Genomic DNA, 115,343 nt, shown 5'->3' on the forward strand with positions numbered 1-115,343 from the left:
TGCTGCACTTGGTGCCGCATTGGAACTGGAAACCCGGCCAAACTATTGATGTATGGGCTTATTACAACCAGGCCGATGAGGTGGAATTATACCTGAACGGCCGCTCGCTGGGCATACGTAAAAAGCAGGGCGATGATTTACACGTAATGTGGCGAATTACTTTTGAGCCGGGTACTTTGCGGGCAGTATCGCGCCGCAATGGCCGTACGGTGTTGACCCAGGAAGTGCATACCGCCGGAGCCCCGGCCCGTATTGAACTGGTGGCCGACCGCAGCCTGCTAAAAGCCGATGGCAAGGATTTGAGCTTTGTTACCGTAAGGGTGCTTGATGCCGCCGGTAATGTGGTACCCAACGCCGATAACCGCATCAATTTCAGCCTCAGCGGCGATGCCGTACTGGCGGGTGTTGATAACGGTGACCCTATCAGCCATGACCCTTTTAAAGCCGATTACCGCAAAGCTTTCCATGGCCTGGCGCTGGCCATTGTGCAGCCTAAAGGCAATAAAGGCGTAGTGAAATTAACCGCAACAGGCGAGGGTTTACAGCCTGCTACCGTGGTGTTACAGGTGAAGTGATGTAGATCCTATCATGGTGACGAGCGACAGTGTGACAATCGCTTGCTATACAGAGGCGCAGGTGGCTCCGTGCGGGGCTAACGTCGTTCCTCCTCGCCCTGCTCTTCGAAGTTTCCAACTTCGAAGCCGTATGCAAGTAGGTTACATCTACCCAAAAGTTACTGACATGTTTATGCCACTGCTGCGCCTGCTGCGTAGTGCTGCGGGTGCTGCGCGGTGCTTCAGGGTGCTGCGTAGTGCTGCGCCTGCTGCACCTGCTGCGCGCAGCACCACGCAGCAGCAGGTGCGAAACCGCCCAAATTCAACTTTGCAACACCTGTTTTTAACTTTTCCATACCTTTGTAGCTTCGTAAAACATTGTATGCTTGTAAAAGTAATAGCCTTTGATGCCGATGATACCCTTTGGGTGAACGAAACTTATTTTAAGAAAACCGAAGATAATTTTTGCCACCTGATGAGCGAATACATGCCACAGCAGGAGCTGCAGCACGAGTTGTTTAAAATCGTCATTCGCAATTTGCCCTTGTATGGTTATGGGGTAAAAGGGTTTACGCTTTCCATGCTCGAAACAGCGATGCAGGTTTCGGCGCATACCATCAGCGCTAAAGGCATAGAGCAGGTATTGAATTTGGGTAAATCGCTCCTGAATGAACCTATCGAACTGCTGGAAGGGGTAGAAGAAGTATTAAAAGCCCTGCATGGCCGCTACCGCCTAGTGGTAGCCACCAAAGGTGACCTGCTCGACCAGGAGCGTAAGCTGCGCAAATCAGGCTTGGGGCATTATTTTCACCATATCGAAATCATGTCGGAAAAGGATGACGCTAATTATATAAAATTGGTGAAGCATCTGGATATACAACCCGATGAACTGTTGATGATTGGTAACTCACTGAAATCAGATGTGGTTCCGGTACTGAATATGGGTGGTTATGCCATTCATATCCCGTTTCACATTACCTGGGCACACGAGCAGATTGAGGAGAGCATCCAAAATGAACGTTTCCGTAGTTTTACCCACATCAAAGAAATACTGAGCCTGCTATAATATGAAAACCCGCCTGGATATGGCTACCTGGAACCACCGGGAGCATTTTGAATTATTTAATAGTTTCGAAGAGCCGCTGTTCGGTTTCACCGTGGATGTGGATTGCACCATAGCTTATCGCAAGGCTAAAGAGCTCGGCGTTTCGTTTTTTATTTACTACCTCTATCAATCCATGGCCGCGGCTGTTGCTATCGAACAGTTCAGGTACCGCATTGAAAACAATAATGAAGTTTATATACACGATTCGGTAAGCGCCGGGCCAACCATCCTGCGCGAGAACGGCACCTTCGGCTTTGTGCACCTGGATTTTTATCCCACTTTGCAGGAGTTTGCTGAAGTAGCCCAGCAAAGAATAGAACGGGTAAAGCAATCATCATCTTTGTTTGATGACAAGTACGATGACAATATTATTCATTATTCTACCATCCCCTGGTTTAAGTTTACCGGCTTAACGCATGCCCGTAATTACAAGGTAAATGATGGCATTCCGAAAATTACGTTTGGCAAGGTAACCGATACCAACGGACAAAAAACGTTTTCGGTGTCGGTCACGGTGCACCACGGGCTGATGGATGGTTTGCAGGTGGCGCAGTATATCGAACTGTTTCAGCAATTACTAAATAATTAGCCGCCTGGTTACTGTTTATACCTGCATTTTTATTTTGTAATCAGCAGGTTACAATTTTAGCGTTCTGTCATTAAAAGTTCCCATTCGCTTATTGCGGTGTAAAAATCATCAGGCTTTAATTAAATTAGCCGGGAAGTGAAATTTACCAAACCGCCCCGAAACCAGCCTGTACCCAAGCTAACATTTAAAGAGCGCTTAGCAGCCCTCAATAACCTGCCTCAGTTTTTTAAACTGGTATGGAAAGCCAGTCCGAAAATGACACTGGCCAACTTCGTCCTGCGCATTGTGCGTTCGGCCATGCCTTTGGCACTGCTCTACGTAGGCCGACTTATTATTGACCAGGTAGTGAACCTGAACCGCACGCATGGTGCATTCAGCAGTCATTACCTGTGGCAGTTGGTAACGCTGGAGTTGATATTAGCTATCGTATCGGATGCCCTGAACCGGGCCATTACATTGCTGGATAGCCTGCTGGGCGATCTGTTTTCCAATTACACGTCCATCCGCATTATGGAGCATGCCGCCACGCTGGATTTGGATCAGTTTGAGGATGCGGTTTTCTACGACAAGTTTGAGCGGGCCCGCCAGCAAACCCTTGGGCGCACGGTACTGCTAAGCCAGGTAATGAGCCAGATACAGGATGTAATCACTATATTATTCCTGGCTGCGGGTTTAATGGCTTTTAACCCCTGGCTGATTTTGCTGTTGCTGATTGCCATTTTACCTGCCTTTTTAGGCGAATCTTACTTTAATGACCAAAGTTACGCGCTTACCCGAAGCCAAACTCCCGAACGGCGCGAACTGGATTATCTTCGCTATCTGGGGGCCAGCGATGAAACGGCCAAAGAAGTAAAGCTTTTCAACCTGTCGGGCTTCATCATTGGCCGCTTCAGTGAGCTGTCTAACCGGTTTTACTGGGCTAATCGTAAGCTGGCCATTAGCCGATCGGCCTGGGGCGTGTTTTTTGCAGTGCTGGGTAGTGTAGGGTATTACGGGGCTTATGTGTTTATCATTTACCGCACCATTAAAGGCGAAGTTACTGTAGGTGAACTTACATTTTTGGCAGGATCGTTCAGGCAACTGCGTTCGATGATGGAAACCATCCTAACCCGTTTTTCCACTGTATCGCAGGGCGCTATTTACCTGCGTGATTTTTTCGACTTTTTCGAAATACAATCCAAAATTCAGCCTAAGCCTGATGCCCTGCCCTTTCCCAATCCTATGCAAACCGGTTTCACGTTTGAAAATGTAGGCTATCGTTATTTAAACTCGGAGCGATGGGCTAACCGGCATCTCAACTTTACACTGCACCCCGGCGAGAAACTGGCTCTGGTAGGTGAGAACGGGGCGGGTAAAACTACACTGGTCAAACTGCTGGCCCGTTTATATGACCCCACCGAGGGCCGTATCCTGCTGGACGGGATAGATTTGCGCGAATACGATTTAACAGATTTACGCCTCCACGTCGGTGTTATCTTTCAGGATTATCTGCGTTACCAAATGCCGCTGAACCTGAACATTGCCGCCGGCCGTATAGACGAAAAGGAAAATCAGTTGCGTATTGAGCAGGCGGCCAGCCAGAGTTTGGCCGATACGGTTGTAGCTAAACTGCCAGGCGGATACCAGCAAATGTTAGGCAGGCGCTTTGCACAAGGGGTTGAGCTTTCTGGCGGTGAGTGGCAAAAGGTAGCTTTGGCCCGGGCTTACATGCGCAATGCCGAGTTGTTAATTTTAGATGAGCCTACTTCGGCACTGGATGCCCGTGCCGAGTACGAAGTATTCGAGCGTTTTTCAGAGCTTACCCGCGGCAAAACAGCGGTGCTTATCTCGCACCGCTTTTCTACAGTGCGTATGGCCGACCGCATTTTAGTGCTGGAAAAGGGGCAATTGGCAGAAATAGGCAGCCATGCCGAATTACTGCAACAAGACGGCCGCTATGCCGAACTATTTAACCTGCAGGCCATGGGTTACCGGTAAGTGTTAACTATACACCAAATAAGGCTAAACATATATGTTCAAACGCTTTTAATTAATTGATTGATAGTAAGATAAATCACGAAAATTTTAATTTTACCTGTAACGTTTTTGTTGCAAGGTACGTCTATGAAGTGTATTTACCTTATCAGCATCATGATTACTGTACAACATAGACACACTTTTAAACTTAAAGAAATAGCCGTTAACGAATGGTTGAGCTTAAGCGCCGACGAATTAAAACAGTGGTATATTTTATCTATATCCAACATTGTGCGTGTGGATTATAATTATCGCCCCTTGGGTTTATTTGAAGAAACTGTAGCAATCAGCATGGCCGAACAAAACCCTAAATGTTACAGCATTACCGAATTGGGGCATATAGACGAGATACAACTGCGCCATCACGTCAAATTTCAGCGCCTGCATGAGCGGCTTAAAACTTTCGGCAAAAAGATTGGCAGCACGAAGCGTTTAATCAACAGTTGATAACCGGGCACGCCCATACAAAACAAAAAAGCCGCTTCACAGAGCGGCTTTTTTGTTTTGTATGAATAAGACTATACCTCTTTATCCAAAAACGGATAACGATAATCTTTTGGCGGATCAAAGGTTTCCTTAATAGTGCGGGGTGATACCCAGCGCAGCAAGTTCAAAGCAGAGCCTGCTTTATCATTGGTACCCGAACCGCGTGCACCGCCAAAAGGCTGCTGACCTACCACGGCACCGGTAGGTTTATCATTAATGTAAAAGTTACCGGCCGCATTGCGCAAGCGGTGGGTAGCCTCGGCAATAGCATAACGGTCAGTAGCAATGATGGAACCGGTTAAGGCATAAATACCAGTTTTGTCGATTATATCCATCATCTCCAGGTATTTTTCATCTTCGTATACATAAACGGTAAGCACCGGGCCGAACAGCTCATCGCACATGGTTACGTAATACGGGTCCTGCACCTGAATCACGGTAGGCTCAATGAACCAGCCTTTGGTTTTATCATGCACGCCACCAGCTATAATTTCTACACTTGGGTCGGCTTTGGCGGCATCAATGTAGCGGGCCAGCTTATCAAACGAACGCTCATCAATTACAGCGTTTACAAAGTTTTCAAAATCTTCTACCGGGCCCATTTTCAGGCTGGCAATGTCACGCTGCATGCGCTCTTTTACCGCAGGCCAAAGCGATGCCGGAATATAGGCGCGTGAAGCAGCCGAGCATTTTTGCCCCTGGTATTCAAAAGCGCCGCGTACTAATGCAGTATTTACTACATCGGCATTGGCGCTGGCGTGTACCAGCACAAAATCTTTACCGCCGGTTTCGCCCACAATGCGCGGGTAGCTTTTGAATTTATGAATGTTTTCGCCAATGGTACGCCAAATGTTTTGGAATACCCCGGTAGAGCCGGTGAAATGAATGCCTGCAAAATCAGGGTGACTAAAAATAATATCACCTGCCATCGGGCCGTCCACATAAATCAGGTTGATGACACCTGCCGGTAAACCGGAAGCGATCAGCACTTCCATTATTACGTTAGCGGCGTAAATCTGCGTAGGGGCAGGTTTCCATACTACTACGTTACCCATCATGGCTACCGAAGCCGCCAGGTTACCGGCAATGGCGGTAAAGTTGAAAGGGGTAATGGCAAACACGAAACCTTCCAGCGGGCGCTGCTCTACGCGGTTCCAAACGCCTTTGCCGTTGGCAGGTGGCTGCTGGGCGTAAATCTCCGTCATGTAATGCACATTAAAGCGCAAAAAGTCTATCAACTCGCAAGCCGAATCAATTTCTGCCTGGTAGGCGTTTTTAGATTGGCCGAGCATGGTAGCCGCATTTATTTTGGCGCGGTACGGGCCGGCAATCAGTTCAGCAGCCTTTAAAAATATAGCGGCACGCTGCTCCCAGGCCAGGTTTTCCCAATCAGCTTTCGCGGCCAGGGCAGCATCAATAGCGGCGTGTACGTGGCTGGCATCACCTTCATGGTAAGTAGCCAGTAAATGCTGGTGATCATGCGGCGGGCGAATTTCGGCCGTGGTACCGGTACGTACTTCCTGCCCGTTAATATACATCGGAATGTCCAGTTGCTGGGCGCGGGCCTCATCGAGGGCAGCTTTTAAAGCAGCACGCTCAACGCTGCGCGGACCATAATTTAATACCGGCTCGTTAACCGGCTCTGGTACATTAAAAAAACCTTTCAACATAGATGCTTAATTTTAATAGTGCAAAGATAGGGCTTTGTAAGGAGAATGGCAGAAACGTATTAGTTAAGCAGATGTAAAGAAGCACCGGAATAAACAAAAAAGGCCTCTAAAAAGAGGCCTGTATATTTTCGTTTAAGCTTAAGCAGCTTAATTATGCAAATGGTTTGACTGTTTGCTTACGATTAACACCGCATTTATAGCAACCAGTATAATGATTAATGTTACCATAATTAATAAGTATTTTACTATTGGTTAGTCTCTTACACTTTGTATAATAAGAACTTTCCTGATTAACATTTAGTTTACCGCTTACTAACTTTTACTAATTCAATATTCTTATTTATAATTAGTTATCATTTAATTAACATATCCCAGATTTTAGTTTTATTTTAATACTTTGATTAAATGAATTTTTTAGCATTATCTTTTAGGGTGATTTATTTAACTAAAAATTAGTGTTCTGTGGGTGGTAAGTAGGATTTGATTTATTCAATTTTTTGTAATGCACCGTCTGGTGATCATTAATATCGGATATACAAAATAAACAACCGGCGTTTTGATGCGTTAATAAACAACATTAAATAGAACCGATATGAACACGCCAGAAAACACCAATACCAACAATACACCAGACACACAAGACGATGCACAGCAAGGAGCCCAGGGGCGCCGTTCAGATACGCAGGAAGCCGATGGCCTGATTGGCCAAACCGATGTACCTGATACCGAAGGATGGGACAGCGCTACTGAAGCATCATCAGCTTCTTTTACTTTAGAACCCGAAAAAGGAATTGAATCTGAAGTGCGCAAAGACAATAACGACGAAGATTATAACGGCAAACAATAAACCGCAATATGGGCCGGGAGATGAAAGCTCCCGGCTTTTTTTATTACTATATTCTTGACCGATGCCGCAATTCAAAGCCGTTATTTTTGATCTCGACGGTACCTTAATCAATTCTGAATATTTTTATTTCGAAAGCTGGAACATTCTGCTGCATGAGTATGGTGTGCAGTTAACTTTTGAGGACTGGATGCAAAATTATGTTGGTAAAACCCTGCCGGTGAATGCGCGGCACATTATTGGTACTTACCAGTTGCCTGTGCCGCTGGATGACCTGATTACCCGCCGCGAGCAGCTTTCTGTAAGTCGTTTTCAACAGGAAGATGTGCCACTGATGCCTTATGCGGTAGAGTTGTTGCAGTTTATTAAAGAACGCCATATTCCGATGGCTATCGTCACCTCGAGCGCGAGGGCAGATGTAGAGGCCATATTTGCACGAAACGGACTACAGCATTACTTTCAGTTCATCATCACCCGCGATGATATCAGCTTACCTAAACCCCATCCTGAAGGATATTTACAGGCTTGCCAGCGGTTAGGGCAGGTGCCGTCAGCATGTTTAGTGATCGAAGATACAACTACCGGATTGAGCGCAGCAAAAGCCGCAGGGGCTGTTTGTTACGCGGTGCAAAGCAACAGGGCCGATCATGAAAAATTAACAGCAGCTGATCGGCTATTTCTTTCTCTGCATGATGTAGAAAAATATATTTTACAACACCAACTGTTATAGATCAATCCTGCTTACTCATTACGCATAAACTTTTCTATACCCGCTGCCGGTTTCCATTTACTTTTTGGTTCAAAATAATGCCACAACAAAGCCGATACTTTGTTGATTAACACTTCCGACTCATTATCAGCCGTCCAGCGCTGGTCTTTAATGTTTTTGGTCATTACGCTAAACACGTAATCGCCATGCGGGGCATAAACCATTACCGTTTCTGATTTGGCATCATTAACCGAACCCGATTTGGAGTTGGTTTGTACCATCGGCGGAATTTCGGCTAAAGCATTACTATCCCAGTAAATGCGGTTTAGCGTGCGCTGCATACGCTCGCTTGCCGCCGGGCTTACGGCTTTGCCATCATGTATTAATGTAAACAGCCGGCACATTTCGTACGGAGTGCTCATGCCCCAGCCGTATTGTTTCTGGTAAACCTGCCTGCCGGATACACGCGAGTTTACACGGTATACATTAAAGCCATTTTGCTCCAGCCAGTGGTTAATGTACTCGCCGCCTGCCAGCTTTTGCAACCACAAACTCGCAGTATTATCGCTCATGGTAATCATCAGCATGGTTACTTTACTCAGTTGTATGGTATCACCATCTTTAAATGAACCCAGTATATCTTCGCCTTTATATAAAAGTGAATCGCGATAAACTAGTTTCTGGTTATACTGCAGTTGCTCTTTCTCAATTTTATCCATCACGCCGCATAAAATAGCCACCTTTACCATACTTGCGGTAGGGAAGATAGTGTCTGCATTGATAGCCGCGGTTTTACCGGTTTTGAGGTGGTGCACATAAATACCTGCCTGGCCCTGGTAATTCTTTAACAGCGAATTTAATTGTGCGGTAAGTTTGGCATCAGTTTGAGCAGTGGCAACACTGCCCATCAGCAGCAGGATGATCAATAAGGTGTACCTCATAAATTACATAATTATTTAGATGCCTAAGTTATAAACTGAGGTTGATAAATGCTTTAACGCATAAAGCATATCTTTGCAGCCTGGCATGAAATACCTGCGCTTACTTTTATTTCCGTTTTCACTGCTGTATGCACTGGTGGTTACCCTGCGTAACTGGTGCTATGATGCCGGGTGGTTTAAAAGTGAGCAATTTAATTTGCCGGTAATTTCGGTAGGTAACCTAACCGTTGGTGGGGCAGGAAAAAGCCCGATGACGGAATACCTGGTCAGGCTGTTTAAAAGTGAATATAGTTTGGCCACCCTAAGCCGTGGTTACGGCCGCAAAACCGAAGGTTTCATTATTGCCGATACGCAGGCTGCAGCCGAAACCATTGGGGATGAACCGGCGCAGTTCAAACAAAAATTTCCGGAAGTTATCGTTGCTGTATGCGAAAAACGGGCCGATGGAATCAGGAGGCTGCAAGCCGATCACAATTTGATTATTTTAGATGATGCTTACCAGCACCGGGCCGTTACACCCGGCTTCAGCATCTTGCTGATGGAATATGGCCGCTTGAAAGAACCTCATTTGCTGTTGCCCGCCGGTAACCTGCGCGAACTTTTTAGTGGCCGTAGCCGGGCAGATGTGATAGTGGTCAGCAAATGTCCACCCGAATTAAACAAGCAGCAGCAAATGGAACTACTGCCCTATATTAAGCCTTTACCGCATCAGCAAGTGTATTTTACCAGCATTGCTTACCAGCCGCTGCAAAGTTTAAGTACCGGTGCAACTATAGCCATGCCGGGGGCCGGGGCTACTGTTTTTTTGCTAACCGGTATTGCCAACATAAAACCGCTGCTGCAGTACATCAGGCAACATACGCCTGGCATCATCCTGCACAATTATCCCGATCATCATCAGTTTACCTTAAAAAATATTACTAAACTTGCCGATGACTTTAATCGCTGTACATCAATATCAAAGCTGATTATCACTACTGAGAAGGATGCACAACGTTTAAAAAATGAAGCCTTGATGGCGCTTTTACAACCGCTGCCAATATATGTACTGCCCATCGGCATCCAATTTTTAAATCAGGCAGCCGAACAGTTTAACATCACTATAAAAAATTATGTTAGAGAACATACAACGTACCACCGCCTTTATTAAAAACCGTATTGGCGATTTTGAACCCGAAATAGGCATTATATTGGGCACCGGCCTTGGTGGTTTGGTCAAAGAAATTGAAATAGAGAAGCAGTTGCTTTATTCAAACATTCCAGACTTTCCGATCTCTACTCTTGAGTTCCACTCAGGTAAGTTGATTTTCGGGCGCCTGGCCGGCAAAAAGGTAGTAGCTATGCAGGGCCGCTTACATTATTACGAAGGGTACAGTATGAAGCAAATCAGCTTCCCGGTGCGTATCATGAAAATGCTGGGCATCAAAACCCTGCTGGTTTCTAATGCCAGCGGCTCACTTAACCCTGCCATTAAAAAGGGCGACTTAATGGTAATTGACGATCATATTAACCTGCAGCCCGATAACCCGCTAATTGGTACCAATTACGAAGAACTGGGCCCGCGCTTTACCGATATGAGCCAGCCTTACAACCTGCAGCTAATTGAAAAAGCAATGGATATTGCAGTGCAAAACAATATTACCTGCCACAAAGGAGTTTATGTAGCGGTTACCGGCCCTAACCTTGAAACTAAAGCCGAATACCGTTACCTGCGCCTTATTGGTGGCGATGCTGTGGGCATGAGCACCGTGCCCGAAGTAATTGTGGCCAACCACATGGGCTTGCCGGTATTTGCGGTTTCGGTAATCACAGATGAGGGCTTCCCGGAAACGCTGAAGCCGCTGCTGCTGGACGAGATTTTAGCCGTAGCGCATGAGGCCGAACCTAAAATGACTTTAATACTTAAAGAACTGATTGCAGGCATTGATGCTTAAACAGCTAAAACATCTCTTATTATTTATACCGGTTTTGCTGCTGGCGCAGCTGGCTTCGGCCCAGATACCCAACCAGCCGTACAAAACCTTTCCGGGGCAGCCGCAGCAGGCCTTGTCTGATACGGCCAACCGTAAGCAGTCGGCCAGCGAGTCGTTAGATACGTTGCGCAAGCGGCAGGAAACCAAGCATGATACTGTAATTTTTACCTCTAAATTTATTAAGGTAACTAATGAGCGCTTACTGAATGATAGCACACAGGTGTTTCCTTTAGATACCGGTATCCGGAACTTTGAAAATTATAGTCCGCTGTATCAGCCCCGGCATCCTTATATCAATCTGGGCAATTTAGGTTTGCCGGCGCGCCCCTTGCTGTTTGAACCTTACAAAGGAGTAGGGTTTGATGTGGGCAAGCACTCACTTGACGTGTACATGCTTAACCCGGAAGACATACAGTACTACCGGGCACGGGTAGGTTATACCAACTTATATTATGTAGGCGGCGGTTTAACCGAGCAGTATTTTAAGCTGGTACACAGCCAGAACATCAAACCCAACTGGAACTTCGGCGTCAACTTCAATACCATCGGTTCCAAAGGCTTTTATCCGCGCCAAAATGTAGGCGAGTTAAGTTTGGCTTTTTTTACCTGGTACGAGTCTAAGAACAAGCGCTATAATTTGCTGGCCAACGTAATTCTGAACAATATGCGCGTACCCGAAAACGGCTCGCCTGTTGAGCCAAATGTGTTTACCAGTTCGGTGCAGCAGTTCAGTTCGCTTTCGCAACCGGTACGGTTAAATACTTCAAGCGAGCGGCAAACCAACAATGGGTTTTACATTAAACAGTTCTACTACCTGGGGCATATTGATAAGAAAACCGGAGCAGCCGATACCAGTAAAGTGCTACCCACACAGCGTGTGTCTTATACATTTCATTATAATGCCCGCAGCTACCGCTTTTCGCAAAACGAGGTAGATACTTATCATGTGTTTCCTGATTATTACTTCAGCCCCACTGTATCGCGTGACTCGCTTACGCTTAATCATTTGCGTAATGATTTCAGCTACAGCTTTTACCTGCGCCCCAAGGCTGGCGGCTTTGTAAAAAACGAAGTAAAATTGGATTTAGGCTTAACGCAGGATATTTACAGCTACCATCAGTACATTACTGATTCATTGGATTTGCAAACCGGTTACGCCAATCAACAGCGCGAAGTGCAAAATAAAACCTTTCAGAATATTACACTGAATGCCAAACTGGGCTACAAATTCAGCGACCAGGTAATACTGAACACTGATTTCAGGCAGGTAGTGCAGAGTGCCTACAATAATTTTGGCGATTACCTGTATGATGCCACGCTGACGCTTTCGGGCGGAAACAAGGCCGGCCGTATTATATTTGGTGCCTATGCCCAAAGCAATGCTGCCCCACTCATTTTTAACCGCTGGATATCCAACCATTATATTTACACTTATGGGGATAACTACTTTAACAAGCAAAAGATCAACAACCTATCGTTCAATTATATTAACGACAACCTGCAGCTGGATTTAAAAGCGGAGTATTTTTTAATCAATAACTACTTTTACTTTGAAGCCCAGCCCGGCGGCATTGATGCACATCCGGCGCAGTATAAACCTGCCATCAATTTATTAAAGGTAAGCTTGGGTAAAACTTTCCAGTGGCGCCGCTGGCATTTAGAAGACTATATTGTATACCAGAAAACCGATCAGCAGTCATTACTGCGTACGCCTGAAGTTTACAATTATGCCAGTATCTATTATACCCGCTTATTCTTTAACGTACTTAACGCCAGTATAGGGGCCAATGTACGTTACAACAGCACTTACTATGCGCCATCTTATGCATTAAGCATCGGGCAGTTTTATAATGGCCCCGAGGTTACATTTAGTTCGTATCCGGTAGCCAGCGTATTTGTGAAAGCCACATTGTATCGTACCAACCTGTTTTTGATGTATGATTATGTAAACCAAGGCTTATCCAGCCCCGGTTATTACACCGTGAACAGGTATCCCATGGGTAACCATATGTTAAAGTTTGGCGTTTCGTGGACATTTTATAATTAGACATTCATATTCAGCAAAAAAGCCCCGGCGAAGTGGTTGCCGGGGCTTTTTTGCTGAATATTTTTTACCGCATTCAATATCGCAAGTAGATGATTTCTCCCTACGGTTGAAATGACAGGGAGGCTTATTAAGCATTATACTATCCGCAAACATGCTGCGCCAAAATGCGCTGTAGGTCATAAATATTCACCTGCTTGTTAAACTTCTTTCTGATGCTGGGTTCAAGTTCGCTCGAGATCCAGATTTTGAGTTCAGCATCTAAATCCAGGTGCCCGGCGGTTTCTACGCTAAAACGGGATATGCTTTTGTACAAAATAGACAGGTATTCTACCTTGCTGCCGGTAATGCCCTGTTTATCTACCAAAATTAAACGCTTGTTGGTAAAGATGAATACATCACGAAACAGCTTGAAGCCAATTTCGATGGCTTCATTTTCGCCCAGCAGGTTGCGGTAGTCTTTTAATAATTCGTCTGGGTTAGCAACGCCGGCATTGCCCAGTAATTTTGAAAATAAACTCATGGTGTTGTAATTGTGATTGTTTAATTGAATTGAAATGGGCGGCAAGTTGTAAAATATTTTACAAATAATTCATCACGTTTTCTGCTTCTTTTTGTGCGCCGCCGGGAAAAGTACATTGTTTAATATCAGCCGGTACCCTGGCGAATTGGGGTGTAATTTCAGATCGGTAGGCGGATCACCTATGGCATGCTGGTAATCTTCAGGGTCGTGGCCACCATAAAAAGTCCATTGGCCTTTACCGTATTCGCCGTGAATATATTTGGCTTCGTTGGCAGTCTTCAATTCGCCCATTACGGTTACATCCGGCTTCAGGTAGGTTTTATTGAAGGCGGTGGTTAATCCCATAAAGCCTTTGATGATTTTATCATGATTCTGAGTTAGCATGCTGGGCACTACATCCCACTTGGCCGAAAAATCGAACAAACTGAAAAAGTCCTGCGTACGCTCTACCTGCCGTGTAGGGGTAACGTCGATATTGCTAAACTGATGCGAGTAAGGGCTGCGGTCCAATGTGAAATTTCGAAAGGCAAAAGTCTGGGTAAAGTCCAGTTTGTTCTGCGCCTCAGGGTCGGCGCTGTCGCCATCGAACATGCTCTCGCAAATATCTGTCTTGTCAGCTGAGAGGGCAATGTCCAATGTTTCGGTGCCCGAACACATGGCGAACATGAAGCCGCCGCCCACGCAAAAATCGCGGATGTGCTGCGCCACGGCCAGCTTCATTTTCGATACTTTGTCGAAGCCTAACTTGTGCGCCATGGCTTCCTGCCCTTTCACATCATCCACATACCAGGGCGCATACCTGTAGGTACTGAAAAATTTGCTGTACTGGCCGGTAAAATCCTCATGGTGCAGGTGCAGCCAGTCGTATTTGGGCAGTTCGCCTTTAATTACTTCTTCGTCATAAATTACGGTATAGGGTATTTCGGCGTATTTTAAAACCAGCGTTACCGCATCATCCCAGGGGAGCTTGTTTTTAGGCGAGTACACGGCCATTTTGGGTGCCTTTTGTAGTTTAACCACTTCCATGTTAACCGATGGGTCGCTGATTTCGGCGATGATATTGCCAGCTTTAGCGTCAGCAATCACCTCATAACTTACACCACGTATCTTACACTCGTTTTCAGTTTGCTGGTCATAGCTCATCATAAAACTACCACCACGGTAATTCAGCAGCCAGCTTACTTCCTGGTTATTCTTAAGCACCCAGTAAGCAATACCGTAAGCCTTAAGATGATCTTTCTGCTGCTCATCCATAGGAATGAGTAGGGAACTGGCTTTGCATAGCAGAGGCAGCAAAAAAACAACAAATAGCAGGATGGTTTTAGCAAGAGATGGAGTTGGCACGTTGGTAATATAGCGTTGTGTTTCAAAGGTAACGAATAATCGGCTTAGCTATTATTGGTGGTAAAAGTTTAGGGTACGGGCGTAATTTGTTACCTTTGCGGTCTTATACTTTAAAAGAAAGATCATGAGCAAAGCAATAATCAAAACTGAAAAAGGCGACATGACCGTTCAGTTTTACGACCAAGATGCCCCAAATACCGTAGCTAACTTTTTAAAGCTGGCTAAATCAGGCTTCTATGATAACGTTACTTTTCACCGTGTCATCCCTAACTTCGTAGTTCAGGGTGGTGACCCAACCGGTACCGGTGCAGGTGGCCCGGGCTACAAAATTGACTGCGAGTTAACCGGCGAGAACCAGTATCACGATCGTGGCGTACTGTCAATGGCACATGCTGGCCGTAACACAGGTGGTTCACAATTTTTTATCTGCCACAGCCGTGCAAACACTGCTCACTTAGACCGTAACCATACTTGTTTTGGTAAAGTGGTTGAGAATGTTGACGTGGTTGATGATATTCGCCAGGGCGATAAAATTTTAGGTATTGAAGTAATTGAAGAATAGTAAATGAGTGAACAGTGGCCAGTAATGAGATAGGGTATAATTCCTTTTGCGATACTGGCCACTGAATACTGAACACTGATTAAATATGAACATACAAGGAATTGTAGCCGTATCGGGCAAACCCGGTTTGTGGAAGGCACTGGCTCAAAACAAAACCGGTTTTGTATTAGAAAGCCTGGACGCACAAAAAACCAAACTGGTAGCTAACTTAGCTACTTCAAAGCTGGCCGCGTTAGATGAAATTACCGTTTTTGGTACCGAAGAGGATATCAAGCTAACTGATGTTTTTGAAAACATGAAAGCTACCGGTAGTGTACCTGATGCCAAAACTGATGGTAAAGCCCTGCGTGCTTATTTCAGGGAAGTAGCACCCGATCATGATGAAGACAAGGTGTACGCCTCAGATATGAAAAAGATTGTATCGTGGTACCATATCTTAAAAGACTTACCGGCTTTTAACGACGTAGAGCCCGAAACCGGAACACCGGAAACGGCACCTGCAGAAGAAACAAAAGAAGCTGAGTAATTACTCAGCTTCTTTTGTTTTACGAGGCATTTATTACATATTGTTTTAAAAAGGAACAAACGCTGTCATGCTGAGGCACTCGAAGCATGGGTGCACAAACGTTCATCTGTAAAACGCTACAATTATGCTTCGAGTGCCTCAACATGACAAGGGCGGTGTCTTTTTAAAGATTGATGCAATGAGTAATACATGCTCATTGCATTGTAATATTGAAGCTGCTATCAACTCAATCCTTAATAAAAAAAACATAATTTCGCCGCTGTTAGTTACAATTACCTATGGCTAAAATTGCACTCATTACAGGCGCTACCGCAGGGATAGGCGAGGCCTGTGCCCATTTATTTGCTCGCGAAGGGTATAACCTGATTTTAACCGGCCGCCGCCAGGATCGTTTAGAACAACTGGCGCAAACCCTGAACAGTCGTTATAATACAGAAATCGCGGTATCTACCTTTGATGTGCGCAGCCGGGAACAAGTAGTTAAGAGCCTGGATAGCCTTCCGCAGCAGTGGAAACAGGTAGATGTACTGATCAATAACGCCGGCCTGAGCCAGGGGCTCGATCCCATACAAAATGGCAGCTATGATGATTGGGACACCATGATTGATACCAATGTAAAAGGCCTGCTGTATGTGAGCAAACTGGTAGCTAACTGGATGATTGAAAATCAGCGGGGGCACATTGTAAACATCAGCTCCATAGCCGGTAAAAATGTATATGCCAATGGTAGCGTTTACTGTGCCAGTAAAGCTGCAGTTGATGCACTGAACCAGGGCATGCGGATTGACCTGCTGCCTTATGGCATACGTGTGTCGGGCATTTACCCGGGTGCAGTAGAAACCGAGTTTTCTGAGGTGCGCTTTAAGGGTGACAAAGAGCGGGCTAAAAAAGTGTACGAAGGTTTTGAGCCGCTGGTAGCGGCTGATGTGGCCGATGCAATTTACTATATGGTAACCCGCCCCGCCCATGTGAATGTAAACGAATTAATACTGATGCCAACTGCGCAGGCCAATGCAACTACTTTTAACCGTAAACAATAACGTATTTTAATTGATTTAACTATAACCATGTCATTAACCGATACCATTAACCAGGATATTAAGCAAGCTATGCTGGCCAAGCAGGAAGCCCGTTTGCGCGGCCTGCGTGCCATTAAATCTGCTTTATTGCTGGCCCGTACTGAAAAAGGCGCTTCAGAAGAAGTTACCGAGGAAGCTGAAATCAAAGTATTGCAAAAGCTGATTAAGCAGCGCAAAGAGTCGGCCGATATTTATAAAAGCCAGAACCGTGATGATTTGTACCAGATTGAGGTAGAAGAGCAGCAGGTAATTGAAGCTTATTTGCCTAAGCAAATGGACAAGGGTGAGATAGAGATTTACTTGAAAGATTTAATCAGCAGGGTAGGCGCTACTTCAGTTAAAGATATGGGTAAGGTAATGGGAGCTGCTAACAAAGAGTTAGCTGGCAAAGCCGATGGCAAAACCATATCGGAAGTAGTGAAACAATTATTGGCGTAAAACATAGCTTTTTGTTGTAACTCGGTAACAAACGATTAATTTTATAGCGGTTACAGCTACTTATTAAAAGTATTAACCGGGACATTTTCAACATTAGACCATTATAAACAGGGTATGAATTATTTGCTTAAAGAAGAAGAGGGGTTCAAGTACATCGATGAAGGCAAAGGCGAGGTACTGTTACTGCTGCACGGCCTGATGGGTGCTTTAAGCAATTGGGAAGCCGTAATTGACGAGTTTAAAAATGAGTACCGGGTTATCATTCCGGTACTGCCCATATATGAGTTGCCTTTGCTGACTACAGGTGTAAAATCATTATCCAAATATGTTCACAAATTTGTGAATTATAAAAAGCTGGATGATTTTATTTTACTGGGTAATTCTCTTGGCGGGCATGTGGCGTTGATTTACTGCCTGGCTCATTTAGAGAAAGTGAAGGCGCTGGTGCTTACCGGTAGTTCTGGTTTATATGAAAATGCTTTTGGCGGCTCATTTCCGCGCCGCGAGAGCTACGATTTTGTAAAAGAAAAAGTAGAATATACTTTTTACGATCCGGCTACGGCCACCAAAGAACTGGTAGATGATGTGTTTCAAACCATTAATGACCGTAACCGGGTGATCCGTATTTTGGCTATGGCCAAATCAGCCATTAGACATAATATGGCCAAAGAGGTGCATAAAATCAACATTCCGGTTGATTTGATTTGGGGCAAGAATGATAAAATTACCCCACCTGATGTAGCCGAAGAGTTTAAGCAGTTATTGCCCAATGCCGATTTGCACTGGATAGACCAGTGTGGTCACGCAGCCATGATGGAGCAACCCGCAGAGTTTAACCGCCTGCTGCGCCTCTTTTTAGAAAAGTTGAAAGTTAAAGTATAATACTATGCTGGCAATTGAATTAGTTACCGATACTGTTTTGCCCGTTCAGTTAACTGATACGGTGCAGAAAGTGATGGACCGCATGAACGAGTTCAGGGTGCGGCACATTCCGGTAGTTAATGACCAGCAATTTATTGGCCTTATTGCTGAGGCCGATTTATTACAGCATACCCCACAGGAACTGGTTAGCTCATTAACTTTAGGACTGATGACAGCTTACGTAGGTGAAGATCAGCACATTTATGATGTCATCAAGCTCTTTCATAACCAGCAGCTTACTATTGTGCCGGTATTGAGTGCCGCCAAAAACTATCTGGGTACCGTTACTCTTAACCGCATGAACGATTACTTTGCTGAAATTACGGCAGTAGATGCGCCGGGCGGTATTTTGGTTTTAGAAGTAGACAACCGTAACAATTCATTGGCGCACATGGCTCAGATTGTTGAATCAGATAACGCACAGGTTTTAAGTTCCTATGTGCGCTCCTTCGGCGATTCAACCCGCATGGAAGTTACCCTGAAACTTAATAAGACGGACATTTCTGCGATCAACGCTGCATTTTTACGTTATGACTATGACGTAAAAGCCGTATTTAGCCACGGTAACGATGACGACGATGATACCATGGATCGTTATAATTCTTTTATGAATTACCTCAATTTATAATACCTGTATATGAGAGTAGCGGTATACAGCAGGCAATTTAATGATTCAGTACTACCTTTTGTGCAGGAATTGTTCGACAGCCTGTCGGCCCACCATGTAGAAATCTATCCGCATCACCAGCTGCACGAATTTATTACAGGTAAAATCACCAATGTATCTTTTGATGCGCTGGCCGCCGGTCGCGAGCTGAAAGATTTTATCGATTTATTCATTACCATTGGTGGCGATGGTACCATGCTCGATATTGTGAGCATCATTCGTGATAGTGGCATTCCGGTCATCGGTATCAACTTCGGCCGTCTGGGGTTTTTGGCAAGTGTCAATAAAAATGACATTGCTGCTGCAGTAGAGGCAGTAGTAAACGGGAGGTACACCATTGATAGCCGAGAGATGCTTAAGATTGATTCGGATGCCCGACTATTCGGCGATGTTAATTTTGCACTGAATGATATTACCGTACACAAGCGCGATGATGCGGCCATGATTACCATGCACGCCTACCTGAATGGCGAGTTCCTGAACTCCTATTGGGGCGATGGGATTATTGTATCTACCTCTACAGGTTCTACAGCGTACTCGTTAAGTTGTGGCGGGCCTATTATCTTTCCGCAATCTAACAGTATTGTGGTAACGCCGGTATCGCCACATAACTTGAATGTTCGGCCCATTGTTATTCCTGATGACAGTAAACTTACTTTTGAGGTAGAAACCCGCAGCGCCAACTACTTAATCTCTTGCGATTCGCGCACTGAGGTTATTGACCAGGCCATCAAATTCGACATTTGCAAAGCCGATTTCAGGCTCAATTTAGTCAGGCTGGATAATGAAAGCTATCTCGCTACGTTAAGAAACAAATTGTTGTGGGGTTTAGATGCCCGCAATTACTAAATTTGTTAAATGCCCAAAATTTACTTCACGGTTTTACTGTTATTGCTTACCTCTGTGTTGCATGCCCAAACGTGGGAGTTAGGTGCTATGGGCGGCGGAGCCGGATACATAGGCGACCTTAACCAAGCCAACCCGCTAAAGCTGAGCGGTGGTGCAGTAGGCGGCTACGTAAAGCGAAATTTTAACGGCTACCTTTCATTAAAATTGAATGCAACCATGGGCCGCATTTCCGGCGCCGACAGTACATCTCATGATGAACAATCTTACAATCGTAACCTGAGTTTCAGTACCCGGCTGGATGAGTTGAGTTTGATAGGGGAGTTTAATTTTTTGAAATACATTCCTGATGTAAGCAAAAGTCGTTTTACTCCTTATTTATATGCGGGTATAGGGTTGCTGCACTTCAACCCCAAAGCAGTATACCAGGGGCAAACATACTACCTGCGTTCGTACAGTACCGAAGGGCAAAGCGCTCCTTACCGTAACTATGTGCTCACTATTCCTTATGGTGCAGGTGTAAAATACAATTTTGCTGGTAAATGGACGGTTGGGGCCGACATGGGGTACCGTACTGCCCGCACTGATTACCTGGATGATGTAAGTGGCTTGTATGCCAATACTAATGCTTTAAATGGTCCTGTTTCGCGTGTCTTAGCCGATCGTTCGGGTGAACGGCTGGGATATAATATAGGTGTTGCTGGTTCCCAGCGTGGCGACTTACGCCCACATGACCATTATCTTTTTGTGGGTGTTACTATAGCCTTTACTTTTGTAACTCAGAGATGTTATTTTGAGAATTAAATTTTAAATAATGATGTTATAACAAAATATAATTTTTTCTTATAAAAAATTACAGCTAACTTGGTAGTTATAAAATCAACTAACCAAATTTTAATTCTAAATTTTACAATTATGGCCGAGTTAGCAGTTTCCCAAAAACCAGGCGGCAGAAGAACCGCCTCTTTGCGTGTTGACCTTACCGCAATGGTTGACCTCGCGTTCCTGTTGGTTACATTTTTTATGTTGACTACCACATTGTCTAAACCCAGAGCTATGGATTTGACCATGCCGGTGGGCGAAAAAAGTGACCCTGTTGCACAGTCGCGCTCTGTTACCTTATGCCTGGGTAGTAATAATAAATTGTATTTGTATCGCGGCGTGTTGGAAAACCCAATTGGCACACCACAGGTAATTGATTTGATGCGGAATAATTTAAGACATGTATTGATAGATCTCCGCAACCAGATAAAAGCTGAAACCGGTAAAAGTGCAATTGTAATTGTAAAACCAGGCGCTCACTCTAAATATGGTAATTTGGTGAATACACTGGATGAATTGAATATTACTCAAAATACTACTTATGCCATTACCGATATTACCAACAAAGAAGTTGATATATTAAAGGCCAGGCAATTAAACTGATTCGGAAAATCTGATTAGTTCTTATTCACCCGTTATTGCGAGGTACGAAGCAATCTTTATACGCTTTATTAAGCAAAGTGCCGAAAGATTGCTTCGTACTTCGCAATGACGTTTTAGGTTGATACGTAAAAACCGATAAGTTTTATCAAATATTTAAAACCACAAAAGCCCAAAGCAAATTCTCGCTTCACACTACCTCATTTTCTTTTTATCCTTCATAATAAAATAATTCAAAGTAAGTTTTACCTTTGTAGCCTGAAAAAATGGGGGTGCAGTGGTTTGAAAATCAATGCACAAGTACTTGATTAATTAAACTAAGTGATAAACCCTTACTACAGCAGGCCATCATTCTTTACACAATTTCGAACTGAAAGTAAGCAGGAATAAGGCAACTGTGGCTGAAGGTTAATAACCGGTAACATGGGATTAAAAGATCAGATTGATTTATCGCGCCTGCCCGAGCATGTGGCCATTATTATGGATGGTAACGGGCGCTGGGCAAAAGGTAAAGGTAAATTAAGAATTTTTGGTCATCACAATGGCGTGCTTTCCGTGCGCGATGTGGTAGAAGGTGCAGGCGATTTAGGGGTAAAATTTTTAACCCTTTATACTTTTTCGGCCGAAAACTGGAACCGACCCAAATTAGAAGTTACCGCCATTATGGAGTTGCTCATCAGTACCATTAATAAAGAAATTAAAAAGCTGATGCAGAACAATGTGCGCTTAAATGCCATTGGCGATTTACAGGAGTTACCCTCAAAATGTTATAAAGAACTACAGGGCGCTATTGAAAAAACCTCAGGCAATACGGGCCTGGTGCTTACGCTGGCGCTAAGCTACAGCTCGCGCCGCGAGTTGATGCAGGCTGCTCAAAAATTGGCACATCAGGTGCAAAATGGCGAATTGAGAGCAGAAGATATTACTGAGGATTTGTTTGCCAAGCAACTCTACACCGGTAATCTGCCCGATCCGGAGCTCCTCATCAGAACCAGCGGTGAGTACCGCATCAGTAACTATCTGCTGTGGCAAATTGCCTATGCGGAACTTTATTTTACACAAAAATTATGGCCCGATTTCAGGCGCGAAGACCTGTACGAGGCCATATTGGATTACCAGAAACGCGAACGCCGGTTTGGCAAAACCAGCGAGCAGGTAAACTAATTTTACTTTTAACACTATTTAACAACTGTATCAACTATTTTTAGCCCACTAAAATATCTGAATGAATAAATTATTTATTGCTGTTTTACTTTCGTTGGTGAGCACAGTTGTAATGGCGCAAAATACCCCGCGTACATCGCTGAGCAACTTGTCTACCTCATCAGACAGCTTAAGCTATCTCAACCCTAAAGACTATATTATTGGTGGCATCACAGTTTCCGGTACCAAATACCTGGACAAAGATATCCTGATACAAATATCAAAGCTGAACAAAGGCGACCGGATTAGCTTACCCGGCGATGCCAATGCCAACGTTATAAAAAACCTGTTTTCGCAGGGATTGTTTGATGACGTTCATTTGTATTATACAAAAATTAACCTTGATACCATTTACCTGGAAATTGCGGTACAGGAGCGCCCGCGCTTGTCGCGTATGCACATTACCGGTATACGCAAAGGAGAGGTAGAAGACGTTCAGAAAAAGCTGAATGACAAAACCGGTAAAATTGTAAATGAAAATTTGCTCAATACCACTACGGCTATCATTAAAAAACACTTTAACGAAAAGGGCTTTTTAAATACCACGGTAACTATTAAGCAGCGCCCCGATCCGGGTGATGCAAACAGTGTGATACTGGATGTGGCAGTAGATAAGAAAAGCAAGGTGAAAATCAACTCGGTTGATTTTGAAGGTAACCAGGCACTGAGTGATGCCAAGCTGAAAAAATATTTAAAAAAGACCCGCGAGCGTAAATTCTATAACCTTTTTGGTTCTAAAAAATTCAAGCGTGATGCTTATGAAGAAGATAAGCAAACACTGATTGAAAAAATGCAGGACCAAGGTTACCGCGACGCCGAGATACTGAGCGATACCGTTGCCCGCCACGATGCAAATACAGTTGATGTGAAAATTAAACTGTACGAAGGTCCTAAATACTACCTCGGCAACATTACTTGGTCTGGCAATGCACAGTATCCTACCGATGTGCTGAATAAGATCTTACGTTTGAAAAAAGGTGATGTATTCAGCGAGCAGGAATTGGATAAGCGCTTAAGCGGCCCTACACCCAATGGCGATGACCTTTCAACTCTGTACCTGGATAACGGCTTCTTAACTTATAGTGCCGATCCTGTACAAACACGTGTATATAATGATACCATTGACCTGAATATTCGTATATACGAAGGTGCACAGTATACCATTAACCGCGTAGTGATTAAAGGTAACGATGTAACCAATGATAAAGTGGTACGCCGCGAGTTAAGAACTAAACCAGGGCAAAAATTTTCTAAAACAGGTATTACCAGCAGTGTGCGTGCACTATCTCAGTTAGGCAACTTCGATGAGCAAAAAATCGACCCGCGCCCAACCAATATTAACCCGCAGGATGGTACCGTGGATTTGGTATATAATGTGGTAGAAAAACCGTCAGACCAGGTGGAACTTTCCGGTGGTTTTGGTGGTGGTCAGCTGGTAGGTACTTTGGGTTTAACGTTCAACAACTTCTCAGTACGTAACCTGTTTAACCTTAAAGCTTATAAACCACTGCCTAAAGGTGACGGTCAAAAACTAAGTATTCGTGGACAAGCTAACGGTAAAAACTACCAGAACTTTTCGTTTACCTTCTCTGAGCCATGGTTGGGTGGTAAGAAACCGATCTATTTTGGATTGAGTGCTTATACGCAGCTAAGTTCTACAGGTCAGTTTTATCCAAAAAGCAGTCCGTATTATAATTTTTTACGTATTAATGGTGTTGGTGTAACTTTAGGTAAACGTTTGCACTGGCCAGACGATTTGTTCCAGCTGAACTACTCGTTAAACTTTGATCACTATAAATTGGATAATTTTACTGGTTACCTGTTTACTGATGGTACTTCAATCAATATCAAGTTAACACAGGAGCTAAGTCGTAACTCATTGGATCAACCAATTTATCCTTCATCAGGTTCAAACATCAGGTTCACGGTACAGGCTACACCTCCATACTCACTGTTCAACAATACCAACTACGCCATTGCCACACCGGCTGAGCGTTACAGATTTGTAGAATACCACAAGTGGAAGTTTGATGCACAATGGTTCACCCGTATCACAGGTAAACTGGTAGTAATGTCGCAGGTGCGCTTTGGCTTCCTGGGTTATTATAACAAGCAGGTTGGTCAATCGCCGTTTGAGCGCTTTAAATTAGGTGGCGATGGTATGGCAACTTACCAGTTCCTGCAGGGTAGCGAGATCATCGGTTTAAGAGGTTACCAGAACTTCTCTATCGTTCCGGTGGGTAGTAATTATACTTCGGCTAATAACCCGGGCAGCCCTATTTATAACAAGTATACGCTCGAGTTACGCCACCCGGTTATTGCCAGCCAGTCGGCAACAATCTTCCTGTTAACTTTCCTGGAAGGTGGTAACGTATGGAACAATTTTAGCAGCTTCAATGCGTTTAACATCAGACGTTCGGCTGGTGTGGGCGCCCGTATTTATTTACCTATATTTGGCTTGCTGGGCTTAGATTATGGTTATGGTTTTGACCGCATTCCTGGTATTTCTGATGCCAACAAAGGTCAGTTCCACTTCTCTATCTCACAAAGCTTGAACGGCGGATTCAATTAATTGTAAATATTTGTAATGAAAAAGATAATTATTACACTCGCTTTTACGTTCATAAGCATTGCAAGTGCACTGGCACAGCGGTTTGCATATGTAGATTCGGATTATATCCTGAAACATATTCCTGAATATGCTTCATCGCAAAAACAACTGGGCACTTTATCTCAGCAGTGGCAAAAGGAAACCGAAAGCCGCTTTCAGGAAATTGAAAGGTTGTACAAATCATACCAGGCCGACCAGGTGCTGATGACAGGCGACATGAAGAAGCGCCGTGAAGCCGAGATCGTAGACAAAGAAAAAGCAGCCAAAGACTTCCAGCGCTCAAAATTTGGCCCCGATGGCGAACTGGCTCAGCGCAGCAGTGCTCTGATTAAACCTATTCAGGACCGTGTGGCTAAAGCTGTACAGGGTGTAGCCGAAGAGCAGAACCTGGACATGATATTTGACAAAAACAGCGAAGTGATGATGCTGTACGCTAATCCGCGTTATGATAGAAGCGCAGATGTAATTACACGTTTAGGTTTAAAGCCCGGGGTATTTGCAAAGTAGAAAATTTTATATAAAATCGCACCAATTAAACACAGAACAAAAAAGAACAATGAAAAGACTATTTAAGGTTGCTTTAGTTGCAGTAAGTATGCTGTTTGTGGCCGGCTTTGCTAACGCGCAAAAAATCGGTTATGTAAACACCAATGAACTGATGCAAACCATGCCAGAAGTTAAAGGCATTCAAACACAGATCAATACTTTCCAAAAATCATATGTTGATCAATTGAACAGTATGCAGACCGAATTTCAAAAGAAAGCCGAAGCCTATCAAAAAGGCCAGGCCACTATGAATGACGCTGCCAAAACTGCTGCTGAATCTGAATTGCAGGATTTTCAAAAGCGTATGCAGGATTTCAACAATGATGCAAGCCAAAAAGTACAGGCTAAAGGTCAGGAGCTGATGAAACCGGTTGCCGATAAAGTACGTGGTGCCATCACTGCAGTAGCTAAAGAAAAAGGTTATGCTTATGTATTAGACGAAAGCAACGTAGACCTGATTGTTAAGCCGGCAGCTGATAACATGCAGCCTGCTGTTAAAGCCAAATTAGGCATCAAGTAATTTAAAACTATTGTTTAAACCAAAAAGCGGGGGCATTTGCCTCCGCTTTTTTTATTTTTGGCCTTATGCAAGCGCATCAGCCTATTGGTATTTTTGATTCGGGTATTGGTGGTTTAACTGTAGCCAGTGCCATTAGCAGTGCCCTGCCCAACGAGCAGCTCATTTACTTTGGCGATACTGCCCACCTGCCTTATGGTGATAAGTCGCCTGAAGCCATCAAATACTATTCGCTGAAGATCACACGCTTTTTAATAGATCAGGGCTGTAAGGTAATTGTAATTGCCTGCAACACGGCATCATCGCTGGCTTACCAGGATGTGCTACAGTTTATGGGCGATCAATTACCCATTTATAGTGTAATTGACCCGGTGGTATACCACATGGTGACCGGCGGGCCGTACCGTAAAATAGGGGTGATAGCTACCAAAGCCACTATTGAGTCAGACATTTACGCGCGCCAAATCCATGAACAGAAGCCTGATGTTGAAGTACACTCCATGGCCACCCCTTTGCTGGTGCCCATGATTGAGGAGGGCTTTTTCAATAATAACATTAGTAATACCATTATCCAGTCCTATCTGTCGGCTCCCGAATTACAGGGCATTGATAGTCTTATTTTGGGTTGCACGCATTACCCGTTGATTAAAAATGAGATTGCCGAATACTATCATAACCAAGTAGATATTATAGACAACGCAGCGCTTACTGCTTCCTTTCTAAAAACTGAATTACAAAAGAAAGGCTTGCTGAACCCGCAAAAAGCAGGGGAGCATCGGTTTTATGTATCCGATTATACCAAATCGTTTGAGCAAAGTACCCGCTTGTTTTTCAAAGACCAAATTCATCTGGAGCGGCAGTCCATTTGGGATTGAGGGAAGCTTATCAATCAGCAATACATCGCTGCTTCCTACGTCGCAATGTCGTAGTCAAAGCTTTCAACAATCTGTTTAGTGAAATTTTAAATCGCAAATCTAAAATCCTTCTAAACAAGCACTGCTGAAACTAAACTTTATTGACTAATTTTGCCGGGTTAAGTATACAAGGGTATTGGAATTTTATCTCATATATATTGCAGTGGCTATAGGCGTGTTTGCCTTTGTGGCCTTATTTACAATGTTTGGTGTATATGCCGAACGCAAGGTATCTGCATTTATACAAGATAGGTTAGGCCCAACTGAAACCGGTAAGTACGGCTCACTGCAGGTAGTGGCCGATATGCTGAAGATGCTGCAAAAGGAGCTAATCATCCCAGCTGCTGCCGATAAAATTTTGTTTATGCTGGCGCCGGTCATCATTTTTGTAGCGGTGTACCTGGGTTTTGCAGCGCTGCCCTGGGCGCCGGGTGTAGTGCCTTCAAAAATTAATTTAGGCCTGTATTACATTTTTGCTATCATCTCCATCGAAACCTTAGGCATACTGATGGCAGGTTGGGGGTCGAACAATAAATACTCCATATTGGGTGCCATGCGTTCGGCTGCGCAAATTATTTCTTATGAGATACCCGCCGGCTTTGCGCTGATCTCAGTAGTAATGATTGCTCAAACGCTGGATTTACAGCAGGTGGCCTTGCAGCAAGGCATACGTTCGGCCGAGGTAAATAAGTTTTTCGGCTTTTGGGATGTTTCACATATAGGCGGCATCCTGGCCTGGAACATTTTCAGGGCACCGCATCTGATAGTGGCTTTCGTTATTTATTTTATTGCCTCATTAGCAGAAAGTAACCGGGCACCCTTTGATATCCCGGAAGCGGAATCAGAGTTGGTGGCTGGCTTTCACACCGAATTTAGCGGGATGCGTTTTGCACTGGTGTTTCTGGCCGAATATTCCATGATGTTCCTGGTATCTATGTTGGCGGCTATCTTGTTTTTAGGCGCATGGAATACGCCCTTGCCCAACATAGGTTCCGTTAAACTGGCCGACTGGACTACTGGTGTAGCCTGGGGTATCATATGGGTGTTATTGAAATCATTAGGCTTGGTAGGCGTACAAATGTGGATACGCTGGACGCTGCCCCGCCTTCGGGTAGATCAACTGATGAATTTGTGCTGGAAGGTACTGACGCCATTGGCCTTTTTATGCATGCTCATTTCGGGCGTGTGGCGTTTATATGTAATGTAAATTTAAAATAGAAGAGTTCGTTACTTTAATCATGAGAAGAAGTAACGAATCAGATAACTGATGATAAAACAAGCGTTAAACGGTTTAGTAACTTCCTGGCAGGGCTTAGTCCTTACCATAAAGCACCTTTTTGCATCTAAAAAGAAGCGGGAAATTACGCCGGTTAGCAATGATAATTATTTTAAGAAATTAGAAGGTACCAACACCATCCAGTACCCTAAACAGCAGTTACCCGTACCCGAGGTGGGACGTTACCAGTTAGATGTAGAAATAGACGATTGCATAGTATGCGATTTGTGTGCTAAGGTATGCCCGGTGGATTGTATCAATATAGATGCTATCAAAGCAACGGAGGCCATTGGGCAAACCTCCGATGGTACCACCAAGCGCTTGTATGCTGCTAAGTTTGATATTGATATGGCTAAGTGCATGTACTGCGGCCTGTGTACGGTAGTATGCCCCACCGAATGCATCACCATGACCAACCAATATGACCGTAGCGTATTCGATTTGGGTAAACTCACCTACAGTTTTTCGGATATGACGGATGAGGAAGCTGCCGAAAAACGCGCCCTGCTGGATAAGCAATTAGCCGAAAAGCAAGCTGCCAAACTGGCCGCCATGAAAAAGAAAGGGGACAAGAACGCATGACGCTGGTACAGGTAATGTTCTATCTGATGGCATTGCTGGCATTGGGTTCGGCTATTTACGTAGCTGCTACGCCTAACCTGGTGCGTTCGGTATTTATGTTTTTCATCACCTTGTTTGCGCTGGCAGGTTTATATGTACTGGCGCTGGCCGATTTTGTGGCTATCACCCAGGTGGTGGTATATGTAGGTGGTATTTTGGTGTTGGTGATATTTGCATTTATGCTTTCGGGGCGTGAAACTTTGTCTGCTTTGCAGAAAACGCCGCTTAAGTGGCTATCCTTAGGCAACCTGCCTGCATTGTTTCTTGCTGCACTGTTTTTGGTAGTGCTGGTTAATGTGTTTTTAAGGCAAAATGTTAACGAACTGCCCTGGATACAAAATGCGATCAATAGTCAGGATATCATTACCCCTAATGATACGATGATTAATAACACCGGCATTAATTTAATGACCCGCTATCTGCTGCCCTTCGAGGCCATATCCATATTGTTGTTAATGGCCCTGGTAGGTGCAGCTCACCTGGCACGAAAGGAGCAGGCTGGCGCATGATTTCATTAACTGATTTTTTGCTGGTAGGCGCAGCTTTGTTTTGCATTGGTATTTACATGGTAGTAGCCAAGCGCAATGCCATACAAATATTAATTGGCGTAGAGCTGATGCTGAATGCAGGCATTTTAAACTTGGTAGCTTTTGGAAGATTTGATAAGGCGGCCAATGCCGGGCAAACATTTGCCTTGTTTGCCATTGTGCTGGCCGCTGCTTCAACCGCCGTGGCACTGGCTATTGTGCTGAATGTATACCGGCATTATAAAACTATCAACCCTGAGGAAGTAACACAATTAGGAGAATAAAGTAACTCAATTGAACGCAGCTTTACCATACCACGATTTGCAAACCGTTTACTATGCGCTGATAGCAGTAGTGCTGCCATTTGCTGCATTTGTAATTAACTTTTGCCTGTCAGATAAATTGGGTAGCAAAATATCAGGTGCGGTGTCATCATTAGGTATTGGTATAAGTGCAGTGTTTGCAATCATAACTTTCAGCAGCGTATGGAATACGCCGGGCATTCATGCGCATCAGTTATGGTTCAGCATCGGTACCACCCAAGTATTTGCGGGGCTGTGGTTAAACAACCTTTCAGTACTGATGCTGTTGCTGGTTACCTTGGTGGCTTTGCCGGTGCATATTTACTCCATGGCTTATATGAAGCAGGGCGAGCACAAGCGGTATTTCAGTTATCTCAGCTTCTTTTGTTTCAGCATGCTGGCGCTGGTGGTGGTAGATAGTTTGATTACCTTTTATGCCTTTTGGGAACTGGTTGGTTTCTCATCATACCTGCTCATTGGCTTTTGGTTTACCCGAGATAGCGCCGTACAAGCCAACAAAAAGGCTTTTATCATGAACCGTGTTGGTGACGTGGGCCTGCTGATTGCCATCGGTATCCTGTTTTCACAATATCACACTTTTGATTTGGTGGAGCTCTTTGGCGCTAAAGGGATCGTCGCTCCACCATCAGAAATTACTTCGCCCGAGATGTGGTTAAGGCCAATGGCAGTAGATCACGGTGAACTTCTTTACAGCGGCGGTAATGGCTTATCTACAATGTGGTATTACATTGCAGGTATCGGCATATTTTTAGCCGTTGCTGCCAAATCAGCCCAGTTTCCATTGCATACCTGGCTACCAGATGCTATGGAGGGGCCAACCTCTGTATCCTCACTTATTCATGCGGCTACCATGGTGGCTGCCGGTGTGTTTTTGCTGGGCAGGGTTTACCCGTTATTCAATGCCATCGAATTGAATGTATTAGCTGTGATAGGCTGCTTTACAGCATTTATGGCCGCTACTATTGCTTTAACGCAAAATGATTTAAAACGCATTCTGGCTTATTCTACCATATCGCAATTGGGTTACATGATAATGGCAATGGGCATTCATGCTTATGCTTCTTCACTATTCCATTTGGTTACGCATGCTTTTTTTAAATGTTTGTTGTTTTTATGTGCTGGCATTGTGATTCATAATTTGCAGCATGTAAAAGACGAACACCAATTAGAGGTTGATCCTCAGGATATCCGCAATATGGGGGGGCTGCGTAAGCAGTTGCCACTTACATTTATAGCCTGCTGCGTGGCCGGTTTAGCTTTAGTGGGTCTGCCTCTCACTTCAGGCTATTTATCTAAAGACGGAATTTTGATTCAGGCTTTTGAGTGGAGCGAGGGGAAACCAATGGCATTTAAATTAATACCCATCTCTATCTTTTTTACCAGTGCTCTAACTGCATTTTATGTAGCCCGTTTAATATTTAAGGTGTTTTTCGGTGAGTTCAGATTACAATTGTCACTGCCACAGCTTCATTTCCACATGGATGAAAAAGGGTGGAAATATAGGTTACCGCTAATAATACTGATGCTGTTCTGCCTGTTTCCCTGGTTTTCATTTAACCCGATATCTTATGAGCATAGCTGGCTGTTTGAAGGCTTTTTTGCAACGGAGGCTGCCGCAGTACAAAGCATTTATCACCTTGCAGTTCCTGCCGGCATTAGCCTGGTAAGTATGCTGCTCATGTACTGGGCATTCATCATGTATGCAAAGCAGCAAAAGGTAGCATTTCCACAAGGCGGATTTTTATACAATCTATCTTACCGGCAATGGTATATTGATGTATTTTATCAAAAAGTAATTGTAAAAGCGGTTCTGCATTTAAGCAAGCTGCTGTATGCTTTCGACCGTAAAGTAATTGATGGTTTTATTGATGCACTTAAAACAGTCATCCGGCGCTTAGCTGTGATAGCTGCCTGGGCCGACCGTTACCTGGTAGATGGTTTTTTGCATTTGCTGGCTTTGCTGGTGCAAGCCATAGGTAACTTCTTCCGCGGTTTTCAGAGTGGTAAGGTGCAATATTATATTTATAGTATGCTGCTGGTACTGCTGGCCGTATTTATTTTTCAACTCCTGATCTGAACCTGATGAATATATTAACGCTACTTATTTTTATTCCTGCACTGTTTGGTATCGTCATCCTGGTATTGCCATCGGCATGGCGCAACAGCTTTAAGTATATTACGCTGGCTGCTACGCTGGTTCAGGTTGTGCTAAGTGTTGTTATGTATTCACAGTTTAAAACAGGCGCTACCTTTGCAGGCATCAACCAGGAAAACCAGTACCAGTTTGTACAAAAATTGCCTTGGATTAACCTGAATTTAGGCACCGCTGGCACAATGCAGGTTGATTACTTTGTAGGTGTAGACGGTATCTCTATTAGCTTAATTGTGATGAGCGCCATCGTGATGGTAATTGCCGCTCTGGCTTCATGGGAAATCAAAACTAACTTGAAAGGTTTTTTTGCCCTATTCCTGTTGCTGGACATGGCCGTTATCGGCGTGTTTTGTGCGCTCGATTTCTTTTTGTTCTATCTGTTTTATGAGTTGATGCTGCTGCCACTATACTTCCTCATCGGCATGTGGGGCGGGGCAAGGCGAGAATATGCGGCTATCAAATTCTTCCTGTATACGCTGTTTGGTTCGGTATTTATGTTGTTGGTGATGGTGGGGCTGTACCTTTCGGTAACCGATCCGGCTACGGGCAGTCACTCTTTTAATATTGTGCAGATGATGAACCCGGCCAATTATCAGGCCGGTTCTGTATTTTCTATTGCCGGGCATCAAACTTTATTCGGTATACCTGCAAGGGTAGTAGGCTTTGCCGTTCTATTTATTGCCTTTGCTATCAAAGTACCCGTGGTGCCGCTGCATACCTGGTTGCCCGATGCACACGTAGAAGCGCCTACACCGGTATCAATTTTACTGGCCGGTGTATTGTTAAAAATAGGAGGGTATGGTATCATTCGTATCTGTATGGGCATCTTTCCTGATGTTGCCATCTCCGGCGCATTCTGGCTCGGTTTAATTGGGGTAATCTCTATCTTGTACGGTGCATTAAATGCTTTGGCGCAGCGCGATTTGAAGCGATTGATAGCCTACTCCTCTGTTTCGCACATGGGTTTTATGCTGTTAGGGATTGCCTCTCAAACACCTGAGGGTATTAGTGGTGCCACCTTGCAGATGGTGAGCCATGGCTTTTTGTCATCAATGTTATTCTTCCTGGTGGGCGTGATTTATACCCGTGTTCATGACCGTGATATTTACAACTTCCGGGGCCTGGGTACGCTGATGCCGCAATACACAACTTTCGTGGTGATTGCTTTCTTTGCTTCTTTAGGCTTGCCTGGATTCTCTGCATTTGTGGCCGAAGCCTTTTCACTGGCCGGTGCTTTTAAATCGGCTACCAGCAACGGTTTGTTGCCCCAGTGGATGGCAGTGTGTGGTTCTATTGGTATTTTATTAAGCGCTGCTTATTTCTTATGGACATTGCAGCGTATGTTTTTTGGTAAAGTATTATTAAAGGGAGGCGAAACATGGAAACAGGAATTACATCCGCTAACCCTGCACGAAAAATTTGCCCTGGTGCCTTTGGCAGCATTCGCCTTGATACTCGGTATTATGCCTTCGTTGGTATTAACAAAGATTAATGATTCGGTACTGGCGCTGGTTAACTTTACGCAGCAATTTATCCGTTAGGTTATGAACGAACTGCTGCCTCAACTGCCCGCCCGACTTAACGATGTATTGGATAGTACGGTTTACTTTAAGCCGGAGCTCTGCTTAACTGCTCTGTTTTTGCTGGTACTGCTTGCCGATTTATTTTTGAGCAAAAAGCTGACCTGGATAGCTCATGTGGTTGCTTGCCTGAGTATGCTGGTCGTAATTCAGGCCGATATCTACCAATATCGGGCACCCGGCGGTTTAAAAATGTTGTTCGGCGGTATGCTGGTATTTCATCACCCGGGTGTGGTATTCAAATTAATCACAGATACACTGGCGATATTGCTCTTTCTGTATTTTCCATGGGATGCCCAGCTTAAAAAACACCAAAAAGGTTTAGGCGATGCTTATACCATCATCGTGGGTTCGGTTTTAGGCATACACCTGATGCTGATGGTTGCCAATCTGTTGTCGGTGTTTTTAGCCATAGAGATGGTATCGATCGCTTCATACCTGCTTGTGGCTTACCAGTCGGACAAAGCCCTGAGCGCCGAGGCCAGTTTAAAATATGTGCTGTTTGGCATGGCGGCGTCAGCGGTAATGCTGTATGGTATCTCCTTGGTTTATGCTTTTACAGGTACCCTGAGTTTATTCAATATCGAACTGGTTAACGGCATACAGCAGCTAAACCAACCTGCATTGGTGTTGGCGTTGTTATTAATCATGGCAGGCATTGGTTTTAAGTTGGGCGCAGTGCCGCTGCACTTTTGGGTGCCCGATGTTTATCAGGGTTCGGCTACACCTGTAATGGCTTACATTTCTACGTTACCCAAACTTGGTGCCTTTGGTTTACTGTTCAACTTTCTGATGCCATTCGCTTATGAGCGGCATTGGTTTGCCGACCATCTTCAGCCTCTAATAGCAGCAATTAGTATTATTACTATGCTGGTGGGTAACTTCGCCGCAGTATGGCAAAATAATGTAAAGCGTATGCTGGCTTATTCCAGTATAGGGCATACAGGTTTTGCATTGATGGCCTTGCTGTGCTTTAATGCACAAGGTACCTCAGCGCTGGCTTTTTATCTGGCAATATATGCGGTTGCCAATATTGGTACATTAGCTTTAGCCACCTATTTTAAAAATGTAGCCGATGCTGATGATGTTGCTGATTACCGGGGCTTAGGGTTAAAGTATCCGCTGGCCTCGGTTTGCTATGTAGTATTATTAATTTCACTTACCGGCCTGCCCGTTACTACTGGCTTCAATGCCAAATTGCTGGTATTCTCTGCCAATTATAGTGTATATCGTCAATCTCACAATGTGTGGTTATTGGCTACATTAATTACCGGAGCGTTAACAACAGTGGTGTCTTTGTTTTACTATTTGAAGATTCCGTTAAACCTTTTTCTGAAAAAATCGGATACTGACATTCAAATGCAATCAAGTAATGTGTATTTATCAGTTTTTTATGTGGTATTAACAGTATTTATATTGGTATTTGGAATTTTTCCTGATTTTTTAGCGAGATTCTTGTAATTCTTAGGCTTTTTCAGCGATGGAATCTAAATTATTTTAACGAAATTGAGTTTTATTTGAATATTTGTTTAATTTCAAGCCGTTAAATAGATAATTTATTAAAATCATTTATGAAACGGTATATCCCTTTCCTCTTTTTAGTAGTTGTTCTCATTCTATCTTTTCTTCACCCGTCAATAGAGCTGGATAAATCGGGCCCTGTACCTAAGTTTGACTCAGGAGACGTGGCATGGATGCTGATTTCTACCGCACTGGTATTGATCATGACGCCCGGCTTAGCTTTCTTCTATGGTGGTATGGTGAACAAAAAAAATGTGATTTCCACCATGCTGCAAAGCTTAATTTGTATGGTTATTGTAACCATCATTTGGATGGTATTTGGTTTCAGCCTGGCTTTCGGAGATAGCATTGGCGGTTTTATTGGTAACCCTGCAACGTACTTTATGATGAAAGGGGTTTTAGGCAACGCCGTATGGAAGCCGGCACCAACTTTTCCGCTGCTGCTGTTTGCTATGTACCAGCTTAAATTCGCTATTATCACTCCGGCTTTAGTTACTGGTGCTTTTGCAGAGCGTATTCGGTTTAATTCATACATCGTTTTTGTAGTTCTGTTCTCTATTTTCATTTACTCGCCGCTGGCCCATTGTACCTGGCACCCCAATGGTTACCTGTTTAATAAAGGTGTGCTTGATTTTGCTGGCGGTACGGTAGTGCACATGTCGGCCGGTTGGGCAGCTTTAGCTTCAGCTATTTACCTGAAGGGACGTAATGAAGCTAACCATGCTCCTGCACGTATTACTTATGTAATTATTGGTACCGGTTTGTTATGGTTCGGCTGGTTTGGCTTCAACGCAGGTTCGGCAATGGCGGCTACCTCATTGGCTGTAACTGCAATGGCTACTACCACGGCTGCTGCATCAGCCGCAGGAGTAAGCTGGGTGTTTTTTGATGTGATGCGCGGCCGTAAGCCTTCGGCTATGGGTACCTGTATAGGTTCAGTAGTGGGTTTGGTGGCAATAACGCCAGCAGCCGGTTATGTCACTGTACCTCATGCATTGGCTATCGGTATCATTTCGGCTGTGGTAAGTAACCTGATGGTGGAATGGCGTACCCGCACCAAAATTGATGATACGCTGGATGTGTTTCCCTGCCATGGGGTAGGTGGTATGGTAGGGATGCTGCTTACCGGTGTGTTTGCCCATAAAAATGTAAATGCCGCTGTAACTGATAATGGCTTGTTTTATGGTGAAACTAAATTGTTTTTAACTCAGCTCACCGCCCTGGTTGCCGTATCGGTATTTGCTTTTGTGGGTTCGTATATATTATTGAAAATTACAGATTTAATTACACCGCTGCGGGTGTCTGCCGAGGAGGAAAACGTCGGCCTGGATATCAGCCAGCATGGTGAACGATTATAAAGATCCTTATACCCTGACTATTTAAACTAAACACTAATGAAGAACCCGGCCTCTGTGCCGGGTTTTTTTGTTATAGATAAATGCTTTAAGGATGACAATAATTGCAAGGGATGCTAATTAGAAATTGTACCTTTGCGCTTCCCATAATCAATCATGAGCGATCAGATTAAACATGAATGCGGCGTAGCTTTCATACGCCTGTTAAAGCCCCTCTCTTTTTACCAGAAAAAATATGGCACGGCCCTTTACGGCTTAAACAAGCTGTATTTATTAATGGAAAAACAGCACAACCGCGGTCAGGATGGCGCCGGTGTAGCTACTATTAAACTGGATGTTGAGCCTGGTAAGCGCTACATTAGCCGTCACCGCTCCATGGCATCTAACGCTGTGGCCGATATTTTTGAGTACATCCAGAAGAAGTTTGCTGAGGTGGAAAAGGAGTATCCCGGAAAGATGAAGGATGCAGATTGGCTGAAAGAGAACATGAGCTTTACGGGCGAAGTGTTACTGGGTCACCTGCGCTACGGCACACACGGTAAAAACAGCATTGAAAGCTGCCACCCGTTTTTACGCCAAAACAACTGGATGACCCGTAACCTGGTAATTGCCGGTAATTTTAACATGACCAATGTAGATGAGTTACTGGAGCAATTATACGAGCTGGGCCAGCACCCAAAAGAAAAAGCCGATACTGTAACCGTACTGGAAAAAATCGGGCACTTTTTAGATACCGAAGTTCAGGGCTTGTTTGACCAGTTTAAACGCGAAGGCAACGACGATAATATCCAGATCAGCAAAATGATTGGGGATAGCATGGATGTGGCCAAGATATTGAAAAAATCAGCCAAAAACTGGGATGGTGGTTATACCATTGCCGGTATTTTGGGTCATGGTGATGCTTTTGTGATGCGGGATCCGGCAGGCATTCGCCCGGCTTTTTACTACCAAAACGATGAGGTAGTAGTGGTTACCTCAGAGCGCCCGGCTATCCAGACTGCATTTAATGTGCCTTTGGAAGATATACAGGAAATTAAGCCTGGTCATGCTTTAATTATTAAAAAGAATGGCTTTGTATGTGAGGATCAGTTTAGCGCACCTAAGGAAAAGAAATCTTGTTCTTTCGAGCGTATTTACTTCTCCCGCGGCAGTGATGCTTCTATTTACCGTGAGCGTAAACAGTTAGGCCGTTTGCTTTGCCCGCAGGTACTGGAAACGGTTAACCATGATTTAAAAAACACCGTGTTCTCCTACATCCCCAATACTGCCGAAACTGCGTTTTACGGCATGGTAGAAGGGGTGAATAAATACATTAAACAATACCAGCGCGAGCAGCTGTTAAACCGCAACGGTAATCTTACTGATGAAGAAATTACCGAAGTGTTGGCTATGGCGCCACGAGTGGAGAAGCTGGCCATTAAAGATGTAAAGTTGCGTACCTTCATTACCCAGGATGCCGACCGTGGCGAGATGGTGGCGCATGTGTACGATACCACCTACGGGCAGGTAAAAAGAGGTACTGATACTTTAGTGTTGCTGGATGACTCCATTGTACGCGGCACTACGCTAAAGCAAAGCATCCTGAAAATTATGGATCGCCTGGGGCCAAAGAAAATCATTGTGGTATCTTCTGCTCCGCAAATCCGCTACCCGGATTGTTATGGTATTGATATGTCGCGCATGGGTGAGTTTGTGGCTTTTGAAGCTGCGGTAAGTTTGCTGAAAGATGCAGGTAAAGAAGATGTGATTGTTGAAGCTTACCAAAAAGCTAAAGCAAGTGCTAACTTACCTAAAGAGGAAGTGGAAAATCATGTACAGGCCATTTATGCGCCTTTTACCGATGAGCAGATCTCTAAGCGCATTGCAGAAATTATTACCCCTGCCGGCCTGAATGCCGAAGTACAGGTAATTTATCAAACACTGGATAACTTGCACCAAGCCTGCCCCGATCATTTGGGCGACTGGTATTTCTCTGGCAATTACCCTACGCCTGGTGGCAATAAGGTAGTAAACAAAGCCTTTGCCAACTGGATGGAAGGAAAGAATCAGCGTGCTTATATGTAAAGTCTCCATCCCCTAAAGGGGAGCAAAATAGAATAAACAAAAAAAGGAACAGTAATCTGTTCCTTTTTTGTTTAAATCATTATGTCATTGCGAGGAACGAAGCAATCTCGTCGTTATACAGAACGAACAAGCAGTTCTACGAGATTGCTTCGTTCCTCGCAATGACAATTTTTTTTCAATTCTGTTCTCTAAGCTTCAATCGGTGGGAATACGAAGTGAGTAACCAACCGGTCGGCGATGACGAAAGCGGCAATGATAAGCGCCAAGCCAGCAGCGTAGTTGAGGCGGTGAATAAGTTTAGGAGAGATGCGTTTACGCAATTTATTAGCATAATAAGCTTTCAACGAATCCATACTGAACTGTACCACCAGTACGGTAATAAACATGGCCGTCATTTTTAAACCCCGGTTGTGTACACCTTTGTGGTAAAGGGTACTGGCAGTACCAATTACGGTAATCCAGTGAAAGAGCATAACCGGGTTAAAAATGCACATCAAAAAACCTTTAAAAAAGTAGCCCATCCGGTTTATGGAGGCCGGTTCATGGTCGTTATAGTTGATATCAGCTTTTTTGAGCATATAATGCACTCCGATGCCCAACAGAATGAGACTACCCGCTATGCCGGCATATATTTTTTGCTGTGGAGTAACCTCAAAAAACTGTGAGCCGAATAATATAGCGCCTACAAACACCACATCGCTGCATACCACACCGAGGGCCAGCGCTTCGCCGGCTTTAAAGCCGCGCTCAATGCTGGTTTTTATCAGGGCAAAAAAAACCGGGCCTGTAATAAAGGTTAATATTAACCCAATGCCAATACCCGAAATAATCGCTTCTATCATGTATGTCGCCTCAAGTCAATAAAATACATTGCAGGTTGCCTTGCCTGCAATACCAGGCTGCAAACATAGGCATTCCCTTAACTATTACGAATATGCAATTCGTTTGATACAGTTGTAAACAACGAAACCCGGAAACGGATGTAATTATTTGAAACACGATATAGCATAATTGTAAAAAATACCCTATGTTAGAGGCTTTAACTAACTATTAACAACCTTGTTTATTTATGGAACAAACCGGTACGGCCAATAATCGTTCGGCCTTATATTCCCTCATTACCGTTTGGTTTTTCTGGGGATTTTCGGCAGCATCAAATGGTGTATTTATCCCTTTTTGTAAAGCCCACTTTCACCTGTCACAATTTGAGTCGCAATTAATTGACTTTACATTTTATGGTGGTTACTTCATTGGCTCATTAATTTTATTTTTTGCATCCCAAGCCAGCCGGGTTGATATCCTGAATAAAATCGGTTACAAGAATGCCATTATCATTGGTTTGGTGATTTCAACAATTGGTTCTCTGTTAATGGTTCCTTCCATTAATTCGGGCGTGTTTGGCTTCATCTTAGCCTCATTCTTTATTATTGCTATCGGATTCTCTTTGCAACAAACTGCGGTTAATCCGTTCATTGTAGCTTTAGGCCCACCCGAAACAGGTTCAACACGGTTAAACCTGGCCGGTGGTGTAAATAACTTTGGTAGTATTTTAGGCCCGGTAGTGGTAAGCTTTTTGTTATTCGGTTCGGCTGCCAGCAGCGCTGATGCCAGTACGGCTTCCATCTCATCGGTGAACATGTTGTACTACATTCTGGCGGGCTTGTTCTTGGTGTTGGCTATCTTCTTCTGGGTAACCAAATTGCCTAAAGTAACCAGCGATGAGCAAATTGAGCCCAGCAGCAAAGCTAACCTGCCGCTGTTTATCATTTTTATAGCTTTCTGCTTTATTTTGGCTGCCACACCATTGAGTAATGCTACTGGTTTATCACCAGCTTACTTTGTGTACGGTGCTTTATTTTTGATTTTAGCTTCCTTAATTGCTTCGTCATCCACTGCCACTAAACAGAAAAAAGGATGGGGCGCTATGCAATACCCGCAATTGATTTTGGGTATGCTGGCGATTTTCACTTATGTAGGTGTTGAGGTAACTATTCAAAGTAATATGGGTGCCTTGCTTGAAACGCCGGCGTTTGGCGGTATCACTGCACGTAATATTGCACCTTATATTTCTTTGTACTGGGGTAGCTTGATGATTGGCCGCTGGACAGGTGCCATTGGCGTGTTTGACGTATCTAAAACCGGCCGTACGGTGTTAACCGTTGTGGTGCCATATATTGCTTTCGCTGTAGTATTGGCTGCTAACTATTTAAGCCATGCAGATTTAGGCCTACTTGCACCATACGCTATCTGCGTTGCATTTTTAGTGGTTGGTTTCCTGGCGGGAAAAGAAAAGCCTATCCGCACTTTAACCATATTTGGTTTATTGGGTGTATCGTTCATGATTGTAGGTTTACTGGCACATGGTATTGTAGCTACTTATGCTTTCATCAGCGGTGGTTTGTGCTGCTCAATTATGTGGCCTTCTATCTTCGCGCTTTCATTAGCCGGTTTAGGCAAATACACCAGCCAGGGCGCGTCTCTATTAATCATGATGATTTTGGGTGGTTCTATCATTCCTCCGGTACAGGGTATTTTGGCTGATGGCAGCAACAATATCATTCCGGGTATGAGCGGTATTCACTTCTCTTACATCATTCCGGTAATCGGCTTTGCTTACCTGGCTTTCTTTGCCTGGAAAGCGGGTTCTGAACTGCGTAAACAGGGTATTGATATTGACCATATTGAAGCCGGTGCAGGGCACTAATGCATTCATAAAATAATTACATCCTTGTTAAACGACCTGAAACATGCTTTGGCAGTTAAGTTTCAGGTCGTTTGATTTTTGACAGCAACGGTATTGCAGCATCTGTTTACCGTTAGTAGCAATCGAATATTGAAATGCCATGAAATTAAGCTTTGAAGAGATATTCATGAATCTGGCCACTGACCTGGCCAAACGTTCGCACTGCGTGAAGGCGCAGGTAGGGGCGGTGTTAACCAAAGATACCCGCATTATCTCTATTGGGTACAATGGCCCGCCCGCAGGCACCCACAACTGTGACGAAGAATGGCCGCTTACGGGCTGCGCACGTGATGCGAAGGGTAGTTGCTCGCTGGCATTACATGCTGAGGAGAATGCTATTCTGTATGCCGCTAAAAACGGCTCTAAACTGGAGGGGGCTACATTGTATGTAACCTTATCGCCCTGTTTGCCTTGTGCCCGGTTAATTTATTCAGCAGGCATTAAACATGTCATTTACAAAAGCTCTTACGCGGCTTATAAAGGTTTACCTACTGATGAAGGAGTGGAGTTTTTAAACCGCTTTGGTGTGGATGCACGCCCTTTTACTGCGCCCGATATTGAGGTAGCTATATAAAATCCTGTATAGCTAGCGATAGCGTGGCAACCACTTGCTATACAGAGGCGCAGACGCCTCCATGCGGTTGCCACGCTATCGCTCGCAATGACAAAAAAAGTAAAATTTACTTCTTTAAAAACGGCTGCAATTTATCCAGTGCAAACTGTAACTGCTGTGCAGGGGTTAAATTGGTATTATCCAATATGATGGCATCCTCAGCCCGGGTGAGCGGACTTTCGGCACGGGTGGTATCCGCATAATCGCGGTGAGCTAAATTCTCAAATACTTCCTCTAATGTAATTTCAGGATTTTTAGGCAGTAATTCTTTATGTCGGCGTTCGGCACGTACTTTCGGGTCGGCAGTCATGAATATCTTTAACTGCGCCTTTGGGAATACCATAGTGCCAATATCCCGACCATCCATCACAATGTTTTTCGACTGCCCCATACGCTGCTGTTGCTTTACCATCTCCTGGCGCACCAATTTAATAGCCGAAACAGCACTTACATTTTCAGATACCGGCATCAGGCGTATCTCATCCGATACTTCCTCATCATTTAAAGTAATGTGAGTTTCATAATCGCGCGAGTGAAAGTTGAGGTGTATATTTTTCAAAGCCTCAGCTACCTGCTGCGCGTCGCTTTGGTCTACCTGGTTACGTAGAAAATACAAAGTAACGGCCCTGTACATGGCGCCGCTATCAACATAAATAAAGTGAAGTTTTTTGGCTAAGGCTTTAGCCAAGGTGCTTTTTCCGCATGAAGAATAGCCATCTATGGCTACCACAATGTTATTGCTCATCGGGGCACTAAGGTACAAAAAAGGCATGCCTTTTTCAGATTAAAGCTACATTTGTGCATGCAAATAGATAAAGCAGCACTACAAAAAGAAATTACCTACAAAACTTCGCGCAGCGGAGGCAAAGGCGGCCAGAATGTGAATAAGGTAGCCAGCAAGGTAGAACTGCTTTTTTCAATAACGCAATCAACCTTGTTTGATGACAGAGATAAAGAGTGGCTACTGCAGCAATTAGCCACAAGGATTAACGCTGGCGGCAACCTGCAGGTAATTTGCGACGAAGAGCGGAGCCAGTACCTTAATAAACAAAAGGCATTAGACCGCTTGTATGTGCTGTTAACAAAAGCCCTGTACCGGCCTAAGGTACGAAAAGCTACCAAGCCCAGCAAAGCTGCCAAAGCCAGAAGGGTAGAGCAAAAGCGGGTTAACGCTGTAAAGAAGCAGCTGCGCAAAGCTAACTTCGACTTTTAACGAAAGCGGTATAATGCTGTTAAGCTGCCCCACTGGTGTTTTTTGCGCATACCCACCACATCTTTGCTGTGGTAAATAGCTGATGCATCCACCACTATTCTTGATCCGGCATAGGAAAGGCCTATCTGCTGACTAAATACAAAGCGTTCGGGCTCAAGCGTAATTTCATTTACGCCAACCGGATGATCGCGGTACAGGCTTCCCTGTACGGTGGCATCGTACCCAATCACATTAGCCATTGGTTTATAATAAGCAAATAATTCAAATTGGTGCAGCGGTTTGGCCTGTATGTTTGTAATAGCGGTACTTTGGGTACTTACTGAATTAAACAACTGGTTAAACAAACCCGCACGTAGTATGGGGCCTGCACCGGCACCTGTAAATCCATTACCCAAATTGGCATATCCTGTAGCGCTAACATCAAAACCCGTTGTACGGAGCAGTAACCGGGTATAGTTAGCCGATAAATTTAACTCTACATCGTTTTGTATCTGGTAGCGCCAGCCCTGGGGTTGATACAAGCCAAATATGTGGTGAATCAGCTTTTGCGTTTCTTTGCCAGCTGCAGCAGGGCCGGTAATGCCCAGCTGTGCGCCCAGTTTGAGGCTGCTTTCGTTTTTATAAAGTAAGTTTAAGGTAGAGCCTATGTAAGTGTAGCCGGCAAACGGTCGGTCGATATAAAAGGCAGCAGGTATAACGGCTCCCTGTGGATTGAACATTTTTTGCCCCAGCTCAAAACCCAATACCTTGTTTTGAAGCGAACTATTTGTATTGGCGATTGACAGGGCCTGGCGGTAATAAAAAAAGATGCCGTTGGTATAGTATTTATCTGAGCCTTTGGCTAAGTAAGAATCATTATCCGTTTGGAAACCGGCTTCGCGGCTGTGCGTTTGGGCTTTCAATTGGGCAGCGCACAATAGAAAAGCAATGAATAGGGTTAAAACGTATTTCATTTGATGGGAGTGCTAAAATAAATAAAGCCGGATGAAAGTTCCGGCTTTATTTGTCAGGCGTGCCTAATATTAGTTGAGTACAGGCTGAGGATCGGGCTTAATAGTTAAATCAAGCGGCTCATTTACCTGCTCATTCAATAATGCCAGGTTAATTACCTCGCGCATCTCTTTCACATAATGGAATTTTAAGTCCTTTATATAATGCTCTTTAATATCCAAAATATCTTTGCGGTTTGATTCGCAAAGAATGATCTCTTTGATGTTGGCACGTTTGGCCGCCAAAATTTTCTCCTTGATACCACCCACAGGCAGCACACGGCCACGTAAGGTAATTTCACCCGTCATGGCTACATGTGGTTTAATTTTGCGCTGTGTAAATGCTGAGGTTAAAGCTGTAAGCATTGTTACCCCGGCCGAAGGGCCATCTTTTGGGGTAGCACCTGCAGGTACGTGTACATGCACATCCCACTGTTCAAATAATTTAGGGTCAATATTAAAGTAACCTGAATGTGCCCGCAGATAAGCCAATGCGATAGTAGCTGATTCCTTCATCACATCGCCCAGGTTACCGGTGAGCGTAAGGCGCCCTTTACCGGGACTCAGGCTGGCTTCTATGAACAGGATGTCGCCGCCTACCTGTGTCCAGGCCAAGCCGGTTACTACCCCTGCTACATCATTGCCTTCATATAATTCTTTATCAAAAATAGGGGCACCCAAGATGGTTTCTACATCCTGCTTGCTTACCACCGGGCTGTATTCTTCTTCTAGGGCAATGCTTTTAGCTACGCCGCGTACAATAGAACCTATTTTTTTATCTAAAGAACGCACGCCCGATTCGCGGGTGTATTCTTCCACTACCTTTTCCAGCACATCATTTTTTAATGTTACTTCTTTGGTTTTTACACCATGGGCTTCGCGCTGTTTAGGCAATAAATGCTGTTTGGCAATTTCAATTTTTTCTTCAATGGTATAGCCATTTACCTCGATGATCTCCATACGGTCAAGCAGCGCCGGTTGTATAGTGCTGAGGCTATTAGCTGTAGCTATGAACATGACGTTCGATAAGTCAAAATCCATCTCTACATAATGATCGTAAAAAGTGCTGTTTTGTTCCGGATCCAGCACTTCCAGCAAGGCTGACGATGGGTCGCCCCTGAAATCATTACCTACCTTATCAATCTCATCCAGTATAAAAACGGGGTTGGCGGCGCCTGCCTTTTTCAACGATTGGATGATGCGGCCCGGCATAGCACCAATATAAGTTTTACGGTGGCCACGTATCTCGGCTTCATCGCGTATGCCACCCAAAGCCATACGTACATAGCGGCGACCTAATGCTTTGGCAATAGATTTACCCAACGAGGTTTTACCTACGCCCGGAGGGCCAACCAAGCAAAGTATTGGGGCTTTCATGTTGTGCTTCAGCTTCAGCACTGCCAGGTATTCAATGATGCGGTTCTTTACCTTCTCTAAGCCGAAGTGGTCTTTGTCCAGTATTTTCTGCGCACGTTTCAAATCGAAATTATCTTTGGTGAACTCGTTCCATGGTAAATCCAGCAGTAGCTCCAGATAATTAATCTGTATAGAATAATCGGCTGCGGCGGGGTTGATGCGCTGTAATTTTTCTAATTCTTTGTTGAAGTGATCGCTTACCTCTTTGGCCCATTTCTTTTTAACCGCACGGTTGCGCAGGTTTTCAATTTCCAGATCAGGCGTGTTGCCGCCCAGCTCTTCCTGAATGGTTTTTAGCTGCTGATTCAAAAAGTAATCGCGCTGCTGCTTGTCCAGGTCGGTGCGTACCTTGGTTTGGATCTGGTTTTTCAGCTCCAGCATTTGGAGGTCGGTGGTCAGGTGCTCCAATATCATTTTGGCACGCTCGCGCAGGTTGGCCGTTTCCAACAGGCGCTGTTTGGCTACCATATCCGCATTCATGTTAGAGGATATGAAGTTGATCAGAAACGAGGTGCTTTCAATATTACGGATGGCAATGCCAGCCTCACTCGGAATATTAGGCGAAAGCTGTATAATACTCATGGCCATATCCTTAATAGAGGATACCATGGCCTTAAATTCTTTGTCTTCTTTTTTAGAGCCGGTTTCTGCAAAAGGTTCAACAGTGGCTTTAATGTAGGGTTCGCTTTGTATTTCTTCTTTCAATACAAAACGCTTTTTGCCTTGTAAAATTACAGTAGTATTCCCATCAGGCATCTGCAGCATTTTCACAATTAAAGCGGTAGTGCCAATGGTATGTAACTGGTCAAAATTAGGATCTTCAATACTGACATCCTGCTGGGCTACCACGCCTACCAGGCGCTCGCCTTTATTGGCATCACGAATCAGTTTGATAGATTTATCGCGCCCTACGGTAATCGGAATTACCACGCCCGGAAACAGTACTGTATTGCGCAATGGCAAAATAGGCAGTACATTGGGCACCTGCTGGTTGTTCATTTCCTCTTCATCTTCGGTAGACATCAAAGGAAAAAACTCCGAATCTTCGTTTATAATGGGTAAAGCACTGTTAAAATCAAAAGGGTTAAAACTCATCGGCTGGCCTCTCTGTCAAAAAAATAAATGTCAACGTGTCAGTACTATATTGTACTGGGACGCAAAAATAAGGTAAAAAACTATTTTATTTTTTACAAGTTATACTATTCAATACACATGCCAAGCACCGCAGAGCAACCGCATTGGCATACAATAACTGTAAGACTGCATAGCTAATGAATAGTTTATGCACAAAATGTAAGTATGGAGTGAATTTTACTCGCTTTATCGGGTGATAAAACGGCAGTAGCCTACAGCAGAACGCAAACTATACTGTTGCACAGATGGAAAGTTTTCCACATTTTGCAAATCGGTTATACTAAATGGTTTTGTTGTAAGTTATTGTAAAATAAAATTTGTTGCCAAAGCAAGCTCCAATGCGGTTATCAGTAATTTTATCATTTTTAGTTATCACTTCCTCTATTGAGGCTGCTGCTCAAAATGCCTATGTAAAGCTGGGGCAACAAGCCCTGATGAACGGTGATTTTAAAACGGCGGTTCACCAGTTGGAGAAGGCTTGCTATATTGATTCGAGCAACGCCAATGCATTTTTAATGCTGGGCTATTCCTACTACCACAGCGAAAACTACCAGAAATCGGTTACTGCTTATTCTAAAGTAATTTCTATGAAGCCGGCTGATGCCGATGCATATTACTGGCGCTCAAGGGCAAAAAGCTATTTGGCTAAGGATATACAGCAAAAAGATGAAATAAGGGAGAAAAATATGCTGGGTGCCATAAATGATCTTTCTAAAGCTTTATTGTTATCTCCTTCAGAAACGCGGTTTTACCAGATACGCGGCCTGGCTTACCGCGATTACGGCAATTTTAAACTACAGGATGGTAATAAATTGTATGATAAAAACAGGGGTATACTGGCACTGAAAGCCGCCATCAGCGATTTTCAGAAAGTGCTGGACAATAGCCCGGGCCGTGATGATATTTCTTCGCTAATCTCGGTGTCAAAAGAAAAGCTGGCCTCTACTACCGGCCGCCATTAATCAGCCCTTTTACGCTATACCGGTTGGTTCCTACAAGCCTGATAATTTGTTTTTTATCAATCTGATATAAAGAGTCGGGGAAATAACTGAGCTTCTCTGCCGAGGTATACAGCAGGTTTTTAGTGTAGTTATTAATCAATATCCATTTTACCTTTTTGGTAATAGTATCTGTATGGATTACAATGCGGCGTGTAATCAGTTTCGGATCTTTGGCCGTGTATCTCACCAAACCCGGCGAGGTTTCTACCTGGTAGCTTTCGCGCCAGGCCGGTTTATTGATATCCGATTGAGTAAACAAGCTTAATTCTTCGCCCCAGTTGCCAATATGCACTTGTTGTTTTTGTGCTTCATCATTGTGCTTCACCAGTTTGTTTACTAGCGGATGCATTTGAGTTAAGCGAGCCGAATCGGCTTTAAAATACCCTTTCAGGTCGAAAAAGGCCATTTGGCCACCGGTTTCTTTAATATCAGGTTTGCAAGCTTGCAAACCTGATATTAAAGCTGCGGATATAGATAAAAAAGCAATACGTTTACACCAATACATTACCTGTCATTTCCTCAGGGATGGCAACGCCCATCATTTTTAAAACTGTAGGTGCAATATCGCCCAGTTTGCCGTCTTGTACAGTAGTTACATCTTTATCAATGATAATACAGGGCACCAGGTTAGTGGTATGTGCGGTATTCGGCGAGCCGTCTTCGTTGATCATGAAATCGGCATTGCCGTGGTCGGCAATAATAATGAAGGAGTAGCCGTTAGCCAAACCGGTTTCTACTACGGCTTCTACGCAGGCATCAACCGTTTCGGCTGCTTTTACAACCGCTTCAAATACGCCGGTATGGCCTACCATATCGGTATTGGCAAAGTTGAGGCAAATAAAATCCGGCCAGCCGCATTGCAGCTCAGGTAAAATGGCATCGCGTATACCCAAAGCACTCATTTCGGGCTGTAAATCATAAGTAGCCACTTTTGGTGAGGGAACCAGTAAACGCTTCTCGTTTGCAAATTCCTTTTCGCGGCCGCCCGAAAAGAAGAAGGTAACGTGTGGATATTTCTCAGTTTCGGCAATGCGGATTTGATTTTTGCCTGCTGCTTCCAATACTTCGCCCAAAGTTTTGGTCAAATCATCTTTAGTAAAAATTACTTTAACGCCTTTAAAGGTATCGTCATAAGTGGTCATGGTCACGTAATGTAACTGCAGTGGGTGCATGTTCTGCTCAGGAAATGACTTTTGCGTTAAGGCAATGGTAATTTCGCGGCCACGGTCGGTACGGAAATTAAAGCTGATAACTACATCACCGTCTTTAATTACAGCAATGGGTTGCTCATCATTGTGAGTTAGCACAATTGGTTTCACAAACTCGTCGGTTACACCTTCATCGTATGATTCCTGAATGGCTTGCACGGGATTGGTCGCAAATTTACCAGTGCCGTTTACCAGCAGATCATAAGCTAATTTTACGCGTTCCCAGCGGTTATCGCGGTCCATGGCATAATAACGGCCAATCATAGAGGCTAACTGGATAGGCTTGCCGGACAGATACGTTTCTAAATTGCTGATATAACCTTTACCGGAATTTGGATCGGTATCGCGGCCATCCAAAAATGCATGGATGTAAACTTTATCCAGTTCGTAAGCCATAGCTGCATCGCACAAGCCTCTTAGATGCTTGGTATGTGCATGCACGCCACCATCAGATACTAAACCGATGAAGTGGACAGCTTTATTATTTTGTTTGGCATATTCAAACGCTTCTTTTATTACCTGATTAGTGGGTAACTCCTGGTCATCCACTGCTTTGTGAATGCGGCCCAGTTCCTGGTATACTACCCGGCCGGCGCCTAAATTCATGTGGCCTACTTCAGAGTTGCCCATTTGCCCTTCGGGTAAACCTACGGCTATACCTGAGGCGGTAAGCTTCGAGTTAGGGTATTTCGCCAACAGCGAATCAAAATAAGGGGTGTTAGCCGCATAAATAGCGTTGGACTGGTCATGACGACCGTAGCCCCAGCCGTCTAAAATGAGTAATGCTACTTTTTTATGTTGTTCCACAGTGCAAATATATAAAGGCAGTATTGATATGGGTTGAATAATTGAATAAAAAGCTTTGGGCAAAATTGTTTTTGGGATGTTCGTAGTTAATAGAACACCACGTTATTGCGTGGAACGAAGCAATCTCTGTGTACAGAGCCATTGTCCAAGACCTGCCAGTCGAGGATGGCTTCAGTCCTCGCAATGAAGTTTTGGTGAAGATTACGTTTTGCTTTGTGTAATTGTCACATTAACTTTATTATTCAAAAACTAAATAAACGGCAATTGTTTTTACTTTTGAGCCTTTGAAATCATACTATCTTGGATAAACAACTTGTACATACTTTTATTCAGCATGCCTTAGCCGAAGATGTAGGCGATGGCGACCACACCTCATTGTCTACCATTCCGGCAGGTACTACGGGCAAAGCCCGGTTACTGGTGAAGGATGATGGCATACTGGCCGGGGTGGAGCTGGCTGTTGAAATTTTCAGGGAAATTGATGCTCACTTGCAGGTGAATGTTTTTCTGCAGGATGGTGCTGCCATAAAGCATGGCGACGTTGCACTGGAGGTAGAAGGTAGTGTGCACAGCATATTAAAAGCCGAACGGCTGGTGCTTAACTGCATGCAGCGCATGAGTGGCATTGCTACTAAAACTCACCAAATTATGCATTTGCTGCAGGGCACGCATACCAAAGTGCTGGATACCCGCAAAACCACACCCAACTTCCGTTATTTTGAAAAGTGGGCCGTGCAGATAGGCGGCGGTGCCAATCACCGTTTTGCCTTGTACGATATGATACTGATTAAAGATAATCATGTGGATTATTCGGGGGGTATTTATAATGCCATTACCAATGCACAACAATATTTAAAAGATGCCGGCCGCCACCTGCAAATTGAAATTGAAGTGCGTAACCTGAACGAGTTACAGCAGGCACTGGATGCAGGCGGTATAGACCGTATCATGTTTGACAACTTCAACCTGGAAGATTTGCGCAAGGCGGTAGCGATGGTAAAAGGGCAATATGCTACCGAGGCATCGGGAGGCATTACTGTTGACACCATACGCGGTTATGCCGAGTGCGGGGTGGATTATATCTCGGTAGGAGCGCTTACCCACTCGGTAAAAAGCCTCGATTTAAGTTTAAAAGCAGTTAAATAAGCGTCGGGCATGGAGAGTATACCTGCCTTTTAATTAATATTGTAGTAAAAATGTTATCTGTATACGCCATTGGCGCACTTATACTGGCTTATTTATTCGGCTCTATCCCCACAGCGGTGTGGATAGGGCAGGCTTTTTATGGCATTGATGTGCGCGAATATGGCAGCGGCAATGCAGGCGCTACCAATACCTTCAGGGTACTTGGCAAAAAGGCCGGCATCCCGGTAATGCTGATTGATATCCTGAAAGGATGGACAGCTACCAATCTGGCTTATTTTATTGGTGCATCTGTCACCGGCGCACCGCAATCCATCGCGTTCACCAATTACGAACTGGCTTTAGGTATTACGGCGGTAATGGGCCACCTTTTTCCTGTATTTGCCGGGTTTAGAGGCGGTAAGGGCGTAGCTACACTATTTGGTATGGTACTGGCGGTTGATCTGCATTCGGCTTTACTATGTGTGGCTGTGTTTATTGTGGTGCTGTTAATTACCCGCTACGTATCGCTGGGTTCTATATTAGGTGGCTTTGCTTATCTGATTGGTGTTACCTTTATTTTTCCGGTATACATCAAGTCTGTGGTCATCTACGGTATGTGTATTTGTGTGCTAATTATGGTTACGCACCAAAAAAATATTGAGCGTTTGTTAAAGGGGAAAGAATCTAAAGTAAACCTTTTTAAGCGAAAAGCTGTTTAGGGATTATGAAACCTTTAAAACCATTAGTTGCAGTAGCTCTTGCTTTTACTGTATATTCCTGTTCCACCGTGCCGCTTACCGGCCGCAAGCAGTTTAACGTAGTTAGCGATGCGACGATCAACCAGTCGGCTGCGCAAAGTTACACCCAGTTATTATCCGATCCGAAAACAAAGGTGATTAACGGTACTGCCGATGCCCAGCGCGTGAAACGTGTGGGTAGCCAGTTAGCCAGCGCCATAGACCGTTATCTACAAGCTAATGGTTACAGCACTGCTTCTTATCAATGGCAGTTTAATTTAATTCAAAGCTCCGAAGTGAATGCCTGGTGTATGCCCGGAGGAAAAGTAGCAGTATATAGTGGGATTATGCCAATTGCTGAAAATGATGCAGGCTTGGCTACTGTAATGGGCCACGAAATAGGTCACGCTATTGCTCACCATTCTGCCGAGCGCATTTCACAACAATATGTAGCCCAAGGTTTGGGTACCGCCATTGGCGTTGCTGCCAATACTTCAAATTCACCTACTGTGGGCATTATTAATTCGCTATATGGTGTGGGTGGAAACTTGGTATTGTTAAAATATTCAAGAAACCAAGAATCGGAAGCCGACCGCCTCGGGTTAACTTTTATGGCCATGGCTGGTTATGACCCGCATGCAGCCGTTGCGTTCTGGCAGCGTATGGCCTCACGCTCTGGCGGCAGTTCAACACCTGAATTTTTAAGCACGCACCCAGCTGATGCCACACGCATAGCTGCCCTGCAAAACCTCATACCTGAGGCCATGAAATATTACCGCAAGTAGACAAACAAATTCTGCCCCGGCAGGATTTTTAGTTTACGTTTACAGCATGGCAAACCGCAAATTTTTAGAAGCCGAATGGAATAACCTGTTAATGCTCAATTACGAGGTTGACCCAAAGGTATTGCAGCCTTATCTGCCTGCTTACACCGAGTTGGATTTATGGCAGGGCAAAGCCTTGGTGAGCATGGTAGGCTTCATGTTCAACAATACACGGGTGCTGGGTATCAAATGGCCCTTTCATGTCAACTTTGAAGAAGTGAACTTGCGGTTTTATGTGCGCTATTTTGATGGCAAAGAATGGAAGCGGGGCGCTGTGTTCATTAGTGAGATTGTACCCAAGCCGGTTATTGCCGTTATTGCGAATAACCTGTATAATGAGCATTATCGTGCCTTACCTATGCGGCACAGTGTACAAACATCAGCCCAAAAAAGCGCTACTGATTATCTTTACGAATGGAAATTGAATGGCCAATGGAACAAATTAGGCGCTACTGTTTCCAATCATTCTGCTCCTATGGCGCCCGGTAGCCCCGAAGAGTTTATTTTTGAGCATTACTGGGGCTATAACCGTATTAATGACGCTAAGACGGTTGAATATGCTGTAGAGCATGTTTCGTGGCGAATAAACGAGGTGAGTAACCCGGTGTTCGAGGCTGACATTGCTGCTCTTTATGGACCTGAATTTTTGCCTTATTTAAGTGTACCGCCTTATTCCGCTTTCTTCGCTCAGGGTTCTGAGGTAGCGGTTAGGATAAAGGGGAATTTGAAGCGCCCAGCACTTGCAGTATAGCTTTGGCTTTTAGTAAACATTCCTGGTACTCTTGTTCTGCATTGGCATCAAAAGTAATGGCGCTGCCGGTTTGAAAGGAAAGGTATCGGTTGGCGGCGTTATATAGTACGGTTCTGATCACCACATTAAAATCAAAATCGCCTTTGTGGTCAAAGTAGCCCACTGTGCCTGAGTAAATGCCCCGTTTACTGACCTCGTAATGTTCCATCAGTTGCATAGCGCTTACTTTAGGTGCCCCCGTCATGCTGCCCATAGGGAAGGTACTTTTAATAGCCTCAACCACATCTGCAGCCGGATTGATTTCGGCAATTACAGTTGAAATCATCTGGTGCACCTGTGCGAAACTGTAAATGCCAAACAGTTCTTTTACCTGTACACTACCGGGTACAGCGCAACGGGTTAAATCATTACGCACCAGGTCTACAATCATTACGTTTTCCTGTTGCTCTTTGGGGTGCTGGCGCAACTGGTTTTTAACGTATTCGTCATTGGTTACGCTTCTGGGTGCCGTACCTTTGATGGGTTGAGAAATGAGCCTTTGGCCGCGTTTAGCTAAATAGCGCTCGGGCGAAGCGCCTAAAATATAGTGCTGATGGTACTTAAAAAAACAGGCGAAGGGATTGGGCGAAACTCCATTCAGCTGCTGCCATACCTGCAGCGGTTGAATGTGTGCCTGTTCGGCATAAAACTCCTGGCAAAAATTGGTCACATAAATATCGCCACGACTGATATGCTCTTTAATCTGGTTGATTTTGTCGATGTATTCTTGCCATAATAAGCGGGATTTGATATGAACAGCGGCTGTGTTAGCTGTATCTGAAACCGACTGTTGTTGTATAGCCTCCAACACTTCGTGCTGGATAGCCGATTGTATTTCAATTTCCCCGCCCCGGATGATGATCAAATGCTCCGGCACAAAGAAATAAAGATCAGGAAACTGGAGTTGATCCGGATTGTCAGAAGTTAAGGCTTCCAACTCATTTTTCAAATCGTAGCCCACAAAGCCAGTCATCCAGCCTTTATGCTGTGCTCTGAAGTGTTGCAGCTGTGCAAATGCATTGCCCGCAACCGCATTTACTTCGGCCTTGACTCCAATTGCAATCAGGGTATCGAACTGATGATAGGCATCCTTAAACCCGTTCGATTCCAGACAACAACATACTTCAAACGAGGTGGCCCATTGCAGGGCTCGCTGTTTGAAGATAGTAATGTTGTCGGATTGAAAAGCCATAGGATTTACGCTAAAACGTCATTGCGAGGTACGAAGCCATCTTTCTACGCCCAATTCAGGCAAATTGTAGAGAGATTGCTTCGTACCTCGCAATGACGTTATGTAAATATATGTATTAGTTTAAAATCAGCGTCTGTACCCTGTCTGGCCCAACTGATAAATATTTTACCGGCACACCTAATTCGGCTTCCAAAAACTGAATGTAAGATTCCAGTTTAGCCGGAATTTGGTTCAACTCGGTAATACCAGTAATATCTTCGTGCCAGCCCTCAATCTCCTTTAACACCGGGGTGGGCTCAATAGAAATAATATCATATGGCATATAATCAATCACCTCACCATTGTAGTTGTAATGGGTACAAGCGTAAATTTTTTCGAAGCCGCTCAGTACATCAGCTTTAGTCATTACCAATTGAGTAACGCCGTTTAGCATAATGGCATATTTCAAGGCGGGCAAATCAATCCAGCCGGTACGGCGCGGACGGCCCGTGGTAGCGCCAAATTCATGGCCCAGTTGGCGTAGTTCTTCGCCCAAGTCATTGTCTAACTCAGTAGGGAAGGGGCCGCCGCCTACGCGGGTGCAATAGGCTTTGAAAATACCGATCACATCGCCAATCTCGCGCGGTGCAATACCCAAACCGGTACAGGCACCGGCAGTAGTGGTGTTAGATGAAGTAACGAAAGGATACGAACCGAAATCCACATCCAGCATAGCGCCCTGTGCACCTTCGGCCAGTACTTTTTTACCTTCTTTCAAATAATTGTTTACCAAGTGCTCGGAGTCAACCAGCGGGAACTGCTTAATCAGGTCGATGGCTTCAAAAAATGCCTGTTCGCGTTCGCTGAAATCGGCTACCTCGCCGTACAACGATTGTAGCATGGATTTATGCTTATCGACCAGCTTCTGGTAGCGTTCTTTAAAGTCTGGCAGGGTAATATCGCCTATACGTAAACCGTTGCGGCCGGTTTTGTCCATATAGGTAGGACCAATGCCTTTAAGCGTAGAACCAATTTTTCCTTCGCCCATCTTTTTTTCTGATGCTGCATCCAGTAACTGGTGAGTAGGTAAAATGAGGTGTGCTTTTTTGGCAATCATCAAGTTGCCTTTAGCCAGCAAATCGTGGCCGGCATCTTTCAGTTTATCCAGTTCCTTTTTCAGGGTAATGGGATCGATCACTACACCATTACCAATCAGGTTCATGGTGTTTGCAAAAAATATACCTGAAGGGATGGTATTCAGTACAAACTTTTTACCGTCAAACTCAAGGGTATGTCCGGCATTGGGGCCACCCTGAAAGCGGGCAATCAGGTCATAATCGGCGCTAAGCACGTCAACAATCTTGCCTTTGCCTTCATCGCCCCACTGGAGGCCTAATAAAACATCAACAGCCATTTATGTTATGTTGTAATGTGAGTGAAAAATTAAAGGCGCAAAGCTATAATTTTCTGTCACAGAAACCTTCTTTTAATTTAGTACAATTACCGTATAAGTTAAGCGAGTGGTGTTTGATATCAAATTTTAGCAGATCGCCCATCATGCTCTGTATCTGCTGTATGCGCGGATCGCAAAACTCAACTACACGGCCGCAATCAAGGCAAATAATATGATCATGCTGCTTGTAGCCGTATGATTTTTCGAACTGCGCCATGTTTTTGCCAAACTGGTGCTTGGTTACCAAATCGCACGATACCAAAAGCTCAAGTGTATTATATACCGTTGCGCGGCTCACCCGGTATTTTTTATTTTTCATGTGGATGTAGAGCGACTCTACATCAAAGTGGTCATTACGCGAATATATTTCTTCCAGAATGGCAAAGCGCTCCGGCGTTTTACGCAGGCTTTTGTTTTCGAGATAGGCCTCGAAAATCTTTTTTACCATACCAATGGTTTCCTGTTGAGGCATAAGTGGTTATTAAAGTTCAAAGGTATAAATTAGTTGATTAAGTTGATTGAGTTGATTAAGTGAGTAGTTATTTTCTTAAATAATGATGACTTATTATTGTAAACAACTACTCACTTAATCAACTCAATCAACCACTCACGACGCTTTTTCCACCGGGGCGGCCGAGTCGAAGCGGTTTACGCCGGTTACGCCTTTTACCTGTTTTAGCCTTCTAATCAGGTTGTCCAGGTGCTCAGTGTCATTTACGTACACCATAATGGTACCTTCAAAGATGCCGTTGTCGCTGTCTACGGTAATAGAGCGCATATTCACTTTAAAGTCGTGAGAGATAACGGTAGTTAGCTTATTAATCAAACCTACATCATCAATACCGGTAATACGTAAGCCAGTCAGGAAAGCCAGCTCATGCTGGTTGGTCCACCGGGCTTTCACAATGCGATAGCCATAATTGGCCATCAGTTTGGCCGCGTTAGGGCAGTTGGTGCGGTGTATTTTGATACCTTCATTTACAGTAATAAAGCCGAACACATCATCACCGGGGATAGGATTGCAGCAGTTTGCCAGGGTATAATCAATCTTTTGCATATCCTCGCCAATGAGTAGCATATCGCTGTCTTTGGCTTTTACATTACGCAAAATGCTTTTAACCTGGTCTTGCTCAATGCGTTCCTGGGGTTTATTTTCTATTACTTTTTCGGTAGCCTGGTATTCTTTTAAGTCTTTAAGATCAATCAGCCCTTTGGCTACGTTATAAAATAAATCCTGCGTGGTTTGCAGTTTGAAGTAGTAACTCAGTTTGTGAATATTCTCGGAGTTGTAAGTAATCTTTAATGATTTCAGCTTGCGCTCTAATATTTCCTTACCATCTTCAGCAATTTTGCGTTTTTCTTCTTTTAAGGCCGATTTAATTTTGGCTTTAGCCTTGGCAGTTACTACAAAGTTCAGCCAGTCTTCTTTCGGCGTCTGCTTGCCCGAAGTAATGATTTCCACTTGGTCGCCGTTTTGCAACTTGGTATTCAGGGGCACCAGCTTGTGGTTCACCTTTGCACCTATACAGCTGGCGCCTACGTCGGAGTGAATTTCGAAGGCGAAATCTAAAGCGGTGGCATTAAACGGCAACTGAATTAAAGCACCTTTAGGCGTAAAGATGAAAATTTCATCAGCAAAAAGGTTCATCTTGAAATCATCCAAAAATTCCAGCGCGTTCGATTCCGGATTTTTCAGCATTTCCCTGATTTTGTGTACCCACTGGTCGAGGCCGTTATCGGTTGACGATTCTTTGTACTTCCAGTGTGCTGCGAAACCTTTTTCGGCTATCTCATTCATGCGGGTGGTGCGTATCTGCACTTCTACCCATTGCCCGCGTGGCCCCATCACTGTAGTGTGCAATGATTCGTAACCGTTTACTTTGGGCGATGATACCCAGTCTCGTAAACGGTCGGGGTTAGGCCGGTACTGGTCGGTAATGATGGAGTACGCTTTCCAGCAATCCGATTTTTCTTGTTCGGGCAAGCTATCCAAAATGATACGGATGGCGAACAGATCGTATACTTCCTCAAAAGGGATGGCCTTTTTCTTCATCTTATTCCAGATGGAATGTATGGATTTCGGGCGGCCAAAAATATCAGCATGCAAGCCCTGGCTTTCCAGCGCTTTCTTTACCGGACTAATAAAGTCAGCAATGAATTTTTCCCGTTCGGCCTTTTTCTCATTTAGTTTGTTTTTGATGAACTGGTAGGTTTCCCGTTCCATGTACTTCATGGATAGGTCTTCCAACTCCGACTTTATAGCATATAAACCCAGCCGGTGAGCCAGTGGGGCATACAGGTATACCGTTTCTGAAGATAATTTCAACTGCTTGTCGCGCGGCATAAACTCCATGGTGCGCATATTATGCAGGCGGTCGGCCAGCTTAATCAAAATTACGCGCACATCATCGGCCAGCGTCAGCAGCATCTTACGGAAATTCTCGGCCTGCAATGAGCTGTTTGTGTCAAATACGCCTGAAATTTTGGTTAAGCCATCAATAATTTTGGCTACTTTTTTACCAAATTCACGCTCAATATCCTCCAGGCTCACATCGGTATCTTCTACCACATCGTGCAGCAATGCACACACAATAGAGGTGGTACCCAGGCCAATCTCTTCGGCGGCAATCTGCGCTACGGCAATGGGATGATAAATATAAGGCTCGCCCGATTTGCGGCGCATATCTTTATGGCTTTCCAATGCCATATCAAAAGCTTTACGGATCAGCCTTTTATCGCCTTTTTGCAAAGTGGATTTACAGGCACGCAGTAAGCCTCTGTAGCGTCTTAATATTTCGTTTTTCTCTGTTTCCAGGTCAATCACTAACTCTTTCATGTACAACAGGTTAACTTAAAAGCAACAGATTGTAATTGATATATAATAAAATTTGCAGTTGTTGCAGATACGTAATAATTTACGTTATTTTTGTATTACGTAAATATATGAAAATTATTGGTCTTCTGCTCATATTCTGCTGCTGTTTTGGCGTAGTAAACGCACAAAGCGAACTGCCCCGGCCTAAGGTGGGCAAGAATGATACCATTAAAACCTACCTGACGGAATTAGACGGTCAGCTAGTGCCATGGATTGTTACGCAGGAAGTTAAAATTGTAGATACCCGCATTTTTAAAAGCGATGATGACCGCCTGGCCTATCAGCGGCTGAAGTACAATATTTACAAAGTAATACCCTATGCCAAATTTGCCGGCAACCGCTACCGCCAGCTGCAGCGCGATTTGGCCACCACAGCCGATAAAAAGAAGCAGAAGGAGATGATGAAGGCATGTGAAACAGAAATTAAAAATTTATTTAATGATAAAATCAAAGATTTGACCATTACCCAGGGTGAAATTTTGATTAAACTGGTAAACCGTGAAACCGGTAGTACCAGCTACGAAATGGCCAAAGAAATAAAAGGTACCTTTCATGCCTTTATGTTTCAATCTGTAGCGCGTATCTTTGGCCACAATTTGAAAGAGACCTACGACCCCGAGCAGGAACGCGACATGGAAAACATCCTGCGCAACGCAGGTTATTACTCATACAATAATTAATTTGAATGGACGACAGTAGTATTTACCAGTTCAGCGTTAAAAAGCTGAACGGTGAAGAAGTGAGCTTAAGCGAGTTTAAAAACAAAGTTCTTTTAATAGTTAATACCGCCTCGCAATGCGGCTTTACCCCACAGCTTAAAGAGCTGGAGGCGTTAAGAAAAGAATATCAGGGGCGGGATTTTGAAATACTGGCGTTCCCAACCAATGACTTCGGTTCGCAGGAGCCCTTGGAAGGTAGTGCCATTGGTACATTTTGCGCTATTAACTACGGCGCACATTTTCCGGTATTCAGCAAAATACATGTGAAAGGGCCGGAGAAACATCCCTTGTACAAATTCTTGTCTGACGAAAAGCGCAATGGTAGAATACGTTCGCAGCCCCGCTGGAATTTTCACAAGTATTTAATTGACAAAGATGGCCATGTAAATGAGTTTTATTACCCTTTTACCCGTCCCACATCGTCAAAAATCAAAAAGCAGATTGAACGCCTGCTGACTACTCAATCAACCTAATAATAGCTGCCATGCTTAAATTGGATATACTGGTACTGGCTGTCCACCCCGATGATGCGGAACTGGGCTGTGCAGGTACCATACTCAAACATATTGCCGCCGGAAAGAAAGTGGGTATAGTAGATTTAACCCGGGGCGAACTGGGTACGCGCGGCACCGCCGAAATACGCGACCAAGAGGCCGCCGCAGCAGCCCGTATTTTGGAGCTGGCTGTGCGCGAAAACCTGGGGTTGCCGGATGGCTTTTTCATCAACGGACAAGAGCATCAAATTAAAGTAATTGAAGCGATACGCAAGTTCCAGCCCGAAATTGTAATTACTAATGCCTACCATGACCGCCACCCCGACCATGGCCGGGCCAGTGATTTAGTAGAAGCAGCCGTATTTTTAGCAGGTTTACGAAAAATTGAAACCTCTGCTGATGGCCAACTGCAGGAAGCATGGCGGCCTAAGCAATTGTTCCATTTTATACAGGACCGTTATATTGAACCGGATTTTATAGTGGATGTAACTGAATACTGGGATAAAAAGATAGAAAGCCTGAAGGCTTACGGCTCTCAGTTTTATAACCCGGAATGGAAAAATGAGCCGGAGACGTACATTTCCTCATCCGACTTCTTTATCAATACAGAAGCACGTGCCCGCGAACTGGGCCGGTCTATACAAGCCAAATTTGCAGAGGGCTTTTTAAGCCGGAAAATTTTAGGTGTGGATAGCTTATTCGATTTAAAATAAAAAAAGGCTCTGCTAAATGCAGGGCCTTTTTTTTATTATGATGCCTTTACATATTCAAAGCGGTTGTTTTCGTTGCTTCGCTCACGTATCAGTTTGTTTTCGTTTGCCAGTTTCAGCAATATGCCTGATAACTCGGAAGTTTTGAACTCCGCATTAAATTGTTCTTTACAGTATTCGGCTATGCCGGCAATAGAATGCGGCTGGTCGAAGAAGTCAGTTGAGAGGAGCTGGTTTAAAACCTTGGTAGCTCCCATCTTCTTAGGGCCCTGATCGGCATCCGTATTATAGCTTCTGAGCGAATGGACTTTCTTATTAGAATCAATCAGGTCTGTATCCCATTCCACCATCGTATCCAACAGACGGTCAATCAGTTTTACCTGCACCGCCTCAGACTGAAAAGAATTAATAATTTCGGAAATTTCAAGAAGTTGCTTTTTCAATTTCTCGCTGTGCTTGCTCATTTTAGTAATAGTAGATTTTTACAGTAGTATAAGTAATATATGTTCGGTTGTAATAGTTTAAATATGGGTGCAATATTTGCGTTTATACACCGGTAAATTAGGTTTACAACTAATGATATAACGTATACGGGCAATAATAGTATCTTGTTATTGAAAACCGCCCTTAACTTTTACTAAAACTTACAATGTAGCAACATTATTACATACTTTTAAGTATAGTGTCGGCCGCTTCAATGCCTCTGTCAATGTCACTTTCCTGCATTATAAGTGCAGGCCTGAACCTGATGGTGTGTGAACTGCAACCCAAAAACACAATATGATGTTCAAACCCCTTTTTAATAAACAGGTTTCTTTGTTCATTTTGCTCAAAATCAAAGGCAGTAAGTAAACCCTGTCCCCTGATGTTACTTATCATTGGGTGCTTTTCTGCTAAATGAAGTAACTGCTGCTGTAAGTAATCTCCGGTTTGGGCGACATGGGCGCATAAATTATCCTCTTCAATAATCTCCAGTATTTTGGTAACGCGCACCATGTCCGCTAGGCTGCCGCCCCAAGTAGAGTTGATGCGTGAAGGTATAGTGAATACATTATCAGGGTTTTCATCCAGCCGCCGGCCGGCCAGTATACCGCATACCTGCATCTTTTTACCAAAGGCAATAATATCTGGCCGGGCCTTTTCGCCAAAATGCTCGTAGCACCAAAATTTACCGCTGAGGCCAACACCGGTTTGCACCTCATCATAAATTAATAAGGCTTCGTTTTCATCAGCCAATTGGCGCAGCTGCTCCATAAATTCACGGCGCACATGGTTATCGCCACCTTCGGCCTGTACAGGCTCGATGATAATGGCACAAATATCATCCGGATGATCATGAAAGGCCTGCCGTATTTCGGCTACTGACTGTGCTTCGCGGCGCAGTAAATCTTCCATATTTTCATCCGTTAACGGAAATTGAACTGTTGGGTGCGATACCCGTGGCCAGTCAAACTTGGCAAACCACTTGGTTTTCACAGGCAGGGTATTGGTCAGGCTCAAAGTATACCCGGTACGGCCATGAAAGGCTTTTTCAAAGTGCAATACTTTAAAGCCTTTTTCCTGCTTATGGCCTTTGGCAAAGTTTTTCTGCACTTTCCAGTCCATAGCGGCTTTCAATGCATTTTCAATGGCAAGGCCGCCGCCGGCTATAAAAAAAGCATGCGGCAGATAATCAGGGATCGCTACCCGGCTGAAGGTTTCCATAAACCGGGCGTATTGAGTAGTGTATATATCCGAGTTGGAGGGGTTGGTTAGGGCTGCCAGCATCAGGTCTTGCTTGAACTGCTCATCCTGTAACATTTTGGGGTGATTGTAACCAAGAGGTACAGAAGCAAAGCAGGTAAAAAAGTCGAGCAGGGTGCGTTTATGCAGCGAGTCATAAATGTAAACGCCCTGGCTTTTTTCCATATCAAAGGTGAGGTCGAAACCATCGGCAATGGTATGCTTTTTTAAAATGGTTTGAACATTTTCGGGAGTAACCGGCAAAGTTTTCATAAGCATCTGTGTTTACTCAAATGTACCCAAAAGGCCTTAAATAAGCAACCAGTGCGGTTTTTAGCAAAAAGCAGGTTTAAATGGTTTAAAGTTGATTTTTACACAGCAGCCGGTTTACAAAAATAATTTGTGTGCCGGCAAAGCCGCCTGCTGCACGCAGCACTGACATAAATGAGTCAGTAGTTTTCAGGCAGATACAATCTACATACATAAGCCTTCGAAGTTGGAAACTTCGAAGAACAGAAAAACTTCGAAGAACGGTTTTATATATAAAAAACATAAATGCACTACCGCTGTCATGCTGAGTTACTCGAAGCATAGTTGCAGAAACACTCATCAAAAAAGGCCTGTGCGCCCATGCTTCGAATAACCTCAGCATGACGGTGTTGGTTCGTTCATAAATACCAAAAATGAAGGTGCTTCGCTGTCGTTCAGCATGACATGCGTTTTTACATTTCTAATTTTAAAAATTTCTCCTGCATCCCCAGCAAACCTAATGTACCGCCGGTATGAACGGCCAGTATGCGGCTGCCGCGATGAAAATATCCTTGTTGGGTCAGATCGTAAATAGCATACAGCATTTTACCGGTGTATACCGGTTCAATGAGGATGCCTGTTCGGGCTACAAAGTTTTTGATGAAATCTATCAGTTCCGATGTGGTTTTGGCATAGCCTCCAAAATGGTAATCGGTATGCAACTGGTAGGGGGCGGGGGCAGTTAAGTAGCGGTCAATATCAGCCCTGATAAATTCGCCGTTTTTGAACACAGGGATGCCATGAAAAGCGGTAGATACTTGGTGCTGTTGAATGCCGTTGATTAAACCAGCCGCGGTGGTGCCAGTACCGCAGGCGCAAAACATATAGTTATAGGTAGTTGTAAGCTCATTCAGCAATTCGGCACAGCCCTGGGCGGCTTCGGGAGAGGCACCGCCTTCATCTATGAAATAGGCATTGTCATCATTCTCAAAATAACGGTTAAACAAAGCCGGTTTATCGCGGTAACTGCTTCGATCGGTAAATATGAGTTTCATGCCATGCAGCCGGCATAAAAATAAGGTGTGGTTTTGCACTTCTTCGCCCCGTACAAAACCCATAGAGGTGAAACCAAATTTGGCAGCGGCAGCGGCTGTAGCCAGCAAATGGTTAGAGAAAGCGCCTCCAAAAGTAACCAGGTGGCGTTTTTTTTCAGTTTCTGCTTTTTGTAAAACGTACTTAAGCTTGCGCCATTTATTGCCCGAAATGAGCGGATGAATCAGGTCATCCCGTTTAATAAAAACTTCAATACCAGCGGCATCAAATATGGCATCATTAATTTGCTGTACCGGGCTGAAGATTTCTAACTGCATGGGCATGTGCAAATGTACAATGCTCAGCGTAAAAAAACTTAAATTTGCAGCAATGACCACTGAAGTTGAATTACCCGAAACCGACGAGCAGGATTTATATGAGCACCTGCGCATTGTTGTTGACAAAGGACAATCGCTGTTGCGGATAGATAAGTTTTTGATGCATCGGGTTGAAAATGCCTCGCGCAACCGCATCCAGAATGCCATTGATTTGGGTAATGTGCTGGTGAATGACAAAACCATTAAACCCAGTTACAAGGTAAAACCTTCGGATGTAATTTCGGTGGTACTGCCGCATCCGCCGCGCGATACAGAAGTTTATCCGGAGAATATTCCGCTTAATATTGTGTATGAGGATGACGATGTGCTGGTGGTTAATAAGCCGGCAGGTTTGGTGGTGCACCCCGGGTATAATAACTATACCGGTACGCTGGTGAACGGATTGGTATATCACTTTCAGCAGCTGCCTACCTTACCCGGCAATGATGGCCGGCCGGGGCTGGTGCACCGCATTGATAAAGATACTTCGGGCTTGTTGCTCATCAGCAAAAACGAGCGGGCCATGACCTGGCTTGCACGCCAGTTTTACGAACATACCATTACCCGCCAGTACCTGGCCCTCGTATGGGGCGATTTGGAGCAGGATGGTACCGTTACAGGTTATATTGGCCGCAGTGTGGTCGACAGGCGGGTTATGTCTATATACGACGACCCGGAAAAGGGCAAATGGGCAGTAACCCATTATAAAGTGCTGGAGCGCTTTGGCTATGTTACACTTATTGAGTGCCAATTGGAAACCGGCCGTACGCACCAGATCAGGGCACACATGAAGCATATTGGGCACCCTCTTTTTAGCGATGCCATGTACGGGGGCGATAAGATATTGAAGGGAACCACGTTTAGCAAGTACAAACAGTTTGTGGAAAATTGCTTTGAACTGATGCCGCGCCAGGCCCTGCATGCACGTACGCTGGGCTTTGTGCACCCTACTTTGCGTAAACGCATCGACTTTGAGGCTCCGCTGCCTGCCGATTTTGAAGGCGTATTGCAGAAATGGCGTAAATATATTGCGGCTAACAGTGAGCAAAATGCATAAAAGTTTGTTTACACCATTTGTATGCCCTCATTTATCAATTTTAACGGCGATTTAATACCCAGTAATACAGCACTGCTCGATATCTGCAACCGGTCTTTTAAATATGGCGATGGCCTGTTTGAGAGTATGCGGCTGATGAACGGGCAACTTAAGTTTCCTGACCTGCATGCCGACCGCCTGCAGCAGGGCATGCGTGCACTCAAGATAGAGAATTTCAGCTTGTTTGATGACTACTTTTTGAAAGAGAAAGCCGAAGAACTGGGTATCATGAACAAGGCCAAACACGGCCGGTTGCGTTTAACCGTTTATCGCGATGCAGGCGGCTTATACACACCCGACTTTAATAAAGCCGGCTGGTGTATAGAACTGCAGCCCGACCAGCACAACCAGTACATGCTTAATAACCGGGGTATGATTATGGATGTGTTTACCGAACTTGTAAAACCTCTAAATTACCTCTCGAACCTGAAAACCTGTAACTCGCTGATATACGTAATGGCTGGCTTGTTTAAAACGCAAAGCCGGGTGGATGATGTATTTATTTTGAACCAAAACGGCTTTTTGTGCGAGGCTTTAAGTTCTAACGTGTTTGTGCTATACCAGGGCCACCTGTATACCCCGGCGCTTAGCGAAGGCTGCATTGCAGGTGTAATGCGCCAGGTAGTGATCAAGCTGGCGCTGAAAAACAATATTCCGGTTACCGAGGCACAGATTAACCCGGAAATACTAAACCAGGCCGAAGAGGTGTTTCTCACCAACGCCACCCGCGGCATTCAATGGGTTATCGGCTCGGGCATTAAACGCTACTTCAACAAAACCAGTAAAATGCTGATGGAGGAGTTGAATAAACTGTAATTATCGTAGTTTCATTTAAGATTATTCATTCTGTCATTGCGAGCGTTAGCGTGGCAACCGCTTGCTGTACAGAGGCGCAGATGCCTCCGTGCGATTACCACGCTAACGCTCGCAATGACAATTCTTTGATCTGACTTAATCTTTTATATAAAGACCGGAAATTTATCGCTACGGTAAAATTAACAATGCGAAGAATCAAAGAAAGAACAAATTTACACCAACACTTGCTCAGGCATCTGAATCGCCTGTAAAATACCATTCCATAAGTCGATGCGTGATTGCAGGGCGGCTTTTACAGCTTCGGTGGCCTCTTGCCAGCAAGTGTCATCGTCGCCGCAAAGTTCGGCTGTCATTTGGTAGGCCAGCTGTGAGTGGTGGTCGCCGTCTACTTCGATATGGCGTTCTAAATACCACAACAGGATATCTACCTTACCCGGTAACTGCTGGCTCAGCTCTTTAACAATGCTCAAAAACATGTCCGGAATTAAATCTTCACGCCCAAAAGTGAATACCGCTGCCAGGATGTGAGGCTTGCCGGCTGCAATCACATCAAATGTATGCTGCACAAAATTGCGGGCAGCTACGGGTATATGGGCAATAATCAAAGCTTCGTCAATGGTTTTACCATTGTTCAATTCTGCGAATAAAGCGTTTATATAAGTGGCCTCGCTGCCGGCTTGCTGCATGGCGCGCAGGTAAAGTTCAAAGTGGCTGCTGCGATTGCCCTGCTCATCAATGTCACTTTCCTCGCCCGTTACAATCTCATTAATTAAGTAACGGGTGTTGGCATTGCCTACCGGCATCCAAGGCGTGTGAGTGCAGGTTAACTTTTGTTGCAGCGCTTTCAGTAACGACATAAAATCCCATACGGCAAACACATGGTGTGCCGTAAACAGGTTTAAATCCTCAAGTGTATGAATGTGTTTATATAATTCGTGCTGAACCAGTTGTTGCCTTAAAGGTTCAATTGCGGTGCGTAATGCTTCAAGTTTTAAATTCATCGCTGCTTTTACTCTGTAAGGGGCAAAAATATATCCCATTAACGAATAAGGAAACGCGATGGATTTTTATGACATGAAGTTGATAGATGCTTTTGTAACGTAATGCTTTGCAATTCAAACCGGATTATCTATTAACTCACAACCTTACACCCCGCAAAAACTCCTCGATGCTCATGCGTTTTTTACCTTCCATTTGCAGGTCGGTAATACTGATGTAGCCATCGGCGCAGGCAAATTTGAGGTATGTCTTTTGGTCGGTAAGGTGTTGACCAGGTTGTACTTCAGGTGTATCGGTTTGCTTAGTCGTTTTAAAAACTTTAAGTGTTTTACCGTTGAGTTCGGTAAAGGCGGTAGGATAGGGGCTTAAACCTCTGATCCGGTTATATACTATCTCTACCGGCTGGTTCCAGTCTATACGGCAATCGTCTTTAAATATTTTAGGGGCGTGCTTAAGTTCAATACCATCAGCTAATTGTTCCTGCGGCTGCTCGGTATAGCGGCCGCTCTCAATGGCTTTTACGGTTTTCACCAGCAGCCCGGCGCCTTTAATCATCAGGCGGTCGTGGTATTCACCGGCGGTTACATCCTCGGCAATCGAAACTTTTTCAATAAAGAGAATATCACCGGTATCAATTTCCTGTTTTAAAAAGAAGGTAGTTACCCCGCTTTCTTTCTCACCGTTAATAATAGCCCAATTGATGGGAGCCGCCCCCCGATATTGGGGTAACAGAGAAGCATGCAGGTTAATGGTGCCTTTGGCAGGCATACGCCAAACCACTTCAGGCAGCATCCGGAAGGCGACTACTACTTGCAAATCGGCCTGGTAGCTTTGCAGTTCCTGTAAAAAATCTTCATTTTTTAATCTTTCGGGCTGCAATACCGGCAGGTGGTGCGCAACGGCATATTGCTTTACCGCCGATTCATTGAGCTTCTGACCGCGGCCGGCGGGTTTATCGGGCGCGGTAACCACCGCCACCACGTTGGCACCCGATTCAACCAAAGCCTCAAGCGATGCCACTGCAAATGCGGGCGTACCCATAAATATAATTCTCATAGTATAATAGCAGATGTAAAAGTGATAAGCTGAACAGTAGGCTATCACTACACAAAATTAGGCATTATTGTTTACAAGCAGTGCTTATAAAAGGGCTTGCACGGCTTAGTAACAGTTTGATGCCTGTCATTTCTTTAAGCTCAAAATTGAAAAATCACTGTCTTCTTTTACAATAATAGTGCTTAATATTCCCAACCCGGTTACCTCTAATTCTACAATATCGCCGGCCTGCAGCCACTGCGGCTGATAGTTCGCATCCTGGCGCAGGCCAGTGCCGTTCAGTTCCAGAAAGCAGCCGGTACCCACCGTGCCTGAGCCAATGATATCACCGGGTAAAACATCACAACCATAGGCGCAGCGTTCTAAAATTTCTGCAAAGGTCCAGTCCATGTCGGCCAGGTTACCGCTGGAAATCTCAATGCCGTTCACACGGCATTTCATGTTTAAGTTGTAGCAATTACCGGTATGGCCGGGCTTGGCAGCAATGCCGTAAGGTTCCAACTCATCCGGCGTTACCAGCCAAGGGCCAATCACGGTGGCAAAATCTTTCCCCTTGGCCGGGCCCAGGTTGAGCACCATCTCCTCTATTTGCAGGGTGCGGGCGCTCAGGTCGTTCATAATAAGATATCCCGCAATCAGTTGGTCGGCTTCGGCGGCTTTAATGTTGCGGGCTTTTTTATTGAGCACTACGGCTACTTCCAGTTCAAAGTCGAGTTTTTGAAAATGGTCGGGCATGCAGTGTACTTCGCCGGGGCCTTGTATGGCTTTGTGGTTGGTAAAATAAAATACCGGGTATTGGTCAAATTCGGGTATCATGTCTAACCCCCGGTTACGTCTTGAGGTAGCCACATGTTGCCTGAAGGCATAGGCATCGCGGCAGGAGGTAGGGTGAGGTACGGGGGCCAGCAATTCAAAAAATGCCTCTTCTTTGGCTATTCGGGTACCGGCTTTAATTTCACTGTCAATCTTCAAAGCCCGCTCCATTAACTCATCCCCTCCCCATAAAAAGCCGTTCATGTCATCGGGTATCAGCTTGTCGCAGGCATGCAAGTTGTAAATATGGCCGTTAATGAAAATGCCCAAATGTTCGGCGTCGTCATTCTTGTAAGATACGAGTTTCATAAAAGGGTAGCGTTATTATAGGTTTATAAGGCGGGCAGCGCCTTCATCAAAGCTAAACATTAACCTTTAATAAAATAAATAATATTATGCTTGCATAATAAAAAGCAGTTGCTTAACTTCGTTTCAGCCAATTATAAATCTAAAGATACTACTGTGCCACACAAGGGTTCACCACATCAGTTAACTGCTATAAGCGTTATCGCTTCGTACCGGTACGAGATGTTGTCGAAGATTGTGCTGGCACAGTATTCCATTTAATTTCTTTAAGGGCAACCTGCCCTTGTTTTGCGGCTGCTAAAAGCAGCGATTCGCCACTGTTCACCTTTTCTTATTCTTTCGCTCATTCATTAATTGTTTAGCATATGCCTGTATATCATACTTTAGGGCAAATTCCGCCGAAGCGGCATACCCAGTTCCGTAAACCGGATGGTAGCCTGTACGCCGAAGAGCTGGTGTCTACCGAGGGCTTTTCGAGCATGTACTCGCTGGTTTACCACTGTTACCCGCCTACCATTGTAAAAGCATTGGGTGAGCCATATTCGGTAGAACCTAAAATTGCCCGCGAGAAGCACCTGAAACATACCAGTTTAATCGGCTTTAATATACCACCGGCCGATGATTATTTGCAAAGCCGTAAACCGGTGCTGGTAAATAATGATTTGCACATTTCGTTGGCCGCCCCGCGTAAATCCATGAAGGATTATTTTTACAAAAACAGCCAGGCTGACGAGGTGATTTTTATTCATCAGGGCTCAGGCACATTAAAATCCGGCTTTGGTCAGATTAAATTTGTGTACGGCGATTATTTGGTGATTCCGCGTGGTACCATTTACCAGCTGGAGTTTGATACCGAGCAGAACCGCTTGTTCATTGTAGAAAGCTTTAGCCCGATACGTACGCCCAAACGCTACCGAAACCAATTTGGGCAATTGATGGAACATGCGCCTTACTGCGAGCGGGATATTAAACGCCCTACCAACTTGGAAACGCATGATGAGCATGGCGATTTCAAGGTGCTGATTAAAAAGCAAGGCTTGATTTACCCGTACACTTATGGTACTCACCCTTTCGACTTTATTGGTTGGGATGGCCTGCATTATCCCTGGGCGTTTTCTATTCATGATTTTGAACCGATTACCGGCCGCCTGCACCAACCACCTCCGGTGCACCAAACGTTTGAAGGGCATAACTTTGTGATCTGCTCATTTGTGCCCCGCAAATTTGACTATCATCCGCTGTCTATTCCGGCACCATATAACCATAGTAACGTAGATAGTGATGAAGTGCTGTATTATGTAGACGGCGACTTTATGAGCCGTAAAAATGTAGTGAAAGGGCAAATTACCTTGCACCCTGGCGGCATACCGCATGGGCCTGCTCCGGGCTCGGTAGAAAAATCAATTGGCAAGGAAGAAACGCATGAGTTGGCCGTAATGATAGATCCTTTTAAGCCACTGATGCTGACTGAAGATGCTATAGCCATTGAAGATGAAAGCTATTATAAAAGCTGGAGCGAATAAATTAATAATCATTCAATACTAACAAGATATACCATGGAAACATTAACCATAGAAAAGCAGCCGCAAACGCTTAATAACGACTTTTTGCCGCTTAACGGCACCGATTATGTGGAATTTTATGTAGGCAATGCCAAGCAGGCAGCCCATTTTTATAAAACCGCCTTCGGCTTTCAAAGCCTGGCCTATGCCGGCCCTGAAACAGGTGTGCGTGATCGTGCTTCATATGTACTGGTACAAGATAAAATCAGGTTGGTGCTAACTACACCTATGCATTCCGACAGCCCCATTGCCGAGCATATCAAAAAGCATGGCGACGGTATTAAGGCCTTGGCCATTTGGGTAGACGATGCTTATGATGCCTTTGAACAAACCACCCGCCGTGGTGCCGAGCCTTACCAACAGCCGCAAACGTTAACCGATGAACATGGCGAAGTTCGCACCAGCGGTATTAAATTGTATGGTGATACCGTGCACCTATTCATTGAGCGTAAAAATTATAACGGTACATTTTTACCCGGCTATCAGAAATGGGAATCGGCCTATAACCCTGCACCAACAGGTCTGATGTATGTAGATCATGGCGTGGGTAATGTAGGCTGGAATAAAATGAACCAATGGGTGAAGTTTTATGAAGAGGTAATGGGCTTTAAAAACATCCTGACCTTTGATGATAAAACCATTTCAACTGAGTATTCAGCCCTGATGAGCAAGGTAATGAGCAATGGCAATGGCTACGTAAAGTTTCCGATCAATGAACCGGCTGAGGGCAAAAAGAAATCGCAGATTGAGGAGTACCTGGAGTTTTACGAAGGAGAGGGCGTGCAGCATCTGGCTTTGGCCACCAGCAACATTGTAAAAACGGTAACTGATTTGCAAAGCCGGGGCGTAGAGTTCTTAACTGTACCCACTACTTATTATGATGAGTTGATAGACCGGGTAGGCCATATTGACGAAGACCTGGAACCCCTTAAAAAGTTAGGTATCTTGGTAGATCGTGATGAAGAAGGCTACCTGTTGCAGATATTCACCAAACCGCTGGAAGACCGCCCAACTGTATTTTTTGAAATCATTCAGCGCAAAGGTGCACGTTCTTTCGGCGCCGGTAATTTTAAGGCACTCTTTGAGGCTATTGAAAGAGAACAAGAGTTACGGGGTAATTTGTAAGAGAAGTTGTTATGTTGAACAATAGGGAAGCATCTCTATCTAGCTTCTCCAAAAGTGAACTACCGTTGTCATGCTGGGGCACTCAAAGCATGGGCGCACAGGTCGCTCCTATGAATGTCTCTGCTGCTACCCTTCGAGTACCTCAGGGTGACAACGGTAGTGTTGTTACCAATATACAGATGCTTTGCTATCACTACCGCTCAGTATGACAAATGATATAAAACAGAAAGGCCTAAGCATCGCTTAGGCCTTTCTGTTTTATATCAAAAAACTTTGATTATCTGTTTTTAAAGAATTTAAAGTTTTTGCCGATGAATTTGGCGTTGGCGCCTAATTCTTCTTCGATGCGCAGTAACTGGTTGTATTTTGCAATCCGGTCTGAACGCGAAATAGAACCGGTTTTGATTTGTCCGCAGTTTAAAGCAACAGCTAAGTCAGCAATGGTGCTGTCTTCAGTTTCGCCTGAACGGTGGCTCATTACTGAAGTATAACCATGTGTTTGTGCTAATGAAACAGCGTTGATGGTTTCAGTTAAAGAACCAATTTGGTTTACCTTTACCAGGATAGAGTTGCCAATACCTTTGTCAATACCTTCTTGTAAACGCTCGGTGTTGGTTACAAATAAATCATCACCTACCAGCTGCACACGTGCACCTAAACGGTCAGTCAGTTGTTTCCAGCCATCCCAATCGTCTTCGGCCATACCATCTTCAATAGAAATAATCGGATATTTTTCGGCTAATTGTGCCAGGTACTCAACCTGCTCAGTGCTGGTACGTACGGCACCTTTATCGCCTTCAAACTTAGTATAATCATATTTGCCGTCTACAAAAAACTCAGATGCAGCGCAATCCAAAGCCAGGCAAATGTCTACGCCAGGGGTGTAACCGGCTTTTTCAATCGCTTTCAAAATGGTTTCGGCAGCGTCTTCAGTACCTTCAAAAGTTGGGGCAAAACCACCTTCATCACCTACGGCAGTAGATAAACCACGGTCGTGCAAAATCTTTTTCAGGTTATGGAACACTTCAGAACCCCAGCGCAGCGCTTCAGAGAATGAAGGAGCACCTACAGGCATAATCATAAACTCCTGGAAGGCGATAGGCGCATCGGAGTGTGAACCGCCGTTGATGATGTTCATCATCGGGATAGGCAAAGTGTTTGCATTTACACCACCTACATAGCGGTATAAAGGCTGGCGGCTTTCTTGTGCAGCCGCTTTAGCTACCGCTAAAGAAACACCTAAAATGGCATTGGCGCCGATGTTGCCTTTGTTGGCAGTGCCGTCAATTTCAATCATCAGTTTATCAATGGCGTTTTGTTCAAACACATCCATGCCCTGCAGTTCTTTGGCCAGTTTATCGTTTACATTGGCTACCGCGTTTAATACGCCTTTGCCCATGTATTTGCTTTTGTCGTTATCACGCAGTTCAACCGCCTCGTGCGCACCGGTTGAAGCACCAGAAGGCACCGCAGCACGGCCCATAGCGCCGTTTTCAGTTAATACATCTACCTCAATAGTAGGGTTACCGCGCGAGTCTAAAATCTGGCGGGCATGTACATCAATAATCAAGCTCATTTTTAATATGGATTTGGTAAGTGTAGATACTACAATTAAACGCGGGCTAAGATAAGCGCAAAAACTTAATATTTAAACTCAAAATCTATTTAGGTAATATCTGTTACACCGCTGTTACCTATATACAATGCTGAGAGAGATAGGTTTAGGAAAATATAAGGTTTTAAAGGCTATGAATTTTATAAAAGTGTAATGCAGGCACTTGTCACCCTGAGGTACTCGAAGGGTGGTGGCAGAGCCATTCATAGCAGCAGCCTGTGCGCCCATGCTTCGAGTGCCTCAGCATGACAGTGGCAGTGCAGTTGCCAATGTATAAGTGCTTCGCTCATTATAATAAAAAGCTTGATCAAAACTCAGTCTTTAAAGGTCGGCAGTTCATCAACTGTTGGCTTTTTCTTTCGGTTGATCTGGTACATCAGGATGAGCAGTAAATTGTTCTTGTTGCCACTGTTTGCAACAAAATGATTATATTGGTTGATCCATCCTGCCTGAAAGCTCCAGGACTTATCAAACTTGTAACCCAAAGCTGCCGATATGCGGTTGCGCTCAAAGTTGGGATCTTCGTTGTTAAAAAATACCTCGTTATATATAGAGGCAAATACCGTTTTAGGTGCTACTGTTTGATGATTGAAAGGTACAATGAGGTTTAACCTGTACCTGAAGCGGTTACGGTAACCAATGTTCAACCAACGCTGCTCAATGCGGATGCGGTTTTCAAATTTGAACCGGCCGAATGCTTCATTTAAAATGAACTGCTCCCACAATCGGGTTTCGGTAATACTGGGGCCGGCAGATACATGGCCATAGTTATAAGTGGTATAGCGGCCTGTGCCTAATAAAGCGATGAAATTATTCTTAATAGCGTAGCTTACACCACCCTTAACTTCGTAATAAAAAAACTGGTCAAAAAGAGTATTGGTGCGGGTTTGCAATTCGGTATAACCACCCCAACGGTGGTTGGTATCGCTCGGTAAAACTAAGGTAACTAAACCCCAGGTGCCGGTTTTAGAATTTTGTGCCTGCGTTGCTGTAAAGCAAAACAAAAAGACGAATAACAATAGTAAGATACGGTACATAAAAGCCTGTGTTAAATTAATGTTAACACAGGTTCAAATATAAACTGATATGTTGATTTTAATTTAACTTATTCCCATTTAAAGGTTTTTACAGCTACGGTATAAATAATGATGCCCCATATCAGCATCACCAGCAATTGCTGGCCTAAATCAAACAGGCCGGCACCTTCAAAAGATACTTTCCGCATGGCATCGTTCAGATAGGTAAGCGGCAGGGCTTTACTGATGGGCTGCAGCCATTTAGGGAACGCGCTGATAGAAAAGAAAGTGCCCGATAACAAGAATTGTGGTAGCGTAATGATGTTGGAAATTGGTGGTATAGTACTTTCATTTTTAGCGAGGCCTGATACAATGAAGCCAAAACCCATAAATACAATAACCCCAATAGTACATAACACCAGCAAATTAAGCACCGTAGTAACGCCATGAATTAAAGTAAATCCGAATGCAAAATGCCCGATTATAATAATAAAAAGTGCACCGATTAATGAGAATACAATACGGGCCAGCGCCTCGCCAAGCACAATGCTGGAGCGTTTTACCGGCGTAGCAAAAAAACGTTTAATCACCAGTGTTTGGCGTAGGCTTAGAAACACAAAGGCAGTACCGAATACGCCTGTACTCAATAAGGAGAAGCCTAACTGACCAGGCAATATAAAGTCGATGGTTTTATATTCGCGGCCCTTTACCGTCACTTCCCTCAATTCGGCCATAGGTGGTACACCGCCGTGCAAACGGGTGTTAATTTGGTAAAATATGTTGTTCAGTATCGATTTCAGAATGTTGCCTTTTTCTAAAGAAGCATGGCTGTAGCTTACGTCAACTCTGAAAGGCGTTGGCCCTGCATTTTTTTTAATATCAATAACTGCATCCAATGTGCCTTTTTGAAGACGGCTTTGTGCTTCGGTAGGGTTTATATCTCTTACCAGCCGCACTACCGAGGTACCTTTCAATGCCTGATATACCGGATTGATGGTATCGCTGCTTTTAGCCAACCCTACATCTACTGTAATACTACCTCCGCCAATAAAGCCAAAAACCAGGATAAAAATCAATGGGAATGCCAGTGTAAATACGACAGCCGAGGGGCTGCGGGTAATAGACCTGAAACTGGCTTTGGCAATGGCCAGTGTAGCTTTAAAATCACTGTAAGGTTTAGTATGGTTGTTGTTCATATCATTAATTAAATATTGGAGATGGAGAATCAAGAGTCAGAAGCCAAAAATTAATATAGGAATTAGACAGCTTCTTGATTCTTGACTCTAAAGATTACTCCGCTCTTAGTTCCTTGCCCGTTTTGGCAATAAATACATCTTCTAGGTTAGCTTGCTTTACCTGTTTGCTGCGCTCAAAACCGGAGGCTACCAGCTCATCAATAAAATGATCGGGCGTATCAATACCGATGATCTGGCCGCCATCTACAAAAGCTACCCGGTCGCACAAAATCTCGGCTTCATCCATATAGTGTGTGGTGATGACTACTGTAGTGCCGCTGCTACGGATATTACGTATCAAATCCCATAAATTGCGGCGGGCCTGCGGATCTAACCCAGTAGTAGGCTCATCCAAAAATATAATACGTGGATTGTTGATTAAAGTGGTGGCAATGGAAAAACGCTGTTTTTGTCCGCCCGATAGTTCTTTGTACTTAGCCTTGGCTTTATCGCGCAGGGCTACTTTATCCAGCATCTCTAAAGGGTTAACATCAACTCCATACAAGCCGGAAAAAAGTATCAGTAATTCTGTTAAATTTAAGTTAGGGTAATAGCCGGCGGCTTGTAACTGTACACCGATGCGCTGCTTGATATGGCCGGCATCACGGTCAACCGAAAAGCCGTCTACCTGTACCTCGCCCGAGGTTTTGTCGCGCAGGGTTTCAATAATTTCGAGGGTAGTGGTTTTGCCGGCGCCGTTCGGGCCTAAGAGGCCGAAAATCTCGCCTTCGTAAACTTCAAAGCTGATGCCTTTAACGGCGGTAAAGTTACCGTACTGCTTTACCAGATTTTCAACTTTAATGATAGGTTGCTGTGCCATACTGTAAAAGTCGGTGATGGCAACGATATTTCCACCAATTGAGCGGCAGAAAACAAAAATTTTACGGTAAAAGCATTTAAGTATGCAGTAAGCAGAGGGGGACAAACAGGAATGCTGAATTTTTAGTTCAGCATTCTTATTTATAAATACATTATTTTTTTGCGCCTTTGGTCAACTCGCTTTCCGATTTAATGACCTTGCTTCCGTTTTCCTGTTTAATTTCATAAGCAGGTTCATCCTTGCTGGCATTGCGTTTTATTTTGCTGCCTTTAATCGTTTTTTCTACAGGTTCAGTGTGCTTGGCTTCAACTTTACCTTCAGCTTCCGATTTTCCCCAGTTCCAGTGAACAGTATCTCCCTTTTTCATAGTGGCATGTTTAGTTAATAGTTTAACAAAACACAGGCCACATTTTAAGGGGCAGGTGTCTATTTAATAATTATGGTATCAATAATAGAATACGAACTATCGTTGCTCGGCTTGGCAAATTTGAGGTAATAGGTGCCAGGGGATGAAGCTTTGAACTTGTATACAGCTGCAGTGGCGCGCGGAGCAGCATTGGCATTAACACTATCTTTAGTAACAAACACTTTTATGTGCTGTGTATTTACGTGAATAGGACTAACGGCCAGGCTATCAAAATAATGAGTGTTATTGGCATTTGGCCATACCAGCGTAAACAATAATTGCTGATCTACTTTGCCTTGGGTAGGGCCGTTTACACCGGTAACCATAATTTGCCTAGCAGGACTACTTACCGTTGCCAATTGCTTAACAGTTACCTCATCCTTTTTGCAGGATGTAAAAGACAGCGCCAGTAAAATAAATACAAGAGTAAAAAATCTCATATAACGCGTTTTTTAACAGGTAAACAAAATTATTTTGATAGTGAAACTGCTCTGCTTTAAAAAGTGCAAAATATTGCACACAAGTTAGTTACATATTTACGTATAAAACAAATTATTGTTCGGTTTTAACAAATTTTAACTACCCGGAAGAAGTTCAATCAAAAAATGCCATCAAATCCGTATGGTAAAGTTTCAAGGGTGCTAAATAAAGTATCCGTGCAACGGTTAATTCAAATAAATTTTAGCTTTACCTCCGCATCAATTTTATCATTATGAAAGAGAATATCCGTTGGGGCGTTATAGGGTGTGGCCGTATATCTCATCGCTTTATGCAGGGGCTGCAGGTAATAAGCAATGCCTCATACACAGGTGCTTGGTCGCGCCGGCCTGAAACAGTAGACGCCTTTGCGGATCAATACGGGGGTAAGGTATTCAGAAGCATTGAGGAAATATTAAATGCCGAAGATATTGATGCCGTTTACATAGCCACCCTGCCCGACAGCCATAAGCAGTACAGTATAGCTGCACTACAGGCGGGCAAGCATGTGCTGTGCGAAAAACCTTCAGCTTTGTATGTAAGCGAACTTGAAGAAATTCTTACTGTGGCCCGCCAGCAGAAACTGCTGTTTATGGAGGGGATGAAGCCGCCTTTTTTTCCATTATACCGCCGTTTAAAAACGCATTTGCAAACCAATGGAATAGGAGAGGTGCGCTACATTCGTGCCGGCTCGGCAGTGGCCGATTTAACACGTGATCACCCCAATTTTAGTTACGAACTAGGTGGCGGCAGCCTGACCTCTATCGGTATTTATGAAGCGTTTTTAGCTATTGACTGGTTGGGTAACCTGGTTGACCTGCAAACGCTTGGCCGGTTTGAGGGTACGCCGGTAGATATATTTTCAGTGTTTCAAAGCCGCCACGAAAATGGCTTTGCACAATTGTACTGCGGTTTGGATGTGCATGGCTACGGCGATGCCCTGATTGCCGGAACCCAGGGTCGTATCATCATCCATAAAAACTGGTGGAACCCGGCCAAAGCCACCATCAGTTACTTAGACGGCCGCACTGTTGAACTGGATGAGCCTTTCGAGCATGGTGGCCTCAATTATGAAACGGAGCATTTTTGCCAATTGATTAGGGAAGGTAAAACAGAAAGCCCGGTAATTACCCATGAATTATCCCGGCAAATGTTAACAATGATTGATCAGGCGCGGCACCAGGTAGGCTTGTATTATGAAGGGGAGAGGAAATAGATAGTTTTCATCTGTCGTTTCGAGCGATAGCCGTGGCAACTGCTTGCTATACAGAGGCGCAGATGCCTCCGTGCGGTTGCCACGCTATCACTCGAAATGATAAAGTGTTTATATTATTTATCCTTCTTTTTCATGCACTATATGGTCGCCTTCCTGCACCAGATAGGCAAACTTTTCCCAAAAGCCATCTTTGGGCAATGAGGCCAATATATCAACCGGTTCTTTTTTTACCGGGTGGATAAACTGCAGGCGGCGGGCATGCAGGCATATACTTTTCTTCAGGCTGCCACGCGGATAGCCATATTTATTATCGCCCACAATAGGGCAATTTAATGTAGATAGCTGCACCCGTATTTGATGTGGCCTGCCGGTAATTGGGTTTACCTGTATCAGGTAATAACCGTTCAACTCTCCGGCCAACCTGTAATGTAGTTCTGAGCGCTGGCTGCCTTGCACCTCGTGGTTATGTGCTTTGGTTACATTCTTCTGCGGATTTTTCACAAGCCAGTGCACCAAGTTACCGTAAGGCGGCTCGGGCCGGTTGCGCACTACAGCATAATAAGTTTTACGAATGTGGCGGGTTTTAAACAGTTCATTCATCCGCTCCAGCGCTTTGCTGGTTTTGGCGAACAAAATTACCCCGCTCACCGGGCGGTCCAGGCGGTGCACCACGCCCAAAAATGCGCCGTTAGGTTTATTGTATTTAGCCGCCAGGTAGCGCTTTACTTTTTCATCCAAAGGCTCATCACCGGTTTCGTCTACCTGTACAATGTCACCTGCACGCTTATTAACGGCAATAAGGTGGTTGTCTTCGAATAGTATATCGTTATCGGTAATGTCTGAGTAGTTCATAGATCATGGTTTATGGTTCATAGTGAATTGCGGAGGGCAGTTAGCATTTTAGCCCAATGTTCGTACTCGTCATAAAGTCTTCTAAAATCAACAGAGTTTATATACTGCCGCTTTTGTGCAATAATAAGCAACTCACTACTTCAATTGCCGAACGTAAAGAATAGTTTAAGAAATTTATAAAAACAGGTTTAGTTTGCCCTGTAGAACCCTCTGCTATATTTAATACAACAGAGTCAGCTACTCTCTTTATTTGAGAAGTTAAGATAAAAAGCTCTTCCTTTGGAAACGTTTTGGTAAGTTGATGGATTTCTTCACTCAAATTAAGTGCTTTCTGCCATACCTGCAGATCTTCAAATCGAAAAGGCATATAAGTTTTCTATGAGCTATGAGCCATCAACTATGAACTAATCTAATACTGTTCCTTCTCATTCGGGAAATCTTTGCTTTTCACATCACTTACATAGTGCTGTATGGCCTCATGCATAATATCATTCAGGTTAGCATATTGGCGTAAAAAGCGGGGTTTAAATTCTTTGTTGATGCCCAGCATATCATGCACCACCAGTACCTGCCCGTCGCAATGCGAACCGGCACCAATGCCAATGGTTGGGATTTGTAAAGTAGCAGAGACTTCAGCCGCTAATTTGGCTGGTATTTTTTCCAGCACTACCGCAAAGCAGCCTAATTCCTGCAACTTCAGTGCATCTTCTTTTAATTTTTGAGCTTCTGCTTCTTGTTTGGCCCGAACGGAGTACGTTCCAAATTTGTAAATAGATTGAGGCGTTAAACCCAGGTGCCCGCAAACAGGAATACCTGCGGTGAGAATACGGCTTACCGATTCGGCAATTTCCAAACCGCCTTCAATTTTTACAGCATGGGCGCCCGACTCTTTCATGATACGGATAGCGGAGTTCAAAGCTTCTTTAGAATTACCCTGATAAGAACCAAAAGGCAAATCTACCACCACCAGCGCACGGCTTGCGGCACGCACTACTGAGGAGGCATGATAAATCATCTGATCGAGCGTAATGGGTAGGGTGGTTTCGTGGCCGGCCATTACATTAGAGGCCGAGTCGCCCACTAAAATAACATCTACACCTGCGGCATCTACAATAGCTGCCATTGAATAATCGTAAGCGGTAAGCATAGATATCTTTTCGCCCCGGTTTTTCATTTCCTGAATAATGTGGGTGGTTACGCGCTTGATTTCTTTATTAACAGACATAAGATGTATGATTTTAGTGCTGCAAATGTAACTACTGCCCTGCATAAAAAGGGATATCAGCGCCTTTTTTGAACATCTGCTGCACCTCTGTAAGTCTTTTACCTGATATTTGATATATAAATGATATAAAAGCCTATAAAATTTTCTTAAAAGTTGTACTTTTGCGGCGTGAATTCAGCCTTTTGTGATTTTAATTGCATTGTTACTGTTCACGGCGCTTTACACTTAGCCGACCGGCTTCTTGTTTTTCCATTAAATTTTTTTGCAAAATGACCAACTACACCAAATTACCGGCTGTATTGCTGCTGGCCGACGGCACTGTTTTTCATGGCAAAGCTGCCGGCAAAATAGGCACCACTACCGGAGAAATTTGCTTTAACACCGGCATGACCGGCTACCAGGAGGTATTTACCGATCCATCGTACTATGGCCAGATTATGGTGACTACCAATGCCCATATCGGTAACTATGGTATCGCAAAAAATGAAAATGAATCGGGCCATATCCAGATTTCCGGTTTGGTTTGTAAAAATTACAATATTGCCTACAGCCGCAAACAGGCCGACGAATCAATTCAGGATTATTTCCAAGAGCAGAACATCGTTTGTATTTCTGATATTGATACCCGCCAGCTGGTACGCCATATTCGTGATAAGGGAGCGATGAACGCCATCATATCTTCAGAAAATACTAACATTGAAGAGCTGAAGGAAAAACTGGCTGCGGTACCATCAATGGATGGCCTGGAGTTATCTTCTATTGTTTCTACTACCGAAACTTATACTTTCGGCAATGAAGATGCCCCTTACCGTGTAGCGGTGCTGGATTTAGGCGTGAAGAAAAATATCCTGCGCAATTTTGATGACCGTGAGGTGTTTGCCAAAGTATACCCGGCCAAAACCACGTTTGAAGAAATGGAGCGGGATTTTGCCCCTGACGGCTACTTTATCTCCAATGGCCCCGGCGACCCATCGGCGATGCCTTATGCTATTGAAACCGTGAAGCAGATATTAGATGCTGATAAGCCCATGTTCGGTATCTGCTTGGGTCACCAGTTACTGGCTCTGGCCAATGACATCCCAACCAAAAAGATGTTCACTGGTCACCGTGGTTTAAATCACCCGGTAAAAAATGTGATCAAAGATCATTGCGAAGTTACTTCTCAGAACCACGGTTTCGGTGTGGTGCAGGATGCCGTACGTGAGTCTGAAAAAGTAGAGATCACCCACGTTAACCTGAACGATAATTCTATTGAAGGTATCCGTGTAAAAGATAAAAAAGCATTCTCAGTACAATACCACCCCGAATCATCACCCGGCCCGCACGATAGCCGGTATTTATTTGATGATTTCATTGAGTTAATGAAGAAATAATTGAAAGCGGGATTAAATCCCGCTTTTTTTATTTGCAGCTGTGTGATACAAGGGTCAATTTTATAGGCTTGATTGAATAATAAGGAATAGTCCGGGCATTCTCATATAGCGTCAACCCAATTGTTATGGCGAGAAGGAACGACGTGGCTATCGCATGTAGGCATCTGCGCCTCTATACAGCAAGCGATGGCCACGCTGCCGCTCGTCATGACAAAATGGGTTAGCATTAGTTATATGTAAGCATCTCAATTCGTGCTTGGTAAAAATCAGGTAGAAATAATGATTGTTGATGTTTTTTAACTTTATCAAATACCGCCTGTCCACAAAAAAGCCATGCAGATTATCCGCATGGCTTACAACTAAAAGCTAAATGTATTTTTTATAAATTATTGAATTTGCTGAAAAAACTCAATGTTTAATTGTGGGGTAATTCTTACTAAAACCTCTTTGCTGTCGTTTTTTAAGTCAACAAAGTAAGCTACCGGGTCTAAATCCGGGTTAAGGGCAGTGTTGGTTTGCAGTACAATCACACGGCCAACGGTATAACCTTCGTATTGCTTTTCAATTTTTTCCATGGCTTTGGCCGGAATGGCTTTAGCGGTTACATTGTGGGTTAAGCCCATAAACTGGCCATCGAAACTGTAGAAGGCACTCATACGCTGGCCATCAACAGTAAAGTCAGCTTGCTGGCAGCGGCTGCCGGTTTTCCATATCACGTCAGTTGCATCTTTAAAATCTGTTTCAAACTGAGTAGCGGTTTTATAAGTAACTGAAGCAGTTTTGTCATCAGTTTTTTTATCATCTTTTGCAGCGTATACATTCAGGCCAACTAAGGCTGATACTAATGTTGCTAATAAAAACTTTTTCATTTTATTTGTGATCTTTTGTTTCAACAAAGATAGGTTTGTGTTAAAAATATTTCAAATTAAATGTAATTATTATTAATTTTTAATAATTATATAGATATTTTTTAAAAAATATGAATTTAGCATCTTTTACTTAGTGTAATATTTACAATATGAAAAATTTTTGATGAATTCTATAGTGTTAAATGTACACTATTGGCTTGCTGGTTGAGTAGTAAAATGTGTGAATTAGTCATTCTATCAGAGCATGGCGCAAATCGAACAGTGCTCATTCATTGAATTAAAACAGGTATAAATGTGCTTAACACTTGGCACAAAATATTTTATCTTTATCCAAACTATTGGTATAACTCTATTACACCCTTTTATTTTCCGTATCCGCTTTATTTATGTTCTGCAAACGAATGATATACATTTTAATGCTGGGTCTCAGTTTTGGGCTATTGGCAGGATGTACTTCTTCTGCAAACCCTGCATTAGCGCAAAATGGCGTGATAGATTTGCGAAGCCAATCATTTAATAATGCAGTACAGTTAAACGGTACATGGTTGTTTTACTGGCATCAGTTGTTTAGCCGACCCGGTGGAGGAGTAAAAGGAGTGCCTGTAAATTTCCCTTACAAATGGTCAGACGGGGAGATCTCCGGTAAACAGCTGCCGGCGTTTGGTTATGCCACTTACCAGCTTAAACTTTTACTGCCCCGCCATACCGGCCCATTACGTATTTCGTTACCCGATGTATACTCGGCTTACCGTTTTTATATTAATGGCGAACTGGCGGTAGAAAACGGTTGTGTAACCACCGGCCCCAAAGGTTTTGTGCCTTATTGGCAACATCAATGGGTTGACATTCCCGGCAATGCAGATACGCTGGTCATTCATTTACAGATAGCTAACTATGCGCACAGTAAGGGCGGTATCAGCCAACCCATCGAGATCGGAAAGAAGGCCGTAATGCGCCTGAAACGCCAGCGGGCGGAGGGGATAGACTTGCTGCTTACCGGCTGCCTGTTTATGGGTGGTTTGTTCTTTTTGGGTTTGTATCTTTTTGGCAACCAAGATAAGGCCATTTTGCTATTTGCTTTATTTGCCATTGCTTACAGTTACCGTATTATAGGTACTGATAATTATGCACTGCATGATATGTTGCCGGGCCTGGATTGGTATGTAGCTATCAGGTTGGAATACATCAGTTTGTTTTTGGGCGTAGGCTTATTCGGCTTATATACACGCTACCTGTACCCGAAGGATATCAACCTTACAATAGTTTATATCATTGCCGGCTCGTGCTTCTTTTTCTCTTTGATTTCGGCTACCATGCCGCCATCGTGGTTTACACAGCTTATTAATCCGTTTTTAGTTGTAACCATTTTTTGCTTGATTTATACTCCTTATGTATACGTGAAAGCCTACCGCAGGCACAGGCCGGGCTCCTTTTACTCATTGTGCAGTGTGTTTACGCTCATGATGCTATTTGCTATTTCCCTGCTGCATTACTGGGAGCTGATTCCGCCTATGCAGTTGCTGAGCTTTTTTGGTTACATCGGCTTCTTTTTCCTGCAATCATTAGTGCTATCGCACCGGGTATCATTCATTTTAAACAAGGCCCGCATGGAGGCCGAACAGGGGCTTATTGCCAAAAGCGAATTTTTGAGCAATATGAGCCACGAGATCAGGACACCGCTGAACGCGGTAATTGGTATGGGGCATTTGCTGTTAAAAAGCAACCCCCGCGAAGATCAGATAGAGCAGTTGGATGTAATGCTGTTTTCGGCCAATAACCTGCTGGCTATTGTAAACGATGTGCTGGACTATAATAAGATTGAGGCCGGTAAAATAACCTTTGAGCACATTGAAATGAGCGTAAGCACCATTATAAAAAATGTGGTGAGCGGCCTGCGTAGTATGGCGCTTGATAAAGGTATTGAGTTAAACTGCCAGTTAGATGCCGGGTTAAAAAGCAAAGTGCTGGGTGATCCTACCCGTTTATCGCAGGTGTTAACCAATCTGGTACACAATGCAATCAAATTCACCTCGGTTGGTAAAGTTGAGGTATGCGTACGGGTAAAAGGGCAAACCGAAACACAGGTTACTTTATTAATTGAAGTTGCAGATACCGGTATAGGTATTCCCGAAGAAAAACAGCTTTTGATATTTGACCGCTTTACCCAAGCTGACTCTTCTACATCGCGTGGGTTTGGTGGTACAGGCTTGGGTTTGGCTATCAGCCAGCGCATCTTACAATTACAGCAAACAGAGCTTAAGCTTAGTAGTGAGGAAGGAAAAGGATCTACTTTCTGTTTCACCCAAACTTTTAAAAAATCAATGGTGCCCGTTGCTCCGGCACCCGCAGCGCCGCAACCACTGGAAAGCTATCAGCCGCTTACCGGAATTTCCATTTTACTGGTAGAAGATAACCTGATGAACGTGCTGGTTGCACAAACCTATTTGAAACGCTGGGGCGCTACCGTTGAGGTAGCCGAAAATGGCCTGGAGGCATTGAATAAAGTAGATAACAACAAACACCAGCTGGTGCTGATGGATTTAAGTATGCCCGTAATGGATGGCTACGAAGCTACCCGAAAAATGCGTGAACAGGGTATTACTATCCCGATAGTAGCCTTGACGGCCAACCTGCCCCAAGAGGTAGAAGTTCGGGCGGGACAGGCTGGGATGAACGATGTGCTGGTAAAGCCTTTTCTACCCGATGAACTGCACCGCAAAGTGCTGTTTTATGTGATGGGGAAGGAGTAAGTATATAGTCATGCTGAAACGAGTTCAGCATGACGTTGATTCAAATTTACTTCTTTTCCATAATTTCCTTACTAATCGCTTTTACTTCTTTCAATAATAAAGGAAAAGCAGGCTCTGCCATGCCGCCATGGTCATAACCATCCAGTTCGTACAGGCGGGTGCGCTTGTGGCCCACCAGTTTCATCATGCGCCACAGGTAAGCGTTTTCTTCGTATCGGCCTAATAGCTCCATTTCGCGGTCGCCGGTAATGAGCAAGGTTGGCGGGGCATCTGCCCGCACATGGTATAAGGGCGCATATTCATCAATCAGTGGCTGAGTATCTTTCATGCCGCGTTCCTGCCTGATGGTAAAGTGGGTAATGGCCTGTCCGCTAAACGGAATCAGTGCTGCAATGCGATTGGCATCGATGCCATATTTGTTCAGGTAATGCTTATCCAACGTGATCATTTCACTTAAATAGCCACCCGCTGAGTGGCCAGACAGGAAGATTAGATTAGTGTTGCCTCCATAACTGCCTACATGCTGAAACACCCAGGCCACTGCTGCCGCCGCATCTTCAATATAGGCCGGAGCCTTTACCTTGGGCGATAAACGGTACCCTACGCCTACCACAGCATAACCTTTTTCCATCAGCGCTTTAGGAAGTTCCCGGTGCCCACCGGTTATACCGCCGCCATGAAACCATACAATAGTGGCAAAATTTTTAGCGCCTTTTGGGTAATAAAAATCCAGCAAACATTGGGAATTAATGTAAGCATCTTTCTGGTTGATGCTTTGTTCGTAATAATGAATACCTTTTTCGGTTTCATACACTTGCTGTGCCCGAAGTGTAAGCGTACAGAACAGTAAAAGCAGGAATAATAGATTTTTCATAAATGTATTTAACAGATGGTTGGTAAAGGTTGCATTATTTATGTACGATGCCAAATTAAAGCCTCAAATTCAAAGCGCCTCATCTGTTCGTACACTTGTTACATTTCTTTTTTTGGCCTATTAACTTTATACTTGTTTATCAGCACGTATCTATGTTAAAATTAGCAAGCATCTCTTTACTGTTATTGGGCACCTGTGTAGCCAACTATAAACCGAAGCAATCGTCTGCCCCACCGGTGGTCACCGTAAAAGCGCAAAAAGTTGTTACCGGTGCCGATCAAACTGCGGCTTACCTGCCTTATTTAAAAGGAAAACGTGTAGGAATGCTGGTGAACCAAACCTCCATTATTGGCAATAAACTGAGTGTGGACAGCCTGCACGCCTTGGGCATATCCATTAAATATATTTTCGGCCCCGAACACGGTTTCAGGGCCAATGCCAGCAACGGAGCAGTGGTAAAAGATGAGGTGGATGAGCAAACAGGTATCCCTATTATTTCGCTTTATGGCGCCAAACGCAAGCCCAGCAAGGCCGAGATGGATAGCATAGATGTAATGGTGTTTGACATTCAGGATGTAGGTTGCCGCTTTTACACCATGATTAATACCCTGGCCGATGTAATGGAAGCCTGCGCCGAAAACAACAAAGAACTTATTATTCTGGATCGCCCTAATCCTAATGCTTATGTAGATGGCCCAGTGCTGGATATGAAATTTAAATCGGGTATCGGTAAATTTCCCATCCCGGTTACTCACGGTATGACGATGGGCGAATTTGCCCGTATGGTAAACGGCGAACATTGGCTGCCCAATAACCTGCAGTGCAAAATCCGTGTTATTCAGGTAAAAAATTATACGCACAGCATGTATTATGAGTTGCCGGTACATCCGTCGCCCAATCTTAATACACAAACTTCCATTATGCTTTACCCTTCGCTGTGCTTGTTCGAGGGTACCATTATCAGCCAAGGCAGGGGTACCTATATGCCTTTTACCGTACTGGGCGCACCTTTATTAAAAGGCAAATACCAGTTCTCGTTTACGCCGGTGAGCATCAAAGGCATGTCTGAAGCGCCGCTGCACCAGGATGCTAATTGTTACGGATTAGACTTAAGCCAATACGATGTAAAAGCCCTGCATGCTGCCGGCCGCATCAACCTGCAATGGATGATTGATTTGTATAATGCATACCCCGATAAAGACAAGTTTTTCGATTCATCGCAAAGCAAGGCCATGGGCCGCATTGAGCGCCTGATTGGAAACGATGGATTTAAAACCCAGATAGCCCAAGGCAAAACCGAAGCCCAGATCCGCAAAACATGGGAGCCCGGCCTAAGCCAGTATAAAAAAATGCGGTTGAAGTATGTGTTGTATAAATAAGAGCAATCTTTTATATAAACCAATATTGTCATAGCGAGCGATAACGTGGTAACTGCATGGGGGCATAGGCGCCTCTGTATAGCAAGCGGCTCGCAATGCTAAAATAGACTTTTAGCTCCAATAATTTAAGTAAATTGGAGCCCTGATCTCTTTCATCACATTTATCTGCCCTTTTATCACATTTATTTTCATGCCTGTTTAAAGCGGCTTAAGCTTGCAGCATGAAATTCAGATATATAGAAATTGCTATTGCCACGCTGCTGCTGCTCGTAAGCTTATATGACCTGATGGGCACGGCACATTTGTACTATCAGGGCAATCTCATCTATCACTCTTCCGAGGCTGATCGGTTTGCCGCCCGTGGCCTGCATTTTGATTTTGCCATCCATTACGTCACTCCGCAGCTTATTACTTGTCTGACTGTTTACCTTACATTTATATGGATGGCCTGCGGGTTGCCAAACCGGTATATCATCAATCAGCAATGGGGAAAGGTAGCAAGTGCTGTAATTGGTGGTTTTGTGATGACCTGGGTTTTGCTGGGTGTAAAAACTTACTTGGGCCAGCCTTATGAAACCGATAGCGCCTGGAATGCCGGGTACAAGCAGATGGATCGGGTGATGACCCTGTACCTTGTGCTATTAGCCTATCAGGCAGCGAAGCAAAGTATCAACTGGCTGCTGTTGCGAAACATGAGGATTGCCAATACCAACCACCGGGCGCTCGCTACAGAAGTCTCCTACTTTGTTATTGGCTGGCTAATGGTTTTTAGCGGGTGCATTTGGCTAAAGGTATATTGGGGCTGGACGTTGTTTGTCATCACGATTATACCTTGTGCTTTTATTACATACCTTTTCATTCAGCACTGGCTGGTTCCGCGTTACTGGTACCGCCGCGAAGGTAAACCTGCTTTTTGGCTGTTGCTGTTTACAAGTACCTTTGTTATTAACGTACCGTTCAGCGGACTGTATGCTGCAAAGGTAGCTTATGCACCATGGGCTTTTTGTATGTTGTTTGCCATTGCATGGTTATCGCAATTATGCCTTATTACGCCATGGGCATATTATGTACAGCGTTACCGCAAAAACCTGGAAGCAGAACTGGCCGGATTGCGTACCGATTTAGGTAATTCTGCTGCTGATGCACAGTTTCTGCGCTCACAAATTAATCCCCACTTTTTATTCAATGCCTTGAATACCTTATACGGCATGGCTTTAACCGAACAAGCCGAAAAAACTGGCGAAGGTATACAAAAGCTGGGGGATATGATGCGCTTTATGCTGCACGAAAATCACCAGGAGCGCATTGCTTTAAGCAGTGAGATTGATTATCTGAACAATTACATCAACCTGCAAAATATGCGTTTAGCTGCTTCATCTAATATTGAGATTGTGGCGCAGTTACCGCAGGAAGATACTACTGATCACATTGCCCCAATGTTGCTTATTCCTTTTGTGGAAAATGCTTACAAGCATGGTATCAGTTTGCAGGAGCGGTCGTGGATTAAAGTTAATTTACAAGTGAAAGATAGCCAGTTGCACTTGGATGTCAATAACAGCGTACACACCGAAAGGGAAACCGACCCTGAAAAGCACCGCTCCGGTATCGGCCTTGAAAACGTAAAGCAGCGCCTGCAACTGCTTTACCCGCAACAGCATGAGCTGGTCATCCGTCAAACACCAACCGAATTTTTTATACACTTAACCCTGCAATTATCATGAAAGCACTGTTTATATTTTTTCTGCTCATTATCTATACGCTTAGTGGCTATGCCCAGTTTAAATTAAGCGGCAAAACGTTGAATAATGGTAAGGCTGATACTTTATATCTTAATATTCCTTACATATACACTTATGATACTGATAACGATGTTAAATTATTGGTAGACGCTAAGGGTAACTTTAATATCAATTTGCCGATAACAGAACAAAAGTTTGCAACATTCAGATTCAAGGGCAATACTTATACCTTGTTGCTTACGCCGGGTAAGGCATTAAAGCTGGAGCTTAACCCAGTCGATACTACCATTAGCTTTAAAGGTACTGCAGCCAATGAAAACCGATTGTTATATAATATCAGCATGGGAGCTATTCCATATTTCAATCAGCAGCCCGAAGGCCGTAACGATTATGCAAAACTGAGTTTGGCAGAGGTACAGGAGAAAATTATCAAGCCCTGGCTTGCCGAAAGGGATCAGAAATTAGTTAAAGTTGATGTGGCACATGTAAGTACACATGATAAGCAACTGATTGCCCAAGAAGTAAAAGCCGAAGCTCTTGTTCAATTAAGCTTCTTTGTAACCGGTCCGTTAAGCCTGAAACGCGACGAATTATTAAAATCGTTGGGAATGATTTTTCGCGATGTGAATATGGAGCCAGTTGTATTTCCAGCCGGGCCACAGTTTTACTGGCTGGCCGACAGGTATGTGGGGTATATGGAGGCACAGGCGTTTGCCGATATGCAGACACATCAGGAAAATGCAACCAAAATTCCACTTAAGTTTTATCATGTCTCGCTGGATAGCGGTAATGTGCTGGCAAAAACAAAGGGCAAAATGTTTTTGAACTGGTTAGCTATGCGCAACAATTATGATAAACGTATAGCCGAAGTAATGTTGGCGCAGGATATCGCTCAGGTATGTCTTGATAAAGACCTAGCTTATGCCAAGCCATTAATGGAGGAAATGATTGCGCTATACCCCAATAGTAAATACCGTCCGGGCTTGACAGCAAAAATCAATTTTATGGAAACTACGCTTGCTCAAAACGAGGTGAACAGCAACATCCGGATTATGGACGGGTATGAAAAAATTACTTCAATTTATCAGGTGATCAGTCAGCTAAAAGGTAAAGTGGTTTATCTGGATGTTTGGGGTACCTGGTGTGGCCCTTGTAAGCAGGAACTTCGTTTCAACCCCAACCTGAAGCGGCATTTTGCCGGGAAAGATGTAGCTTTTGTATACCTGGATATGGACGAAGATAACAAGGATGCGCACTGGCGCGAGTTTTTAAAAGTGAACGGGCTGACCGGCCTGCACTTACGCAAAAGCCGGGCAAATATTGCCAAATTTTGGGATGAACTGCATTCATCGAAAGATAAACAGCAATTATACCCCACATACTTTATATTTGATAAAAACGGCAAGCTGGTGCAGGAGGATGCCAAACGCCCCAGTGAGGAAGCAGTTTTATACCGCCAGATAGAACAATATTTATAAATGATTACCGCCATAGCGATTGATGATGAACCCTTTGCGCTGGAAGTGATACGCGCGCATGGCAGCAAGGTGCCCTTTTTAAATCTGGTTGCCTGTTTTACTAATGCTTTTGAGGCGCTGGCTTACCTGGCGCATCATCCGGTAGATTTGTTGTTTCTGGATATTAAAATGCCTGATATATCGGGCTTGGAACTGATGGAAAGCTTGCAGCCTAAGCCGCTGGTGGTATTTACCACCGCTTATGCCGAACATGCAGTGCAAAGCTATGAGTTAAACGCTGTAGACTATTTACTCAAACCATTTGCTTTTCCCCGCTTTTTAAAGGCTTGTCATAAAGTAAATGAGTTGTTGCAAACCCGGCAAAACAAGGCACAGTTACCCGATAGTATTTTTATCAAATCGGGTTACGAGACTATCCGCATTAATTTTGCTGAGTTGCTGTGCCTCGAAAGCGGCGGTAACTATATAACTTTTGTGCTCACGGATGACCGTCGCATAATGAGCCGGTTAACCATCAGCGAAGCTTTGGAACTACTGCCCAAGCCGCAGTTTGTACGGGTGCACCGCTCATTTATTGTAAACAAGCAGAAAGTAGACCGTATAGAACGTCACCAACTGCACTTGGGCAGTGTTTGTGTACCAGTTAGTAGTGCTTATACTGCTGAAATTAGTTTGTAAAACAACAGTTAACAATTACATGTAAATAAAAAAGCGGCTTGGTTAAAAGACCGCTTTTTTGTTGATCATCGGGTTGATTACAACATATTACTTTATCTCAATTTGGCGACTGATGCTTTTTGCTTCTTCTTTTTTAGCGATATCAATTTTTAATACACCGTCTTCGTAAGTAGCTTCAATGCGGTTGTCATCGGCAAGTTCAGGCAAGGTAAATGAGCGTACAAAGGAGCTGTAGCTGTACTCACGTTTGCTGTATTTGCGGTTGTTGTTGGTGTGCTCGGCTTGCTGTTCAACAGAAACGGTTAACACTTTATCTTCCATGCTCAATTTAAAATCTTGCTTGTTGAGGCCCGGCGCGGCAAGTTCAATATGGTAATTCTCTGCTGATTCGCTGATGTTAACAGCAGGCACGCGGGTTACCATACGATCGTTAAAAAAAGTGTCGTTAAAAATGGAGTCAAAAACATCATTAAAGCCTGGCATTAATGCATTGTTTCTTTTCTCATTGTTGTTAAATTTAACCAATGTCATGGCTTACTCTCCTTTAAAATTTAAAAAATAATAAACAATTAACTTAATTAAATTGGGTGGACTTGCTGTCCGGTTGATGTAATTACAAGCCGGATGCCAACGCTTATAAGTAGGTGGAAAAATGAAAAACCGACAGTAAGGCTGAAAAAATTTCACTGTAAAATGCCATATTTTCATTTGTAATATGAATTAAAGTTTAGCCTGCACACCGGTAAACATTTGCACTATTTTTTCGGCTGCATGTGGCGAGTGCAGCATTGCAGTTGAATTTAAAGTGACTTGTGCTACCTCAGCCGCCCTCTTTCGCATGTTGCATTCGTAACGGACAATTGCCGATTGTATATTCTTAAAATCCGGGCTGGTCAGGCATTCGCTCAACTCCAAAGCGTCCAGCATCGCCATGTTTACTCCTTCGCCGGCGTAAGGTGGCATCAGGTGGGCAGCATCACCAAGCAAGGTCAGATGGGATTGTGAAGGCCAGTCCTGATCTAAGGGCATGCAGTACTGTGGCCGGGCAATAGTATAGGCTGTGTTGTCCAGCAATGCAATCCATTTATCGTCCCAGCCTTTATAAGCTGTTTTGAACCATGAAATCACTTGAGCATTATCGCTAAAATCAATACCGCAATTGGTTACCCAGTCTTCTTGAGCGGCGAAGCCCAGATAATAGCTGATACTGCCATCACCTTTCGAGCTTACAATCAACGATTTGCTATGGCCAAAAGCGAATATCTTCCCGCCATTTAAAATTTCATTCATTTTGGGAGTGGCCGTTGCTGCATTATAAACAGTGCCTTCTAACACCATAATGCCGGCATAAAACGGCTTGATAGGCGTGAGGTAAGGGCGTATTTTTGAATTGGCACCATCTGCGGCAATAACTATATCAGCATAACCTGTTTCTCCGTTTTGGAAGGTTAAAGTCCAGCCACTGCCATCAAGTAGCATACTTTTAAAATGGCGGCCCCACACTACGGTGCCAGTTTGTAAGGAGTTAAGCAGCATTTGCCTTAGCGGACCGCGGTCAATCTCGGGGCGGTCTTCTACATAAGTGCTGTCGCCATGCTGGTCTAACAGGATGTGGGCATGCTGGTCTGTAATGCGTAAACGTCCGGCATCAGGGCGATAGTGGTCTTCAAATGCTTGCAGTAAACCTGCTTTTTTAAGTGCTTCTAAGCCCGATTCTTCGTGCAAATCCAGGGTAGCTCCCTGCACACGGGCTTCGGGGCTGGCATCTCTTTCGTATACCTTAACCGGTATACCATTAAGTTGTAATAACCGGGCCAGGGTTAGGCCGCCCGGGCCGCCACCTACAATGGCTATTTGCTTGTTTTGTAATAACATACCGATATATAAGTTTTGATGATGGGGCAAAACTATTCTTTGGGCAGGCTCGAAAATTGTATAAATCGGTCGTATTTGTTTTGGTATAAAATTTTAGGGGCCACGCCAGCATACTTTCTTACTTCGTGAATAAAATGGGCCTGATCCGCAAAGTTCTGTTCGGGAAACAGCCGCCCGGCTTTGATGTGACTAAAGGAAGCTCTGAACCTTAATATCTTACAATATGCTTTTAGCGAGAGGCCAAACCACTGGTTAAAATATCGGTTCATTTGCCGGCTGCTCCAGCCTGTGGTATCGGCAATTTCATTAACAGGTATAGCGCCGTTGGTGCTGTAAATGAGATTAAATAATTTGAGTTTGCGCGGGTCGGCCTTTAAAGGAAGCAATGCCACCAGTCGTGCCGACAGCTTTTGGCAAAATGCTTCAAAGTCTGTTAAATCATTTTCAGTAATGCCCCAAAAGTCATCTGCTAAAAACATTACATCATCCAGCAATTCGGCTATTGGCTTTTTAAGTAAATATTCAACGCCCGGTAACTTAAGGCTTACTGCAAAAAGGGTGGAACGAGGTGCAATACTGCTGCTGTTCGGCTCGCTTTCCAGGCCCGACAACATTACCTGGAAAGGCTCTGTTGCCGAATGTGAAAAAAATAAATCTACCCGGCCATCAGGTACTATCACTACATCAACGGCGGCATCAGTGGGGTTAACCAACATCCAAAAGCTATCTACCAAACTGAGCAGGGAAGTAGGCGGATCAAATTGTTGGAATTGAATGTGATTAGCAGGCATAATTGATATACTGGCGGCTAAAAGTAAGTACAATAAAAAGTAAGCGGTTACAGGCCATCAGTTTTTTAACTTGAATTGTAACTATTAAGCAAATGTTGATAAGTTTTAAGTTATATCATCATCATATCTGTCAAAATACAACATATTGTGGTAACAGTATGCTACCTTTATCTATTATTCCCTTTTCAATTTTAAATCAAAATGGCTCAAACTGCCCAGATTTTTAAAAACAAGCAAAATGACATCCTGGAACTTTGGATGAGAAACCAGTTAGCGGATGCCGGTTTACGTGAAGACTTGATGAGCAATGAGGATTTGCGCACACAGTCTGAAGAGCTGGTGGAAACACTGGTTCATGCATTGAACAATGATAGCATTACTGATGTCAATTCATCTGATTTTGACCCGGTGCTTGAAATTTTAAGCGGCATCTCTATTACCCGTGCGCGCCAGGGGTATAGCCCGCGCGAAACCGGTGCTTTTGTGTTGAGCCTTAAAGAAGCATTGCTGGAAATACTGCAAAACGAAATCGCTGATCCGGCTCAGCTGTACGAAGAAAGCCGGAAAATACATCGTTTGGTTGACAGCTTTAGCATCACCACTTTCGAAACCTTTATTAAAGGCCGCGAGGAAGTGATTTTGCGACAAACTGATGAAATTACCGAAATTTCTACTCCGGTAATTCGCGTCTGGGACGGTATTCTGGCTCTGCCTATTATTGGTACGCTTGATAGTTCGCGTACGCAGGTAGTAATGGAAAACCTGTTACAGGAGATTGTTGCAACCGGCAGCAGCCTGGCCATTCTGGATATCTCAGGCGTGCCCGCGGTTGATTCACTGGTGGCCCAGCATTTAATTAAAGCCGTTAGTGCAACCCGTTTAATGGGCGCTGAGTGTATTATTAGCGGTATACGCCCCGAAATTGCACAAACCATTGTTCACCTCGGTATCGATCTTTCAAATATTGTAACCAAAGCTACATTAGCAAGCGCCTTAAAATATGCTTTTAGCATTATGCGCCTTGAGGTGAGAAAAAAAGCTGCTGTAGTTATTCAAAAATAGAAAGCCTTAAAAAGTAAATGGATCGTATTCCTATATTAAAAATGGGTCACTTTCTGTTGGTGACCATACAGGTAGATTTATATGACCGCCTGGCCATGGATCTGGAAGCTGACTTGGTGCGTATGGTAAGTATTACCGGCGCCAAAGGGGTGCTTATTGATATTTCAGCCGTAAATATTGTTGATTCTTTTATGGGTCGCATTATTGGCAACATTGCCAGCATGTCTAAACTTTTAGATGCTGAAACTGTAGTGGTGGGCATGCAGCCCGCTGTTGCCATAACCCTGGTTGAGCTGGGTTTGGATTTGCCTGGCGTACATACGGCCCTAAACGTAGAACGGGGCATGGAACTGCTGCAGGGGCTTATTGTGATAGATGATACTGTAGAAGAAGACGACGAAGATGACGATACTGCCCTTAGCTAAGGACACCATTAAAGTTTACCGGGAGCAGGATGTGGTTTTACTTCGTAACAGAGTAAAAGAACAAGCGGTAAAAATTAAGATGGGCTTAGTGAACCAAACCAAGCTGATTACGGCAGCCAGCGAACTGGTACGTAACATGCTGAGGTATGGGGGCGGCGGCGAAACCACCATAGAAGTAGTTTCGCGCGGCAGGGATAATGGCATACGATTAACGTTTACAGATAAAGGCCCTGGTATACCGGATATAGCAAAAGCTTTGCAGGACGGTTATTCAACCGGTAAAAGTTTAGGCTTGGGCTTGCCTGGTACCAAAAGGTTAGTGAATGAGTTTGATTTGAAAAGTGTTGTGGGACAAGGAACTACAGTAACCGTAATAAAGTGGGCCAATGGTTGATGCTACGCATACCAGCTACCCGGCTGGAGACAGAAGTTATTATTCAATTATAAAGAAGGATATTCATCAGAGGGCTATTGAAGCCGGCTTGAATGAAAGTAAACTGGCCGATCTGGATATCATTGTGGCAGAAATTACTTCTAACCTGCATAAATATGCGGTAGATGGCGAGATTTTGTTTGGTGAAGGAAAAGACCAGCATGGAAAGTATCTGGAGGTTATTGCTATTGACAATGGCCCGGGTATTGCCGATACCAGCCGGATGATGCAGGATGGTTTCTCAACCGGGACGACGTTGGGCCACGGCTTAGGCAGTATTAAACGCCTGTCTGATAAGTTTGACCTGTTCTCGATGAAGGATTGGGGAACGGTGGTGCTGAGCCGAATGTATAAAAGTTCTCCGCCCGAGCGCCCCGGCCATACCGGAAGCTTTGAAATTAAGCCATTGGTAGTAGCCAAAACAGGTGAAACCGTAAGCGGTGATGCTACTTATTTTAAAAGTGACGGCAAAACCGTTAAACTGTTAGTGGCCGATGGTTTGGGGCATGGTATTGAAGCTAACAATGCAGTTAACGAAGCAGTGGCTGCCTTTAAACAATGCCCTTATGATTCGCCGGTTGATATCCTGCGTTTTTTGCACCACGGCATCAGAAAAACCAGGGGCATGGTCGGCAATGTTTCGGTGTTCGATTTAGAACGTAAAACGCTTCATATAGCCGGCATCGGTAATATTTCAGCAAAGTTTTTGCATTCAAGGGGCGATATAAAAAATCATATTTCTTATAATGGTATTATTGGGCATAACATACCCAATACAATGAATAGCCAGCATTTTAACTTTGCTGATTACAATTTGTTGGTTTTATGCTCCGATGGTATCAAATCCCGGTGGGATTTATCCAAATATACCGGCATATTTAAGTGCGATTCGGCTGTACTGGCAGCAGCGCTGTATAAAGATTTTTCAAGGCGTAATGATGATACATCGGTAGTGGTGGTTAAACTGAAATAGCAAATGCTCGAAATCGTAAATATCAATCTGGACAATGAGCTCGATTTGCCGTTAACACACCGGCGGGCGCTGGCCATTACTAAATATGTGGGGCTGCCGGCTTCAACTCAAACTACGTTCGCTACGGCTATATCAGAAGCGGCAAGGGCGGTAATGGAAAAGAACCTGGGCAGTCAGCTTTCTTTCAGGTTTAAAAAGGAAGATAATCGCTGGTTCTTGAATGCCTGCATCACAACTGAAGCTGTATTTACACCAGATAGCAAGGAGCTTAAGTATGCCAGGCGCCTGATACCGGTTTTAGATGTAATTAAAGATAACAATAAAACGATACTCCACCTGACTTTGGGTTTACCCAGGTCTACCCGTATTAGCGGTGATATGACCTCCCGCTTGTCGGATCATATCAAAAAGAGTGCTTCAGAATCACCTTACGAAGAAATTAAGCAGCGCAACCAGGAGCTGTACACCTTATCTGAACAACAGGAGGAAAAGCTGCGTTTGGCGGCATTACTGAACGAGCAGAAATCTGATTTTCTCTCCATTGCTTCACACGAACTGCGTTCGCCGCTTACCTTAATTAAGGCTTACGCCCAAATGGGTAAAGCTTTTGAAGGTAAAGACCCAAAGAAGGTAGGCGAGTTTTTAGATAAGATCAATCTGCAGGCTTCAAAAGTGAATACCCTTATTCAGCAGTTGCTGGATGTAGCCAAGATTGAAAATCATAAGATTGAATACCGCTTTGAAACGGTAGATGTAAAAGTTTACCTGCAGGAAATATTAGAAGCTGCCCGTTTATTACATGCCAGCCATGTAATTGTTGAAAATATTGATCTTAGCGCCAGTATTGATATTGACCGCTTGCGTATGGAGCAGGTATTTGTGAACCTTATTGGGAATGCTGTCAAGTACTCCGAAAAAGGTAAAACAATCACTATTACCGCCCGGCATGATGTTAACAAGGTTGTTTTTAATGTGCAGGATCAGGGCATCGGGCTCTCGCCGGAAAACCTGACCAAGGTATTTGACAAATTTTTCAGGGCCGAAGAGGTAGCGCAAAATGTTTCGGGCTTGGGTATGGGCTTGTTTATTACCAGCCGCATTGTGCAGGGGCATCAGGGCCACATTTGGGTAGAAAGCAAAGAGAATGAAGGTTCCGTTTTTTCATTCTCATTACCTGTGGCGGCTTTATAAGCATTAATATTTTACAAAACCATGCGCTTTGGGTATATTATTGCCTATTAATAAGAATTACTGCTCCCTTCGGCTTTCAATAGTATATACAAAGCTGTCGGCTTTGTAATAACCTAAGTTAAACTCAATCGGCCGGTCGCCCTGGTCATATACATAGCGTTTCCGGAACAGCACTGGGCTGTTGTATTCAATTTCGAGCTTGGCTGCAATAAATTTATCGGCTGCTCTGGCACTGATTTCCTCTTTCGAGAGGTTGGCAACTACCGAGTAATCTTTTTCCAAAATTTCGTACAAGGGTCGTTTAAAGTCCTCATCGCCGGTCAGGCCGACCCGCGGGTGAAAGTATGATACGAAATATACAAATGGCCCCTCAGTTTTACCGCGCAAGCGTTCCAGCTTCAACACTTTTTTATGGGTACCTATTTCAAAAAAATTGGCAATCTGTTCCTCGGGGTTTACCCAACTGATGTGCAGCTCAAAATTACGGACAGGAATACCCCGCGCCTGCATTTCTTGTGAGAAACTCAGCCAGTTGGTGGCCCTGGAGCTAACCGTTGTACCGGCCACTTTAGTACCTATACCTTTTTTGCGTATCAATAAACCTTCATACACCAGTTTGTTTAGCGCTTGCCGCAGGGTAGTGCGCGATATGGCCAGTTGCTTAGCCAAATCAACCTCGTTAGGCAACAGTTTTCCGTCGGCATATTGCGGATCGCTGATGATATTGCGCAGCAATTCTTCGGCCTGTATATGCAAAGGCACCGGGCTTTTATGGTTAATGGAAAACTTCATGTTTCGGTTAAATGACTTCTCAGCCTGCGCTCATGCTGGTGCTAATAGCTTGTTATGAATTGTTGGCCTATGTAAAATCAACGCAAGGGCAATGATTGAACAAATTTAAAAAACGTTTTGTTAATCATATATATGTTTATATGTTTGTACATATGAGCATGATTTAAGCTCTTACCAGTTAAAACCATTTACGTATCTACTAATTTGCCATTATGCTTCGCATTAAGCATTAACCTGAGTTTGCGTAGCAAGAGCTGCACATAACATGGGGACTATGCAGGTAATACAATACAAGTGGTTGATGCAATGATAACACCTATTGATGAACATGAGCTTACAACTGCCAAAATTTGAAAATGAAACCAACTGGCGAACCAGCAAGCAGCCTTTAATGCCTGTTAAGGCTGGCAGTGCAAAGCCAAACGGTTATGATATATATCCGTCACACCCGGTAGGCAGCGGTAAAATATTTAATGGTTACGCCTCATTAGCTCAATGCATTGCCGCGTATCCACTGGTAGCTATAGATGGCTACGCAGGTGTGTTGTGGGAAGATATTGAGCAATGCCTGCAGCAGGAACTTGAAAAGCAAGGCAAGCATGTACATTGGGTACACACCAGCGATTATCTGAAACCCTCTGAGGAGATTGAAGAAATGGTAGCGCCGTATTTAGGTACTCCTGATTCGGTTTGGGGCAAGCGCGCCGAACTCGCTTTAAATCAGTTTTATAATTTTAAAGAGCTTGGGCAAGCCAACAATGAGGCTGATATTACCATAGTATTAGGCATAAATGCAGCTGCTGCTGTGAAAGACGCTTTTGTGGTTTACCTGGATTTGCCTAAAAATGAGCTGCAACTGCGTATGCGGGCAGGCTCAATATTCAACCTGGGTGCCCGGCAGGGCAGTAGTAATAGCGAGATGTACAAGCGCTTTTATTTTGTAGACTGGGTAGTGCTTAACGAGCATAAAAAGCAATTGTTGAACCAAATAGACGTTATTGCTGATGCCCAGTGGAAAGATGATATCAACTGGATGCTCGCGCCCGATTTTACAGCAGCATTAGATGGTGTCAGCAATACGGTTTTCAGGGTAAGGCCCTGGTTTGAGCCGGGGGCCTGGGGAGGTGAGTGGATGAAGGAGCGCATTGAAGGCCTGAATCCCGATGAAGTAAACTATGCCTGGTCATTTGAGCTGATTGTTCCTGAAAACGGTATCGTGTTTGAAAGCGATGCTAACCTGCTCGAAGTATCGTTTGATTTCCTGATGTTCAGGGCGCGCACTGCGGTGCTGGGTGATTTTGCAGAGCGTTTTGGCGATGAATTTCCCATCCGCTTCGATTTTTTAGACACCTGGAAAGGCGGAAACCTGTCAATACAATGCCATCCTACATTACAATACATTCGTGAACAGTTTGGTGAAACCATTACCCAGGATGAAACCTATTATATTTTAGACTGTGAGAATGAAGCTAATGTTTACTTAGGCTTTCAGGATGATATTGACCCTGCAAAGTTCAAAAAGGAGCTGGAAAACAGTCAGGACTTTGGAGTTGAAATCAGTATTACAGATTATGTACAATCTCATACGGCCAAAAAGCACGATTTGTTTTTGATACCGAATGGTACTGTACATAGCGCGGGCGCGGGTAACTTGGTGCTCGAAATTAGTGCCACACCATACATTTTTACCTTTAAAATGTATGATTGGCTGCGGCTTGGCTTGGATGGTAAGCCACGACCTATTAATATAGACCATGCCTTCAACAACCTCAATTTTGACCGGAAAGGTGAAAAGGTAAGTAAGGAGCTGATCTCCAAACAAACATCCCTTGCTAAGGGTAACGATTGGGAGATTATCCATGTACCTACCCATGCCGAACATTTTTATGATGTGCACCGCCTGGAGTTTGATACGCAGATAAAAGTAGAAACCGCCGGCTCATGCCATGTGCTGATGCTGGTAGAAGGTACCGAAGTGGTGGTACATTCGGCAAACGGCCAGGAAAACCTTTACCATTATGCCGAAACTTTTGTAATTCCGGCAGCCGCCGGTACTTATACTCTGGTTAATAAAGGCAGTGGTCGGGCTAAAGTGGTTAAAGCGTTTTTGAAGTCGTAGTGTATTGTTATTTAAAACGTTAATTTAAGTTTTGATAAGCTGCAAAATGAAAACGTGCTTGCCTTACAAGGATAGAATAAGTTACTGTTAACTAATACCTAAAATAATGAAAGAAGCCCAAAGCCTTAATCTAAGTACCATCACACTGGTTGCTTCGCTCGGCGGTTTTCTATTCGGGTTTGATATTGCTGTAATCTCCGGCGTATTGCCTTTAATTAAAGCGCAGTATGCTTTAACCGCAGCACAGGAGGGATGGTTTGTTTCCTCCGGTTTGGTAGGGTGCATCATTGGCGTCGCTTTCTCAGGGGAATTGAGCGACCGCTCGGGCCGCCGTATACCGTTGTTGTTATCAGCAGTTCTGTTCTTGCTCTCAGCCTTGGGCTGTGCCTTCATGCCTTCTTTGTCCTGGGTAATTGCAGCCCGTTTGTTGGGAGGCATAGGTATCGGTATTGCATCAAACGTGGTTCCACTTTATATATCAGAAATTGCGCCTACCGGTATCCGCGGCCGCTTGGTTACCTATTATCAGTTAGCTGTAACGCTGGGTATTTTGGTCGCCTATCTTACCAATGCCGGCCTGGTAAGTTACGTTGCCGATGCCAATGGCAGTTTCTTTCAAAAAGAAGTATGGCGGGTTATGCTGGGCTTGGGCGCTATTCCGGCACTCTTATTCTTCACAGGGTTGTTTGCCGTGCCCGAAAGCCCCCGCTGGCTTATTCAAAAAGGAAGAAGGGCCGAGGCGCTGAGTATTGCCGGCCGCATTGAAGGTTACCCAGAGCAAGATATTATGGATGATCAACCTGCTGGCAAACAGCAGGGTTCATATAAAGAACTGTTTGCGCCCGGTATGCGCAAAGCCCTGCTCATTGGTATCTTGTTGCCTTTATTCTCGCAGTTTAGCGGCATCAATGCCATTATTTATTACGGCCCCAGCATTTTAAACAATGCAGGTATTTCTTTAAGCAACTCACTCATCAGTCAGATTATCTTTGGCGTGGCTAATATGGTTTTTACGCTGATCGCTATTTGGAAAGTCGACAGTTGGGGTCGGCGACCGCTGTATTTGTACGGTACGGCCGGCGCTGCCATTACATTGATTGCCACCGGCGTTTGCTTTTATAATGGTGCAACAGCCAGTGTTTGGCTGCTGCTTTGTGTGCTGGCCTTTTTAGCCTGCTTTGCATTCTCCATCGGTCCGTTAAAGTTTGTGGTGGCTTCCGAAATATTTCCGAACGCCATTCGTGGCCGGGCACTGGCTATATCCATCATGGTCATGTGGGTGGCCGATACCATTGTAGGCCAGCTAACCCCCATCTTGCTCAAGGACTTAGGCAGTGCGGGTACCTTTTGGTTCTTTGCTTTCTTTTGCGTGGTAGCTTATTTCACCGTATACAAGCTGCTGCCCGAAACCAAAGGCCAGTCACTGGAACACATTGAAAATTACTGGAAACAAAAAGGTATCGGCGCTAATGAACGCCAATACGATGATCAGCATTTACCTATACATTAATGATGTTAATCCTATTTAAACGCCCGTTTAGCCGGATACTTTTGGCGGCTGCCCTGGCTTTGCCGACTATAGCTTCGGCTCAAACTACAGACTTCACCAAGTATGTGAACCCGAATATTGGTACGGCACATTCCAGGTGGTTTTTTTATACACCCGGACAAATGCCCTTTGGCATGGCCAAACCTGCGCCATCTACCAACGGGCACTACGGCAACCTGCAAGGCTGGGAAGCTGTGGGATATGACGAGCGCCATACTTCAATTGAAGGCTTTGCCAATTTTCACGAATTCCAGGTAGGCGGTGTGGTTTTTGCACCGAGCACCGGCCCGCTGCAAACCATACCTGGCCGTTTAGAAAATGTAGAGGAAGGCTACCGTTCCAACTTTGACCGTAAAGATGAGTATGCTACCGCTGGGTACTATTCAGTTTTTTTGAAAGATTATGGCATTAAAGCCGAGTTGACTTCAACCCCTCGGGTGGCTTTCCACCGGTACACTTTTCCGGCCGGTAAAGCGTCGCACATTATGTTCGATATTGGTAACAAGCAGGGCGAAAGCGGCGAGGTAAAAGATGCCAAAGTATACATGACTGCCGATGGTCGCGTTGAAGGATGCGTGATTACTCAGCCGGTATATGTATTGAAATATCAGCCCGGCGCCCAGGTAACCATGTATTTTTCGGCAGTGCTTGATAAAAAACCTGTGAGTTACGGTATATTCCACGGTACGGATTTTAAGGCAGGAGTACGGAAAACAACCGGCAAAGGTGCAGGCTTATACCTTACCTTCAATACCAAAGCCCATGAAGCGGTAACCATCAAAGCTGGACTATCTTATACTTCGATAGAGAACGCACGGTTAAACCTGCAAAAGGAAGCCGCGGGTTTAACTTTTGATGCCGCCAAACAAAAGGCGCATCAGGTATGGCAGGAACAACTGGGCCGTATTGCGGTAAGCGGCGGCAAAGAGGTAGACCGTGTAAAATTCTATACCGGCTTGTTTCATGCCCTGTCGGGCCGTGGCTTGGCCAGCGATGTAAATGGGGCTTACCCAAAAAATGATGGTACCATCGGCCACATCCCACTCGATGCCAATGGCCGCCCGCAGTATAATCATTACAATACCGACGCCATTTGGGGCGGTTTCTGGAATTTGACCCAGTTATGGGCTATCGCTTACCCTGAGTATTATTCAGATTTTGTGAAAAGCCAGCTGCTTATTTATAAAGACTCAGGTTGGCTGGCCGATGGTATTGCCAACAGCAAGTATGTTTCGGGCGTGGGTACCAATTTTGTGAGCCTGGTAATTGCCAGCGCCTATATGTGCGGTATACGAGATTTTGACATTAATACTGCTTATGCAGCTGCCATAAAGAATGAGCTGGACGCCCAAAACCGGCCTCGGGGTGCCGGCCGTTTGGATGTAGGCCGCTTTGCCAAGCTGGGCTATGTAGATCATATTGATAAAAGTGATGCCTGGCCCGAGGTATGGCAGTTTTCAGCTTCGCATACTTTAGAGTATTCATTTAGCTCGTATGCCGTAGCGCAATGGGCAAAGCTGTTGGGCAAGCAAAATGATTATAACCAGTTAATGCGCCTGTCGAAGGGTTGGGAGCGGATTTATGACCCTAAACTAAAGTTGGTTCACCCCAAACTGGCTAACGGCGAGTTCATTAGCAATTTTAAACCAAGTGAGGTGTGGCGTGGTTTCCAGGAGGGCAATGCCTGGCAGTACACCTTTTATGTACCGCAGGACCCAGAAGGGTTGATAGCTAAAATTGGTAAACAAGAGTTTAACACACGTCTCGACAGCATCTTTACCACCTCGCAGAAAAATGCTTTTGGCGGCGGTACCAAGCTGGACGCTTTTTCGGGGTTGGAAGGTTTGTATAATCATGGCAATCAGCCTAACCTGCACATTTCATGGTTATTTAATTACTCGGGCAAGCCTTCACTCACCCAAAAATGGGTGCGCAGTATTTGCAATGAGTTTTATGGTGCCGATGGTGTACACGGTTACGGGTACGGGCAGGATGAAGACCAGGGCCAGTTGGGTGCCTGGTATGTAATCTCAAGTATGGGTTTGTTTGATGTAAAAGGTTTAACTGATATTCATCCGGAGGTAGGCTTAGGCAGCCCCTTGTTCGATAAAATCAGCATTAAATTGAGCAAGAAATATTATAGCGGCAAAATGTTTACTATCGATGTAAAGCATAACTCGGCAAGTAATATTTATGTGCAAAGCTTTAAATATAATGGTCAGCCTTTGCACCAGCCTTTCTTGCCCTTTGCGGACATAGTGAGAGGGGGAACATTAACACTGGATATGGGTAGCCAGCCGAAAGATAACTATTGATTGAGTTGATTAAGTTGTAAGTGAAAAGCCCCTCGTTATATAATGAAGGGGCTTTTTAATTGCATTAGGCTGAGTTTTTATTTAGGCATTGGGGCTGCCGAAGGCGGTGGCGCATCTGCCCCCCAGCGCTTGTTGGCAACGGGGCCCATTACCAGTTCCAATACACCGCCGTTGGCAATGTCGCTGTGGTTAAACCACGGCTTGTTCCATGTTTTGCCGTTTAACCTGGCCGATTGTATATACTTATTTACCGGTGATGCGTTGAGTGCCTTTATCTCAAAAAACTTACCGTTACCTAAATTCATTTTTACTTCGGGAAAGCATGGGCTGCCAATGTTGTAAGTAGGGGAACCAGGCGTAACCGGATAAAAGCCCATTTCGCTGAATACCACAAAGGCCGTCATACCGCCTCCGTCTTCGTCGCCGGGTACACCCATCAAATCATTGCGGTACCATTGGTCGAGCAGGGAGCGGATGCGCTTCTGTGTGCGCCAGGGTGCACCAGCATAGTTGTACAGGTAAGGAATATGAAAACTGGGTTCGTTAGCCATAGAGAACATACCCACATTGCCGGTATGGTCGGGCAGAATATTATAAAAGCTCCATCTCGACATCGGGTAGGGCTCATTAAACATGTTTTCTAGTGCGGCTACAAACTTTTCGTTGCCACCCACCAATGCAACGAGGTCGCCTATATTATGCTGTACATCCCAGCGGTAAATGTAACCGTTGTTTTCATCATAGTAATCGCGGGCACCCGGTCCGCCTGAAGTACGGTAGTCCAGCGGTTCAATAAAGTTGCCGTCTTTATCTTTAGGATGAAAGAAGCCGGTTTTAGGGTTAAACACATTACGGTAATTGTATGAGGCACGCAGGTAATGATTGGCCTCATCGGTTTTACCCAAGTCCTGTGCAATTTGCGAGAGGCACCATTCATCAAACGAGGTACCCAGGGTAACCGCGATGGGCTGGCGTTTTTCCCATTTGCTCACAGCCGCTACGGTTTCAGTTTCGCCCGGTTTCAGGGCCGGAAAGTAGCCATGCTTTTTATAAAATTCGTCCAGTTCACCCGCAGGTACTGCATGCGACCATGGGATTAACGATTTTCGCTCAATCGCGCCTTTGCTTACTTCATAAGCTTTAGCCAAGTCAAAACCTCTTAATCCTTTATTCCAGGCATCGGCAATGCTGGCAATGCCGTGATTGGAGTTCATGCCCCGCTCATCGCCGGCCACGCTCGGGAAAGTAGGCAGCCAGTTTTCGCCGGTTTGCTGGGCCATCAGGATATAAGAGTTCAAGATATTGTTTTCCGTTCCCTGGTTAATCAGGATACGCAGCGGGTGGGCTGCCCGGTAGGTATCCCAAAGCCAGTCATCGGTAAAAAAGGGGCGGCCTTCATCATTGTGCACCTTACCGTCTGAGGCACTAAAATACCTGCCATCCTCACTGATACAGGTAGGGCGTTCATAAGTGCGGTACAAAGAAGTATAAAATACAGTGGTCTCCTTATCTGAAGCACCCGAAACTTTAATTTTACCCAAAGCATCATTCCATATTTGGCGACCTTTAAGGGCTACGGCATTTACATCAAAGTTTTGAATTTCCCGCTCCAGGTTTTTCCTGGCCTGCTCTATGCTAATGAAAGAAATACCATATCTGATGCCCAACTTTTTAGTTGAAATGGGGTACTGCAGTGCAAGGGCCGCATCCGGAGCGGCATTCCAATTTACGCCATTACTGGCTGGCACACCGGTTTTAACGGGTGCCACATCGGTTACTGCATAGAGGTAAACGTTGGTTTTATTGCCGAGTTCTTTATATCCGCTGATGATATTGCCTTTGGCTTCTACCTTTCCGCGCTGGCAATTAAACACCAGGTAAGGTGCGTCTTGTTTTTCAAATGATAATTGATACACGGCACTTTGGTGCGAGGGTGCAAAATCAACGCCGATATTTTGCTCATCCAGATACACCTGGTAGCGGTATGGGGTTACTTTTTCCTGGTCGTAACTTAAATTTAGCTGAGGCTTTATGCTGTTTTCATTGCCCTGATATGGGTAAAAATTAAAACCCGATGCAGCGCGGTGCTGGGTAACAATCAGCGGTAATCCGCCTAAAAAATTGGTGGTATAATCGGCCCGAACCGGGAATACACGCATCATACTATTGGGCAAGTGTGTGGTAGGAAAGGTAGGGACCAGCATATGGCTGATGTTGCCAATGTTGGGGTTTACATAATCTACCGGTTGTTTGGCTGTGGCTATATGGGGCTTGGGGCCATCAGCGGCCTGAGCCGCCGTAATTGCGCCCATGATACCCAGAGCAGCCAGTAGCGTTTTGAATTTCATCATAGATTTTAGTTTTAACAGAGCGGGCAGGTGCACGAAGCAGGTATTCATCTGCGCCACTTGGTTTTGAGATTATAAATTTATGATTGTGTTCATACAATAAGGAATAATAGTGTAAAAACATAGCTACTGAAGATGCCAATAGTGAAGAATGTTGTGCTCATCATCCGGAAAAGAAGTGGTATTTTTGGATATTAATTTTTCAAATTCACTTGGGCAGCAATACTTCAACTAAAATTACTTACTTCTCCGATGCTGTAGTTAACGGCAACTTCTTACCCGAGCGGTTTACTTTTCCCTTTCATTACGAGCCGCACCCGTTGGCACGCATAGCGGCTGACGAACTGCAGCAGTACCTAAATACGCAAACCGACCTGGATCATAACTTCGGGCTGGATAGCCAGCAGGAGGGGGGGGTAGCAATAGGAAAAATGTTTGGCGTATTGGTGGTGCAGGATGCGGAAGGAAAGTTGGGTTACCTGTCTGCCTTTTCGGGTAAACTGGCTGGCTCTAATGAGCATTCCAGGTTTGTGCCGCCTGTGTTTGATATGCTGGTTGAGGATAGTTTTTTTCTGAAGGAGCAGGAAATTATCAATACCATTAACGCGCAGGTAAACGCGATAATTGCTAACGAAAATTACATCAGCCTGCAGCAGGAGTTTGAACGTTTGTCTGCACACTCGGTACAGGAAATAACGGATTTTAAACAACAGTTAAAAGCTAATAAGCAAGACCGTAAGAAAAGTCGTGAAGAGCAGCGGCCCCACTTAAGCCAGCAGCAGTATGCCGAGCTCGAAGCACATTTAATTAAGCACAGTTTACACGATAAACATCAGCTGAGTTTGCTCACCCGGCAATGGCAGCAGCGCCTGGACGAAATCAGGGCTGGTATGGTGCAGTTCGAAGACCGTATAGAAGCCTTGAAGAACGAGCGCAGGGAGCGGTCGGCCGCATTACAGCAGCAGTTGTTTGAGCAATATGTGTTCTTGAACCATCAGGGCGAAAATAAAAGCTTGCATGATATTTTTAGCACTACCGTTTACGAAAAACCACCCTCGGCTGCCGGGGAATGCGCTACGCCGAAATTGCTGCAATATGCGTTTTTGAATAGGTATCGGCCATTGGCCATGGCCGAGTTTTGGTGGGGTGCCGCACCCAAATCTGAAATTAAAAAGCATAGGCAGTTTTACCCGGCCTGTACCGGCAAATGCAAGCCCATTTTAGGGCACATGCTGGAGGGCATGGCCATTGATGACGACCCCTTTTTGCAAAACCCCGGCGAAAATCTGGAGCTGGAGATGGTGTACGAAGATGAATACTTTGTAGTGGTGAACAAACCGGCCGGCTTGCTTTCTGTGCCCGGCGTTAATATTCAGGATTCGGTATATAGCCGTTTAAAAGCCACCTGGAAAACCATAGAGCCGCTCATTATTCACCGGTTGGATATGGGAACATCCGGCCTGTTGGTTGTTGCTAAAACGCCGGAGGCGCACAAGCACATCCAGCGGCAGTTTTTGAAGCGTACGGTGAGCAAGCGTTATACAGCATTGCTTTCAAAGGTAATTAAGGACGATGAAGGAGAGATTACACTCCCGCTGCGCGGCGATTTTTACAACCGGCCCCGGCAACTGGTATGTTTCGAATTTGGTAAGAGAAGTGTTACCCGATGGAAAGTAGCAGAAAGCCATGAGCAAACCACCAAAATACATTTCTGGCCGCTCACCGGCCGAACGCACCAGTTACGTATGCACTCCGCCCACGAACTTGGCCTGAATGCGCCCATAGTAGGCGATGATTTATACGGCACCCCTGCTGAGCGCCTGTACCTGCATGCGGCTTATCTGGAACTGGTGCACCCGAAAACACAGGAAAGAATGAGCTTTGAGGTAGTAGAAGACTTTTAGTTAACAGCCTATAGAAAGAAAAGGTGGTGATTTTACAAACAAAAAAGCCGCTTAAATCTTCCAATTCAAGCGGCTTGGTGACCAGGGAGAGGATCGAACTCTCGACCCACTGATTAAGAGTCAGTTGCTCTACCAGCTGAGCTACCTAGTCGTTGTCTGGTGGGCAGCAAATATACAATTTTATATGATACTGCCGCAAAATTTAATATTCGGCCAGCACATTCATGCCAATGCCGGCAAAGCCTATTTTCTCCCAATTGGCCTGGCTGTTAGCCCGGCTAATCATGGGGCTGCTGAATAAACTGGCCGAAAACATCAAGCCGTGCCCGCGTGCATTCTGTATCCATTCCAAACTTACAAAAAAGTTATCTTCCACCATGATGTGATAGGGTTCCAGGTTTACGTTGATGCTCTTTTGGCCCTGTTTCACCTGTACAATTAGGTTCTGCTGCAACAAAGGCTGGTCAGGCATCCCGTTTTTCAGGCTGTAAATATTTAAACGCAGTTTTACCGAATCTACATCGGCCTCGGCCAGCGAAGCTGTAAATTGCTTAAGGTAAGTAGGCGATCTTTTGATTTTAATTACAGTGCCAATCTCATTACCCAACAGGTTGCTGGTAAAACCGGCTGTGGTAGATTGTGAAGTGGTGCGGTTGCCAAATACCGCCTGCTTATACTTACGATTCACAATTTTCACTTCACGCAGCGCCTTTACCTGGGGTTGCAGCATCAGGCTGGCACTGGTTGGGTAACGCTTTAAAAAATCTGCTACCAAGTAGGTTTGCGGTACATAGCCCACCATTGATATGCGCAGGCTGTCTGTACTATTATTACTCAAACCCAGGCTGAACATGCCGGCATCGTTGGTTACCGTTCCTTTGGTTTTGCCAATGATGCCCACATTTACAAAGGCCATGTTTTCATGCGTATTGGCATCTTTAACAATTCCGTTAATGGTTTGAGCGTGCGCAACTGCGATAAAAAACAGTTGAAAGATAATAAGGTAAGCAAGTTTGCTCATGCTGATAAAGGTTTAATCAATAAAAAAACCGGTAAGCGTTTGGGGCTTACCGGTTGTATAGACGTTAACTTTACCAGAAACGTTACGCCATGGCGTACATTTCTTCACGCTGTTTTTGCACGGCGCTACTGTTGATATAATCGTCGTAGCTCATCATCTTGTCAATCATTCCGGCAGGTGTCAATTCAATTACACGAGTAGCCACAGTTTGTGTCAATTCATGATCTCGTGAGGTGAACAGAATGGTACCTTTGAAATCGCGCATGCCATTGTTCAGGGCTGTGATAGATTCCAGATCCAGGTGGTTGGTAGGCTCGTCAAACAGCAATACGTTGGGCTGCTGCAGCATCATGCGGCTAAACATACAACGCATTTTTTCACCGCCCGACAGTACCGTACTTTTTTTCAATACTTCCTCGCCCGAGAACAGCATACGGCCTAAAAAGCCACGTACAAACTGCTCATCTTTGTCGCCTTGTGCATACTCGCGCAGCCAATCAATCAGGTTTGAATCTTTGCCTTTAAAATACTCGGCATTGTCAATCGGAATATCGGCCGGGTTAATGGTTACACCCCATTTAAAGCTGCCGGTAAAATCGGTATCACGGCCGGTCAGTATATCATAAAAGGCGGAGGTGGCCAAGCTGTTTTGCGACAGTACCGCAATCTTGTCGCCTTTGTTTACCATCAGGTTAATATCATCAAACAATACTTCCCCGTTCAGTTTTTTACCCAGTTTCTCAATCTGTAAAATCTGGTCGCCGGCCTCGCGAGCCTGCTGGTTGAACATAATGGCCGGGTACTTACGGTTTGAAGGTTTGATTTCCTCCAGGTTAATCTTATCCAATGCCTTTTTACGGCTGGTGGCTTGTTTCGATTTGGAAGCGTTGGCGCTAAAGCGGCTGATGAATTCCTGTAGCTCTTTTACCTTATCTTCCAGCTTCTTGTTCTGGTCAGAACGTTGTTTCAAAGCTAACTGGCTGGATTGATACCAGAACGTATAGTTACCGGTATAAATCGTCATCTTGCTGAAATCGATATCCACAATGTGGGTACACACGGTATCCAGAAAGTGACGATCGTGCGATACTACCAGTACAATAGCTTCGTAGCTGGCCAAAAAGTCTTCCAGCCAGGCAATGGTATGGATGTCCAAATCGTTGGTCGGCTCATCCAGCAGTAAAATATCAGGTTTGCCAAACAGGGCTTGTGCCAATAGCACACGTACTTTTTGGTTACCGTCAAGCTCATTTAGCAGCTTGTAATGTACATCTTCTTTGATGCCCAGGTTGCTCAGCAGGGTAGCGGCATTGCTTTCTGCGTTCCAGCCATCCATTTCGGCAAATATGGTTTCTAGTTCGCCGGCGCGCTCACCGTCGGCATCAGTAAAATCCTCTTTCAGGTAAATAGCATCTTTTTCCTTCATGGTGCTATACAGTTGCTTATGGCCCATCAGCACCGTTTCAATTACCGGAAACTCATCAAACGCGTAGTGGTTCTGTGTCAGTACGGCCATACGCTCGCCTGGGGTAAAGCTTACTGAGCCGCTGGTTGGATCAATCTCGCCCGAAAGAATTTTTAGAAATGTAGACTTCCCTGCGCCGTTGGCCCCAATAATACCGTAGCAGTTACCCTGGGTAAATTTCAGGTTAACATCCTCAAATAAAGTGCGTTTGCCGTAGCGAAGGGATAAATTGGATACTGTAATCATGCCGTCCTCTAAATATGCCGCAAAGATACGGAAAAACAGCGGATTAGTAATGTGTTTATCCAGTGTGGTACTTAAACTAACCGGAAAATGACTTTACACATTTGAGTTGTAGAAACAGAAATATTTCCACAACTTTTTGTGGTGAGAATTCCACAAAAGGTGTTGGTATAATGCCTGTATTTAGCACTATTGAGGCGAAAACAGCATTTTTTTATTTGGAACAGCAATTGTAATATACCTGATACAATTAGTATAACCACTATAAACCCCAAAATGATGACCCTCGTAATAACCGGATTAGTTGTAGCCAACGCATTAGTGGCTTTCAACAAGCATCAAAACAAAATGAGCCGATAGTATGCTACCGGCCCATTAATATTTTTATTTCCCCCAGGTGGCAGGGTCTTGTCGCCACTGTTTTAGCAGTTCCACATCAGCGCTCGAGATATATTGTTTGTCTTCGGCAAAGTGTACCAGGGCGTTATAATTTGATAGTGTTACATAACGGCATTTGGCCTGCTTAAAGTTTTCAGCAGCGGCATCAAAACCGTAACTGAATATAGCAGCCAGCCCGGCAACTTCGCAACCCTCGGCCCGTAGCGCGGCTACAGCCTCCAGACTGCTTTTACCGGTAGAAATCAGGTCTTCTACCACAGCTACACGTTTGCCTGGTAGTATTTCACCTTCAATGAGCTTTCCGGTACCGTGCTCTTTAGGTTTTGAGCGTACATAAATAAAGGGTAAACCTAACTCCTGCGCTACCAGTACGCCTTGCGGTATACCGGCAGTAGCCACACCTGCAATGCAGCTTACGGCCCCAAATTCTTCCTGAATTAAAGCGCTCAGTTTTTGCCTGATGTAGGTACGTATAGCCGGGTATGACAGCGTAACACGGTTATCGCAGTAAATAGGCGATTTCCAGCCTGAAGCCCAGGTAAAAGGATTGGCAGGTTGTAATTTAATTGCTTTAATTTGCAGCAGAAATTCAGCTACTTGCTGTTCTACCTCATTATTATTAAACATGGCTCAAAAATACAGAATTTATATCAACCAAAAGGTATTGCTCATTACAGAAAACGCACCTGCTAACGCAGAATCGTACAAAATGGTTGAGCAACAGGGTTTTGATTTTAAAAAGTTTTATGCTGAGGTAAACCGCAAAAAAAAGGCAGCTACTTATTTAATGGTTTGTACAGATGCCAAAAAACAGCTGAAAAAGGTGATTAAACAGGTAGCACTGGTTGAAGCAGCCGGCGGTTTGGTGGAACAAAAGAATGGGGAGCTGCTGTTTATTTACCGCCATGATAAATGGGATTTACCGAAGGGCAAACTGGAAAAAGGAGAAAAACCCAAAGCCGGTGCCGTGCGTGAGGTAGAAGAGGAGTGCGGCATAACAATTAAAAAATGCGGTAAGCGCATTTGCAAAACCTACCATGCTTATGTAATGAAAGATGAACTGGTGCTGAAGCGTACCTATTGGTATGATATGAGTTATAAAGGCAAAGGCGAGCTTAAACCTCAGCTTGAGGAAGGGATTACTGATGTGCGTTGGTTTAATGCAGCTGATATTCCTGCTGTAGTCGTAAACAATACTTTCCCGTCTATTATGGATGTATTGGTTAAAAAGAAACTGATTGAAGGATAGACAGCGCCTCTGCCGGTACAAACTGGCTTACATCGCCGTTGTAGCGTAAAATATCGCGCACAATGGTGGAGCTGATGGAAGAGTAGCCTGGCTTGCTCACTATAAAAATGCTTTCGATATCGGGTACCAGGGCATGGTTCATTTGGGCAATGGCCTTCTCGTACTCAAAATCAGATACGGTACGGATACCCCGAATCATATACCTGGCGTTAATTTTCTTGCAATATTCAACCGTTAAGCCTTCATAGGCTGCCACCTTAATTTTAGGCTGTTGTGCAAACACGGCTTTCACAATCTCTTCGCGCTGCTCGGTACTCAGTAAACCTTTCTTCGTGCTGTTTACACCAATGCCAATATGCACTTCATCAAACAAATCAAGCGAACGCTTTATAATGTCCACATGGGCTTTGGTAATAGGGTCAAATGAACCGGGGAAGAGGGCGATTTTCATAATTGGAGGCTTTCGCAGCAAAAGTAAGTGTTTTTCTGTGGTGCTGCTATCTGCTTTTTAGTTTTGTGCTTGTATGAATGTCTGTTTACTTTTTGCTTGATCAAAAAGTAACAAAAAATCAAGGCAGAAACAACCCTTCCCCACACAAGTCCAACGCATGGCCCGGGCGGTTTCTGCCAGCCCGCCGCGCCAGGGCGAAGATGCATTCCCTCAAGCACGTCATTGCGAGGTACGAAGTAAGCTCTCTGCCCAAAGCCCTTACTTGACGTATAGAGATTGCTTCGTTCCTCGCAATGACGTGGTGGATTAATATGTGTACGCTGATTGTTCCTTCTCAATTCTTGATTCTTTGCTCTTGATTCTCTTCCTCCTCTGTCAGCCCCTCAGCTTTGGGCGAAAGGCGGGCAGCACTGATGGCTTTGTGTGGTGGAGAGAGGCCTTTTAGTGTTTGCACTAACAACGGGCAAAGCACAAGCCGCACTACACAAACACTAAACAGCCTGTGGTGCTGCCCGCCTTTGCAGGGCTGGCATCGTGCGACAAAAAGCCTAAGCGGGCTGTACTTGATTTTTTGGTTCTTTTGTATCAAGACAAAAGCACACTAACGAACATAACAGCACAGAACTACAAAGCGAATAGCAGCATAGAAATAATAGAAGTTTAAACTTAATAAAAAAGGCCTGTTCAACAACAGGCCTTTTTATTAATACTTCCCGACAATCACTTTATAAAAATCATCAAAATTCAAGTATGTATTCGCTAGGCGTTGCAACTCTTCGGCGGTAACGGTTTTTACTACTTCGGTGTACCGGGCGTAGTAAGAATTGTCTAAACCGGAGTAGTACACGTTTTTGAATTTATCGGCATGAGAAAAAACATTCTCCAAACTGCCCAGCAGCGAGCCTAATAAGTAATTACGCACCAGGTCGAGCTCATCTTGCAGAATCAATTCTGTTTTCAGCAGGTTAATTTCTTTTTCAATTTCCTTTACAGCATCGCGGCAAACATCGGCACCTACTTCAGAAGCAATAAACAGCGAGCCGCAATGCTGCAGCGAAGTCATGCCCGAGCCAATACCATAGGTATAACCTT

106 protein-coding genes and 1 tRNA gene (2 of these 107 running past the window's edge) are annotated in these 115,343 nt (G+C 44.4%); 65 read left to right on the top strand and 42 right to left on the bottom strand.

Going from position 1 to position 115,343, the window contains the following annotated elements; genetic code table 11:
- The 5 genes from galB to ACYVNW_RS00780 form a co-directional block, all read left to right on the top strand.
- Positions 1-575, top strand: the final stretch of a protein-coding gene (gene galB, locus ACYVNW_RS00760; protein WP_460677920.1) for a beta-galactosidase GalB. Its footprint begins 1,849 nt before the window's first position; the window shows 575 of its 2,424 coding nt (coding positions 1,850-2,424); the start codon falls outside the window, past its left edge; the stop codon is at positions 573-575.
- Between the two features lie 166 nt (positions 576-741).
- Positions 742-1,620, top strand: coding sequence for an HAD family hydrolase (locus tag ACYVNW_RS00765; protein WP_460677921.1), 879 nt, complete (start codon positions 742-744; stop codon positions 1,618-1,620).
- Position 1,621: 1 nt separating this feature from the next.
- Positions 1,622-2,248 (top strand): CatA-like O-acetyltransferase, encoded by a 627-nt coding sequence (locus tag ACYVNW_RS00770; protein WP_460677922.1) that lies wholly within the window; start codon positions 1,622-1,624, stop codon positions 2,246-2,248.
- A 135-nt stretch (positions 2,249-2,383) separates the two neighbouring features.
- Entirely contained in the window at positions 2,384-4,225 is a 1,842-nt protein-coding gene (locus ACYVNW_RS00775) for an ABC transporter ATP-binding protein (RefSeq protein WP_460677923.1), read from the top strand.
- 153 nt (positions 4,226-4,378) lie between these two features.
- A complete protein-coding gene (locus tag ACYVNW_RS00780; protein ID WP_460677924.1) occupies positions 4,379-4,711 on the top strand; it encodes a hypothetical protein in 333 nt (110 codons plus the stop codon).
- Positions 4,712-4,782: 71 nt separating this feature from the next.
- On the opposite strand, the gene pruA is transcribed toward ACYVNW_RS00780, so the two are convergent.
- Positions 4,783-6,420, bottom strand: a complete 1,638-nt coding sequence (gene pruA, locus ACYVNW_RS00785; protein ID WP_460677925.1) for an L-glutamate gamma-semialdehyde dehydrogenase — start codon at positions 6,418-6,420, stop codon at positions 4,783-4,785.
- Positions 6,421-7,012: 592 nt separating this feature from the next.
- Between pruA and ACYVNW_RS00790 the strand changes: the two genes are divergently transcribed.
- Entirely contained in the window at positions 7,013-7,267 is a 255-nt protein-coding gene (locus ACYVNW_RS00790) for a hypothetical protein (protein WP_460677926.1), read from the top strand.
- Between the two features lie 61 nt (positions 7,268-7,328).
- Positions 7,329-7,994, top strand: a complete 666-nt coding sequence (locus tag ACYVNW_RS00795) for an HAD family hydrolase (RefSeq protein WP_460677927.1) — start codon at positions 7,329-7,331, stop codon at positions 7,992-7,994.
- Between the two features lie 11 nt (positions 7,995-8,005).
- Here ACYVNW_RS00795 and ACYVNW_RS00800 read toward each other — a convergent pair whose 3' ends face one another.
- Complete coding sequence (locus ACYVNW_RS00800) at positions 8,006-8,914, bottom strand: serine hydrolase (RefSeq protein WP_460677928.1); 909 nt, start codon at positions 8,912-8,914, stop codon at positions 8,006-8,008.
- Positions 8,915-8,999: 85 nt separating this feature from the next.
- Here ACYVNW_RS00800 and lpxK point away from each other — a divergent pair, with 85 nt between their 5' ends.
- Genes lpxK through ACYVNW_RS00815 form a run of 3 tightly spaced genes read left to right on the top strand, consistent with a single transcriptional unit; the run spans position 9,000 to position 12,934 of the window.
- Entirely contained in the window at positions 9,000-10,064 is a 1,065-nt protein-coding gene (gene lpxK / locus ACYVNW_RS00805) for a tetraacyldisaccharide 4'-kinase (protein ID WP_460677929.1), read from the top strand.
- The gene (locus ACYVNW_RS00810; protein WP_460677930.1) at positions 10,027-10,848 is read left to right on the top strand and encodes a purine-nucleoside phosphorylase; all 822 of its coding nucleotides are present in this window, start codon (positions 10,027-10,029) and stop codon (positions 10,846-10,848) included. Before lpxK ends, ACYVNW_RS00810 begins: the two co-directional genes overlap by 38 nt.
- Entirely contained in the window at positions 10,841-12,934 is a 2,094-nt protein-coding gene (locus tag ACYVNW_RS00815; protein WP_460677931.1) for a putative porin, read from the top strand. Before ACYVNW_RS00810 ends, ACYVNW_RS00815 begins: the two co-directional genes overlap by 8 nt.
- A gap of 139 nt (positions 12,935-13,073) precedes the next feature.
- Here the strand turns inward: ACYVNW_RS00815 and ACYVNW_RS00820 are convergent, their stop codons facing one another.
- On the bottom strand, positions 13,074-13,454 hold the full coding sequence (locus ACYVNW_RS00820) for a PH domain-containing protein (RefSeq protein ID WP_460677932.1): 381 nt from the start codon (positions 13,452-13,454) through the stop codon (positions 13,074-13,076).
- A 72-nt stretch (positions 13,455-13,526) separates the two neighbouring features.
- Positions 13,527-14,708 (bottom strand): asparagine synthetase B, encoded by a 1,182-nt coding sequence (locus ACYVNW_RS00825; protein ID WP_460680987.1) that lies wholly within the window; start codon positions 14,706-14,708, stop codon positions 13,527-13,529.
- A 214-nt stretch (positions 14,709-14,922) separates the two neighbouring features.
- Between ACYVNW_RS00825 and ACYVNW_RS00830 the strand changes: the two genes are divergently transcribed.
- The 23 genes from ACYVNW_RS00830 to ACYVNW_RS00940 all read left to right on the top strand — a co-directional run bounded on the left by ACYVNW_RS00830 (position 14,923) and on the right by ACYVNW_RS00940 (position 38,469).
- On the top strand, positions 14,923-15,360 hold the full coding sequence (locus ACYVNW_RS00830) for a peptidylprolyl isomerase (RefSeq protein WP_460677933.1): 438 nt from the start codon (positions 14,923-14,925) through the stop codon (positions 15,358-15,360).
- A gap of 85 nt (positions 15,361-15,445) precedes the next feature.
- A complete protein-coding gene (locus ACYVNW_RS00835; RefSeq protein WP_460677934.1) occupies positions 15,446-15,886 on the top strand; it encodes a DUF5606 family protein in 441 nt (146 codons plus the stop codon).
- A 278-nt stretch (positions 15,887-16,164) separates the two neighbouring features.
- Entirely contained in the window at positions 16,165-16,926 is a 762-nt protein-coding gene (locus tag ACYVNW_RS00840) for an SDR family NAD(P)-dependent oxidoreductase (protein WP_460677935.1), read from the top strand.
- Between the two features lie 27 nt (positions 16,927-16,953).
- Positions 16,954-17,403: a GatB/YqeY domain-containing protein gene (locus tag ACYVNW_RS00845; RefSeq protein WP_460677936.1), complete on the top strand. Its 450-nt coding sequence runs from the start codon at positions 16,954-16,956 to the stop codon at positions 17,401-17,403.
- A gap of 114 nt (positions 17,404-17,517) precedes the next feature.
- Positions 17,518-18,285: an alpha/beta fold hydrolase gene (locus tag ACYVNW_RS00850; RefSeq protein WP_460677937.1), complete on the top strand. Its 768-nt coding sequence runs from the start codon at positions 17,518-17,520 to the stop codon at positions 18,283-18,285.
- Between the two features lie 4 nt (positions 18,286-18,289).
- Positions 18,290-18,952 carry a CBS domain-containing protein gene (locus tag ACYVNW_RS00855; RefSeq protein ID WP_460677938.1) on the top strand — a complete coding sequence of 221 codons (663 nt, stop codon included), beginning with the start codon at positions 18,290-18,292 and terminating at the stop codon, positions 18,950-18,952.
- 9 nt (positions 18,953-18,961) lie between these two features.
- The gene (locus tag ACYVNW_RS00860) at positions 18,962-19,840 is read left to right on the top strand and encodes an NAD kinase (protein WP_460677939.1); all 879 of its coding nucleotides are present in this window, start codon (positions 18,962-18,964) and stop codon (positions 19,838-19,840) included.
- A gap of 9 nt (positions 19,841-19,849) precedes the next feature.
- Complete coding sequence (gene porG, locus ACYVNW_RS00865; protein ID WP_460677940.1) at positions 19,850-20,641, top strand: type IX secretion system protein PorG; 792 nt, start codon at positions 19,850-19,852, stop codon at positions 20,639-20,641.
- Positions 20,642-20,752: 111 nt separating this feature from the next.
- Positions 20,753-21,262, top strand: a complete 510-nt coding sequence (locus ACYVNW_RS00870; RefSeq protein WP_460677941.1) for an ExbD/TolR family protein — start codon at positions 20,753-20,755, stop codon at positions 21,260-21,262.
- A 420-nt stretch (positions 21,263-21,682) separates the two neighbouring features.
- The gene (locus ACYVNW_RS00875; protein WP_460677942.1) at positions 21,683-22,423 is read left to right on the top strand and encodes an isoprenyl transferase; all 741 of its coding nucleotides are present in this window, start codon (positions 21,683-21,685) and stop codon (positions 22,421-22,423) included.
- Positions 22,424-22,484: 61 nt separating this feature from the next.
- Positions 22,485-25,034, top strand: coding sequence for an outer membrane protein assembly factor BamA (bamA, locus tag ACYVNW_RS00880; RefSeq protein WP_460677943.1), 2,550 nt, complete (start codon positions 22,485-22,487; stop codon positions 25,032-25,034).
- A 15-nt stretch (positions 25,035-25,049) separates the two neighbouring features.
- Positions 25,050-25,580 carry an OmpH/Skp family outer membrane protein gene (locus tag ACYVNW_RS00885; RefSeq protein ID WP_460677944.1) on the top strand — a complete coding sequence of 177 codons (531 nt, stop codon included), beginning with the start codon at positions 25,050-25,052 and terminating at the stop codon, positions 25,578-25,580.
- Positions 25,581-25,629: 49 nt separating this feature from the next.
- Positions 25,630-26,139 carry an OmpH/Skp family outer membrane protein gene (locus ACYVNW_RS00890; protein ID WP_460677945.1) on the top strand — a complete coding sequence of 170 codons (510 nt, stop codon included), beginning with the start codon at positions 25,630-25,632 and terminating at the stop codon, positions 26,137-26,139.
- Between the two features lie 65 nt (positions 26,140-26,204).
- Positions 26,205-27,011 carry a glutamate racemase gene (murI, locus tag ACYVNW_RS00895; RefSeq protein WP_460677946.1) on the top strand — a complete coding sequence of 269 codons (807 nt, stop codon included), beginning with the start codon at positions 26,205-26,207 and terminating at the stop codon, positions 27,009-27,011.
- A gap of 175 nt (positions 27,012-27,186) precedes the next feature.
- Positions 27,187-28,257: an NADH-quinone oxidoreductase subunit NuoH gene (gene nuoH, locus ACYVNW_RS00900; RefSeq protein WP_460677947.1), complete on the top strand. Its 1,071-nt coding sequence runs from the start codon at positions 27,187-27,189 to the stop codon at positions 28,255-28,257.
- A 60-nt stretch (positions 28,258-28,317) separates the two neighbouring features.
- Entirely contained in the window at positions 28,318-28,908 is a 591-nt protein-coding gene (locus ACYVNW_RS00905) for a 4Fe-4S binding protein (protein ID WP_460677948.1), read from the top strand.
- On the top strand, positions 28,905-29,456 hold the full coding sequence (locus ACYVNW_RS00910; RefSeq protein WP_460677949.1) for an NADH-quinone oxidoreductase subunit J family protein: 552 nt from the start codon (positions 28,905-28,907) through the stop codon (positions 29,454-29,456). The genes ACYVNW_RS00905 and ACYVNW_RS00910 overlap by 4 nt, the downstream gene beginning before the upstream one ends.
- The gene (nuoK, locus tag ACYVNW_RS00915) at positions 29,453-29,758 is read left to right on the top strand and encodes an NADH-quinone oxidoreductase subunit NuoK (protein ID WP_460677950.1); all 306 of its coding nucleotides are present in this window, start codon (positions 29,453-29,455) and stop codon (positions 29,756-29,758) included. The genes ACYVNW_RS00910 and nuoK overlap by 4 nt, the downstream gene beginning before the upstream one ends.
- A 10-nt stretch (positions 29,759-29,768) precedes the next feature.
- Positions 29,769-31,874, top strand: a complete 2,106-nt coding sequence (locus tag ACYVNW_RS00920; RefSeq protein WP_460677951.1) for an NADH-quinone oxidoreductase subunit 5 family protein — start codon at positions 29,769-29,771, stop codon at positions 31,872-31,874.
- A 5-nt stretch (positions 31,875-31,879) separates the two neighbouring features.
- A complete protein-coding gene (locus tag ACYVNW_RS00925; protein ID WP_460677952.1) occupies positions 31,880-33,490 on the top strand; it encodes a complex I subunit 4 family protein in 1,611 nt (536 codons plus the stop codon).
- Between the two features lie 3 nt (positions 33,491-33,493).
- On the top strand, positions 33,494-34,990 hold the full coding sequence (locus ACYVNW_RS00930) for an NADH-quinone oxidoreductase subunit N (RefSeq protein ID WP_460677953.1): 1,497 nt from the start codon (positions 33,494-33,496) through the stop codon (positions 34,988-34,990).
- A gap of 110 nt (positions 34,991-35,100) precedes the next feature.
- Entirely contained in the window at positions 35,101-36,408 is a 1,308-nt protein-coding gene (locus tag ACYVNW_RS00935; RefSeq protein WP_460677954.1) for an ammonium transporter, read from the top strand.
- A 153-nt stretch (positions 36,409-36,561) separates the two neighbouring features.
- Positions 36,562-38,469, top strand: coding sequence for an amidophosphoribosyltransferase (locus tag ACYVNW_RS00940; protein WP_460677955.1), 1,908 nt, complete (start codon positions 36,562-36,564; stop codon positions 38,467-38,469).
- A 188-nt stretch (positions 38,470-38,657) separates the two neighbouring features.
- On the opposite strand, the gene ACYVNW_RS00945 is transcribed toward ACYVNW_RS00940, so the two are convergent.
- Positions 38,658-39,311 (bottom strand): LysE family translocator, encoded by a 654-nt coding sequence (locus tag ACYVNW_RS00945; protein ID WP_460677956.1) that lies wholly within the window; start codon positions 39,309-39,311, stop codon positions 38,658-38,660.
- A gap of 227 nt (positions 39,312-39,538) precedes the next feature.
- Between ACYVNW_RS00945 and ACYVNW_RS00950 the strand changes: the two genes are divergently transcribed.
- Positions 39,539-41,173, top strand: coding sequence for an MFS transporter (locus tag ACYVNW_RS00950; protein ID WP_460677957.1), 1,635 nt, complete (start codon positions 39,539-39,541; stop codon positions 41,171-41,173).
- A 139-nt stretch (positions 41,174-41,312) separates the two neighbouring features.
- Positions 41,313-41,786: a deoxycytidylate deaminase gene (locus ACYVNW_RS00955; protein WP_460677958.1), complete on the top strand. Its 474-nt coding sequence runs from the start codon at positions 41,313-41,315 to the stop codon at positions 41,784-41,786.
- A 106-nt stretch (positions 41,787-41,892) separates the two neighbouring features.
- Here the strand turns inward: ACYVNW_RS00955 and cmk are convergent, their stop codons facing one another.
- On the bottom strand, positions 41,893-42,570 hold the full coding sequence (gene cmk / locus ACYVNW_RS00960; protein WP_460677959.1) for a (d)CMP kinase: 678 nt from the start codon (positions 42,568-42,570) through the stop codon (positions 41,893-41,895).
- A gap of 57 nt (positions 42,571-42,627) precedes the next feature.
- On the opposite strand from cmk, the gene arfB reads away from it, so the two are divergent.
- On the top strand, positions 42,628-43,038 hold the full coding sequence (gene arfB, locus ACYVNW_RS00965) for an alternative ribosome rescue aminoacyl-tRNA hydrolase ArfB (RefSeq protein ID WP_460677960.1): 411 nt from the start codon (positions 42,628-42,630) through the stop codon (positions 43,036-43,038).
- Here arfB and ACYVNW_RS00970 read toward each other — a convergent pair.
- A complete protein-coding gene (locus tag ACYVNW_RS00970; protein WP_460677961.1) occupies positions 43,035-43,991 on the bottom strand; it encodes a lipid A deacylase LpxR family protein in 957 nt (318 codons plus the stop codon). The two genes, arfB and ACYVNW_RS00970, sit on opposite strands and share 4 nt — an antisense overlap.
- 69 nt (positions 43,992-44,060) lie before the next feature.
- Complete coding sequence (gene lon, locus ACYVNW_RS00975) at positions 44,061-46,538, bottom strand: endopeptidase La (RefSeq protein ID WP_460677962.1); 2,478 nt, start codon at positions 46,536-46,538, stop codon at positions 44,061-44,063.
- 377 nt (positions 46,539-46,915) lie between these two features.
- Between lon and ACYVNW_RS00980 the strand changes: the two genes are divergently transcribed.
- Complete coding sequence (locus tag ACYVNW_RS00980; RefSeq protein ID WP_460677963.1) at positions 46,916-47,539, top strand: tetratricopeptide repeat protein; 624 nt, start codon at positions 46,916-46,918, stop codon at positions 47,537-47,539.
- Here ACYVNW_RS00980 and ACYVNW_RS00985 read toward each other — a convergent pair.
- Positions 47,523-48,026, bottom strand: a complete 504-nt coding sequence (locus tag ACYVNW_RS00985) for a hypothetical protein (protein WP_460677964.1) — start codon at positions 48,024-48,026, stop codon at positions 47,523-47,525. The two genes, ACYVNW_RS00980 and ACYVNW_RS00985, sit on opposite strands and share 17 nt — an antisense overlap.
- A 43-nt stretch (positions 48,027-48,069) precedes the next feature.
- Positions 48,070-49,593: a 2,3-bisphosphoglycerate-independent phosphoglycerate mutase gene (gene gpmI / locus ACYVNW_RS00990; RefSeq protein WP_460677965.1), complete on the bottom strand. Its 1,524-nt coding sequence runs from the start codon at positions 49,591-49,593 to the stop codon at positions 48,070-48,072.
- A 300-nt stretch (positions 49,594-49,893) separates the two neighbouring features.
- Here gpmI and nadC point away from each other — a divergent pair, with 300 nt between their 5' ends.
- Genes nadC through ACYVNW_RS01010 form a run of 4 tightly spaced genes read left to right on the top strand, consistent with a single transcriptional unit; the run spans position 49,894 to position 53,030 of the window.
- The gene (gene nadC, locus ACYVNW_RS00995) at positions 49,894-50,739 is read left to right on the top strand and encodes a carboxylating nicotinate-nucleotide diphosphorylase (RefSeq protein ID WP_460677966.1); all 846 of its coding nucleotides are present in this window, start codon (positions 49,894-49,896) and stop codon (positions 50,737-50,739) included.
- 50 nt (positions 50,740-50,789) lie between these two features.
- The gene (plsY, locus tag ACYVNW_RS01000) at positions 50,790-51,437 is read left to right on the top strand and encodes a glycerol-3-phosphate 1-O-acyltransferase PlsY (RefSeq protein ID WP_460677967.1); all 648 of its coding nucleotides are present in this window, start codon (positions 50,790-50,792) and stop codon (positions 51,435-51,437) included.
- A 5-nt stretch (positions 51,438-51,442) separates the two neighbouring features.
- On the top strand, positions 51,443-52,240 hold the full coding sequence (locus ACYVNW_RS01005; protein WP_460677968.1) for a M48 family metallopeptidase: 798 nt from the start codon (positions 51,443-51,445) through the stop codon (positions 52,238-52,240).
- A gap of 46 nt (positions 52,241-52,286) precedes the next feature.
- Positions 52,287-53,030, top strand: a complete 744-nt coding sequence (locus tag ACYVNW_RS01010) for a YqjF family protein (RefSeq protein WP_460677969.1) — start codon at positions 52,287-52,289, stop codon at positions 53,028-53,030.
- On the opposite strand, the gene ACYVNW_RS01015 is transcribed toward ACYVNW_RS01010, so the two are convergent.
- The 4 genes from ACYVNW_RS01015 to ACYVNW_RS01030 form a co-directional block, all read right to left on the bottom strand.
- Positions 52,987-54,261, bottom strand: a complete 1,275-nt coding sequence (locus ACYVNW_RS01015) for an anthranilate synthase component I family protein (RefSeq protein WP_460677970.1) — start codon at positions 54,259-54,261, stop codon at positions 52,987-52,989. The two genes, ACYVNW_RS01010 and ACYVNW_RS01015, sit on opposite strands and share 44 nt — an antisense overlap.
- Before the next feature lie 115 nt (positions 54,262-54,376).
- Positions 54,377-55,654 carry an adenylosuccinate synthase gene (locus ACYVNW_RS01020; protein ID WP_460677971.1) on the bottom strand — a complete coding sequence of 426 codons (1,278 nt, stop codon included), beginning with the start codon at positions 55,652-55,654 and terminating at the stop codon, positions 54,377-54,379.
- Positions 55,655-55,697: 43 nt separating this feature from the next.
- Positions 55,698-56,165: a Fur family transcriptional regulator gene (locus ACYVNW_RS01025; protein WP_460677972.1), complete on the bottom strand. Its 468-nt coding sequence runs from the start codon at positions 56,163-56,165 to the stop codon at positions 55,698-55,700.
- Positions 56,166-56,300: 135 nt separating this feature from the next.
- Complete coding sequence (locus ACYVNW_RS01030; RefSeq protein WP_460677973.1) at positions 56,301-58,529, bottom strand: RelA/SpoT family protein; 2,229 nt, start codon at positions 58,527-58,529, stop codon at positions 56,301-56,303.
- Between the two features lie 107 nt (positions 58,530-58,636).
- Here ACYVNW_RS01030 and ACYVNW_RS01035 point away from each other — a divergent pair, with 107 nt between their 5' ends.
- Genes ACYVNW_RS01035 through bshB1 form a run of 3 tightly spaced genes read left to right on the top strand, consistent with a single transcriptional unit; the run spans position 58,637 to position 60,494 of the window.
- On the top strand, positions 58,637-59,248 hold the full coding sequence (locus ACYVNW_RS01035) for a DUF4294 domain-containing protein (RefSeq protein WP_460677974.1): 612 nt from the start codon (positions 58,637-58,639) through the stop codon (positions 59,246-59,248).
- 5 nt (positions 59,249-59,253) lie between these two features.
- Complete coding sequence (locus ACYVNW_RS01040; protein WP_460677975.1) at positions 59,254-59,760, top strand: glutathione peroxidase; 507 nt, start codon at positions 59,254-59,256, stop codon at positions 59,758-59,760.
- A gap of 11 nt (positions 59,761-59,771) precedes the next feature.
- Entirely contained in the window at positions 59,772-60,494 is a 723-nt protein-coding gene (gene bshB1 / locus ACYVNW_RS01045) for a bacillithiol biosynthesis deacetylase BshB1 (protein WP_460677976.1), read from the top strand.
- A 35-nt stretch (positions 60,495-60,529) separates the two neighbouring features.
- On the opposite strand, the gene ACYVNW_RS01050 is transcribed toward bshB1, so the two are convergent.
- The 3 genes from ACYVNW_RS01050 to ACYVNW_RS01060 form a co-directional block, all read right to left on the bottom strand.
- The gene (locus tag ACYVNW_RS01050; RefSeq protein ID WP_460677977.1) at positions 60,530-60,955 is read right to left on the bottom strand and encodes a hypothetical protein; all 426 of its coding nucleotides are present in this window, start codon (positions 60,953-60,955) and stop codon (positions 60,530-60,532) included.
- A gap of 199 nt (positions 60,956-61,154) precedes the next feature.
- Positions 61,155-62,486, bottom strand: coding sequence for an L-lysine 6-transaminase (gene lat / locus ACYVNW_RS01055; protein WP_460677978.1), 1,332 nt, complete (start codon positions 62,484-62,486; stop codon positions 61,155-61,157).
- A gap of 449 nt (positions 62,487-62,935) precedes the next feature.
- Entirely contained in the window at positions 62,936-63,832 is an 897-nt protein-coding gene (locus ACYVNW_RS01060) for a 1-aminocyclopropane-1-carboxylate deaminase/D-cysteine desulfhydrase (protein ID WP_460677979.1), read from the bottom strand.
- 52 nt (positions 63,833-63,884) lie between these two features.
- Here ACYVNW_RS01060 and ACYVNW_RS01065 point away from each other — a divergent pair, with 52 nt between their 5' ends.
- Positions 63,885-64,928 carry an RluA family pseudouridine synthase gene (locus ACYVNW_RS01065; protein WP_460677980.1) on the top strand — a complete coding sequence of 348 codons (1,044 nt, stop codon included), beginning with the start codon at positions 63,885-63,887 and terminating at the stop codon, positions 64,926-64,928.
- A 21-nt stretch (positions 64,929-64,949) separates the two neighbouring features.
- Positions 64,950-65,783, top strand: coding sequence for an aminotransferase class IV (locus ACYVNW_RS01070; RefSeq protein ID WP_460677981.1), 834 nt, complete (start codon positions 64,950-64,952; stop codon positions 65,781-65,783).
- Between the two features lie 212 nt (positions 65,784-65,995).
- Here ACYVNW_RS01070 and ACYVNW_RS01075 read toward each other — a convergent pair whose 3' ends face one another.
- The 3 genes from ACYVNW_RS01075 to ACYVNW_RS01085 form a co-directional block, all read right to left on the bottom strand.
- Positions 65,996-66,784 (bottom strand): DUF3050 domain-containing protein, encoded by a 789-nt coding sequence (locus tag ACYVNW_RS01075; protein WP_460677982.1) that lies wholly within the window; start codon positions 66,782-66,784, stop codon positions 65,996-65,998.
- Between the two features lie 136 nt (positions 66,785-66,920).
- Positions 66,921-67,838, bottom strand: a complete 918-nt coding sequence (gene fmt, locus ACYVNW_RS01080; protein ID WP_460677983.1) for a methionyl-tRNA formyltransferase — start codon at positions 67,836-67,838, stop codon at positions 66,921-66,923.
- Positions 67,839-67,964: 126 nt separating this feature from the next.
- Positions 67,965-68,960 (bottom strand): fumarylacetoacetate hydrolase family protein, encoded by a 996-nt coding sequence (locus ACYVNW_RS01085; protein ID WP_460677984.1) that lies wholly within the window; start codon positions 68,958-68,960, stop codon positions 67,965-67,967.
- A 362-nt stretch (positions 68,961-69,322) separates the two neighbouring features.
- Between ACYVNW_RS01085 and ACYVNW_RS01090 the strand changes: the two genes are divergently transcribed.
- The gene (locus ACYVNW_RS01090) at positions 69,323-70,480 is read left to right on the top strand and encodes a homogentisate 1,2-dioxygenase (RefSeq protein ID WP_460677985.1); all 1,158 of its coding nucleotides are present in this window, start codon (positions 69,323-69,325) and stop codon (positions 70,478-70,480) included.
- A 33-nt stretch (positions 70,481-70,513) separates the two neighbouring features.
- On the top strand, positions 70,514-71,644 hold the full coding sequence (gene hppD / locus ACYVNW_RS01095; protein WP_460677986.1) for a 4-hydroxyphenylpyruvate dioxygenase: 1,131 nt from the start codon (positions 70,514-70,516) through the stop codon (positions 71,642-71,644).
- 277 nt (positions 71,645-71,921) lie between these two features.
- Here hppD and eno read toward each other — a convergent pair whose 3' ends face one another.
- From eno to ACYVNW_RS01125, 6 genes are all read right to left on the bottom strand, one after another.
- Complete coding sequence (gene eno / locus ACYVNW_RS01100; RefSeq protein WP_460677987.1) at positions 71,922-73,220, bottom strand: phosphopyruvate hydratase; 1,299 nt, start codon at positions 73,218-73,220, stop codon at positions 71,922-71,924.
- 353 nt (positions 73,221-73,573) lie between these two features.
- The gene (locus ACYVNW_RS01105; protein WP_460677988.1) at positions 73,574-74,296 is read right to left on the bottom strand and encodes a DUF2490 domain-containing protein; all 723 of its coding nucleotides are present in this window, start codon (positions 74,294-74,296) and stop codon (positions 73,574-73,576) included.
- 68 nt (positions 74,297-74,364) lie between these two features.
- Complete coding sequence (locus ACYVNW_RS01110) at positions 74,365-75,471, bottom strand: ABC transporter permease (RefSeq protein ID WP_460677989.1); 1,107 nt, start codon at positions 75,469-75,471, stop codon at positions 74,365-74,367.
- 94 nt (positions 75,472-75,565) lie between these two features.
- Positions 75,566-76,330, bottom strand: coding sequence for an ABC transporter ATP-binding protein (locus tag ACYVNW_RS01115; RefSeq protein WP_460677990.1), 765 nt, complete (start codon positions 76,328-76,330; stop codon positions 75,566-75,568).
- 151 nt (positions 76,331-76,481) lie between these two features.
- Positions 76,482-76,697, bottom strand: a complete 216-nt coding sequence (locus tag ACYVNW_RS01120; protein ID WP_460677991.1) for a hypervirulence associated TUDOR domain-containing protein — start codon at positions 76,695-76,697, stop codon at positions 76,482-76,484.
- Positions 76,698-76,756: 59 nt separating this feature from the next.
- On the bottom strand, positions 76,757-77,176 hold the full coding sequence (locus tag ACYVNW_RS01125; RefSeq protein WP_460677992.1) for a hypothetical protein: 420 nt from the start codon (positions 77,174-77,176) through the stop codon (positions 76,757-76,759).
- A gap of 272 nt (positions 77,177-77,448) precedes the next feature.
- Here ACYVNW_RS01125 and ACYVNW_RS01130 point away from each other — a divergent pair, with 272 nt between their 5' ends.
- Positions 77,449-78,429 carry a Gfo/Idh/MocA family protein gene (locus ACYVNW_RS01130; RefSeq protein WP_460677993.1) on the top strand — a complete coding sequence of 327 codons (981 nt, stop codon included), beginning with the start codon at positions 77,449-77,451 and terminating at the stop codon, positions 78,427-78,429.
- A gap of 117 nt (positions 78,430-78,546) precedes the next feature.
- Here the strand turns inward: ACYVNW_RS01130 and ACYVNW_RS01135 are convergent, their stop codons facing one another.
- The 3 genes from ACYVNW_RS01135 to panB form a co-directional block, all read right to left on the bottom strand.
- On the bottom strand, positions 78,547-79,281 hold the full coding sequence (locus tag ACYVNW_RS01135) for an RluA family pseudouridine synthase (RefSeq protein WP_460677994.1): 735 nt from the start codon (positions 79,279-79,281) through the stop codon (positions 78,547-78,549).
- 97 nt (positions 79,282-79,378) lie between these two features.
- Positions 79,379-79,648: a four helix bundle protein gene (locus ACYVNW_RS01140; protein WP_460677995.1), complete on the bottom strand. Its 270-nt coding sequence runs from the start codon at positions 79,646-79,648 to the stop codon at positions 79,379-79,381.
- 42 nt (positions 79,649-79,690) lie between these two features.
- Positions 79,691-80,506, bottom strand: coding sequence for a 3-methyl-2-oxobutanoate hydroxymethyltransferase (panB, locus tag ACYVNW_RS01145; RefSeq protein WP_460677996.1), 816 nt, complete (start codon positions 80,504-80,506; stop codon positions 79,691-79,693).
- A 269-nt stretch (positions 80,507-80,775) separates the two neighbouring features.
- On the opposite strand from panB, the gene carA reads away from it, so the two are divergent.
- Positions 80,776-81,879, top strand: coding sequence for a glutamine-hydrolyzing carbamoyl-phosphate synthase small subunit (gene carA / locus ACYVNW_RS01150; RefSeq protein WP_460677997.1), 1,104 nt, complete (start codon positions 80,776-80,778; stop codon positions 81,877-81,879).
- Positions 81,880-82,265: 386 nt separating this feature from the next.
- Here the strand turns inward: carA and ACYVNW_RS01155 are convergent, their stop codons facing one another.
- Positions 82,266-82,748, bottom strand: a complete 483-nt coding sequence (locus tag ACYVNW_RS01155) for a hypothetical protein (protein ID WP_460677998.1) — start codon at positions 82,746-82,748, stop codon at positions 82,266-82,268.
- A gap of 401 nt (positions 82,749-83,149) precedes the next feature.
- On the opposite strand from ACYVNW_RS01155, the gene ACYVNW_RS01160 reads away from it, so the two are divergent.
- Positions 83,150-85,498, top strand: a complete 2,349-nt coding sequence (locus ACYVNW_RS01160; RefSeq protein WP_460677999.1) for an ATP-binding protein — start codon at positions 83,150-83,152, stop codon at positions 85,496-85,498.
- A gap of 46 nt (positions 85,499-85,544) precedes the next feature.
- Here the strand turns inward: ACYVNW_RS01160 and ACYVNW_RS01165 are convergent, their stop codons facing one another.
- On the bottom strand, positions 85,545-86,372 hold the full coding sequence (locus tag ACYVNW_RS01165; protein ID WP_460678000.1) for an alpha/beta hydrolase: 828 nt from the start codon (positions 86,370-86,372) through the stop codon (positions 85,545-85,547).
- A 152-nt stretch (positions 86,373-86,524) separates the two neighbouring features.
- On the opposite strand from ACYVNW_RS01165, the gene ACYVNW_RS01170 reads away from it, so the two are divergent.
- From ACYVNW_RS01170 to ACYVNW_RS01185, 4 genes are all read left to right on the top strand, one after another.
- Positions 86,525-87,751: an exo-beta-N-acetylmuramidase NamZ family protein gene (locus tag ACYVNW_RS01170; protein ID WP_460678001.1), complete on the top strand. Its 1,227-nt coding sequence runs from the start codon at positions 86,525-86,527 to the stop codon at positions 87,749-87,751.
- Between the two features lie 221 nt (positions 87,752-87,972).
- Positions 87,973-89,472, top strand: a complete 1,500-nt coding sequence (locus ACYVNW_RS01175) for a sensor histidine kinase (protein WP_460678002.1) — start codon at positions 87,973-87,975, stop codon at positions 89,470-89,472.
- Positions 89,469-90,968, top strand: a complete 1,500-nt coding sequence (locus tag ACYVNW_RS01180) for a TlpA family protein disulfide reductase (RefSeq protein WP_460678003.1) — start codon at positions 89,469-89,471, stop codon at positions 90,966-90,968. Before ACYVNW_RS01175 ends, ACYVNW_RS01180 begins: the two co-directional genes overlap by 4 nt.
- On the top strand, positions 90,969-91,646 hold the full coding sequence (locus ACYVNW_RS01185; protein WP_460678004.1) for a LytR/AlgR family response regulator transcription factor: 678 nt from the start codon (positions 90,969-90,971) through the stop codon (positions 91,644-91,646).
- Positions 91,647-91,733: 87 nt separating this feature from the next.
- On the opposite strand, the gene ACYVNW_RS01190 is transcribed toward ACYVNW_RS01185, so the two are convergent.
- From ACYVNW_RS01190 to ACYVNW_RS01200, 3 genes are all read right to left on the bottom strand, one after another.
- The gene (locus ACYVNW_RS01190) at positions 91,734-92,177 is read right to left on the bottom strand and encodes an Hsp20/alpha crystallin family protein (protein WP_460678005.1); all 444 of its coding nucleotides are present in this window, start codon (positions 92,175-92,177) and stop codon (positions 91,734-91,736) included.
- Positions 92,178-92,366: 189 nt separating this feature from the next.
- Entirely contained in the window at positions 92,367-93,521 is a 1,155-nt protein-coding gene (locus tag ACYVNW_RS01195) for an FAD-dependent oxidoreductase (RefSeq protein ID WP_460678006.1), read from the bottom strand.
- 32 nt (positions 93,522-93,553) lie between these two features.
- On the bottom strand, positions 93,554-94,312 hold the full coding sequence (locus ACYVNW_RS01200; RefSeq protein WP_460678007.1) for a DUF6597 domain-containing transcriptional factor: 759 nt from the start codon (positions 94,310-94,312) through the stop codon (positions 93,554-93,556).
- Positions 94,313-94,513: 201 nt separating this feature from the next.
- Here ACYVNW_RS01200 and ACYVNW_RS01205 point away from each other — a divergent pair, with 201 nt between their 5' ends.
- Genes ACYVNW_RS01205 through ACYVNW_RS01225 form a run of 5 tightly spaced genes read left to right on the top strand, consistent with a single transcriptional unit; the run spans position 94,514 to position 98,396 of the window.
- Positions 94,514-95,374 (top strand): STAS domain-containing protein, encoded by an 861-nt coding sequence (locus ACYVNW_RS01205; protein ID WP_460678008.1) that lies wholly within the window; start codon positions 94,514-94,516, stop codon positions 95,372-95,374.
- 17 nt (positions 95,375-95,391) lie between these two features.
- Positions 95,392-95,799: an STAS domain-containing protein gene (locus ACYVNW_RS01210; protein ID WP_460678009.1), complete on the top strand. Its 408-nt coding sequence runs from the start codon at positions 95,392-95,394 to the stop codon at positions 95,797-95,799.
- Positions 95,777-96,193 (top strand): anti-sigma regulatory factor, encoded by a 417-nt coding sequence (locus ACYVNW_RS01215; protein ID WP_460678010.1) that lies wholly within the window; start codon positions 95,777-95,779, stop codon positions 96,191-96,193. The genes ACYVNW_RS01210 and ACYVNW_RS01215 overlap by 23 nt, the downstream gene beginning before the upstream one ends.
- The gene (locus ACYVNW_RS01220; RefSeq protein WP_460678011.1) at positions 96,186-97,205 is read left to right on the top strand and encodes a SpoIIE family protein phosphatase; all 1,020 of its coding nucleotides are present in this window, start codon (positions 96,186-96,188) and stop codon (positions 97,203-97,205) included. Before ACYVNW_RS01215 ends, ACYVNW_RS01220 begins: the two co-directional genes overlap by 8 nt.
- A 3-nt stretch (positions 97,206-97,208) precedes the next feature.
- Positions 97,209-98,396 (top strand): sensor histidine kinase, encoded by a 1,188-nt coding sequence (locus ACYVNW_RS01225; protein WP_460678012.1) that lies wholly within the window; start codon positions 97,209-97,211, stop codon positions 98,394-98,396.
- A gap of 57 nt (positions 98,397-98,453) precedes the next feature.
- On the opposite strand, the gene ACYVNW_RS01230 is transcribed toward ACYVNW_RS01225, so the two are convergent.
- On the bottom strand, positions 98,454-99,188 hold the full coding sequence (locus tag ACYVNW_RS01230; RefSeq protein ID WP_460678013.1) for a GntR family transcriptional regulator: 735 nt from the start codon (positions 99,186-99,188) through the stop codon (positions 98,454-98,456).
- A gap of 328 nt (positions 99,189-99,516) precedes the next feature.
- Here ACYVNW_RS01230 and ACYVNW_RS01235 point away from each other — a divergent pair, with 328 nt between their 5' ends.
- From ACYVNW_RS01235 to ACYVNW_RS01245, 3 genes are all read left to right on the top strand, one after another.
- The gene (locus ACYVNW_RS01235) at positions 99,517-101,307 is read left to right on the top strand and encodes a class I mannose-6-phosphate isomerase (RefSeq protein WP_460678014.1); all 1,791 of its coding nucleotides are present in this window, start codon (positions 99,517-99,519) and stop codon (positions 101,305-101,307) included.
- Positions 101,308-101,413: 106 nt separating this feature from the next.
- On the top strand, positions 101,414-102,817 hold the full coding sequence (locus ACYVNW_RS01240; protein WP_460678015.1) for a sugar porter family MFS transporter: 1,404 nt from the start codon (positions 101,414-101,416) through the stop codon (positions 102,815-102,817).
- A complete protein-coding gene (locus tag ACYVNW_RS01245) occupies positions 102,817-105,171 on the top strand; it encodes a GH92 family glycosyl hydrolase (protein ID WP_460678016.1) in 2,355 nt (784 codons plus the stop codon). Before ACYVNW_RS01240 ends, ACYVNW_RS01245 begins: the two co-directional genes overlap by 1 nt.
- 77 nt (positions 105,172-105,248) lie before the next feature.
- Here the strand turns inward: ACYVNW_RS01245 and ACYVNW_RS01250 are convergent, their stop codons facing one another.
- The gene (locus ACYVNW_RS01250; protein WP_460678017.1) at positions 105,249-107,522 is read right to left on the bottom strand and encodes a GH92 family glycosyl hydrolase; all 2,274 of its coding nucleotides are present in this window, start codon (positions 107,520-107,522) and stop codon (positions 105,249-105,251) included.
- 209 nt (positions 107,523-107,731) lie between these two features.
- On the opposite strand from ACYVNW_RS01250, the gene ACYVNW_RS01255 reads away from it, so the two are divergent.
- Positions 107,732-109,423: an RluA family pseudouridine synthase gene (locus ACYVNW_RS01255; RefSeq protein ID WP_460678018.1), complete on the top strand. Its 1,692-nt coding sequence runs from the start codon at positions 107,732-107,734 to the stop codon at positions 109,421-109,423.
- Between the two features lie 75 nt (positions 109,424-109,498).
- On the opposite strand, the gene ACYVNW_RS01260 is transcribed toward ACYVNW_RS01255, so the two are convergent.
- The 4 genes from ACYVNW_RS01260 to pyrE form a co-directional block, all read right to left on the bottom strand.
- Positions 109,499-109,574: transfer RNA gene (locus ACYVNW_RS01260), tRNA-Lys, on the bottom strand.
- A gap of 51 nt (positions 109,575-109,625) precedes the next feature.
- Complete coding sequence (locus ACYVNW_RS01265; RefSeq protein WP_460678019.1) at positions 109,626-110,444, bottom strand: carboxypeptidase-like regulatory domain-containing protein; 819 nt, start codon at positions 110,442-110,444, stop codon at positions 109,626-109,628.
- Positions 110,445-110,526: 82 nt separating this feature from the next.
- Positions 110,527-112,155, bottom strand: coding sequence for an ABC-F family ATP-binding cassette domain-containing protein (locus ACYVNW_RS01270; protein ID WP_460678020.1), 1,629 nt, complete (start codon positions 112,153-112,155; stop codon positions 110,527-110,529).
- A gap of 381 nt (positions 112,156-112,536) precedes the next feature.
- A complete protein-coding gene (gene pyrE / locus ACYVNW_RS01275; protein ID WP_460678021.1) occupies positions 112,537-113,178 on the bottom strand; it encodes an orotate phosphoribosyltransferase in 642 nt (213 codons plus the stop codon).
- Here pyrE and ACYVNW_RS01280 point away from each other — a divergent pair.
- Positions 113,177-113,800 (top strand): NUDIX hydrolase, encoded by a 624-nt coding sequence (locus ACYVNW_RS01280; RefSeq protein WP_460678022.1) that lies wholly within the window; start codon positions 113,177-113,179, stop codon positions 113,798-113,800. The two genes, pyrE and ACYVNW_RS01280, sit on opposite strands and share 2 nt — an antisense overlap.
- Here ACYVNW_RS01280 and coaD read toward each other — a convergent pair.
- Positions 113,775-114,251 carry a pantetheine-phosphate adenylyltransferase gene (gene coaD / locus ACYVNW_RS01285; protein ID WP_460678023.1) on the bottom strand — a complete coding sequence of 159 codons (477 nt, stop codon included), beginning with the start codon at positions 114,249-114,251 and terminating at the stop codon, positions 113,775-113,777. The two genes, ACYVNW_RS01280 and coaD, sit on opposite strands and share 26 nt — an antisense overlap.
- Positions 114,252-114,954: 703 nt before the next feature.
- On the bottom strand, positions 114,955-115,343 hold the final stretch of the coding sequence (locus ACYVNW_RS01290; RefSeq protein ID WP_460678024.1) for a M16 family metallopeptidase. Its footprint extends 889 nt past the window's final position; the window shows 389 of its 1,278 coding nt (coding positions 890-1,278); its start codon lies beyond the right edge, outside the window — the gene reads right to left on this strand; it ends in the stop codon at positions 114,955-114,957.

The organism is Mucilaginibacter koreensis, from assembly GCF_054783355.1.

Bases quoted from the DNA above. Each gene is read 5' to 3' on its own strand.
- ACYVNW_RS01085 (WP_460677984.1), bottom strand. From the start codon at position 68,960: ATGAAACTCGTATCTTACAAGAATGACGACGCCGAACATTTGGGCATT.
- ACYVNW_RS01280 (WP_460678022.1), top strand. From the start codon at position 113,177: ATGGCTCAAAAATACAGAATTTATATCAACCAAAAGGTATTGCTCATT.
- ACYVNW_RS01185 (WP_460678004.1), top strand. From the start codon at position 90,969: ATGATTACCGCCATAGCGATTGATGATGAACCCTTTGCGCTGGAAGTG.
- ACYVNW_RS01135 (WP_460677994.1), bottom strand. From the start codon at position 79,281: ATGAACTACTCAGACATTACCGATAACGATATACTATTCGAAGACAAC.
- ACYVNW_RS01175 (WP_460678002.1), top strand. From the start codon at position 87,973: ATGAAATTCAGATATATAGAAATTGCTATTGCCACGCTGCTGCTGCTC.
- ACYVNW_RS01105 (WP_460677988.1), bottom strand. From the start codon at position 74,296: ATGTACCGTATCTTACTATTGTTATTCGTCTTTTTGTTTTGCTTTACA.
- ACYVNW_RS00890 (WP_460677945.1), top strand. From the start codon at position 25,630: ATGAAAAGACTATTTAAGGTTGCTTTAGTTGCAGTAAGTATGCTGTTT.
- ACYVNW_RS01160 (WP_460677999.1), top strand. From the start codon at position 83,150: ATGATATACATTTTAATGCTGGGTCTCAGTTTTGGGCTATTGGCAGGA.
- ACYVNW_RS00855 (WP_460677938.1), top strand. From the start codon at position 18,290: ATGCTGGCAATTGAATTAGTTACCGATACTGTTTTGCCCGTTCAGTTA.
- ACYVNW_RS00905 (WP_460677948.1), top strand. From the start codon at position 28,318: ATGATAAAACAAGCGTTAAACGGTTTAGTAACTTCCTGGCAGGGCTTA.
- ACYVNW_RS01250 (WP_460678017.1), bottom strand. From the start codon at position 107,522: ATGATGAAATTCAAAACGCTACTGGCTGCTCTGGGTATCATGGGCGCA.
- ACYVNW_RS01025 (WP_460677972.1), bottom strand. From the start codon at position 56,165: ATGCCTCAACAGGAAACCATTGGTATGGTAAAAAAGATTTTCGAGGCC.
- ACYVNW_RS01195 (WP_460678006.1), bottom strand. From the start codon at position 93,521: ATGTTATTACAAAACAAGCAAATAGCCATTGTAGGTGGCGGCCCGGGC.
- ACYVNW_RS00770 (WP_460677922.1), top strand. From the start codon at position 1,622: ATGAAAACCCGCCTGGATATGGCTACCTGGAACCACCGGGAGCATTTT.
- ACYVNW_RS00925 (WP_460677952.1), top strand. From the start codon at position 31,880: ATGAATATATTAACGCTACTTATTTTTATTCCTGCACTGTTTGGTATC.
- arfB (WP_460677960.1), top strand. From the start codon at position 42,628: ATGCAAATAGATAAAGCAGCACTACAAAAAGAAATTACCTACAAAACT.
- bshB1 (WP_460677976.1), top strand. From the start codon at position 59,772: ATGCTTAAATTGGATATACTGGTACTGGCTGTCCACCCCGATGATGCG.
- ACYVNW_RS00955 (WP_460677958.1), top strand. From the start codon at position 41,313: ATGAAATTAAGCTTTGAAGAGATATTCATGAATCTGGCCACTGACCTG.
- ACYVNW_RS01235 (WP_460678014.1), top strand. From the start codon at position 99,517: ATGAGCTTACAACTGCCAAAATTTGAAAATGAAACCAACTGGCGAACC.
- ACYVNW_RS01120 (WP_460677991.1), bottom strand. From the start codon at position 76,697: ATGAAAAAGGGAGATACTGTTCACTGGAACTGGGGAAAATCGGAAGCT.
- ACYVNW_RS00940 (WP_460677955.1), top strand. From the start codon at position 36,562: ATGAGCGATCAGATTAAACATGAATGCGGCGTAGCTTTCATACGCCTG.
- ACYVNW_RS01050 (WP_460677977.1), bottom strand. From the start codon at position 60,955: ATGAGCAAGCACAGCGAGAAATTGAAAAAGCAACTTCTTGAAATTTCC.
- ACYVNW_RS01020 (WP_460677971.1), bottom strand. From the start codon at position 55,654: ATGGCTGTTGATGTTTTATTAGGCCTCCAGTGGGGCGATGAAGGCAAA.
- ACYVNW_RS00790 (WP_460677926.1), top strand. From the start codon at position 7,013: ATGAACACGCCAGAAAACACCAATACCAACAATACACCAGACACACAA.
- pruA (WP_460677925.1), bottom strand. From the start codon at position 6,420: ATGTTGAAAGGTTTTTTTAATGTACCAGAGCCGGTTAACGAGCCGGTA.
- ACYVNW_RS00860 (WP_460677939.1), top strand. From the start codon at position 18,962: ATGAGAGTAGCGGTATACAGCAGGCAATTTAATGATTCAGTACTACCT.
- ACYVNW_RS01165 (WP_460678000.1), bottom strand. From the start codon at position 86,372: ATGAAAAATCTATTATTCCTGCTTTTACTGTTCTGTACGCTTACACTT.
- ACYVNW_RS00885 (WP_460677944.1), top strand. From the start codon at position 25,050: ATGAAAAAGATAATTATTACACTCGCTTTTACGTTCATAAGCATTGCA.
- ACYVNW_RS00950 (WP_460677957.1), top strand. From the start codon at position 39,539: ATGGAACAAACCGGTACGGCCAATAATCGTTCGGCCTTATATTCCCTC.
- ACYVNW_RS01245 (WP_460678016.1), top strand. From the start codon at position 102,817: ATGATGTTAATCCTATTTAAACGCCCGTTTAGCCGGATACTTTTGGCG.
- ACYVNW_RS01040 (WP_460677975.1), top strand. From the start codon at position 59,254: ATGGACGACAGTAGTATTTACCAGTTCAGCGTTAAAAAGCTGAACGGT.
- nuoK (WP_460677950.1), top strand. From the start codon at position 29,453: ATGATTTCATTAACTGATTTTTTGCTGGTAGGCGCAGCTTTGTTTTGC.
- ACYVNW_RS00910 (WP_460677949.1), top strand. From the start codon at position 28,905: ATGACGCTGGTACAGGTAATGTTCTATCTGATGGCATTGCTGGCATTG.
- ACYVNW_RS00850 (WP_460677937.1), top strand. From the start codon at position 17,518: ATGAATTATTTGCTTAAAGAAGAAGAGGGGTTCAAGTACATCGATGAA.
- ACYVNW_RS01065 (WP_460677980.1), top strand. From the start codon at position 63,885: ATGACCACTGAAGTTGAATTACCCGAAACCGACGAGCAGGATTTATAT.
- ACYVNW_RS00875 (WP_460677942.1), top strand. From the start codon at position 21,683: ATGGGATTAAAAGATCAGATTGATTTATCGCGCCTGCCCGAGCATGTG.
- ACYVNW_RS00840 (WP_460677935.1), top strand. From the start codon at position 16,165: ATGGCTAAAATTGCACTCATTACAGGCGCTACCGCAGGGATAGGCGAG.
- ACYVNW_RS01010 (WP_460677969.1), top strand. From the start codon at position 52,287: ATGGCAAACCGCAAATTTTTAGAAGCCGAATGGAATAACCTGTTAATG.
- ACYVNW_RS01190 (WP_460678005.1), bottom strand. From the start codon at position 92,177: ATGACATTGGTTAAATTTAACAACAATGAGAAAAGAAACAATGCATTA.
- lpxK (WP_460677929.1), top strand. From the start codon at position 9,000: ATGAAATACCTGCGCTTACTTTTATTTCCGTTTTCACTGCTGTATGCA.
- ACYVNW_RS01115 (WP_460677990.1), bottom strand. From the start codon at position 76,330: ATGGCACAGCAACCTATCATTAAAGTTGAAAATCTGGTAAAGCAGTAC.
- ACYVNW_RS01130 (WP_460677993.1), top strand. From the start codon at position 77,449: ATGAAAGAGAATATCCGTTGGGGCGTTATAGGGTGTGGCCGTATATCT.
- ACYVNW_RS00815 (WP_460677931.1), top strand. From the start codon at position 10,841: ATGCTTAAACAGCTAAAACATCTCTTATTATTTATACCGGTTTTGCTG.
- ACYVNW_RS00835 (WP_460677934.1), top strand. From the start codon at position 15,446: ATGAACATACAAGGAATTGTAGCCGTATCGGGCAAACCCGGTTTGTGG.
- ACYVNW_RS01240 (WP_460678015.1), top strand. From the start codon at position 101,414: ATGAAAGAAGCCCAAAGCCTTAATCTAAGTACCATCACACTGGTTGCT.
- ACYVNW_RS01155 (WP_460677998.1), bottom strand. From the start codon at position 82,748: ATGAAAAAGTTTTTATTAGCAACATTAGTATCAGCCTTAGTTGGCCTG.
- ACYVNW_RS00930 (WP_460677953.1), top strand. From the start codon at position 33,494: ATGAACGAACTGCTGCCTCAACTGCCCGCCCGACTTAACGATGTATTG.
- ACYVNW_RS01170 (WP_460678001.1), top strand. From the start codon at position 86,525: ATGTTAAAATTAGCAAGCATCTCTTTACTGTTATTGGGCACCTGTGTA.
- ACYVNW_RS01015 (WP_460677970.1), bottom strand. From the start codon at position 54,261: ATGGCTTTTCAATCCGACAACATTACTATCTTCAAACAGCGAGCCCTG.
- plsY (WP_460677967.1), top strand. From the start codon at position 50,790: ATGTTATCTGTATACGCCATTGGCGCACTTATACTGGCTTATTTATTC.
- ACYVNW_RS00980 (WP_460677963.1), top strand. From the start codon at position 46,916: ATGCGGTTATCAGTAATTTTATCATTTTTAGTTATCACTTCCTCTATT.
- ACYVNW_RS01125 (WP_460677992.1), bottom strand. From the start codon at position 77,176: ATGAGATTTTTTACTCTTGTATTTATTTTACTGGCGCTGTCTTTTACA.
- ACYVNW_RS01060 (WP_460677979.1), bottom strand. From the start codon at position 63,832: ATGCAGTTAGAAATCTTCAGCCCGGTACAGCAAATTAATGATGCCATA.
- ACYVNW_RS00830 (WP_460677933.1), top strand. From the start codon at position 14,923: ATGAGCAAAGCAATAATCAAAACTGAAAAAGGCGACATGACCGTTCAG.
- ACYVNW_RS01070 (WP_460677981.1), top strand. From the start codon at position 64,950: ATGCCCTCATTTATCAATTTTAACGGCGATTTAATACCCAGTAATACA.
- hppD (WP_460677986.1), top strand. From the start codon at position 70,514: ATGGAAACATTAACCATAGAAAAGCAGCCGCAAACGCTTAATAACGAC.
- ACYVNW_RS00810 (WP_460677930.1), top strand. From the start codon at position 10,027: ATGTTAGAGAACATACAACGTACCACCGCCTTTATTAAAAACCGTATT.
- porG (WP_460677940.1), top strand. From the start codon at position 19,850: ATGCCCAAAATTTACTTCACGGTTTTACTGTTATTGCTTACCTCTGTG.
- ACYVNW_RS00970 (WP_460677961.1), bottom strand. From the start codon at position 43,991: ATGAAATACGTTTTAACCCTATTCATTGCTTTTCTATTGTGCGCTGCC.
- fmt (WP_460677983.1), bottom strand. From the start codon at position 67,838: ATGAGAATTATATTTATGGGTACGCCCGCATTTGCAGTGGCATCGCTT.
- eno (WP_460677987.1), bottom strand. From the start codon at position 73,220: ATGAGCTTGATTATTGATGTACATGCCCGCCAGATTTTAGACTCGCGC.
- ACYVNW_RS00820 (WP_460677932.1), bottom strand. From the start codon at position 13,454: ATGAGTTTATTTTCAAAATTACTGGGCAATGCCGGCGTTGCTAACCCA.
- ACYVNW_RS01220 (WP_460678011.1), top strand. From the start codon at position 96,186: ATGGTTGATGCTACGCATACCAGCTACCCGGCTGGAGACAGAAGTTAT.
- ACYVNW_RS00795 (WP_460677927.1), top strand. From the start codon at position 7,329: ATGCCGCAATTCAAAGCCGTTATTTTTGATCTCGACGGTACCTTAATC.
- lat (WP_460677978.1), bottom strand. From the start codon at position 62,486: ATGAAAACTTTGCCGGTTACTCCCGAAAATGTTCAAACCATTTTAAAA.
- lon (WP_460677962.1), bottom strand. From the start codon at position 46,538: ATGAGTTTTAACCCTTTTGATTTTAACAGTGCTTTACCCATTATAAAC.
- coaD (WP_460678023.1), bottom strand. From the start codon at position 114,251: ATGAAAATCGCCCTCTTCCCCGGTTCATTTGACCCTATTACCAAAGCC.
- murI (WP_460677946.1), top strand. From the start codon at position 26,205: ATGCAAGCGCATCAGCCTATTGGTATTTTTGATTCGGGTATTGGTGGT.
- ACYVNW_RS01180 (WP_460678003.1), top strand. From the start codon at position 89,469: ATGAAAGCACTGTTTATATTTTTTCTGCTCATTATCTATACGCTTAGT.
- ACYVNW_RS01270 (WP_460678020.1), bottom strand. From the start codon at position 112,155: ATGATTACAGTATCCAATTTATCCCTTCGCTACGGCAAACGCACTTTA.
- ACYVNW_RS01005 (WP_460677968.1), top strand. From the start codon at position 51,443: ATGAAACCTTTAAAACCATTAGTTGCAGTAGCTCTTGCTTTTACTGTA.
- ACYVNW_RS00935 (WP_460677954.1), top strand. From the start codon at position 35,101: ATGAAACGGTATATCCCTTTCCTCTTTTTAGTAGTTGTTCTCATTCTA.
- ACYVNW_RS01215 (WP_460678010.1), top strand. From the start codon at position 95,777: ATGACGATACTGCCCTTAGCTAAGGACACCATTAAAGTTTACCGGGAG.
- ACYVNW_RS01225 (WP_460678012.1), top strand. From the start codon at position 97,209: ATGCTCGAAATCGTAAATATCAATCTGGACAATGAGCTCGATTTGCCG.
- ACYVNW_RS00845 (WP_460677936.1), top strand. From the start codon at position 16,954: ATGTCATTAACCGATACCATTAACCAGGATATTAAGCAAGCTATGCTG.
- ACYVNW_RS00780 (WP_460677924.1), top strand. From the start codon at position 4,379: ATGATTACTGTACAACATAGACACACTTTTAAACTTAAAGAAATAGCC.
- ACYVNW_RS01230 (WP_460678013.1), bottom strand. From the start codon at position 99,188: ATGAAGTTTTCCATTAACCATAAAAGCCCGGTGCCTTTGCATATACAG.
- ACYVNW_RS01200 (WP_460678007.1), bottom strand. From the start codon at position 94,312: ATGCCTGCTAATCACATTCAATTCCAACAATTTGATCCGCCTACTTCC.
- cmk (WP_460677959.1), bottom strand. From the start codon at position 42,570: ATGAGCAATAACATTGTGGTAGCCATAGATGGCTATTCTTCATGCGGA.
- pyrE (WP_460678021.1), bottom strand. From the start codon at position 113,178: ATGTTTAATAATAATGAGGTAGAACAGCAAGTAGCTGAATTTCTGCTG.
- ACYVNW_RS00800 (WP_460677928.1), bottom strand. From the start codon at position 8,914: ATGAGGTACACCTTATTGATCATCCTGCTGCTGATGGGCAGTGTTGCC.
- ACYVNW_RS00765 (WP_460677921.1), top strand. From the start codon at position 742: ATGTTTATGCCACTGCTGCGCCTGCTGCGTAGTGCTGCGGGTGCTGCG.
- bamA (WP_460677943.1), top strand. From the start codon at position 22,485: ATGAATAAATTATTTATTGCTGTTTTACTTTCGTTGGTGAGCACAGTT.
- ACYVNW_RS01110 (WP_460677989.1), bottom strand. From the start codon at position 75,471: ATGAACAACAACCATACTAAACCTTACAGTGATTTTAAAGCTACACTG.
- ACYVNW_RS01265 (WP_460678019.1), bottom strand. From the start codon at position 110,444: ATGAGCAAACTTGCTTACCTTATTATCTTTCAACTGTTTTTTATCGCA.
- ACYVNW_RS01075 (WP_460677982.1), bottom strand. From the start codon at position 66,784: ATGAATTTAAAACTTGAAGCATTACGCACCGCAATTGAACCTTTAAGG.
- ACYVNW_RS01090 (WP_460677985.1), top strand. From the start codon at position 69,323: ATGCCTGTATATCATACTTTAGGGCAAATTCCGCCGAAGCGGCATACC.
- ACYVNW_RS01210 (WP_460678009.1), top strand. From the start codon at position 95,392: ATGGATCGTATTCCTATATTAAAAATGGGTCACTTTCTGTTGGTGACC.
- ACYVNW_RS01035 (WP_460677974.1), top strand. From the start codon at position 58,637: ATGAAAATTATTGGTCTTCTGCTCATATTCTGCTGCTGTTTTGGCGTA.
- ACYVNW_RS00825 (WP_460680987.1), bottom strand. From the start codon at position 14,708: ATGGATGAGCAGCAGAAAGATCATCTTAAGGCTTACGGTATTGCTTAC.
- ACYVNW_RS01030 (WP_460677973.1), bottom strand. From the start codon at position 58,529: ATGAAAGAGTTAGTGATTGACCTGGAAACAGAGAAAAACGAAATATTA.
- ACYVNW_RS00870 (WP_460677941.1), top strand. From the start codon at position 20,753: ATGGCCGAGTTAGCAGTTTCCCAAAAACCAGGCGGCAGAAGAACCGCC.
- carA (WP_460677997.1), top strand. From the start codon at position 80,776: ATGACCAACTACACCAAATTACCGGCTGTATTGCTGCTGGCCGACGGC.
- ACYVNW_RS00945 (WP_460677956.1), bottom strand. From the start codon at position 39,311: ATGATAGAAGCGATTATTTCGGGTATTGGCATTGGGTTAATATTAACC.
- ACYVNW_RS01205 (WP_460678008.1), top strand. From the start codon at position 94,514: ATGGCTCAAACTGCCCAGATTTTTAAAAACAAGCAAAATGACATCCTG.
- ACYVNW_RS01140 (WP_460677995.1), bottom strand. From the start codon at position 79,648: ATGCCTTTTCGATTTGAAGATCTGCAGGTATGGCAGAAAGCACTTAAT.
- panB (WP_460677996.1), bottom strand. From the start codon at position 80,506: ATGTCTGTTAATAAAGAAATCAAGCGCGTAACCACCCACATTATTCAG.